Below are 112,701 nucleotides of genomic sequence, written 5' to 3'. Positions count from 1 at the left end.
CTCTCGGCGGCGGGCTCGGCGGCGGCAGTTCCGACGCCGCCACGACGCTGGTGGCGCTGAACCACGCCTGGGGGCTCGGCTGGTCGCAGGAGCGTCTCGCCGCGCTGGGGCTGGAACTCGGCGCCGACGTGCCCGTGTTCGTGCACGGGCGCACGGCCTGGGCGGAAGGCGTGGGCGAGAAGCTGACGCCGCTGGCGCTGCCGCCGGCGTGGTACGTGGTGCTGTGTCCGGGCTGCGAGGTCTCTACGGCACGGGTCTTCAGCGACCCTGAATTGACACGTGATACCCCAAAAACGACAATTAAGGGCTTTGTTTCGGCCGGTGGGCGGAATGATTGCGAGCCGGTCGTGCGGCGCCTGTACCCGGAGGTCGGGGCGGCGCTGGACTGGCTGGCGCCTCGGGCTCGCGACGGCGCCCGGCTGACCGGAACCGGCGGTTGCGTCTTCGCGCGCTTCGCTTCCGCCGCCGCCGCCGAGGCGGTGCTGGCTGCGATGCCGGTGCGCTGGACGGGATTTGTGGCGCGTGGGGTCGGCGAAAGCGCGTTGCTGGCACGGTGCCGCGCCGGCTGAAGAGACCCGGCAGGCGGCGCCCGGGGTTATCGGCGACTGGGGTGTAGCCAAGTGGTAAGGCAACGGGTTTTGATCCCGTCATGCGGAGGTTCGAATCCTCCCACCCCAGCCATTACAGGGCGCGCAGGCGGCGCCGAAGAGTCATAGGGCAGGCGCTCCAGGGGAGGCAGGCGTGGTTCACGAAGCAGGTCACATGGCGGTGTTCTCGGGTAATGCGAACCGGGAGCTGGCCGAGAGTATTGCGCGCCACCTGGGTTTCCCGCTGGGCAGGCTGCAGGTGGGGCGCTTCAGCGATGGCGAGGTCACCGCCGAGGTGCTGGAGAACGTCCGCGGGCGCGACGTGTTCATCGTGCAGCCGACCTGTCCGCCGGTGAACGACAACCTGCTCGAGCTGCTGGTCATGGTGGACGCCCTGCGGCGCGCGTCGGCGGCGCGCATCACCGCTGTGATTCCCTACTACGGCTACGCGCGCCAGGACCGGCGTCCGCGCGCCCAGCGCGTCGCCATTTCCGCCAAGCTGGTGGCCAACATGATCACGCATGCCGGCGTCGACCGCGTGCTGACGGTGGACCTGCACGCGGACCAGATCCAGGGCTTCTTCGACATCCCGGTGGATAACGTCTACGCCTCGCCGGTGCTGTTGCACGACGCGTGGAAGCAGCGCTACCAGAACATGATCGTGGTTTCGCCCGACGTGGGCGGGGTGGTGCGGGCCAGGGCCCTGGCCAAGCGGCTCGACGACGCCGACCTGGCGATCATCGACAAGCGTCGCCCGCGCGCGAACGAGGCGCAGGTCATGCATATCATCGGCGACGTCCGCGGCAAGACCTGCCTGCTGGTCGACGACATGATCGATACCGCCGGGACGCTGTGCCAGGGCGTGGCGGCACTGAAGAACCATGGCGCGGAGAAAGTCTACGCCTACATCACGCATCCGGTGCTTTCCGGGCCGGCAGTGCAACGTATCAACGATTCGCTCCTCGACGGCCTGGTGGTGACCGACACCATTCCGCTGTCCGAGGCGGCGCGTGCCAGCGAAAAGATCCGCCAGCTCAGCGTGGCGGAGATGCTCGCCGAGACCATGCGCCGGATCAGCGACGAGGAATCCGTCAGCTCGCTCTACGTGGACTGAGCCGACAGGAGCGGCGTTCCGGGGTCGGGACGCCGGGTCGGCATGCGCGCAAGCCTGGTCGCGGGCCCGCGCTGCCGGAATTTTTGTTTAACGGAGAAACCAGATGAGCCAGAAATTCGAGCTTTTTGCCGAAGACCGGCCTGACCAGGGCAAGGGTGCGAGCCGCCGCCTGCGTCGGGACGGCAAGGTGCCCGCCATCCTGTACGGCGCGCACCGTGATCCGCGGGCACTGTCCCTGAACCACAACGCGCTGATGCACCACCTCGAGAATGACGCGTTCTTCTCGAGCATCCTGACGGTGACCACGGGCGACAAGTCCCAGCCCTGCATCCTCAAGGACGTGCAGCGTCACCCCTACAAGAACCAGGTGCTGCATGTGGACCTGCAGCGGGTGCTGGAGGACGAGGAGATCCGCGTTTCGGTGCCGTTCCACTTCCTGGGCGAGAACACCGCCCCGGGCGTGAAGGCGGGCGGCGTCGTGTCGCGCGTCATGAACGAACTGGAAATCAGCTGCCTGCCGAAGCACCTGCCGGAATACATCGAGGTGGATGTGTCCGACCTGGAGCTGGAAGGCGCCCGCTCGCTGGGCGAGGTCAAGCTGCCCGAGGGTGTCTCCATCTACGGTGGCGAGGAGATGCTCGACCAGCCGGTGCTGATCATTCATCGTCCGCGTCGCGAGGAAGAGGAAGAGACCGAGGGCGAGACTCCCGAGGGCGAGGTTCCGACCATCGGAGCCGAAGAGCCCGAGGAGGACTGATCCCGGGGCGAGGCCGAATAATGCTTCCGGGCCGCCTGTCGCGCGGCCCGGAAGCGTTTTGGCCCTGTTTTCGGTATTGACCCATGAGCGCGAACTCCCGCATCCGCATGATCGTCGGGCTCGGCAACCCCGGGCCGGAATACGAGGACACCCGGCACAACGCGGGCTTCTGGCTGGTCGACCTGCTGGCGCAGCGCCATGGCGGGGCTTTCCGCTCCGAACGCAAGTTCAACGCCGTGACGGCGAACAGCCGCATCGAGGGCGTAGAGGTGCTGCTGCTCAAGCCGCAGACCTTCATGAATCGCAGCGGCCAGGCGGTGCAGGCTGCATCGTCTTACCTGAAGGTTCCCGTCGAGGAGATCCTGGTCGTGCACGACGACCTGGACCTTCAGCCGGGGGATGCGCGCCTCAAGCTCGGCGGGGGTCACGGCGGGCACAACGGCCTGCGGGACCTGGTCGCGCACCTGGGCGCCGGGTTCTGGCGCCTCCGCCTCGGCATCGGTCATCCAGGCAACCGCGCCGAGGTGATCGACTACGTGCTCAAGCGGCCTTCCCGGGAAGACGAGTCGCTGATCCGCAACGCGGTGGCCGAGGCTGCCGACGTCATCCCGATCATGCTGGGGCGTGGCGAGCAGCCTGCCATGCACCGGCTCCACACCCGCGCCGCCGCCACACCCAGCAAGGCCGGCGACGCCAAACCCACGGTTCCGGAGTAAGCGCATGGGCATCCGAGTCGGAATCGTCGGCCTGCCGAATGTCGGCAAGTCGACGCTGTTCAACGCTCTCACCCGCGCGCGTATCGCGGCGGAAAATTATCCCTTCTGCACCATCGATCCCAACGTCGGCGTGGTGCCGGTGCCGGATCCACGCCTCAAGGCGCTGGCGGACATCGCCAGGCCGCAGAAAGTGCTGCCGACGACCATCGAGTTCGTCGACATCGCGGGCCTGGTGCGGGGCGCGTCCAAGGGGGAAGGCCTCGGTAACCAGTTTCTCGCCAACATCCGCGAAACCGACGCCATCGCCCACGTCGTGCGCTGCTTCGAAGATCCGGACGTGGTCCACGTCGAGGGCCGCGTGGACCCGGTCGGCGACATCGAGGTCATCAACCTCGAGCTGGCGTTGGCGGACTTCGACACCGTGACCCGGCACCTCGAGCGCGCGGTGAAGGCGGCGAAAACGGGCAAGAAAGAAGACCTCGCGCGCCGCGACCTGCTGGCGCGGGTGGCGGATCACCTCGACCAGGGGCGCCCGGTCCGCTCCATGGCGCTGGACGAGACGCAGCGCGAAATGCTGCGCGAGCTGCACCTGCTCACGGCCAAGCCGACGCTTTACATCGCCAACGTGGCGGAAGACGGGTTCGCGAACAACCCCCAGCTGGTCACCGTGCGCGAGATCGCTGCGGCGGAAGGCGCCGAAGTCGTGGCCGTGTGCGCCGCCATGGAGGCGGAGATCGCGCAGCTGGAGGAGGCCGACAAGGGGGAGTTCCTGGCCGAGCTGGGGCTGGAGGAGGCGGGTCTCGATCGCGTCATCCGCGCCGGCTACAAGCTGCTGGGCCTGCACACCTTCTTCACCGTGGGCCCGAAGGAAGTCCGCGCCTGGACCGTCCATGTCGGCGCCACCGCCCCCGAGGCGGCCGGCGAAATACACACGGACTTCCAGCGCGGCTTCATTCGTGCCGAGGTCATCGCCTACGCGGACTTCATCGCCTGCGGCGGCGAGTCGAAGGCGAAAGAAACCGGCAAGATGCGCGTCGAGGGCAAGGATTACGTCGTCCGCGACGGCGACGTGATGCATTTCCGCTTCAACGTCTGAGGCGGTCCGGCCACGGACGCAGCTTCAGGCGTGCGCGGCCTGCGGCACGATGCGCTCGGCGAGACGGGCGGGGTCGAGCAGCCGCACGGTGCGTCCCTGGACTGAGACCAGGCCTTCCCGCTGCAGCGCGCCGAAGCTGCGGCTGACCGTCTCCAGGGTCATGCCGAGATAAGACGCGATGTCCTGCCTGGGCATCGGCAGCTGGATCACCGTGGCGCCGCTGCACTGGCACGCGTCGCGTCGCGGACCGGTGCCTTCGAGCAGGAACCAGGCCAGGCGCTGTCCGGTCTGCAGCTGCCCCAGCACGCGGTGAACCTCCCGCGCCCGGGCGATCTGGCTGCCGGCGATGCGCAACACTTCGCGCCACAGCTCCGGTGCGGTGGTGAGGCGGTCGAGCAGCTTGCCGACCGGGATGCGGCACACGCTGGTGGGTTCCAGCGCGAGCGCAAAGCCACGATGCTCGCTGATCTCGATGCGCTCGAGGCCGAGTACGTCGCCCGGGCCGTGGAAGCCGACCACCTGTTCACGGCCCTCGAGGTCGAGCTCGCAGCTTTTCAGCGCGCCGGTGGAAATGACCCAGATGGAGCTGCGTCTCTGGCCCGCCATGTACAAGGTGGCGCCGGCTTGGAGATGCTGCTGTTCCAGCACGGACTCCAGCAGTGCATCCGGCAGCCCGCGCCGGGAGCTGTCGTCGCACAGGCCGGGTAGCGGGCAGGTGGAGCAGCAGTGGCCGTTGCCGGCCCCGGTGCGTACGGCGGGATGCGCGGGCGCGACGGGTGCGCGCAGCTGGTCGAGCGCGTTCATTAAGGCACCGCCAGCAGGCGACTGATCGATTGCTCGTGGCCGTGCACCATGTCGCCGATGGTCTGCTTGTCGAGTTCCGCAAGGAATGCGGCCAGGGCGCGACCGAGCGCCGGGGCCAGTCCGCAGTTGGGCGTCAGGCGGCAGGTATTCTCGGCGCGGAAACATTCCACCAGCCCGAGGTCCTCCTCCGTCCTGCGCACGACGTCGCCGAGACGGATCGTCTCCGCCGGCTTGGCCAGCACCAGGCCGCCGTTGGGGCCGCGCTGCGCGACCACCAGCTCCGCCCGTGCCAGCGTGTTCACCACCTTCATCAGGTGCGCCTTGGAAATCCCGTAGGCATCCGAGATTTCCTGGATGGTGCAGCGCCTCTCCGGGTGCACTGCCAGGTAGATCAGCACCCGGAAGGCGTAGTCGCTGAAATAGGTCAGTCTCATGTCGGTCACCCTCCGGCGACACACCGCCACGCCGGCATTGATGCATGTTACATGAAACAAATAGGTTGAACAAAATAGGTAATTTCCGCCGGCGCCGCATGGTGCTCAGCCGGGTACCAGGAGCAGGGCGCCGAGGGGGTGGTGCAGGCGCGCCACGGAATAGATAAACAGGAAGACGCCGCAAGCCGCGGTGAAAGCAAGCACGCGCCCGGCCTGGCTGCGGGCGCGTCGCAGGGCGACATTGCCGAGCACGATGTACAACAGCAGCAACAAGACCTTTGTCGTCAGCCATGACTGCTGGAACGGATATTGCTGGATGATGGTGGTGAGCCAGAGCGCCGACGTGAGCAATACGGTGTCGATGACGTGCGGCAGCGAGCGCAACACCAGCCCGTGGGGCAGCTGGTGCCCGGCCAGGACCCAGGCCCCGCGCAGCAGGAAGAGCGTGAACGACAGCGCCACGCTCCAGACGTGGACCTGCTTGACCCAGTAATAGAGCACTGGACGCGCCTCAGCCAGGCGCCCCGTCGACGCGGGGGCGAAAGTAGACGGGCAGCCGGCGTGCCGCCCATGCGCCCAGGCACAGGGTCCACAGGAGGGCGCCGGTGCCGGACAGGCCCAGGGTTGCGCCTGGCAGGAACTCACCTGCCACCCGCAGCGCGACCGCGAACTGGAGGCCAAGGAAGATTCTCCAGTCCCAGGCGTCAAGCATCAGCGGCCGACCCGAGTGCCCGAGGGTCACGCGTGTCACCATGGCGACCAGCATGCTGCCGATGAACCCCATCCCCAGCATGTGCATCCCGGCGCGCGCCGGCACCCAGTCGATCCCGAGCGCTGTGCCCAGATCTGCGGCCGCGGCGAGGACAAGACCGCCAGCCAGCCAGCCGAAGGCGTAATGCAGGCAGGCCATGAGCCGGTTCTCCATGCGCTGGCCCGGCCACCACTTGAGGGCGCACAGCAGGGCGATTCCGGCCAGGGGCAACGTGGCGAGCCAGCGCAGTGCGGCGAACGGTTCGAGCAAGGCACGGGCAAGGCCCAGGGCGGCGAAGCCGTACAGCACCCACGCCGGTTGCCAACGCACATAACCGGGCACCACGCGCGAAGTGAAGAAGGGCAGCATGCGGTGGCAGACGGCGAAATACACCACCAGCAGGAAGGCCCACAGTCCGAGCGCCCGGACCAGGGGCCAGGCCGAGAAGTCCCAGCGCAGCAGCGCGACTGTGAAAAGGGCTGCGCCGGCCACTCCGGCCGCCAGCCCTGCCAGCGCCACGAAGGCGTGGGGCACGCCTGAGCTGGCGCGTGCCAGCGACCGCGCCAGCAAGCCGAATGCGGCCAGCATGGATGTTGCCAGCAGCAGCCAGCCGGCGGCATGCAGGCGGGTCGATACCAACAGGCCGGCCAGCGCGAGCACTTGGCCCAGGTTGAGCAGCCAGAACACCAGCAGCGTGACCCCACGCGATATCTCCGGCGCCGGCATCCAGCGCGGGAACACCGTCCAGAGAAAGCCGTACATGAAGGGCGTGAACACGGCGAACAGCATGGCGCCGCCGTGCACGAGGAGCGCGGGGACGCCCGGCTCGAGGACCTGAATGCCGCCCAGGCGCGCACCCAGCAGGGCCGTCCACCAGGCCGACCAGGCCAGCAGCCACGTGATCCCGGTGGCGAAGAACAGCCGGTGCGGCGCCGCAGAGAAAGTGGACCAGCGGTCGCGAGCGCGGGTTGCGAGAGGGTGGCTCATGAGGTTGAAAGTGGGCGGTCCCGCCATGGGGGTGGCGGGACCGCCCGACCGCTTTACTCGGCTGCCTGGGCAGGGGCAGTCGAGCCGGCCTTCACCGGTGCCTCTTCGCGTCGCCCGACGAACAGCCGGAACACGAACAGGGCCAGGGCGCCGACGCCGACGCTGAAAATGACGTCGCCTGGCACGCGCAGCCAGACCAGGGTCTGCATCAGCGGCTGCTGCAGGAACTCGGCCGAACGCGCGTACCAGAAGCCCTCGGTGACGCTGGCATAGACCTGCATCAGCCCCAGCGGCAGCAGGCTGAATACAGCCATTGCGGCCAGGCCGAGATTCAGCGACCAGAACGACACCTTGAGCAGCTTGTCATCCCAGACGCGGCGGTAGTTGAGCCCGCGCAGGCAGAACAGCATCAGGCCGATGCCGAGCATGCCGTAGACGCCGAACAGGGCGGTGTGGCCGTGCAGCGGCGTGGTGTTCAGCCCCTGCATGTAGTACAGCGCCAGCGGCGGGTTGATGAGGAAGCCGAACAGGCCGGCGCCCACCAGGTTCCAGAACGCGACGGCGATGAAGAACATGATCGGCCACTTGTAGGTCGCCACCCAGCCGCGATGCTGCGAGGCCTTCCAGTTCTCGTAGGCCTCGAAGCCGATCAGCACCAGCGGCACCACCTCCAGCGCGGAGAAGGCCGCGCCGATGGCCAGCACCGCCGTCGGCGTGCCGGTGAAATAAAGGTGGTGGAAAGTGCCGAGCACGCCGCCGGTGAGGAACACGATGGTGGCGAACAGCACGGCCGTGACCGCGTTCTTCGCCCGCACCAGCCCGAGGCGGACGAACAGGAAGGCGATTACGGCCGTGGCGAAGACTTCGAAGAAGCCCTCGACCCACAGGTGCACCACCCACCAGCGCCAGTACTCGACGATGGCGAGGTGGGTGTGCTTGCCCCACATCAGGCCGGCGCCGTAGAACAGCCCGATGGCGACGGTGGAGAGGAACAGCAGGATCACCAGCGGGCGTGCCTCGTCCTTCTGCTTCAGCGCCGGCCACAGCGCGCGGCCGACCAGCGTCAGCCACAGCATCAGGCCGATGAAGAGGAAGATCTGCCAGAAGCGGCCGAGGTCGACGTACTCCCAGCCCTGGTGGCCGAACCAGAAGTTCACGTCCAGCCCGAGCTGCTGCATGACGCCCAGCCACTGGCCGACCATGGAGCCGAGCACGATGATGAGCAGGCAGGTGAAGAGGAAGTTGACGCCGAGGCGCTGGAACTTCGGCTCGTGGCCGGAGATGGCCGGCGCGATGTAGAGCCCGGTCGCCAGCCAGGCGGTGGCGATCCAGAGCACGGCCAGCTGGGTGTGCCAGGTGCGGGTGACGACGTAGGGCAGGACCTCGGACAGGTTGAAGCCATAGAAACCCTGGCCCTCGACGGCGTAGTGGGCCGTGATGCCGCCGAGCACGACCTGCAGGCCGAACAGCGCGGTGACCACCCAGAAGTACTTGGTGGTGGCGCGCATGGACGGAGTCGGCTGGAGGTTATGCAGCGGATCGACCTGCGGCACCTCGGGCGGTGCCTCCTTGCCGTGCATCACGGCGTAGTGCCAGGCCAGTGCGCCGACGCCGGCCAGCAGGATCAGGATGCTGACGAAAGTCCACATGAAGGCAGCGCCCGTCGGCACGTTGTCGATGAGTTGCTCGTGCGGCCAGTTGTTGGTGTAGCTGATGTCGTCGCCGGGGCGGTTGGTGGCCGCGGCCCAGGAGGACCAGAACACGAAGGCGCCGAGCAGCTGGCGGCGCTCTGCGTCCGGCACCGGGAACTGCTTCATGGCATAGGCCTCGCGCAGCTCGTCCAGCGCCGGCTCGTTGCCGAACAGCCCGTCGTAGTGGGCGGCGACCGCGCGGATTGCGGCCGCGCGCTCCGGGGACACCGTCACGCTGCCGGTGGCGGGGTCGTAGGTGTTGGCGCGCATTTCTTCCTTGAGCCGGCTCTGCAGCGCGGCCTGGTCGGACGCGCCGAGCTGCTCGTAGGGCAGGCCGAAGGCTGCCGCGGCGTAGACGTCGAGCAACGCCACCGCTTCACGGTGCAGCCAGTCGGCGCTCCAGTCGGGCGCCACGTACGCGCCGTGGCCCCAGATGGAGCCCTGCTGGTGACCGCCTGTGGTCTGCCACACCTGGCGACCACGCTCCACGTCGACGCGGGTGTAGAGCACCTCGCCGTCGGTGGTGACGAAAGCCTCGGGGACCGGCGGCATGGCACGGTAGATCTCGCCGCCCATGAAGCCGAGGATGCCGAAAGACACCAGCAGGATGCCTGCCAGCGTCCACCAGAGCCGTTTGGTGTCGTACATGAACTTTCTCCCGGTTTGCCCGCCCGCGGTGTCGCGAGCCCTGGAGCGATTCTGCGAGGGGCGGCAGGGCTGCGCCTTGCGAAAAATCAAACCGCGGCGGCGCCGCGCCTTGACAGTTCCACGGGGCACAGGGAGAATTTCGGGCCCTCCCGGGAACGCGCGCGGCCAGGCGCGAATCAGGGGCTACGTAGCTCAGTCGGTCAGAGCGCGGCACTCATAATGCTGAGGTCGGTGGTTCGAGCCCACCCGTAGCCACCAACTCATGCCCAGCGGGGCGGGGCCTATGCCCTGCAAGCGGAGGAACACATGCTCGACCCAGCCGTGCCTGCTCCAGATCGCTACGCGCTCATCAGCGCGCTGCTGATCCTGCACGAGGAGGCGCCGGGGCTGGACGAGTTCAACGTCGGCCTGCGTGCGGCCGAGCTTGCCGAGGAGCTCACCGACAGCCGCGCCGGCTACCTGCACGTGGTGGAAGAGGGCGGCGGCATCCGTCTCGCCGCCTGGACGGGGCGCACCCTGGCCCGCTGCGGCATCCAGTCCGAAAGCCACTATTCGCTCGACCGTGCCGGTATCTGGGCCGATTGCGTGCGCCGCGGCGAGCCGGTGGTGCACAACGAGCTGTCCGCAGAAGACTATCGACGCGGCCTGCCCGAGGGCCATACGCCGCTGACCCGGCATCTCGCCGTGCCGGTGATGGAGCAGGGCCGGCCGGTGATGGTGCTCGGCGTCGGCAACAAGCCCACCCCCTACGGCGAGCGTGACGTGGAGGAAGTGCGGCTGCTGGCGGAAAGCGCCTGGGGCCTGCTCCGGCGCAAGGCCCATGAAGAGCGCGAAGCGCGGCACCTGCAATTCCTCGAAGAAAACATGGTCGCGACCATCGAGGTGGTGAACACCATCGTCTCGATGCGCGATCCTTACACCGCCGGGCATGAGCGCCGGGTCTCGCATCTCGCGCATGCCATCGCGGCGGAAATGGGGCTCGGCGAGGAGATCCAGGACCGGGTGCGCGTGGCGGCGCTGGTGCATGACGTCGGCAAGCTGGCCTTGCCCGCCGAAGTGCTGTCCAAGCCGAGCCGGCTGACGCCGATGGAAATGGAGATCGTGCGCACACACAGTCGCCAGGGCGCCCAGATACTCGGCAAGAGCAATTTCTCCTGGCCGCTGGCGGACATCGTGTTGCAGCACCACGAGCGCTATGACGGTTCGGGCTATCCCGACGGCCTGCGCGGCGACGGCATCCTGCTCGAGGCGCGCATCATCGCCGTGGCGGACGTGGTGGAGGCCATGAGCAGCCAGCGTCCGCATCGTCCGCCGCGACCGCTGGCTGCGGCGCTCGAGGAGATCGAGGCCGGCGCCGGCACGCGCTACGACCCGCGCGTCGCGCAGGCCTGCCTGAAGTTGTTCCGCGAGCAGGGTTACGCGCTGCCCTGAGGCTCCGCCGCCGGCGCGGCGCGCTTGCGGCCGACCAGCAGGTGATACAGCGCCGGGATCACGACCAGCGTCAGCAGGGTCGACGCCAGCAAGCCCGAAATGATCGCCCACGCCAGCGGCGGCCACAGCGTGGAGCGCGTGAAGGTCAGGGGCAGCAGGCCGGCGATGGTGGTGGCGGTGGTCATGAGGATCGGTCGCGTGCGGCGCGCCACGGCGGCAATCACGGCCTCGGCTGAATCCGCGTACTCCAGTTCCAGCCGCTTCACCAGGTCGATGAGCACGATGGCGTTGTTCACCACGATGCCGACCAGCGCCACCACGCCGAGGATCGCCGTGAAGCTGAAGGGCTGGTTGGAGAGCAGCAGGCCCGGCGTCACGCCGACCACCGCCAGCGGCACCGTGACCAGCACGATCAGCATCAGCCGGAAGGAATTGAACTGGTGGAGCAGGAACACCAGCAGCATCAGCACGCCGAGCGGCAGCGTATGGAACAGCGCCGAGTTGGCCTCGCCCGCTTCCTCCGCGGCGCCGCCGTAGACGATGCGCACTCCCGGCGGCAGCGCCAGCGCCGCCAGGCGCGGCTCGAAATCCGTCAGCACCTGGTCGTAGGTATAGCCCTCGGCCGTCTCCGCGAGCACGGCGGTCATGCGTTGCATGTCCCACTGCCGGATCACGGCCGGCTTCCATTCCAGGCTGGTGCGGGCCACGTGTCCGAGCGGCACCGAGCCGCCCTGCGGCAGGGGCAGGGGCAGGCCTTCGATGCCCTCGACCGGGAAGTCGCGGCCCTCCGGCGCCCGGATGAGCATCGGCAACGGCTCGCGGCGGACGCGCCAGGTCGAGAACTCGGTGCCGAGGGTGGCGCCCGCGAGGGCGCGCGCGACGTCGCTGCGTGAGAGTCCGAGGCGTGCCGCCGCCGCATCGTCGATGTCGAGGCGCACCGTCGGCAGGCCCGTGCCGAGGGTATGACGCACGTCCATGGCGCCGGGCGTGGCGCGCAGCAGGCGCATGATGTCCTCGGCCGCGGCCACGAGGGTCTCCGGCTCCTCCGCGAATACCCGGATCTCGACCGGCGCATCGAGCGGCGGGCCCTGGCCAAGGCGGCTGGCGGTCACGTGCGCATCCGGCAGGCGCGCCTGGGCGTAGTCGCGCACCCAGTGCATGAGCTGGGGCAGGTCACGCTCGCTCCGGGTGATGGCGACAATGCGCCCGAGGTGCGGCGAGTTGGGGATCTTCACCAGGTTGTAGTAGAAGCGCGGGCCGCTGGCGCCGGCGAAAACGTGCACGTCCGTGACGGCCGGCTGGGTCGCCAGCTGGTCCGCCAGGGCGCTGGCCTGCAGGGCGGTGTGCTCGAGTTCCGTGCCCTCGGGAAAACGCAGGTCGACAATGAGCTGGTTGCGATCCGTGCTGGGAAAGAAGTCGCGCGGCAGCATGCCGCTCAGGGCCGCGCCGCCGGCGACCAGCAGGGCGGCCACGGTGACCACGGTCCAGGGACGGCGCACCGCGAGACGGCCCAGCGCAGCGCCCAGCGACTGGATGCGTCCGCCGGAGCCGCCGCTGCGCGGCTTCAGCGTCAGCGTGGCCATCACCGGCGTGGCGAACACCGCGTACAGGTAGCTCACCACCAGCGTCAACATCACCAGGATCGGAATTCCGCGCGTGAAATCGGCGGTGTTGCCCTGCGACAGGAGCAGCGGCAGGAACGCGGCCAACGTCGTGCCGGTGGCTGCTGCGAGCGGGCCGGACAGCTCGCGCACGGACATGATGGCGGCCTCGCGCCGTCCGCGGCCCTGGTCGAGGTGCCATTGCAGGTTCTCGACCATGACGATGGCGTTGTCTACCAGCATGCCGAGCGCGATCACCAGCCCGGCCACGGCGATCTGGTGCAGCACGCCGCCGCCCATGGCGTACAGGGCCAGCGAGGACAGCGTCACCAGTGGCAGCAGGCCCGCCACCGTCAGGCCGAGGCGCGGACCCATGAAGGCGAGCAGGACGAACACCACGACCACCACGCCCATGAGCAGCGAGCGCGCCAGCTCGGCGAGCCGGTCCTCCACCCACTGCGGCTGGTAGAACATCTCGTCGATCTCCAGCGGGGCGTAGTCCGCGCGCACTTCGTCCACCACCGCGCGCACGCTTGCGCCGAACCGCACCGCGTTGAGGCGGTTCTCGGGAATGACGATCCCCAGGCCCACGGCCGGCCGACCGTTGAACCACATGCGCTCGGTCGGCGGCTCCGCGGGTTCGAGCACGATGTTCGCCACCTCGCCCAGCGGCACCAGGTCGCCGGAGGGCAGTTGCACCGGTGTCGCCGCGAGCTCTTCCAGGCTGCTGAAGTCGGCGCGTGGCCGCAGCACGAACGAGCGGCCATCGCGGCTCAGGACCCCGCCCGGCATGGTCACGTTGCGCGCCGCCAGCTGGGCGCCCAGGGTCTGCGCGTCCAGCCCCCAGGCCTGGGCGGCCGCCGGGTCGATGTTAAGCACGAGTTGCTCGCCGGGATCGGCAAGCAGCTCGATGCGGGCGATGTCAGGCACGCGAAACAGGTCGCGACGCAGGGCCCGCGCCGTCTCGGTGAGCTCCAGCAGGTCCTCGGACCCGGTCACCACCAGCACGATGCCTTCCGTGTCCATCATGCGGTCGAACAGTTCCGCCCGCCCCGCACCCGGCGGGAACTTGCGCTCTGCGCGCTCGATGGCCACGCGTACCCGCTGCCACACCTCGTCCGTGTCATACACGTGCTGGTGCATGCCGACGATGATCTGCGCGAAGCCCAGGCGCGCCGTGCCGCGCAGCTCGTTCACCTCGTCGACCTGGGCGATTTCCTCCTGCAGCGGGTTGAGCACCAGGCGTTCTACCTGGTCGGCGTCGGCGCCGGGCCAGCTCACCAGCACCTGGGCGTAGCGATAGGGGAAGAACGGGTCCTCCTGCCGGTTCATGCCCAGCCACGACGCCAGGCCGATCAGCGACAGCGTCACGACGATGGCGAGCACCAGGCGGCGGCGCTCGATGCTGGCGAGGATCAGGTTCAGGGCAGGACCCTCAGCAGGTCGCCGTCGAGCAGCTGCTGGTGGCCGGCGACGACGACCTGGTCGCCGGCGGCCAGCTCACCGCGCACTTCGACTCGAGCCCCGAGCGGTCGGCCCACCTGCACCGGGGTGAGGACGGCGCGGCCGTCGCGCACGCGATAGACACGGGTACGCCCGGTGCCGGGGTCGACCACGGCACTCAAGGGCACGCTCAATGCAGGTTCCGCCGCAAGCGCGAGACTGACCTGCACAGAGAGTCCAGGGATCCACTGCGCGGCGGCCGCCGCAGCGGGGTCCAGCTCCAGCACCGCCGGCGCCAGCCGTCCGTCGCGCGCGACGCCCAGCTCCCGCACAGTGGCATCGACTTCACCGCCCGAGGCCAGCGCCCTGACCCGCGCCGGCATTCCGGCGGTGAGTGCGGCCGACAGGCCTTCGGGCAACTTCACTTCGACTTCCAGCGCGCCCGAGCCGGAGAGCACCAGCACCGGCTGCCCGGGCTGCACGAAATCGCCCGGCTCGACCAGCAGGTCGCCGACCACGGCGTCGAAGGGTGCGCGCAAGGTCGCTTCGCCGAGCTGCTCACGGGCCTCCGCGACACCGGCGACAGCCTGCTCGCGCGCCGCGCGGGTCGAGTTGCGCGCCGCCAGCGCCCGGTCGAGCTGGTCGTCAGAAGCCAGCCCGCGCTGGCTCAGTTCCAGCATGCGCTGGTACTCGGCCTCCAGCTGCACCAGGCGCTCGTCGAGCTCACGCACCCGCGCCTGCGCCGCGCTCAACGCCGGGGCCAGCGCCGGGTTGGTGAGCGTGGCGAGCGGCTGTCCGGCGCTGACGCGGTCGCCGCGCGCCACCAGGCGTTCGGCGAGGTAGCCGGGTTGCAGGAAGGCGGGTTGAGCCCGTTGCGTGGCCCGCAGCACGCCCGGCAGGCGCAGGCTGCGGCCGCCCTCGACGCGTTCGACGCTGGCCACGCGCACCGCGCTGCGATGTTCCGCCGTGCTCGCCACGCCCGGGGCGTCTTTAGCTGGGTCGCAGGCCGTGAGCAGGCCGCCCAGCAAGAGCGCCGACACCGCTATGAAGGCGTGGCGACGGCGCGCGGCGGCCGCGTTCACGCGTCCTCCTCCGCCGGGCGCGGCAACAGGCCTTCCATGACGATCTTGAGAAAGTCGTCCAGGAATTCGGCGTCGCTGCCCACGCCGGGCCATTGCGAGTGGTGTGCCCGGGCCTGGAACCAGTGCGTGCAGCCGTTGACGAACATGGTCACCACGTGGCTCGGGTTGACGTCGGCGCGCAGCAGGCCGCCCTGCTGCGCCTGGCGCACGCGCTCTGCGCCCAGGCGCACCAGTTCCGCGTCCAGCTGGCCGCAGCTCTGGTCGGCGTCGAGATGGGTCCAGGCGAACAGCCGCACCACTTCCGGGTTGTGCTGCAGGAAATGGAAATAGCGGGCGATGCTGTCGCGCAACAGCTCGGCATCCGGCGCCTCGGCAGCCTTCAGCTGCGCCACCTGGCCTTCGGCGTAGGCCGCGATGGCCTGTTCCTTGACCAGCTCCCAGAGGGCTTCCTTGCTGCCGAAATGGTGGTGGATGAGACTCTTGGTGACGCCGGATTCATGCGCCAGGTCGCGCATGCTGACGGCGGCGAAGCCCTTGCGCACGAACAGCTTGTGCGCGGCCTCGAGGATGCGTTCCCGGGTGAGGTCGGGGTCCCGGGTGCCCGCGGAGGTGTTCATGGCGAAACGATAGTATTAACTGGCCGACCGGTCAATACGATTTCTACGCCCGACCCTGGGCGCTGTCGCGGGCTCCCTGGGCCGTCAGCGGGTTCAGTCCTGGCGCGGCGAGAAGTCCTGGGCGAAGGGATTGCCTGCGGCCGGTGCGATGCGGATGAAGCCGTGGCCGGCCACGAGGTGGCAGGCATTGCAGGACTTGAGCAGCTTGGCGAAGCGGGCGTCGGTGTCAGGCCAGTCGCCGGCCTTCACGGCTTCTTCCAGGGATTCGACGCTCGGCAGCAGCATCTCGCGCGTCAGTGCGGCGATGGGATAGCCGTCGTATTCGGCCACTTCCGCGATGATGCCCTCCGCGGCCTCCTCGAGCTCATGCAGGTAGAAATAGGCCAGCTCGCCGTTGCGCGCCGCGACCGAGAGTTGCAGCTTGTGGGCATGGGTTTGCAGGATGTGCATCCGCGCGGCGAGGCCGCCGTCGGCCCAGGCGGGCGCGGAGACGGCGAACACGAGGAGGGCGCCCAGCAGGGAACCGCCCAACAGGCGCATGAATCGAGGCTGCATCCGGAATCTCCTTGAACTCGTTCGAGTGGCAATGTCTGACTGAGAATCATTTGCGAGAAGTACCTATGCACACGACTGCTGCGGCGCACCTATACTGGTCTCCAGCCCTTGTGCAGCAGCCGCCGGCTGTGGTTTCGCTGCCAGAGTAACGACAGGATTCCGTCATGACCAGTTCCAGCGAATTCATCCTCAGCGACCTGCCGGATGGGTTCTGCGGCGTCGTGGCGCGCGTGACCGGCGGCCGCGACCTGGCCGCGCGGCTCGCGGCCATGGGACTCACCGCGGGGACCGAGATCGTTGTGCTGCAGAACCGGGGTTTCGGGCCCATGCTGGCGCGGGTGCGGGACACGCGCATCGCGCTGGGGCGCAGCCAGGCCGGCCTGGTGACCGTGTATGAATGCCCATCCGCAAGCGCTTGACCCGCTGCAGGCGGCGTCGCCGCGAGCCTTGCCCCGGCGCCTCGTGATCGGGCTCGCCGGGCAGCCGAACGTCGGCAAGTCCACGGTTTTCAGCATCCTCACCGGGCTCACTGCCGAGGTCGGCAACTGGCCCGGGCGCACGGTGGAACGGCGCGAGGGCTCGGCGCGCATCGCGGGCCGCGAGTTTCACGTGGTCGACCTGCCGGGCACTTACAGCCTCACCTCCAATTCCGAGGAGGAGCGCATCGCGCGCGAGTTCATCCTCGGCGAGCGCCCCGACGTCATCATCATGCTGGCGGACGCGGCCGCGCTGGAGCGCAATCTCTACCTGCTGGCTGAGCTGCTCCTCCTGCCCATCCCGGTGGTGCTCGGCGTGAACATGGTGGACGTGGCGCGGCGCGAAGGCGTCGAGTTCGATGCGCACGTGCTCGAGGCGGCGCTGGGCTTGCCGGTCGTGCCCATGGTGGCGAGTCGTAACCAGGGCGTGGCGGAATTGCTCGAGGCCGCGGCCGCGGTGGCCGACGGGCGGCGCGAGTATGCGCCCGACCGCCCGGAGATCGCCCCGGCGCACCAGGAGGTGTATGAGCAGGTGCGGGGGCTGGTGGCAGGCGCTGTCCCGCAGGGCATCCCGGAGCGCTGGGCGGCGCTGAAGCTGCTCGAGGGCGACCGTGAAGTCACCGAGAACGCCCCGGGCTGGCTGGCTCCGGAGGCCTGGGCGGGGGTGCAGGAGCTTTTGCGCGCGCACGAAGACGCCGTCCTCGACGTGGCCGGCGCGCGCTACGAGTGGATCGGGCGCATGGTGCGGGCGGCAGTGCGGCGGCCGAAACTCGGCCAGGTCAGCTTCACCGACCGTTTCGACCGCATCGCCACGCATCCGGGCTGGGGCCTGGCCCTGTTGCTGGCCGTTTTCGGCCTGGTTTTCTGGGTCACCTTCTCGGTGGCCGGTCCGCTGCAGGGCTGGCTGGAAGAGGCCGTGGTGGCGCGGGCCGCCGCCGGGCTCGGCGCCGTGCTGGGCGGCGCGCCGGCCTGGGTTCAGGGCCTGGTTATCGACGGCCTGCTCGCAGGGGCGGGCATCGTGGTCACTTTCGTGCCGATCCTGTTCGTGTTCTACCTTGCGCTCGGCTTTCTCGAGGACACCGGCTACCAGAGCCGCATGGCCTACGTCATGGATCGCTTCATGCACCGCATCGGGCTGCACGGCAAGAGCTTCCTGCCGCTGTTCCTCGGCTTCGGCTGCAACGTGCCGGCGGTGATGGGCAGCCGGGTGATCGAGTCACGGCCGGCGCGGCTGCTCACCATCATGCTGACGCCCTTCGTGCCGTGCAGCGCGCGCCTGGTGGTACTGGCGTTCCTGGTGCCGCTGTTCTTCCCCGGCTCGCCTACGCTGGTGGCCTGGGGCCTGGTGGTGGGTAACCTGGCGGTGCTGGTCCTGGTCGGCGTGGTGCTGGATCGCTTCGTGTTCCGGCGCGAGCGCCTCGCGTTCGTCATGGAGATGCCCCTCTACCACGTGCCCAACCCGCGCACCATCCTGGTGTTCGCGGCCACCAACGTGTGGACCTTCGTCAAGCGTGCCGCCACGGTGATCGTGGTGGTGTCGATGGTGATCTGGGTGCTGGTGAGTTACCCGGGCGACGCGGTGGACGACAGCTACCTGGCGATGTTCGGGCGGGCGCTGGAACCGGCCGGCAGCGTGCTCGGCCTCGACTGGCGCCTGATCGTCGCCACCCTGTCCTCCTTCGTCGCCAAGGAGAACTCCATCGCCGCGCTGGGCATCATCTTCGGCAGTGACGGCGGGACCCTGGGCGAGACGCTGGCGCTGATGATCACGCCTGCAGCGGCGCTGTCCTTCCTGGTGGTGAACATGCTGTTCGTGCCCTGCGTCGCCACCGTGGCCGCCATCCGCGTGGAAACCCGCAGCTGGGGCTGGACGCTGGCGAGCACCGCGCTGATGCTCGGCTCGGCCCTGTTCTTCGGGCTGCTGGTGTATCGCGGCGCCCTGCTGCTCGGGCTGGGGGGCGGTGGTGCTTAAGCGCGTGCTGCAGACCATCGCCGCAGGGCGCGTCGGCAGCACGGCGGAGCTGGCCGCGGCACTGGACACGTCGCCGGCGATGGTCGAGGCGATGGTGGAGCAGCTGGCGCGCAGCGGCATGCTGGAGCGGGTCGGGGAATGCGGTGATGCCTGCGCGGGCTGCCCCGTGGAGAGCTGTGGCGCCGGCGTCAAGGGCAGCGCCTGGATGCTGACGGCGGCCGGGCGACGCTACGCGGCGCACTGATGCGGGCGAGCTGGATTGCCTTGCTGTGCTGGACGGTGCCGACCCTCGCGGTCGTCATCACCTACGCCATTTCCGCCGCTACCGGCCAGGTGCCGACCTGTTTCCCGTTTGTCGAGGGCTGCACGTCGATCAGCGGCGCGGCGCGGCGCGACCCGTCGATCCACCTGTTCCGCGCCATGATGCTGCCGACCGCGAGTGTCATGGTGGCGTACTGGATCCTGGCGCGGGCCTGGCTGGACCAGCTGGGCGAGCACGGCCGCAGCCGCAACTGGATCGCCGGCCTCGGCATCGTCGGCGCGCTGTTCCTCGTCCTGTACGTGGTGTTTCTCGGCACCGACGGACAGGCCTACGAGCTCATGCGGCGCTACGGCGTGACGGTGTACTTCGCTTTTACGGCCCTGGCCCAGCTGCTGCTGTCCGCCCGCCTGCGCCGGCTGCCCGCACCCGCGCAAGGCCGCATCGGTGTCGGCCTGGTCCGGGCCAAGGTCGGTTTCGGCGCGGCGATGCTCATGCTCGGGCTGGTCAACGTGCCCGCCAAGAACTTCTTCCCCGAGCTGCCCGTGGACAACATGGCGGCCTGGAATTTCGCCCTGCTCATGCACGGCTACTTCGGCCTCACCGCGCTTGCCTGGGGCCGCACCGGTTACCACATCAGCGCAGGGCTGCCACCAGTACGCTGAGATCCGGGTCTTCCCGCGTGTCCACGGGGACGCGGTAGCGCGACTCGAGCGGTCCGGTCTCTGCGGGGCGTGCCAGCTGTGCCTCCAGCACCTCAGTGCCGGCGTCCGAAGGGTCGCCGCGCCTTGCAGCGACGCGCGCGCGCAATATCTCGGCCGGCGCGTCGCAGTGGAGCAGGACGGGGCGGGCGCCCGCGTCCAGCCCAAGCTGGAGAAAGGCTTCGCGCCGCTCGCTCTCGAGAAACGCCGCGTCCACCACGATGTTCCATCCAGCAGCGAGCGCCGTGCGCGCCACGGCCTCGAGCCGTGCGTAGGTTTGCGCGGAGGCGGCCGCATCATACAGCCCCGTCCCGACTGCCGCCGCGGCGGAGCTGTGCGGATCGAGTCCGTGCAGGCGCTTGCGCTCGAGGTCCGAGCGCACCACGACCGCAGGCAGGCGCGGGGCCAGGCGCTGCGCCAGGCGGCTCTTGCCGGAGCCGGAGTAGCCGTACATGAGCAGCAGGCGCGGGGCGCCTGGCGCGGCATGAGCAGCGGCCAGGTCGATATGGCGCGCCTGGCGTTCCGCCAGCTGTTGTATTTCCTCCTCGCCGAGGCCCGCCTGCGTGCGCCGGATGCCGTCGATCTTGGCGCGCACCAGGTGGCGGTAGACCAGGTACCAGCGCAGCACGCCGAGTCCCTCGTAGTCGCCGCTCGCCTGCAGCCAGGCGTCGTAGAAGCGCCAGCCGAGGTCGGGCCGTCCGCGCGATTCCAGGTCCATGAGCAGGAACGCCACTTCGCTCTGCAGGTCGATCCAGCGCAACGCCGGGTCGAACTCGATGCCGTCGAAAGCCACGATGCGACCGTCGAGCATGACGAGGTTGCCGAGGTGCAGGTCGCCGTGGCCTTCGCGCACGAACCCCCCGGCGAGGCGCGCCTCGAACGCCGTGGCCCGGGCGACCGCCTGCGCGCCGGTCCAGTGCTCCAGTTGCTCGAGCCTATTCGCCGTCTCTGCGGGTAGCCCCTGCCGCGACATGGCCTCGAAGTTGGCGCGGGCAGGGCGCGCCACTGCCGTCGCAGTGCCCAGCGCCCCGTCGGCGGGTGCCGGGGACAATGCCTGCTGGAACTTTGCCAGCGCGCGCGCGAAGGGCTCGAGTGCGGCTTCATCCAGCCGCCCGGCCGCCAGCAGCCGGTCCAGCCGGGCCTCGTGCGGGAAGCGCCGCATGCGCACGGCCGGCTCGGCGCCCTCGCGCCACGGCACCACGCGCCATCCCTCGGCCGTGGACACGGCCCCGGCCAGGTCGAGGTAAATGTCCGGCGCGAGGCGGCCGTTGAGGCGCAGTTCCTCGCGGCAGTAATGCAGCCGTCGTGCGGGGTCGCGGAAATCGAGGAAGCCCAGGTCCAGCGGTTTCTTGAACTTGTAGGCGTAGTCGCCGGCCAGGAAGACCCAGGAGATGTGCGTCTCTGCAAGTTCGACTTCCTGCACGCCGCCGGGATAGGCGGCCGGCTGCAGCAATCCCGCGACCATCGTCCCCTCAGTAGTGATAACGCACCCTCACCCAGGCGTTGGTGTTGTCTTCGAGCTGGCCGAAGAAAGTGTGGTCGTCGCTGCCGCCGAACAGGTTCAGGCCGCCGGCGAACAGCCACTGGTCGTCCCGTCGCCATGACACCGAGGGGCGCAGGTAGTAATCATTCTCGGTGGGCGAGACGAACACGAAAACCGAGGTCGTGAGCGTGTCCTGCAGCGCGCGGTGCGTGACGCGCGCCGTGGCGACGGTGCGCCAGCGCTCGCGCTCATGTTCCGGGTCGGGCGAGTTGGCGAGCAGGCGATCGTGGTGCTGGATGCGTTCGGCGTAGAACTGCGTGCCGAGCGTCAGGTTGCGCACCAGCTCCTGCTCGTAGCCGAGCAGGACACGCAGCTCCGAGTTCGGCGTCGCGGGGTCGTCGCCGTCACGGTCGTCGCGCGACTCGTACCAGGCGAACTCGGCGTTCAACAGGCCGCGGTAGAAGGGACGGCGCATGCTGGCGCCGATGCTGCGCAGGCGCGGGAAACGCGGCATGCCTTCGGCGTCCACGCCCAGCGGTTGCTTCCAGCGACCGACGTAGCCGTAGGCCGCGTACTCCACGGCCTCCACGGTGCGGAACAGCCGCAGCGCGAGCTCGCCGGTGTCGGGCCGGTCGGCGCGTCGCGCCGGCTGCGGCGCGATCACGGCGCCGGTCGCCGGGTTCCAGAAGGAGAAACGCTCGCCGTAGAGGTAATTGTCAGGACGGAAACGCGGCGTCCAGGCGAGGTCGAGGTTGACGAGGTCGGTGAAGATGCTGAAACGGGCAGTGTCGGACGGTAACTTGAGGTAATCCTCGTCGCGGCCTGCGAAGAAGGAAATGAAGTCCTTCGGGAACAGGTCGTTGAGGAACAGCAGGTCGCCGGTGCCCCAGGTCAGTACCTGCCGGCCGAGCTTGGCGTCGACGCTGGAGAAGGGACGGAAACTCAGCGCCAGCTCGCGCAGCTTCGGGTCGAGCGACTCGCGCACCTCGTCCCAGGCCAGGTCGCCCTTGAAGTCGACCTGGAAATCGCCGTGGTCGTAGCGTGTTTCGGCGCGGATGCGGAGTTCTCCCAGGGTGAGGCGGTCCAGCCCCGGGACACTCTGGTCGCGTGCGCCCAGCGCGCCTTCCACGAACCCGCTCCAGCGCAGGCCCTGGTCCTCCGTCGCCCAGGGATCTTCCCATTCCTCGTCGAAGCCGGCGAAGGGGTCGTCCTCCCGCTCGCCCCCGGACTCCGCCGCCCAGGCGGTTGCCGGCATGACGGCCAGCAGCGCCCAGGCGGCGGCGAAGGTCAGGGCCCTGGACACGGCCTCATTCTCCGCCGCGCCGCAGCCAGTCCGTCGGCGGGGTGCGCAGGTAGCGCTCGGAGAAGATGTCTGCCGGCAGGCCGACGTCGTACTCGGTGTAGCGGAACTCCATCAGCGTGGAGCCGCCGTCGAGCGGCTCGGACATGCGCGAGCGCGTCACCGTCGGATAGCCGCCGATCTCTTCCACGTCGAGCACTTCCATGAGGCGGTACACGCGATCGCGGCTGTCGTAGTACTCGGTCTTCATCGGCAGGAAGGTCTGGCGGTCGATGCGCGTGACGTAACGCGTGAACTCCACGCTGGCCGGGTCCTTCGGCGTGCTTTCCAGCACGTAGTGCTCGGCGGTGGTCTCGACCAGGCGGTGCTCGTCCTCGGCCGGGTTGCGGCCGGAGACATCCTCGTAGAAAAAGTGCGAGCCGACGAAACTGGTGCGCTTGTCGCCGGCGCTGATGCGACGCACCAGGTCGAGGCCGGGCAGGTACAGCCAGCGGTCGTCGTCGCGGTCGACATGCTTGGCGACGAGAAACACCGTGCCGCGCACGTCTGAAGGACGCGAGAAGAACACCATGAAGTCCTGGTCGCCGCCGTCGGCATGGTCCCGGCGCAGGATGGTGAACTGGCGCAGCTGCTTGCGGCCCTGGTTGTCCTCGATGGCCATGCGGGCCTCGCTGCGCCCGTCATCGCCGCCGTAATAGGCCGCCAGGTTGGCGCGCGCCACGATCTCGTCGACGTCGGTCAGCGGCTCGGCGGCAGCGCTATTGCCGAGCGCGAGGGCAAGCAGCGTGATGCTGGTAAGCAGGCGGGTTTTCATGACTCGTTTCTCCTTGGCTCAGGGCCTCAGGTTCAGCTCGCGGCCGGCGCACTGCGCCGCTCCACGAAGGGGCGCATGGCGGGCGGCAGCAGCACCAGCGTGACAACGGCCGACACGGCCATGATCGACGCCAGGAACACGCCGACGGTGATATAGGGTACCAGCGGCGCCAGGAGCAACGGCGTGAAGCCGACGGCGATCACGATGGCGTTGCGGCTGATGGCGCGTGCCGGCTCCTCGAACACTTCGGCCATGGCGGCGCGGAAGTCGCCCTGCTGCGCCAGCGCCTCGCGCGAGCGCTCGATGAAGTGGATGGCGAAGTCGATCGACAGGCCGAGCGTGAGCGCCGACAGCACCGCGATCGGCATGTCGTAGTCCTTGCCGACCCAGCCGATGAGGCCGTAGATGAAGGTGATGGTGATGGTCAGCGGCAGCATCGCCAGCAGCCCGTAGCCGATGGAGCGGAACAGCACCACCATCATGATCAGCACGGCGACGAAGGCGCCCGCCAGGCTGCCCACCATGCCTTTCACCATGGCGTCCTGCCACACCACGTTGAGATAGGTCTTGCCGGCCCACTGCAGGGCCATGCCTGCCGGGACCGGGTGCTCTTCCAGGTAGGCCTCGACGTGGCGCAACACGGCGGTCATGTCCTGGTTGTCGCCGCTGGTGAGCTGCAGCCACACCACGGCGCGGCTGAAGTCGGGCGCGACCATGTGCCACAGGTCCTGCGGCCGGTGCGAGGACTGGAACTGCAGCAGCGCCTGGGCCACGCCGGGGACGCTGTCCGGGATGCTGAAGTCGGCCGGGTCCCCGCCCCGCAGCTCGCGGTTCACGGTCTTCACCAGGTCCGGCAGGGCGTTGCTCTTGCCCACCAGCCCGCTGGCCGCGAGGTCGGCCTGCAGCGCCGCGACCCAGCGCAGCACCTCCGGCTGCTGGAAGTAGTTGGACTCGCTGGCCAGGGACTCGACGTCGCGCACCAGCGCATCGAGGGCGTCGAGCGCGTCGCCGTCGGCCTCGAACAGCCGGTCCTCGAGCGCCGAGATCACGGCGGTGAGGCGCTCGCCGTCCAGCGTCTCGCTGCTTGCCGGCGCGATCCCGCGCCAGAACTCCCGTACCTCGGCGGGCGCCGCCGCGAGCGTCTCGGCCACGCGCTGCTGCAGCAGCGCGCCGTCCGGCCGTTGCACGTGGTCGAGCACTATCCAGGCGTCGTAGGTGCCGGCGAAATGCTCGTTGAGCACCTGGTCCGCGACGCGGATGCGATGGTCCGCCTTGAACCAGCGCGTGGGGTTGTCGTTGATCTGGATCTGCGTGATGCCGGCGACGCTGATGGCGAACACCGCGGCGAAGCCGACCAGCACCAGCTTGCCGTGCTTGAGGGCCCCGTGGCCGCCGCGGCGCAGGACACGCGCCAGCAGGGAGTCGCCCTCGGTGGAATGAAGGGCGGCCTGCATCTTCTCCAGGCTGGCGGGCTTCATGCGCGACACCCAGGCCGGAATGAAGACGATGGTGAGCAGGAAGGCCAGCAGGATGCCGAAAGCGACGTAGGCGCCGAACACCTGCACCGGCGGGATCGGCGTGAGCGCCAGCGAAGCGAAGCCGACGGCCGAGGTCACCGAGGTGAACAGCATCGGCTTGAACAGGTGGCCGACCACCTCGCGGATGGTGTCGTTCTGGTGTCGTCCGGGCCGGTAGCGGTCGGCGAACTCGGACATGATGTGCACCGAGTCCACCACCGCGATCGGCATGAGGAAGATCGGGATCATGGAGCTCATGATGTGCACCGTGAAGCCCATGCCGATCAGCAGCCCCATGGTGGCGATGACCGTGACCATGGCGACGATCATCGGCGCCACGATCAACGGGATGCTGCGGAAGAAGAACCACAGCAGCAGGAAGATGGCGAGGCCGGCCAGGGGCGCGGAGATGCCCATCTGCACGAACATCTCGTAGCCGAAGGTGTCCTCGGCCACCGGAAGGCCGGTGATATGCCAGTCACCCGTGGCGCCGAACTCCGCCGACGCGGCTGCGGTGATGTCTGCAATTTCCTGCGACAGCCGGTGGCTTTCGTTCTTGTCGCGAATCGGCACGTAGATGGCCGCGGCCTTGCCGTCGCCGGAGGCCAGTGTGTCCTTGAGCAGCGGCAGGCGCTCCACGTGCGAGCGGATCGCAAGTGCGGCCTCGCGGGTCTCGGGCGGTGCGGGCATCAGCCATTCGAAGCGCACCGTGCCCGGACCGGCCTGGTCGATGTTGTCCGCCACCGAGAGGGCCATGAGGTCGCGCCCGACCACGCCCTCGAGCTCGAGGATCTGCTCGGTGGCGCGGTGCAGCGCGCCGAGCGCGGCCGGGTTGTAAATCCCGTCCGGGTGGTCGGGCTCAACGAGGCCGACGACGATGGCGTCGTGCAGCGCCATCTCTGCCTTGACCTCGTTGTGGAAGACCCGGTCGGCCTGCTCCGCCGGAAGCATGTTCTCCGGATCCGTGTCGATCTGTATGCGGGGGAGCTGCAGTCCCAGCACGACGGTCAGCAGCAGGGCGAAGACGTAGACCGCGCGCGGTCGATGCAGGGCCAGTTCCAGCAGTGCCTGTTTCAAGAGCGCTTCTCCATCATGGCTGCGGATGACGCAGGCCCCGGTCGGGCGTGTCGTCAAGTGCCAGGAATTGTAATTTAGCAAATGCTAATTTACAACCGTCCGCACCCGTGCCCAACATGGCAAACTGTGTCGCGGCAGGCGTTGACCTGAATCAAGCAGCCGCGTGTCCACGGGTGGCACCCTGCAAGCATAGTCGTCCCGGGCGAGTCCGCAGCCGGATGCGCCGGAGGAGGAGGATGATGAACGAGCGCGACCTCGAAACCGCAGTGCTGAGGGCCTTGTCGCAGGCCGCAGGTCCCATCGGCGATCGCCCGATCGACCCGGAGCGGCCGCTGGCCGAGCAGTTCGACCTCGACCTCGAGCGTTTTTTCAGCGCCCTGTGTCGCGAGACGGGCCTGGATATTCCCGCCTCGGACCGGTGCCTGCTGACCAGTTTCTCCGCTTGCATGGAGTACCTCGCGGGCGGGATGGAAGAGTGAGTCGGAGGGGCGGAGCGCGGATTGCCGTTGGCATTGCAGGTCCTTCGGAGATCGCGGTCCGCGCCGGAGCCGAGGTGGCCGAGCAGGGCGGTAACGCGGTGGATGCAGCCGTTGCCGCCACCGTGGCGGCCCTGGCCACGGAAATCGGCATTGTCGGTCTCGACGCCGGGGCCTTCGTTTCCGTCTGGCGACCTGGCGAACACCCCTGCGTGATCGATGGCGGTATCGCCATGCCGGGCCTCGGTCGCGCGCCGGAACGCTTCGGCGCCGCCGGGCGGCCCGTTACCCTCGATTACGGCGGCGGCATGCGGACCATTGTCGGCTACGGTGCAGTGGGCGTAGGCGGCGCGGTGGCAGCGCTCGGCGAGGTTGCGGGCGGCTGGGGCCGGCTGGAATGGCCGGACCTCCTGGCCCCGGCGGCGGCGCGGGCACGCCGGGGCTTTCCGCTCGGCGCCGCGTCGGGTACCTGGCTGCGCTACAGCCACCGCGAGATCTTCGGCTGGCAGCGCGAGAGCGGGGCAGTCATCCACGATGCCGCCGGGGAGTTACTCCCGGTCGGCGCCCCGATGCGGGTGCCCGGGCTGGCTGAGACCCTCGTGGAGCTCGGCCGCGAGGGCCCGGCGGCGTTCTACACCGGCCGCCTGGGCGCGGAGATTGCCGCTTGCGTCGACGCCGGCGGCGGCCTGATGGGCGCGGCGGACCGGCAGGCTTACCGCGTGGCGCGGCGCGAGCCTTTGCATTGCGCAGTGGACGACTGGGAAGTGGCCGTGCCGCCGCCGCCCGCCATCGGCGGTGCGGCCCTGGCAGCGATGCTGTCGCGCATGGGCGCCGAGCCCCGCGGCGAGTGGAACGCCGCCACCGTGGCGCAACTGGCCGCCGCGCAGCGGGACGTGTTCGAGCGCATGCAGGCGCTGTCCACGCACACCGGCCCGGAGGCGGACGCCGCGCTGGAGGCCCTGTTGCGCTGGGCCGCGTCCGGCGGCGGGACCACCGGTGGGTCGGCGCCCTCCACGGTGCACATCTCAGCGCTCGACGCAGACGGCCTGGCCTGCGCGGTGACCGCATCCTCCGGCTATGGCTCCGGCGTGCTGGTGCCGGGCAGGGGGATCTGGCTGAACAACTGCCTGGGCGAGCTTGAACTCAACCCGCAGGGCTTTCACGCGCTCGCGCCGGGGGCGCGCATGGGATCGAACATGTCGCCTGTCGTGGCGCGCAGCGCCGACGGCGCCATGCTGTCGCTGGGCAGCCCGGGCGCGGAGCGCATCACCACGGCGCTGCTGCAGGTGATGCTGAATTTCATGCGCGTAGGACACAGCCTGGAAGAGGCCCTGGCGGCGCCGCGACTGCATGTGGAGCGCGGCGCCGCGGGTTGGCAGGCTGCAGCGGAGCCGGGGCTGCCGGTGGCGGAAGTGCTGATCCCGGTGCGCGCCTTCGATGCGCTGTCGATGTTCTTCGGCGGCGCCGGCGCGGTGCTGCGCGCGGCGGACCGGTCGCTGGTTGCGGCCGCGGATCCCCGTCGGCAGGGTGCGGCGCTGGTGGTCCCGGACGCCTGACGGCGCAGGCAGCGTTTCAGCCTGCCAGGGCCAGCGTGGCCTGGGCCAGCAGCACGCCCAGCAGCGCACCCGCAGCCACGTCGCTGGGATAGTGCAGCCCGAGGATGACACGCGACATCGCGACCAGCACGGTGAAGGGCACCAGCAGCCAGCCCAGCGCGGGAAAAGTCCCCATCACGATCAGCGTGAAGGCGACCGCATGCAGCGTGTGCCCGGAAGGAAAGCTGTAGCGGTCCAGCGCGCGCGCCCCGGCCCGGATGCGGGGATTCAGGTTGCATGGCCGCTCGCGCACCAGGCGTTCCTTGAGCATGCGGTAGATGCACAGGCCGGCCACGCCCGCGGCCGCCATGTGCAGCGAGACGACGAGACCCGGAGTTCCATGGAGCAGCGGCAACGCGAGCATCAGCCCGTACCAGAACAGGCCGTCGCCCAGCCGGCTCACCGCCGCGAACAGCGCCAGCACCGCGCGACGTTCACAGCTGCGGTTGGCGCGCAGGCAAAAGCGCACCTCGGCATCCTCGAGTCGTGCCAGCCAGCCGATCGCAGTCGCCATGTCGTGTCCCGGTGGTTGCACCGGGTATAGAGGATGGCGCCCCGACGCTACCGTGGCGTGAAGGATCGACTACGAAGAGATGACGTCGCCCGGGTCACGGAACGCGCCCGAAATCGCCTCCACGGCGCGTGAGGCTTCCCCCGGCCGGGCCACCCGGGCGACGTGGAACAGCGCATCGCCCTCGTTCACCAGCGGCAGGCTGTTGCGGCCGATGATGATGCCTTCGTGCGGCGCGTCCACCCGCACCTCGTCGGCGCCGAAAGGATCGGACACCCGGCCCAGCAGCTCGCCCGAACCGACCCGTTGCCCGAGGCGGATGGCGGTGCGCAGGATGCCGCCGGCGGGCGCACGCACCCAGTGGCTGCCATCCGCGATCACCGGCTGCGCCGGGCGCGCGCGGGCCCCCCGCTTGCGCCTCAGCATGCCGAGCGTGCGCATCACTTCCACGATGCCGGCGACGCCGACGCGGATGGACATCTCGTCGAAACGCAGCGCTTCACCGGCCTCGTAGATCAGCGTGGGGATGCCGTTCTCCGCCGCGGCCTCGCGCAGGGAGCCATCGCGCAGCCGCGAGTCGAGCACCACCGGCGCGCCGAACGCGGTCGCCAGCTTGCGGGTTTCCGCGTCGTCGAGCTGGGCGCGTATCTGCGGCAGGTTGCTGCGGTGGACCGCCCCGGTATGCAGGTCGATGCCGTGGGTGCAGCGCTCCACGATCTCGGTCATGAACAGGTGGGCCAGCCGGGCGGCCAGGGAGCCGCGCTCGGAGCCGGGAAAGCTGCGGTTGAGGTCGCGCCGGTCGGGCAGGTAACGCGAGTGTTGCAGCAGGCCGAAGACGTTGACCACGGGCACGAGCAGCAGGGTGCCTTGCAGGCCGGTCAGCGGCCGCGCCCGCACCCGGCGGATGATCTCGATACCGTTGAGTTCGTCGCCGTGCACGGCGGCGCTGATGAACAGCCGCGGCCCCGGGCGCCGGCCGTGAATCACCCACACCGGCATCTGCACCGGCACGCGCGTGTGCAGCATGCCCACGGGCAGCGAGATCCCGCGGCGCTCACCGGGCGCCACCGTGACGCCGCCGATGACCAGGGGCGCAGCGACAGGGGTCACGGCTTCACCCCTTGCCGCGGGTGCGCGTACGGCCGGGACGGGCCTGCTTCTCGAGGAAGCCGATCACCATTCCGGCCACGTCCTTGCCGGTGGCGGCCTCGATGCCCTCGAGGCCGGGCGAGGAGTTGACCTCGAGCACCAGCGGGCCGTCGTGGCCGCGCACGATGTCCACGCCGGCCACGTTGAGTCCGACGGTCTTCGCGGCGCGCACCGCCGTGGCCCGTTCCTGGGGGCTGAGCTTGACTACCGAGGCCGATCCGCCGCGGTGCAGGTTGGAGCGGAACTCGCCCTCCTTCGCCTGCCGCAGCATGGCGGCGACGACCCGGTCGCCGATGACGAAGGCCCGGATGTCGGCGCCGCCCGCCTCGTGAATGAACTGCTGTACGAGGAAGTTGGCGTCCAGCTCGCGGAAGGCGTCGATGACGCTCTCGGCTGCCTGCTGCGTTTCCGCCAGCACCACGCCGCGGCCCTGCGTGCCCTGCAGCAGCTTGAGCACCAGCGGCGCGCCGCCCACCAGCCTGACCAGCGTCTGGGTGTCGTCCGGCGAATGTGCGAAGGCGGTGACGGGCATGCCGACGCCGGCGCGCGCCAGCAGCTGCAGGGAGCGCAGCTTGTCGCGGCTGCGCCCGATGGCCACGGATTCATTGGCGGGATACACGCCCATGACCTCGAACTGGCGCAGCACCGCCAGGGCGTAGAAGGTCACCGACGCGCCGATGCGGGGGATCACCGCGTCGTAGCGCGGCAGCGTCTCGCCGCGGTAGTAGACGCTCGGGCGGCGCGAGGTCACGTCCATGACGCACTTCAGCGGGTCGATGACGCTGACCTCGTGGCCGCGCTCGCGGGCCGCCTCGATGAGGCGGCGGGTGGAATAGAGATGCCGGTTGCGCGACAGGATGGCGATGTGCATCAGCGTTTCTCCGTGGCGGGGCCCGGAGCCCCGCCCATGCAATAAGAGCGGGCGGGATCGACCGTGAAGCGTCCGCGCAGCGCGGTGCGCCCGAGCAGCATGCGGAAACGCATGGTGTCGCGGTCGGTCAGCGTCATTTCGATGGGCCAGGCGTGGGCGCCGAGGCGCAGTGTGCTGGCGATGACCCAGCGCTGCTCGCGGTGCCCGCCCGAGTCGGACACCAGGCGCCGGTCGAGCACCGGCGCCTCGCAGCGGATCACCTGGCTGCGATCATACTGGTCGGGATGCACGGCGAACCGCACCCAGCGGACGCCGTCGCGCTGGAACGCTTCCAGCTCGAAGGCATGCAGGGCCGAGGTGCGCGCCCCGGTGTCCACCTTGGCCTTGAGGCGCGGGATGCCCAGCTCTGGCAGCGCGACCCATTCGCGCCAGCCGAGGGTGGTTCGCGCCGCGCTGCCGGCCATCGCTCAGAGCCAGTCCCGGCGGCGGAACAGCCAGGCCATGCCGGCGCCGACGACGAGGAAAAGCAGTAGCACCGCCGGGTAGCCGAAGCGCGAGCGCAGCTCCGGCATGTTCCACGGGCTGGCGTCCGGATCGAAGTTCATGCCGTACACGCCGGCGATGAAAGTCAGGGGGATGAAGATGGTCGCGATCACCGTGAGCAGGCGCATGACGTCGTTCATGCGCTGGCTGATGGCGCTGAGGTGCATCTCGTGCAGGCTGGCGCTCAGCTCGGTGAGATTGTCGACCTGGTCGCCCACCCGCGCCTGGTGGTCGAGCACGTCGCGCACGTAGCGTCGCGTGGTGTCTTGCAGCGGCGACTCCTCGTCGTGCAGCAGCTGCTGCAGCGCGGTCAGCCCGGGCAGCACCAGCCGGCGCAGCGAGGACAGCTTGCGCCGGATGGCATGAATCTCTCCCACCTCCAAGTCGCGCGCGTCCTCGAGGAGCTGGTCCTCCAGCGTCTCGATCTGCTCGCGCAGCTCCTCCAGCGCCGGAAAGCAGCTGTCCACGGCGACGTCGACCAGGCAGTAGAACAGGTAGTCGGCGCCGCGCTTGCGGATGCGTCCGGACACGCTCTTGCGCAGCCGCTGGCGTACCGGCTCGAGCAAGGCCGGGTCCCCGGACCAGAAGCTGATGACCCAGTGCGGCCCGAGGAACAGGCTGAGCTGCTCCAGCGACAACTCGGCGTTCCTCAGCAGCGGCACCGAGACGACCATGAAGGCGTGCCCTTCGTAGAGCTCCAGCTTGGTGCGTTGCTGGCCGTTGTGCACGTCTTCCAGCGCCAGGGAGTCGAGCCCCAGGCGCTCGTGCAGCCAGCGCAACGCGGTGGCGTCCGGCACGCCGTCGAAATGCAGCCAGTCGACCGTGTCCGCCGCCACGCCTTCGAGCGCATCGGCGAGCCCGGACTGCGTCCGTTCCTCGAAGACCGTGCTGCTGTAGCGCAGCCAGTGGACCGCAGCGCCGGCGACGTCGGCGGCCACGGACTCGATCGCGTGGCCGGGGGCGGTGCCAGGCTGGATGCGCCGGCGGACGGTGTCGCGCGGGCTCACGGTAAGTGCTCCTCCCGGATAGCTGCTCGAACGCCTATAGCCTCTCACGGGACGCCGATCTGCAACAGGGGCGCGTTACAATCGGCCCATGGCCTGCCTGTTCGTGGAACACCTGACGGTACTCGACTTCTCGCGCCTCGATCGGGAGCGCGGGCTGGTGGGCGAGAGCTGGATCGTGGACCTGGAGCTGGAAGGCGAGCTCGACCCGCAGTCGATGGTGCTGGACTTCGGCGAGGTCAAGCGCATCGCGCGCGACGCGATGGAGGATTTTGCCGATCACAAGCTGCTGGTGCCGGCCGGCTGCGGCTGGCTGGAAATCGCGGTGTCGGCCGCCAGCGGCGAGGTGCGCGTGGAGGCGCCGGCTGCCGGCCTGCGACTGCGCTCGCCCGGCGAGGCCGTCTGCGTCCTCGACACCGCGGCGGTCACCATGCCGGTGCTGCAGGCGGCGCTGGAAAGCTGCGTGGCGGCGGTGATGCCGGCGAACGTGCATGCGGTGCGGGTGGCGCTGCGCGAGGAGGCCGCGCCCGGCGCGTACTACCACTACAGTCACGGCCTCAAGCGCCACGCCGGCAACTGCCAGCGCATCGCACACGGCCATCGTTCGCGGATCCAGGTCTATGCCGACGACCGGCGCAATGATCACTGGGAGCGCTACTGGGCGGATCGCTGGCGCGATATCTACCTGGGCTCCGCGGAAGACCTGGTGGCCGAGACGACGCTGGGCGATCGCCCGGCCTGGCGCTTCGCCTACCAGTCCGGGCAGGGCGAGTTCGAGATGGAGCTGTGGCGTGAGCGCTGCGAGCTGGTGCCCCACGATACGACGGTGGAGTGCCTGGCGGCCTATGTCGCGGCCGAGCTGACGCGTCTCAGCCCGGACACGCACTTTCGCGTCCGGGCCTATGAAGGAATCAACAAGGGCGCGGTGGCGGAAGGTTCCTGACGGCCGGACGGAACCTGCCGGCGGGCGTACGGTCTTGTAATCGGGGCGGGTTGCCCCCACTTTTTGGGCGGCGCCGGGGCGGCGCGAGAGGAGAGTCCGGATGAAGCGCATCTTCCTGTTCCTGGCCACCAACATCGCCGTGTTGCTGGTGATGTCGATCGTGCTCAGCCTGATCGGTTTCGAGGGCATCCTCGACCAGCAGGGCGTCGACCTCGACCTCGGCCAGCTGTTGGTGTTCGCCGCGATCTTCGGTTTCGGTGGTTCTTTCATCTCGCTGGCCATCTCCAAGTGGAGCGCCAAGCGCATGACCGGCGCCAAGGTCATCACGCAGCCCTCCAACCAGGTCGAGACCTGGCTGTTCGAGACGGTGCGCCGCCAGGCGCGCGAGGCCGGGATCGGCATGCCCGAGGTGGCGATCTACGATGCCCCGGAGCCGAACGCCTTCGCCACGGGTGCGCGGCGTGACCACGCGCTGGTGGCCGTCAGCACCGGCCTGCTGCACAACATGCGGCGCGAAGAGGTCGAGGCGGTGCTGGCGCACGAAGTCAGCCACGTGGCCAACGGCGACATGGTCACCCTCACCCTGATCCAGGGCGTGGTGAACACCTTCGTCATTTTCTTCTCGCGCGTCATCGGCCACCTCGTGGACCGCCTGGTGTTCCGCACCGAGCGCGGTCACGGGCCCGGCTTCTGGATCGTGACCATCGTCGCGCAGCTGGTGCTGGGCATTCTCGCCAGCATGATCGTGATGTGGTTCTCGCGCCAGCGCGAGTTCCGTGCCGACGCGGGCGGCGCGCGCCTGGCGGGACGGGAGAAAATGATCTCGGCGCTGGAGAAACTGAAGCAGGGGCACAACGCCGCGCTGCCGGACCAGCTCTCGGCCTTCGGCATCTCCGGGCACCGTGCCTCCGGCCTGAAGCGCCTGTTCATGACCCATCCGCCGCTGGACGAGCGCATCGCCGCGCTGCGTCGCATGGGACACTGATTCACCGCTCACCGCACGGCGCCGGGCGTGACGCGGCGCACAGTGCGACGCCTGCCGGCTTGCACAAGCGCAGGCCGCGGAACTAGTCTTGCTGCTTCTGGGTCTGAGCGCAGCATGAAGTCACTTCGTCGCCACAGTCGCGGTATTGCCGGTTTTGCCGCCACGTTGTTCGTGGCGGTGTGGGCCAGCATGGCCGTGGCCCCGTGCCTGATGGCCGCGGAAATGCTTGCCGGCGGGGACTGTCCCCATTGCCCCGACCCGCCGCCGCCGTGCCATGAGCCGGACGGCACGGGCAGCTGCAGCTACATCGAGGGCTACGACTTCGACGGCCGCTCACCTGCGGCGCCCAAGGTCGAAGTCGAGCTGGTGGCGCTGCCGCCGCTGGCGCTCGCCGCGGTCGCCCTGCCTGTCGTCCAGCAGGGGCCGGAGACCTACCTGGTCCGCGCTCCACCCGACCCGGGTGGGCCGCGCCTGCACCTGAGGCACTGCGTCCTCAACGATTAGCACCTTCGATTCGAGTCGTTCTTCTCGAGTCCACGGAGGTGTTTCATGTCGTTTTTCCGCGCGGCCGCATCCGGCCGCAATTGTCGCATCCATGCGTCCGGCCCGGCCCTGTGTCCCCGGCTGGCCGTGCTTCTTTGCCTGTTGGCGTCTGCCGTAACTGCGGCCGACGAGGCGACCGGCCCGGGCCAGGAGGCCGGGCTGGATGAGCTGATCGCCTACGCCGAGGCGCACAACCCGCAGCTGGAGGCGGCGCTGCATCGCTGGCAGGCAGCGGAGCAGGAGGTGCCGCAGGCGGGAGCGCTGCCCGATCCCCAGCTCGGGCTGGGCGTGGTGCTGGACCAGGTCGATGCCGGCACCGATTACATGGGTGAGCGCTATTCCGTGTCGCAGGCTTTCCCCTGGTTCGGCAAGCGGGGCTTGCGCGCCGATGCCGCGGCCGAGGGCGCGCATGCGGAACGGCGCCGCTACGAGGCGCTGCGACTGGCACTGGCGGAGCAGGTCACGGCGGCCTGGTTCGAATACGCCTGGGTGCACGAGGCAGCAGGTACGGCGCGCGCCAACCGGGACCTGGTCATGCGCCTCGAGGCCGTCGCGCGCGCACTGTACCGGGCGGATGCCGGCAGCCAGGCGGACGTCAGCCGGGCGCAGGTGGAGATGGGGCGGCTGGACGACCGGCTGCGCTCCCTGCTGGACCAGCTGGGACCTCGTGCGGCCCGGCTCAACGCCTTGCTGGGCCGTCCCGCCCACGCCCGGCTGCCGGAACCTGCCGCGCCGTCCCGCCAGCCGGTGGCCGTGCTGCCGGAGCGCGACGATGCGGCATGGCTGGCCCTGGCGCGCGAGTGGAACCCGCAGCTGCAGGCGGCGCGCCACGAGATCGAGCGCGAACGCCATGGCGTGGCGCTGGCGGAAAAGGCCTATTACCCCGATGTCCGTCTCGGCCTCGAATATGCGCGCGAGGGCAGCGGCCGCATGGCGGCGATGGATGGCGGCGGCGCCGACATGCTGGTCGGCATGATCTCCGTGAACCTGCCGATCCGGCGCGGGCGTCTCGACGCTGAAATGAATGAAGCGCGGTCGCGCCTGCATGCTGCGGACCGCGATGCGCGGGCGCGCGAACTGGCGGTCGAGTCCGAACTCCAGGCGGCGCTGTTCGCCTACCGCGAGGGTGAGCGCAAGTTGCGGCTGTACCGCGGCACGCTGGTGCCGAAGGCCCGCCATGCACTGGAGGCTACCGAGGCCGCATACCGTGCCGGCAACGCAAGCTTCATGGATCTCATAGACAGCCAGCGCAGCCTGCTCGAGTTCGAGCTCGAGCGCGAACGCGCGGCCGCTGACCGGGCCGTGGCCGCGGCCCGGGTGAGAGCCCTGGCGGGCGACCCGGGTCTCGCTTCGGACCAGGAGGATTGAACGATGGCCCTGAGTTTCAGAAAGCTTCTCTATCCGCTGCTGCTGGTGGCCGGCCTGCTGGGGGGGTTCGGCATCGCGGCCTTGTTCTCCGGGGATGACGACGCGGCGGTGAGCGCCAGCGGGGTCGAGACGGCCGCGGACACGGGCACCAGCTCGGGCGGCGCCGTGTACACCTGCTCCATGCATCCTCAGGTGCGCTCCACCGACCCGGATGAAAAATGCCCCATCTGCGGCATGGACCTGATCCCGGTGCCGACGGAAGAGGAAAGCGCCGGCGCGGACACCGACCTGCCGACGCTGAGCGTCTCGCCCCGGTCCGCGGCCCTGATGCGGGTGGAGGTGACGCCGGTGGCACGCGGTTCGGCGCAGGTCCCGATCGCGCTGTTCGGCATGCTGGAGCGGGACGAGACGCGCCTGCGCACCATCTCGGCCTGGATTCCCGGGCGCATCGACTGGCTGTACGTCGATTTCACCGGTGTCGAGGTCGAGGCCGGCCAGCCCATGGCGCGAGTCTTCAGTCCCCGTCTGATCGCAGCGCAGGAGGAATTGCTCCACGCCATCCGGGCGGCGCGCGAACTCGAGCAGGAGGGCATCGGCGTGGTGCGCGAAGCGACGCGCCTCACGGTGGAGGCGGCGCGTGATCGCCTGCGGCTGCTCGGCCTGGACGCGGCGCAGGTGGCGGCCCTGGAGCGGCGCGAGCAAGTGGAGGACCACGTCACGGTGCCGGCCCCGGTGAGCGGCGTGGTACTGGAGCGCATGGTGGCGGTCGGAGACTACGTCGACACCGGCGCACCGATTTACCGGCTGGCGGATCTCTCCGTGCTGTGGGCGCAGCTCGAAGTCTATGAGTCCGAGCTACGCTGGCTCAAGGCCGGGCAGCCGGTCCGCCTGACCAGCGAGGCTTATCCCGGCGATGCCTTCGCGGGCCACGTCGCGTTCATCGATCCTGTCCTGGATCCGCGCAAGCGCACGGCACAGGTCCGGGTCGAGGTGCCCAACCCCGACGGGCGCCTGAAGCCGGGCATGTTCGTGCGCGGTGTCGTCACGGCCGGCGCCACGGTTGCCGGGGTGGCGGAGGCCGAGGAATCCCTGCTCATACCTGCCTCGGCACCGCTCCTGACCGGCAAGCGCGCGCTGGTGTATGTGCAGCAGCCGGGCGCCGAGCGTCCGACTTTCGAGGCCAGGCAGGTCGAGCTCGGGGCCCGTGCGGGCGACTGGTACGTCGTCCGTGCCGGACTGAGCGAGGGTGAGCTGGTGGTGAGCCAGGGCGCCTTCAAGATCGACGCCGAGCTGCAGATCCGCGGGCGGCCCAGCATGATGCGGCCTGAGGGCGGCGCGGCGCCGGGCCATGCGCACGGTCATGCGCAGGAGGAGGCGCAGCACGCAGGGCACGAGGCGGCAGCGACCGCGACGGAGCATGCAGGGCATGCCGACCAGGCTGCGGACGTGGGGCCGGCACCGGAGAGCTTCCAGCGCGAGATCGGCCGCCTCGTGACCGCCCAGTTTGCGCTGGTGCAGGCGCTGGCCGACGACGACCCCGAGGCTGCGCGCGCGGCCGCGCTGGCGACGGATGCGGCGCTGCACGAGGTCGACGCCACCGTGCTTGCAGGGGCGTCCGCCCGCGAGCGCTGGAACGCGCTGGCGCGCCAGATGCACGCCGGGCTGGACGGCGTGGCGCGTGCCGGCGAACTGGAACCCCAGCGACGGCAGTTCGAGGCCTTCAGCGACGCGCTGACCGCCGCGGCCGCGTCTTTCGGCATGACGGGCACCGGGCCGGTGTACCGCGCCGTCTGCCCAATGGTGCAGGGGCGCGACGGTTTCTGGCTGCAGCCGCGCGAGGAGATCGCCAACCCCTACTATGGCGAGGCGATGCTGCGCTGCGGCTGGGTCGCTGAAACGCTCGTTGCGCCGGCCGGCGCGGAAGCAACCCCGTGAGCGGCATCCGCTCACCCCTCGCGGGCCTGATCCGCTTCTTCCTGGAGCAGAAGCTGGTCGTCGCCTTGCTGGTGCTGGCGCTGGTCGGCGCCGGCGTGGCGGTGGCGCCGTTCGACTGGAAGACGGACTGGATTCCGCGCGCCCCGGTGCCGGTCGACGCCATTCCCAACCTCGGCGAGAACCAGCAGATCGTGTTCACCGAGTGGCCGGGGCGTTCGCCGCAGGATGTCGAGGACCAGGTGACCTATCCGCTGACCGTGGCGCTCCTCGGCGTGCCCGGCGTGCGGGAGGTGCGCAGCAGTTCCGCCTTCGGCTTTTCCATGGTGTTCCTGATTTTCGACGAGGACGTGGAGTTCTACTGGTCGCGGGCGCGCATCCTGGAGAAGCTCAACAGCCTGCCGGCCGGCACGCTGCCGGACGGCGTGAGCCCCGCGCTCGGTCCCGACGCCACTGCGCTGGGCCAGGTGTACTGGTACACGCTCGAGGGTCGCGGGCGCGACGGCGCCCCGGCCGGCGGCTGGGACCTGGACGAACTGCGCAGCGTGCAGGACTGGTACGTCCGCTACGGCCTGCTGGCGGCGGAAGGCATCAGCGAGGTGGCGTCCATCGGCGGCTACGTGCGCGAGTACCAGGTCGACGTCGACCCGGATGCATTGCGCGCCCACGGCGTCACGCTGCAACAGGTGTTCGACGCCGTGCGCAAGAGCAACCTGGACGTCGGCGCGCGGGTGGTGGAGATCAACCGCGTCGAGTACGTGGTGCGCGGCCTGGGCTTCATCGAGACGCTGGCCGACCTCGAGAAGGCCGTGGTCAGGGCCGGGCCGGACCGGGTGCCGGTGCGCGTCAGCGACGTGGCGACGGTCAAGTTCGGTCCGGCGCAACGGCGCGGGGCGCTCACAATCGGCGGCGCCGAGGCCGTCGGCGGCGTGGTGATCGTGCGCGAGGGCTACAACCCGCTGCAGGCGATCCAGAACGTGAAGCAGAAGATCGCCGAGATCTCGCCCGGCCTGCCGGCGAAGCCGGTGATCGACTGGTCGCGCGCCACGCCCGCGGAAGTGCGCGCGTTCGCGCAGGCGCAGGGCTTCGCGGCCTTTGCCGGCGCCAGTCCTGCCAGCCTCGACGAGGCGGCATGGACGACGTGGCTGCGCGCCGCCCCGGCGGCGCAGTGGCCGGAGTGGGTGGAGCTGAGCCAGCTGGAGATCGTGGCCTTCTACGATCGCACCGGGCTCATCTACGAGACGCTCGGCACGCTCAACGAAGCCCTGCTGCAGCAGGTGCTGGTCACCATCCTCGTGGTCATCATCATGGTCCTGCACCTGCGCAGCGCCATGGTGATCAGCGCCACGCTGCCGCTCGCAGTGCTGTTCGGCTTCATCATGATGAAGCTCGCCGGCGTGGACGCGAACGTGGTGGCGCTCGCCGGCATCGCCATCGCCATCGGCACTATCGTCGACATGAGCATCATCGTCACCGAGAACGTGTTGCGCCACCTGCGCGAAGCGGAACCGGACGAGGACCGGAAAGAGGTGGTGCTGCGCGCGACTGCCGAGGTGGCAGGCGCGGTGCTGGCGGCGATCAGCACCACCATCATCAGCTTCCTGCCCGTGTTCACCATGACCGGCGCCGAGGGCAAGATGTTCGTGCCCCTGGCGTTCACGAAGACCTTCGTGCTGGTGGGCGCCGTGCTGTTGACGCTGGCGGTGGTGCCTGCGGCGGCGCATGTCTTCATTGCCGGGTCCGGCCCGGCGCGCCGGGCCACACGAATGCGGCGCGGCCTGTGGTTCGGGCTCGCCGGTGTCACCGGCCTGCTCGCCGGGTACGCGGCGGCGCGGGGCTGGACGCTCGTGCTGCTGGCGGCGCTGGCGCTGCTGGCCGTGGCGGCGTGGCGGCTCGGCGGGGCACGGCTGCGGGCCACCCTGGCACAGCGCGCGCCGGCGGCGGCGCAGCGCCTCGAGGGCCTGTTGGCCAGGGTGCGCGTCACCGGGCCATGGCTGGCCACGGTGCTGGCGGCACTGGGGGTGGGCTGGCTGCTGGCCCTGGCCTGGGAGCCGCTGGGGCCGGAGGCAGGCGTGCTGCGCAATTTTCTCTTCGTGGCCCTGCTCGTGGGCGGCCTGCTGGCCCTGTTCTGGCTGTTCATGCGCGGCTACGCCGCGATGCTGCGCTGGTGCCTGGAGCACAAGCTGGCGTTCTTGAGCGTGCCGCTCGTCGCCATCGTGCTGGGCGCCTCGATCTGGCTGGGGTTCGACCGCGTGTTCGGCTTCGTGCCGGCAGCGGCGCAGGCCGTCGGCGTGGATGCCCGCACGGTACGCAGCAACCCGGCCTGGAGCCGCCTCGCGCATGCCTTCCCCGGCCTCGGACGGGAGTTCATGCCGCCGCTGGACGAAGGGTCGTTCCTGTGGATGCCGACGACCATGCCGCATGCGTCCATCGGCGAAGTGCTGGAGGTCCTCAAGCAGCAGGACCTCGCCATCCTGTCGGTCCCGGAAGTGGAGCTGGTCGCCGGCAAGCTGGGACGTGCGGAGACCGCACTGGACCCGGCGCCGATCTCGATGATCGAGTCGGTGATCCACTACAAGCCGGAGTACGGCGTCGACGAGGAGGGGCGGCGCGTGCGCCAGTGGCGCGACCACATACGCAGCCCGCAGGACATCTGGGACGAGATCGTGCAGGCGGCACAGCTGCCGGGCACCACCTCGGCACCACGGCTGCAACCCATCGAGACGCGACTGGTGATGCTGCAGACCGGGATGCGCGCCCCCATGGGGATCAAGGTGCGGGCGCCGGACCTGGAGACCCTGGACCGGATGGCGCTGGCCCTGGAGCAGGAACTGCGCCAGGTGCCGGCAATCCGGGCCGAGACGGTGAACGCCGACCGCGTGGTCGGCAAGCCCTACCTGGAGATCGACCTCGACCGCGAGGCGATCGCTCGCTACGGCCTCAACGTCACCGACGTGCAGCAGGTGATCTCCGTGGCCATCGGCGGCCGCAACGTGACCACCACGGTGGAGGGCCGGGAGCGCTACCCGGTGCGCGTGCGCTACCAGCGCGAGTTGCGCACGGAGATCGAGGACCTCGAACGAGTGCTGGTCGCAGCGCCGGACGGCACCCAGGTGCCGTTGCAGGAGCTTGCCGAGGTCCGCTACACGCGCGGGCCGCAGATGATCCGCAGCGAGGACACTTTCCTGACCGCCTACGTCACTTTCGGCGGCCAGTCCGGCATCGCCGAGGTCGAGGTGGTGGAGCAGGCCAAGGCGTTCCTGCAGGCGCAGATCGAGGCGGGCGTGCTGGCGGTGCCGCCGGGCGTCAACTGGAAGTTTGCCGGCAACTACGAGAACCAGCTGCATGCCGCGCGCACCCTCAGCGTGGTGCTGCCGGTGGCCTTGCTGGCGATCTTCCTGGTCCTGTACTTCCAGTTCCGCTCGGTTGGCATCACCCTGATCGTGTTCAGCGGGATCGCGGTCGCCTGGGCCGGCGGCTTCATCCTGCTGTGGCTTTACGCCCAGCCGTGGTTCGCGGACTTCAGCGTGCTCGGCGCCAACCTGCGTGACTTGTTCCAGATGGGGACGGTCAACCTGAGCGTGGCCGTGTGGGTGGGGTTCCTGGCCCTGTTCGGCATCGCCGTGGACAACGGCGTGGTGCTGGCCAGTTACCTGCGCCAGAGCTTTGCGGAACGACAGCCCGGGACGGTGGCGGAGGTGCGCGCCGCGGCGCTGGTGGCAGGCGTGCGCCGCGTGCGGCCCTGCCTCATGACCACGGCCACGACATTGCTGGCGCTGCTGCCGGTGCTCACCTCGACCGGCCGCGGCGCCGGGATCATGATCCCCATGGCGCTGCCGAGCGTGGGCGGCATGGCCTTCGTGCTGCTGACCATGTTCACCGTCCCGGTGCTGTACGCCATGGTGGAGGAGGGCCGGGCGCGCAGGGCTGCGCTGTCATGATTCGTCATCATCGGTCCGTGTTTCGCCCCGGCTGCGCCACGGGGATGTCCCTGCGGGGGGTTGCAATGACTCCCGTAGCGGACGCCCCGTCCGCAGCTTTAACGGAGGACGCGAGACATGAGAAACAGGATCATCACGCTGGCCGCGCTGGCGGCCCTGGCAACGGCGCCGGGACTGGCGTCGGCGGCGAACCCGCCTGAAGGCAAGCGCACGACGGACATCGGCATCGTGGTGGGCGGCGTGCTCGGCGCCATCGTCGGCGGGCCGCCCGGCGCGATCGCCGGGATGACGCTCGGCGGCATCACTGCCGAGCGCGAGGTCGAGGCGCGGCGCAACGGCGAGCTCGAGGGACAGTTGACTGCGCTGGCCGCGGAGCAGCGCGAGCTCTCCGGCGAACGCGCCCGGCTGCAGGCCCGCATCACGGAACTCGACCGCGAGCTGGGGCAGGAGCGCCGCATGGCGGCGGCCCGCCCCGACGTCGCCGCGCTGGCCGACGGCCTGGCGTTCAGCGTGGGCTTTCGCACCAACAGCGCACAGCCGCCGGACCAGGCAGTCGACAGCCTGGAGGCCCTGGCGCTGTTGTTGAGCGCCGTGCCCTCGCTCGAGGTGCGCATCGACGGCTACGCGGATCCGCGCGGCACCGAGGTCCTGAACCGTTCGCTGTCGGAGGCACGTGCCACGGCCATCCGCGACCAGCTGCTCGCGGCCGGCATCCCGGCGGACCGTATCAGCATCGCCGGTCACGGCGCGCCGCAGCTCGATCCCGCAGCGGCGCCGGCGGACCCGGACGGCTGGGCTTTGCAGCGGCGCGCGGACATCCGCCTGGAACACAAGGACGAGCGGGTGGTGGCCCGGCCCTGAGCAGCCGTCGCGACTAGAATAGGATCCTGCCCGGACGATGCACGTCGTCCGGGCAGTTTCCTTTCCTGCCGGAGCTGTCGCGCCACCCATGCATTTCGAGCTTCACCTGCTGCCGGCGGCGGCGTCACCCTGGCTGGCGCTGATGGCCGCCGCGTTGGTCGCCATGTCGCTGCCGGGCCTCAAGGCGCTGCGCGGTCATCCCGAGCGCCTGCATCTCGTGCTGGGCTCCGCCGTGGCCCTGGCCGTGCTGTGGAGCGTGAGCGCGCGGGTCGATCCGGGTATCGCGGTGCACGTGCTCGGTACGCCGCTGGTGGCGCTGTTGCTGGGCTGGCGCCTGGCCCTGGTGGCTGCTGCGCTGGCGGAGCTGGCGCTGGTGGTGGCGGGCAGGAGCGCGCCAGGTGCAGCGCCGCTGGGCTGGATGCTGAGCGCGGCGCTGCCGGCGGCGGTGAGCTGGGCCGTGGCCTGGGGCGCGCGCTTCCGGCTGCCGCGCAATCCCTTTGTCTTCATTTTCGTGTGCGGCTTTTTCGGCGCGGGCGCAGCAGCGCTGGCGACCTGGCTGGCTGCGACAGGGCTGCTCGGCATGACCGGGCAACCGCTGCCCGGCGGTCCGGGCGCGTCCCTGTGGGCCTTCCTGCCGCTGGTGCTGTTTCCCGAGGCCTTTATCAACGGCGCCCTGGCCAGCATGTTTATCGTCTACCGGCCCGAGTGGGTGCGGCTGTACGACGAAATGTTTTACGTGCGCCAGCGGTCATGAGTGGGGCCATGGCGACTGTCACGCGCGCGTAATATTGCTGCCTGGCGTCCTGTGCTACGCTCCGGCGCCATCGGCTGGCCTGCTGGAGTTGAAGACATGTCGAAGCCCGTCTACCTGCCCCTGCTCGTGTTGGCGGCCGCCGCGCTTGCGGGCTGCGCCACCGCACCGGTGACCCTGCACGACCCGGAAGTGCCGCAGGCAGCCGTGGCTGCGATCGTGTTACCCGAGCAGCTCGAAGTCGCGACCGTCAACGGGCGGGAGATCGAGGGCGCCAGCGGGATGCTGACCAGGGGTGACAAGACACTGGAACTCGCCCCGGGCCGTTACGAGCTGGTGGTGTTCTACCGCGAGCTGTGGGAGTGGGGCGACCACCACGAGGTCCTGCGCTCCGACCCGGCCCTTTTCGTCGTCGATGCTGGCGCAGGCGGCCGTTATCGTATCGACTATGAGCGGCCGGCCGACGTGGAGGCGGCACGGAAGCTGGCGGCGGATTTCACTGGCTGGGTGGAGAACCAGGCCACGGGCGAGCGCATTGCCGCGCGCGAGAGCGGCCTCCAGTTTCGTCGCGGCCTGGTCCCGGCGCTGACTTTCGACGACACCCTCGTGCCTGCTGCCGAGCGCAGCGCCGACGGGCAACTCGTGCCACCACTCCCGACGGGTGATGCGCCCAGGACGGTTACCGGTGCGGCGTCGTTGCCTGTGCCTGCGGCTGTGCCGGCGTACCCGGCCACTCCCGGGGTGGCGCCTGCAGTCGCGCCCGCGCCCGAGGGCAGCTGGCTGGACCTGATGAAGAGTTTCTGGAGCGAGGCCAGCAGCGAAGAGCGACGCGCCTTCCTGCGCTGGCTCGCCGAGCAGCGCTAGGATCCGGTCCCGACCCCGCGTTCAGCGGGGTCTTCCATCGCCCCTTGTATCGCCCCTGCCACAGCCGGGCGATCCCCCGCGCACTGTAATCAAAGCTTCACAGTCGCTCCCCATACTGTGCCGCGATTACGGGGGTACGGCATGCGGCGCAGCGCTATTCCAACGCACGTTCGAGCCGGCCGGGACGCCTTCCGGTTGCAACACCGTCGCGCCGTGATCGAACTGGGATCCAAAGCGATATCGCTCATATCAAGGAGTTATCTGTGAACAAGACACTGCTCGCGATTGCCGTCGGCAGCACCCTGCTGGCCACCAGCGTCGCCTCGGCGGCCCCGACCGTCTACGGTCGTTTCAACCTTGCCCTCGACAGCCAGAAGGACGAGATCGGTCTCGACTTCGGCACCGAGGACAGCACCATCAAGTTGCGCGACAACAACAATTCCTCCCGCCTTGGCGTCAAGGGCAAGGAAGAGCTCGGCATGGGCGACCTGAAGGTCTTCTACCAGCTCGAGTACGGCATCGACCCGGACGGCAGCGAGTCGAATGCCTTCTCCAAGCGCAACCTGTTCGTGGGTCTCGAGGGCGGCTTCGGCTCGGTCAAGGCCGGCTTCTACGACACGATCGTCAAGGACATCGGCGGCAAGGTCGACCAGTTCAACGACACCGTCGGCGACCTCACGCGCCTGATGCGTGGTGAGACCCGCACCAGCAACCTGATCACCTACGCCTCGCCGAAGTTTGGTGGCGGCTTCAAGTTCACCGCCACGGTCCAGCCGGGCGAGGGCCGTACCGCCAGCGACAACGTCAACGATACCGAGGACGGTATTGCGGATAGCTTCTACACTGGCCTGGAGTACAGCGCCGGCGCGATCTACGCCGCTATCGCCTACGCCGACAACGAGCCGGGCAGCATGCGCTTCGACGGTTCTTCCGCGGCCAAGGACATCCTGCGCGTGGTCGGTAAGTACAGCTGGGACGCCTTCGAGGTCGGCGGCCTGTACCAGACGGCGGAAGGGGTCGACCAGGCCGGCGGCCTGAGCGGCAGCAACTTCCAGGAAGACAGCTGGATGATCTCCGGCGCCTACAAGACCGGCGCCTGGAAGCTCAAGGCCCAGCTCGGCGAGACCGAGGGCGACTTCACCGGCGTGACCCGCATGATGGTGGGCATCGGCGCCGACTACAAGCTGAGCAAGGCCGCCACCACGCAGCTGTACTACGTCACCTATGAGGACCAGGATCGCGTGGTCAACGGCATCACCGACCCGAGCACCGACACCTTCGGCGTGGCCTTCATCTACAGCTTCTAAGTCCGGCGGACCACGAAGCTCTCGCGGGAGGCCCGGCTGCAAAGCCGGGCCTCTTGCTTTTGAGCCGGATGCCGCCCCGGCTGCGGCCGGCGCGTGATGGCATAATCTGGCGCCCAGCCGCCGCTGCCGAGGACCTTGCTCATGCCCGCAAACGATTTCTACACCGATCAAGGCGCTGGCGCCTGCGCCATCCACCTGGTGGACAGCGCCGGGCTCGCTGCACTGCTGGGCAAGATGACCGATGCGCACCGCAGCTGGGTGCGCAACACCGGCTGGGAGGCCAAGCCCGGCACCGTGCTGTGCCTGCCGGGTGTAGACGGCAGCGTGGCAGCGGTGCTGGCCGGAACGGGCGGTACGGAGCCGTTCTGGTCGCTCGCAGCCCTGCCCGGCCAGCTTCCGGCCGGCAGCTACGCATTTGCGGACGAGACAGGCGCGGAGGAAAGTCACCGCCGCGCGGTGGCCTGGGGCCTGGGGCAATATGCTTTTTCGCGTCGCACGGAAGACAAGCCGGCGACCCTGCGCAAGCTGGCCTGGCCGCAGCACGTCGACACGGCGGCCGTGATCTCCGCCGTCGAGTCCGACCGCCTGGTGCGCGACCTCGTGAACACGCCGGCAGCGGACATGGGCCCGGCCGAGCTGTCACGCGCGGCGGCGGAACTCGCCGCGGCTGCGGGTGCCGAGTTCCGGGAAATCGTCGGCGACGCCCTGCTCACCGAGGGCTTCCCGGCCATCCACGCGGTCGGGCGCGCCAGCTCGCGGCCGCCGCGGCTGCTGGACTTGCGCTGGGGCGAGCCCGGCCGACCGCGGGTGACGCTGGTGGGGAAGGGCGTATGTTTCGACACCGGCGGCCTGAACCTGAAGGCGGCCGGCGGGATGCGCAACATGAAGAAGGACATGGGTGGCGCGGCGCACGTGCTCGGCCTGGCCCGCATGATCATGGACGCGGGGTTGCCGGTGCACCTGCGGGTGCTCATTCCGGCCGTGGAGAACAGCGTCTCCGGCAACGCCTATCGTCCCGGTGACGTGGTGGCCACGCGCGCCGGCCTGACGGTGGAGATCGGCAACACGGATGCCGAGGGCCGGGTCGTGCTGGCCGATGCCCTGGCGCTGGCCGACGAGGAAGCGCCGGAACTCCTGCTCGATTTCGCCACGCTCACCGGCGCTGCGCGCGTGGCGCTCGGCCCCGACCTGCCGGCGCTGTTCGCCACCGACGAGTCGCTCGGCCAGGCCTGGGCCAAGGCAGGGCTGGCCGAGGGTGACCCGCTGTGGCCGATGCCCCTTTGGGCTCCCTACGCGGCCAATCTCGGCGGCGGCGTCGCCGACCTGAACAACGTCACCACGGACGGCTTTGCCGGCGCGATCTACGGTGGCCTGTTCCTGCAGCGTTTCGTGCGCCAGGCGCAGTCATGGGCCCACGTCGACACGTTCGCCTGGAACCCGCGCAACCGCCCCGGCCGGCCCGAGGGCGGCATGAGCCAGGGCGTGCGGGCGGCGTTCGCGCTGCTTGCCGCGCGCTACGCGGGCTGAGACGCCAGGCGGCGGGCGCCCCACAGCAGGAGCGCGTAGAAGAACAGCGCCAGCACGACCAGCGCCACGGCAATGGCGCCGAACAGGTCGGGCGCCTTCATGAAGGTCGACATCAGCGAGTCCTGGTAATAGAAAAACCACGGATGGTCCGGCGGGAAGGCGACCTCGTGGAACCACTGGAACAGTTTTCTCGGTCCCACCAGGAACACCGCCACCGTGCCGGCCGCCGTCGCGAGCAGGCTGGCGCCGAGCAGTCTGCGTAGCGGCGGCACGCGCCAGCGCCGCAGCCGGATCAACCCCAGGTGCAACCCGACCCACGCCACCGCCAGCCAGCCGACCGGTGCGATGCGCCCGACCAGGTGGGCGACGTCCTGCAGGTGGCCCACCTCCGGCGCGCGGAACATGCGGTCGACGGTGCGACCGTCCGGCGCGTGGTAGGTGAGTTCCGCCAGCCCCGCGCCATCAGCATGGATGGCGTCGACGACCGCGCCGAAGAGGCGGAAGCGCTCCTCGGGCGTGGTGAGCTCGAAACCCGACTTGTAGCGGTTCTGCGGGCCGAACTCCTGGATGTGGCCGTGGATGTCCAACGCCTCGTAGAACACCGGGTAGAGGAAGTCGACCATCGCCAGGCAGCGCCACGCCAGCCACAGGGAGGCGAGCGCCGCTGCCGGCAGCAGCAGCCAGAGATGGGCTGCGCCCGGGCGCCGACGAGGCTCAGGCCGCACTGGCCGTAGCGGAGAGGCTGGGCCGGTAAGGGAGGATCTCGAGCACTTCACCTGCCTCGTGGCGGCGCTTGAGATCGCGCCAGAACTCCGGGGTCAGCAGCTCGCCATGGTGCTCGAGGAAAATCTCCAGCTGTTCGGGCTCCAGCCCGAGGAAGTTGATGAACTGCTCCGGGAAGACGTCGTCCTCGTCGACGAAGAACCAGGCCTCGGACTGCATCTCTTCCTCGAGAGAGCGCGCCCGCGGCAGCTTGCGGAAGTTGCACTCGGTCACCAGGCAGAGCTCGTCGTAGTCGTAAAAGATGACGCGGCCGTTGCGCGTCACGCCGAAATTCTTCAGCAGCAGGTCGCCGGGGAAAATGTTGGTCGCGGCGAGGTCGCGGATGGACTGGCCGTAGTCCAGCACCGCGTGCCGTGCGGCGAGCGGGGATGCCTCGGCGAGGTACAGGTTGAGCGGCCTGAGCCGGCGCTCGACGTAGCAGTGCGCCACCACCACGTCCTCGCCCTCGACCGAGACCGTCTGCGAGCAGGACTCGAGCAGGTGTTCCAGCAGCGCGGGATCGAAGCGCGTGCGCGGGAAACGCAGCTTCTTGAACTCCTGTGCGTCCACCAGCCGGCCGGCGCGGTCGTGGCGGAACACCAGGTAGTACTTGTCCAGCACGTCGCGCCGCACCACGGTCTTGGGATAGGCGAAGCGGTCGCGGATGATCTTGAACACCACGTCGTAGGACGGGAGCGTGAACACGGCCATCACCATGCCGCGGTCGCCGGGCGCCTCGACGAACTGGTCGCGCGAGTTCTGCAGGTGCCGGAACAGCGTGCGGTATGTCTCGGTCTTGCCCTGCCGCGCGCGGCCCAGCACGGTGAACAGCTCGGCCAGCGGCTTGCGCGGCAGGATGGTGCGCAGGAACACCACGGCATCGTGCACCGTCTCGAGGTCGGCGTGGAAATAACTGCGCGTGAAGCCGAACAGGATGCTGGTATCGCGGACCGAGGTCAGCAGGGCGTCTACCGCCACGCCGTCCTCCGTGTTCTTCAGCGCGATGACCAGTGGCTGCGGCTGGGCGGAACCCAGCGCGCGGCCGACGATGTAGGCACGCGTGTTCTGGTAGAAGATCGGACGCATGAACTCGACACGCTCCAGGCGCTCCAGGCCGCCCAGCGGCTCCCAGGCGCGCGCCAGCTCGGCGGCGACGAAGTCAACGCTGCCCTTGAAGTCGAGCCAGGGCGATTCGAAGGTGTGGTCCTCGAGGATCTCCTCAATCATCACCTCGGCGCGGCCGTCGAACTCGTAGACATTGAGTTGCTGCGGCGGGCGGATCTTCGACATCGGGTCGAGGTCTAGGGCGACGAACTCGACCTCAGGGTCGACGCCCACGGTGGCGAACAGGCGCCGCGTGATCGAGCTGAAGAACGTTTTCTCGAACTCCAGGTCGATGAAGTCGCTGATCTCGTCCTCGAAGCACTGCTTGGTCAGCACCCAGAGGTCGCGGTCGGTGGCGCGCTCGCCGAGGCGCGTGCGCAGCATGGCGGTGGTGTCGGCGACGTAGCGGTCGTAGAGGTCGATGCGTTCGCGGGCGTCATTGCGCCCGCCCACCCAGTCGCGGGTCTCGAAGCGCAGGCGCGCGCGGCGGGTGACGGCGCGAAACTCGGCGTTGTAGTCGCCGAAGGCATCGAAAATGGCCCTGGCGCTGTCGCGCGCCAGGGCCATGTCAGGCGCAGCCTGCTGCATCCCGCGCCGGCGTCAGCCGAGGTTGCCGATCAGCGCGTCGGCAAACTCGCTGCACTTCACCTCGTTGGCGCCGTCCATGAGGCGGGCGAAGTCGTAGGTCACGGTCTTGCTGCCGATGGTCTTGTCCATGGCGCCGATGATCAGGTCCGCGGCCTCGAGCCAGCCGAGGTGCCTGAGCATCATCTCGCCGGACAGGATGAGGCTGCCCGGGTTGACCTTGTCGAGGTTGGCGTACTTCGGCGCGGTCCCGTGCGTGGCCTCGAACACCGCGTGGCCGGTGACCGAGTTGATGTTGCCGCCCGGTGCAATGCCGATGCCGCCCACCTGGGCCGCCAGCGCGTCGGAAAGGTAGTCGCCGTTCAGGTTCAGCGTGGCGATGACGTCGAATTCAGAGGGCCGCGTCAGCACCTGTTGCAGCGTGATGTCGGCGATGGCGTCCTTGATGAGGACCTTGCCCGCGGCCAGCGCTTCCCTCTGCTCCGTATTCGCTGCGGCTTCGCCTTCCTCGTCGCGGGTGCGCTCCCACTGGTCCCAGGTGTAGGTGTGGTCCGGGAACTCCCGTTCCGCGAGGGCGTAGCCCCACTTGCGGAACGCGCCCTCCGTGAACTTCATGATGTTGCCCTTGTGCACGAAGGTCACGCTCTTGCGGCGGTTGTCGATGGCGTACTGGATCGCGGCGCGCACCAGCCGCTCCGTGCCCTCGCGGGACACGGGCTTGATGCCGATGCCGCTGCTGTCCGGGAAGCGGATCTTGCGGAACTCCTCCGGGAAGTGCTCTTCGAACAGGGCCAGGAAGCGCTTGTTGGCGGGCGAGCCCTGCTCGAACTCGATCCCGGCGTAGATGTCCTCGGTGTTCTCGCGGAAGATGACCATGTCGACGTCTTCCGGCTTTTTCACCGGCGAGGGCACGCCCTTGAACCAGCGCACCGGCCGCAGGCAGACGTAGAGGTCGAGCAGCTGCCGCAGCGCCACGTTCAGGCTGCGGATGCCGCCGCCGATCGGCGTGGTCAGCGGGCCCTTGATCGAGACCAGGTACTCGCGGCAGGCCTGCACGGTCTCGTCCGGCAGCCAGGAGTTGAACAGGTCGTTCGACTTCTGGCCGGCGAAGACCTCCATCCAGTAGATGTGCTTCTTGCCGCCGTAGGCCTTCTCGACCGCGGCGTCGAGGACGCGGACCGTGGCGCGCCAGATGTCCGGGCCCGTGCCGTCACCCTCTATGAACGGGATGATCGGGTTGTCCGGCACCTGCAGGACGCCGTTGTCGATGCTGATCTTGGCGCCGCCCTCGGGGACGACGATCTTTGCTACTGACATTTCCGGGACTCCTTCTGGGCGCGGCCTTCTGCGGGCCGCCTGCATGGATGCCGATGATAACCGATCAGCCCTCCGCTTGGCTTGCCGCGACCCGGCGCCCGCGCGCCTCGTCCACGCCGCGGCTGACGACCAGGGCAGCGCCGAACAACAGGACGCAGAACAGCACGGCGGTCTTCAATCCCAGCAGGGCCTGCAGCAGCCCGATGGAGAGCAGGCCGAAGACCCCGGCCAGCTTCAGGGACAGGCCCCAGAAGCCGAAATACTCACCGGCGCGGGACAGGGGCGAGAACAGGCCGACCAGCGTGCGGGTGGTGGACTGGCAGGCGCCGAGGCTGAGCCCGGCGAGGCTGCCGACCACGAGGAAGACGTGCTGCGCCTCGATCTCGCGCGCCAGCAAGCGCGAGAGCGTATCGGCGAGCCACGGGGTGAGATAGATGAGGACGATGGCGGCGATCCACATCACCAGCGTGACCTGGTAGGTGAGGCGCGCCCCCAGCCGGTCCTGCACGAAACCGAAACCGAACGCGCCGGCGGCCGCGGTCAACTGGACGATGATGAACATCAGGGTGCGGATGTCCTGGTCCCAGCCGATCACCTGGGCGCCGTAGATGAAGGCATAGGTGATGATGATGTAGATCCCGCTCATGGAGAAGAACATCGACACCAGCACCAGCGCCATGTCGCGGTGTTCACCCAGGCTGTGCAGCGTCTCGCGCACGCGGTCGAGACCGATGCCGAGGTAGCTCCTGCCGGACGGTAGGACCCGCGCTGTGCCGCGCTCGCGCAGCCAGATGAAGGTGGGCAGGGCGGCGGCGAAGACGAAGAAGCCGGCCCAGGGGCCGACCCAGCGGATACGGTCGAAGTTCGCCAGGCTGACCTCGCCGAGCACCAGCAGCACGAACACGGCCGAGACCATGCCGCCGACGTAACCCAGCGCCCAGCCGAAGCCGGAGATCTTGCCGAGGTCTTCCGGCGGGCCGAGGTCCGGCAGGAAGCTGGCGATGAAGGCCTCGTTGATGGAGAAGGCGAAGTTGGAAATGATCAGCAGCACTACGCCGAGCAGGGCGTAGCCCGGCGCCACGAAATACAGCGCGGCGGTGGCGAAGACCGTCAGCAGCCAGGCGGCGAAGAGGAACCGCTTCTTGGACGCCGTGTAGTCCATCACCGCGCCGGCGATCGGCGAGCACACCACCACCATGAGGTAGCTGACGGCCAGCGCCAGGCTCCACAGGAAGTTGCCCAGCCGGTAGTCGCCGCTCTCGCCGCCGACGATGACCCGGGTGAACAAGTCGCCGAACACCACCGTGATGATCAGCAGCGTATAGGCCTGGTTGGCGAAGTCGAACATCGCCCAGCCGAAGATCTCCCGCCGCGGTGCGCGTACGCGGGTAGTCATCTCACTCTTGCTTGCCCGCCAGGTACAGGATGAAGGCGTACTCCTGGGCCGTCTCGCGCAGGCGCTCGAAACGCCCGCTGCGGCCGCCGTGGCCGGCCTCCATGGTGGTGCGGAAGATCAGCGGCGCCTCGTTGGTGCGTGTGGCCCGCAGCTTCGCCACCCACTTGGCGGGCTCCCAGTACTGGACCTGCGAGTCGTGCAACCCTGTCGTCACCAGCAGCGGCGGGTAGTCCTGCGCCGCGACGTTGTCGTAGGGGCTGTAGGACAGCATGTACTCGTACCACGGGGCGAACTTCGGATTGCCCCACTCGTCGAACTCGTTGGTCGTGAGCGGGATGGACTCGTCGAGCATGGTGCTGACGACGTCGACGAAGGGCACGTGCGCCACCATGCCCGCGTACAGGCCCGGCGCCATGTTGGCGACCGCGCCCATCAGCAGGCCGCCGGCGGAGCCGCCCATGGCGAAGACCTTGTCCGGCGCGGCATAGCCCTCCGCGACCAGGTGGCGCGTCACGTCGATGAAGTCGGTGAAGGTGTTCATCTTGTTGAGCAGCCGGCCGTCGTCGTACCAGCGCCGGCCCATCTCCTGACCGCCGCGGATGTGGGCGATCGCATAGACGAAGCCGCGGTCGAGCAGCGACAGGCGCACCGAGCTGAAGCTTGGGTCCTCGCTGCTGCCGTAGGAGCCGTAGGCATACTGGTACAGCGGGGCCGTGCCGTCGCGCTTGAAGCCCTTGCGATACACCAGCGAAACCGGGATCTTCTCGCCGTCGCGTGCCGTGGCCCAGACCCGCTCGGTCTGGTAATTCGCCGGGTCGAAGTCCCCTAGCACCGGGTCGCGCTTCAGCAGTTCGCGCTCACCGCTGACCACGTCGATGTCGTAGATCGTCGTCGGCGTGGTCATGGAGGTGTAGGCGTAGCGCAGCACGGTGGTGTCCAGCCGCGGGTTGCCGTTGCTGCTCAGCCAGGTGGTCGACGGGTCCTGGTCGGCAGGGAGGTAAAACTCCGTGCCGTCCCAGTTGCGCACGCGCACGCGCAGCAGGCCGCCGGAGCGCTCGCCAATCGCCATGAAGGTGTCGAACACCAGGAAGCTCTGGATGAACACGTCCTCGCTGTGTGGGACCACGTCGGCCCATTGTGCGAAGTCGCTTTCCGCGCCGACCGGCACGCTCATGAGGCGGAAGTTCGGCGCGTCCTTGTTGGTGCGCACGAGCCAGCGCTCGCCTGCATGGTCGGCCGCGTAAAGGTGCCCGCGCTCGCGCGGCAGGAAGACCCGGAATTCGCCGGTCGGGTCGTCCGCCTCGAGGATGCGCATCTCCGTGGCCTCGGTGCTGCCCAGGTAGATCGCAAGATAGTCCTTTGAGCGGCTGCGCCCGACGTAGGTATAGAAGCTGGTGTCGGCTTCTTCGTAGACCACGGCGTCTTCTGCCGCGCTGCCGAGCTTGTGCCGGCGCACGCGGTAGGACAGCAGGGTGACCGGATGGTTTTCGCCGTAGAGCAGCGTGTGGTTGTCGCCGGCCCAGGTGAAGCTGGAGACGCGCTCGATGCCGTCGGCAAGCATCTCGCCCGTCTCGAGGTCCCGCACCTTGAGCACGTACTGCCGGCGTCCGACGGTGTCCTCGATCCAGGCCAGCAGCCGGTTGTCGTCCGAGACCTCGTAGCCGCCGATACTGAAGAAGGCGTGTCCCTCCGCCATGGCGTTCCCGTCCAGGAGGATCTCTTCGGGCGCGTCCATGCTGCCCTTGCGGCGCGCATGGACCGGATACTGCTTGCCTTCCTCGAAACGCGCGTAGTACCAGTAGCCGTTGTCGAACACCGGCACCGTGGCGTCGTCTTGCTTGATGCGGCCGACGATCTCCTCGAACAGCGTGTCGACCAGTCCCCCATAGCGGGCCTCGTAGGCCTGGTAATAAGCGTTCTCGGCTTCCAGGTAGGCGATCACGTCCGGATCCTGGCGCGCGTCGTCGCGCAACCAGTACCAGGGATCTTCACGGTTGCCCTGCGGCGAGACGACGACGAAGGGACGCTGCTCTGCCTGCGGCTCGGGCGGCAGCTGCGGTACCTCGCCGCTGCGCGTCGGGACGCAGGCCGCCAGGACCAGAAGGAAGGAAAGCAGCAGGAAACGGGTGGCGACTCGGGTCGACATGGCTGATTCTCCGGGGCGTACACTGTGGTCGATCCTGGCGTGCCGGGGCGAGCCCGGGACCGCGGCAGGACGGCAGGCGGCGAGTTTAGCGGGCTTCAGCCCGCTTGGCGAAACCACGGGCCGCGCTGCGGCGCCGGGCCGTGCGGCCGACCCGGGCCTGCGGCTGTATTTTGCCCGCGGCGAGGGCATGAGTTAACTTCATTGCAGGGCTCAGCCGGAGACGGTCGTATGAACACGCTGCGCACGATCATGAAGAACAAGGACAGCACCGAGGTGTGGTCGGTCGGGCCGCAGCAATCGGTGCTGGACGCCGTCACCCTGATGGCCAGGCTGGGCATCGGCGCGCTGCTCGTGATGGACGGCGAACAGCTGGTCGGGATCGTTTCCGAAAGAGACTATGCGCGCAAGATCATCCTCAAGGGTCGCCGCTCGGAAACCACCCCCGTGTCCGAGATCATGACGGCGGACCTGCAGACCGCGACGCCGGGCATGACCGCGCAGCACTGTCTCGGCATGATGACCGAGGGGCATTTCCGCCACCTGCCGGTCATTGAAGACGGGAAGGTGGTCGGCGTCGTCTCCATCGGCGACCTGGTGAAGTGCGTCATCGCCGACCAGCAGGTGGTCATCGAAGAGCTGGAACGCTACGTTACCGGGGGATAGGAGGTCCTATGCTCGAAATAAGCGGCCTGTTAGGCCTGATCATCCTCATTCTTGACGTCTACGCGATCGTCAAGACCGTGCAGAGCAATGCCACCACGGGCGTGAAGGTGGGCTGGATCGTGGTGATCCTGCTCTTGCCCGTGCTCGGCCTGTTGCTCTGGCTGTTCCTCGGTCCGAAGGACTAGGCCGCCGGACTCGAAGGCAGGGGCGGTGACTCAGCGCCCCTGCCACGCGAGTTCCACGAACAGCGCCCGGCCCCGTCCGGGGAAGTAGCGGTACTGGCCGAAGGCGAAATCCGCGCGCTCGGCATAAGCGCGATCGGCCAGGTTGTGGACCCGCACGCCGAGCGCCAGCTGCGGGGACAACGCTCGCCGCAGCCGGAGGTGGAGCAGGTCGTGGCCGGGGTAACGCGCGCTGTTCGCGGCGTTGAGCCAGTAGGCGCCCATGGTGAGCCATTCCAGCTCAGCCCCCCAGCCGCCCCCGTCCTCCCAGGCCAGTCGCGTGCTGCCGAAGCGGCGCGGCGCCGCATCCGTCTCGTTGCCCGAGACGATGATCTCGCCGCGACCGACGTCGCGGTCGAAGCGCCAGCTGTGGCGTGCGAATGACTGGTCGGTCTGCAGGCTCAGGCCGGGCACGATCTCCCAGCGCAGCGACAACTCGACGCCGGTGTGGCGAGTGCGTCCGTCCGACACGTTGAAGCCGTCGCCGTCGCGGAAGATGTAGTTGTTCTTTTCCATCAGGTAGCCGACCAGCTCCCAGGCGAGCCCGGCGCGATAGCCGCGCCAGCCGAGCTCCAGGCTGTCCAGCGTTTCGCTGTCCAGGTCGGCCACCGACTGGTTGCTCTGCAGGCGGTAGAGTTCGGTGGCCTGCGGGGCGCGGAAGCCGCGTCGCAGGGCGACCCAGGCCAGCTGTCCCGGCACCGGGCGCCAGCCGAGGCTGAGCTTCGGCGCCAGGTTGAAAAAAGCGTCGCTGCGATCGGCGGGGCGCGTATAGAGGCAGCCGCCGGGGCACTCGCTGCCGTCGTCGCGCGTGTTGCCCGCCAGCATGCGGTTGTCGTAGTCGTAGGCCAGTCGCTCCGCGCGCAGGCCGAGCCCCAGCGTCCAGTCGGCGCCGAGTTCGCGCTCCCAGTGCAGCCAGGGCGCGACGCTGGCGGCGCGCACGCGGTAGTCGTAATGCAGGCCCTGCGGCCGGGTTGCGGCGATCGCCGGCGGCAGGCCGGTGGTCTCGCCGGCCTGGAACTGCTCCAGCCGGCCCTCGGCGAACTCCAGGTCGAGGCCGTAGTGCAGCCGTCCGGCACCGGCACGCTGGCTGGCGGTGAGCTGGACGCCGGCGCTCACCTGGCCGTTCTCCTCGAGCGGCTGGCCGGGCAGGAAATGCTGCAGGAACTCCATCCGGCTGGCGCGGAAATACGGCCTGATCTCGAGGCGCTGGTCGCCCTGGAGGCGGCGCCACGCATACCAGGCGCGCAGGCTGTCCGCGTCGCGGAATGCCTCGGGGTTGGGGTTGGAGCGCGCCAACGCCGGATCGCGGTACGCGTTCAGGCCGGTGATGTAGCCCGCCGTCTCCTGCCGCAGCATGGAGCCCGCCACCGCGCCGGCCCGCTCCACGGCGCCGTCGCGCGCCAGCCAGGAAGCGTTGAGCTTGGCCTGCTCATGGCCGGTCTGGTCGCGCCAGCCGTCGTCGCGCATGGCCTGGGCCGTGAGCCGGAAGCCCTTGTCGCCATCCCAGTGGCCGCCGCTGAGGCGTCCGCGCAGGAACCCGGACGGGCCGGCGTCGAGCCGGATCGAATCGGCCCCGGTCGCCGGCGTCGGCATCAGCACGTTGATGATGCCGTGCAGGGCGTTGGTGCCGTACAGCGCGCTGCCGGGACCGCGTACCACCTCCAGCGCCTCGGCCTGCTCGACGTTGAGCTCGAACAGCTGGTTGACGTTGCAGAAGCCGGCCGGCCGCGACGGCAGGCCGTCCTCCAGCACCAGGAAGGCGCCGCAGGCGCCGGCGCCTGCGAGCACGGGCGAACGGATGGCGATGAGGCTTTCCTGGCCGCTGTTCAGCGTGACCCAGGTGCCGGGCGCGCGCCAGAACAGCTCCGAGGCGTGCCGCGGCGCCACGGTCTCGACGGCTGCGCGGTCGATGAGGGCGACGTTGCCGGGCGTGGCCAGCAGCGGCGCAGCCGAGCGGGTGGCCGTCACCGTCATGGGCTCGAGCTCGGCGCCCGGGGCGCCGCAGGCCGCCAGCAGGACGAGGCCGCCGATCAGTCGCCGCAGGCGACAGCCTCGAGGCGGGCGCGAAGTTCCGGTGGTAACGGTGATTTGCACTGTTTCCCGTAATCGTAAGAGACGATGCGCCCGCTGCCCTCGGCCGCGACGCGCCCGTGGCGCCGGCTCAGGACCAGGTACTGCATCAGGAAGTCGTCCGTGCCGATGGCGCCGATGCGGGCCGCCGCGACCACCGTGTCCGGGTAGGTCAGCGGCAGCCGGAAGCGACAGTCCGTCGACGCCAGGATCGGGCCCAGGCCCGTCGTTTCCGTCAGCCCGGGATACCCGAGCCTTTCGAAACAAGCGATGCGGGCCGATTCAAAGTAGCGGAAATAGACCACGTTGTTGACGTGGCCGAAGGCATCCATCTCGCCCCAGGCGACCGGGATCTCGACCTGGACAGGGTAGTCCTGCAGCGGGTCAGGCGACATCTTCCGGCAGCCGGTTGACGCGCTCGAGCACGAAGCTGGGCCGGTCACCCGTGCGGTAATAGGTGAACTGGCGTTGCAATTGCCCGAGCTTCGCCTCGCGCGCGGCCTCGCTGGCGAACCACTGGTACTCCTGCCAGTCATCCCCCAGCACGGCGTGCATTGGGTCGTCCTCAGGCAGGCTGAGCCGGATGCCCCAGGTCTTGGGCGCAGCGGGCAGCGGCCGGCTGCGGTTGTGTTCGTGGCAACTCTGGTTCATGGCGATCCCGCTGGCACACAAGGCGACTATTATTCGCCGCTGCGGCGGCGCGCGCCACCCGTGCGCCTGCCCGCTCGGCACCAGGCCCTTGGCGCGCCGGGGATGGTCGCGGACAATGGCCCGATGGATCCATCCAGCGACACGCCGGCTGCGCCGGCCGGGGGCGTGCCTCCAGCCCGGAAGACACCGCGTCGCCGCGCCGGGGATTTTTTCGTCGCCGGTGGCCCCGTCGCCCCCGAGAGGCGCTGCTACCTCCGCCGCGCCGCCGACCGGCAATTGCTCGAGCGGCTGTTGTCGGGCGACTACTGTCACGTCATCGCGCCGCGCTTCTCTGGCAAGAGCAGCCTCGCGGCCAGCACGGCGCGCCGCGTCCGTGAAGCGGGCGGCCTCGCGGCGGTGGTGGACCTGTCGCAGCTCGGCAGCCGCGACGGCTCGGCCGAGGCGGGCCGGTGGTATTACGGCCTGGCTTACCGGGTGCTGCGCGACCTGCGCCTCAAGCTGGACCTGCAGGCCTGGTGGCAGGAGCACCTGCCCCTGTCGCCGGCGCAGCGCCTGGGCGAGTTTTTCTGGACCGTGGTCCTCGGCGGCACCAAGGGGCCGGTGACGCTGTTGCTGGACGAGATGGAGAGCGTCGAGCAGGCGGACCATGCCGCCGAGCTGTTCAAGGTGATCCGCGGCTGCTTCGATGCGCGCGCGGGGGAGCCCGAGTACGGGCGCCTGAGTTTCGCGCTGCTCGGGACGGCGCTGCCCGCGGGGCCGGCGGAACGCGCCAGCGAGGCCGTCACGGAGATCAGCACACGGATCGAGCTGCACGACTTCAGCTTCGAACAGGCGCGCCCGCTGGCAGAGGGGCTCGGGCTGGCGCCCGGGGATGCGGAGCGTGCCCTGTACCGGGTCCTGTACTGGACCGGCGGGCATCCTTACCTGACGCAACGCCTGTGCCAGGCGGTGGCGCGGAACGCGGCACGCATCGACTCCGACGAGGCCGTGGACGCACTGGTGCGCACGCGTTTCCTCGGTCGCAACGTGGTCAGGACCGAGGCCAGCATGAGCCGCGTGCTGGACAGCCTGGACCGGGCCGGCAAGCTCGCCCGCCCCGCACTGCGCCTGTACCGCCGCATCCACCGTGGCTGGCGCGTGCGCCACGAGCCGGACAATCCGAAGCACCAGTTGCTGCGGGTGTGCGGTCTCGTCACGGTGACTGCCGAGCGTCGCCTGGCGGTGCGCAATCGTATTTACGCCGAGGCCTTCTCGCGACGTTGGGCGCGCGAGGCGCTGCCCGTGGAATGGGGGCGCGTCGGTCGCATCGCGGCAGTGGTCGCGCTCGTGGCGGGTGGCGCCTGGACGTATGCGGAAGTCCTGCCCCGACCGTACGAGGAAACGTTGCGCGTGGCGTCCGTGGAGATGGGGGAGGCGCAAGAGGCGTGGAGCGCACTGCGCCGCATCCCGGGATTTCGCGCCAAGGCCGACCGCCTGTTCTCGCGCGTGCTCGCGCGCCACAGCCGGCGTGCGGATACCTGGGCCGTGGTCGCCGCCGCGGATGCCAGTATGCGCGCCTTGCCGGGATACGAAGCGCGGGCGGACGGCCTGCTGGTCGAATTCTGGGAGCGGCGCGCCGCGGCGGCGGAGGCCGCCGAGCATCGCGACGCCGCGCTGCTGTACCGCCTGCGCGCCTACCAGGCCGGGCCTACCGCCGACGCGGGCCGCGCGGCGGCACTCGCCGGCGGCGATTATGCGCAGTTGCTCAACGTCATCCGGACGGCGGCGCCGGTGGAGTTCCTGGCGGCCGCTGCATCCGGCCGGCACCTGGTCACCCTGAGCGGGGGCAACCAGGTGCAACGCTGGGACGGAGAGACCGGGGCCGCGGTCGCAGGCGGCGCCCTCGAGTTGCTGGCGGAGGAGTTCGTGCCGGTGCGCCGGCGGCTCAGCATCGACGGCCAGGGCCGTGTCGCCGCCGTCCGCCTGGAACTGCGCCTGGAGCACGAGGACCCGGCGCGACTGCACGCGCGACTGGTCTCTCCTGCCGGGCGCGTCGTCGTGTTGCCGCTGTCGCAGGCGCGGCCGGAGGGTGATGGGCTGGTCATCGAGGAGCGCCAGGCGGCGGCCCTGGCCGCCTTGCGTGGCGAGCAGGCGCGCGGGACCTGGACGCTGGAAGTCGAAGACCGGTCCGGCGGCCCGCCGGGCGTGCTGCGCGGCTGGTCGCTGCGCCTCTCCGGCGCCGCGGGGATGGGGGCGCAGGACCAGCCCGAGAACCCGCTGCTGCTCGAGGCGCCGACGCAGAGCTCGGTCGTGGCCGCGGCGCTCTCCCCGGATGGCGCCATTGCCGCAGCCGTCCCGCGCAATGCGGCCGCCGGCGGCCGGCTGCAGACAGTGGACACGGCCTCGGGAGCGCCGCTGGCGACCATTGCGCTGGATGCCGCTCAGCGCCGGCTGGGTTTCGCCGACGACCGCACGCTGCTACTGCTCGAGCGTGATGCGGCCGGCCACCGGCTTCGCGCCCTGGACGCCGTCGACGGCACGGAGCGCTTCAGCTATTTCACCGCGTCCCTGCTGGCCGTCGGGCCGGTGGTGTCTCCCGACGGGCGGTACGTCGCAGCCGTGGACGGCGAGGCCCGCGGCGCCTGGATCCGGTCCGTGGATGACGGGCGGCTGCTGCGGGAGCAGCCGGTCGCCGGCGAGGTTGCTGCGCTCGCGGTCTCGCCGGGCGGGCTGCAGCTGGCAGTGGCAGGGCAGGACGGCTTCGTGCGCGTGTGGCACGTGACGGACGGCGCACTGGCCGCAGAGCTGCAGCCGGGCAGCCCGGTGACGCGCATGGAGTTCGGGCCGGCCGGCCGCTGGCTGTCCGCGATTGACGCTGCGGGGCGGCTGCTGGCCTGGGATCTCGGTGATCCCGGCACGCCGCTGCGGCTGGTCCGCGAGAACGGTGCGGGCGCCTCGGGTTTCACCCCCGGGGGCGGGCAGCTGATCAACCTGGATGCGGGCCGCGGTTACGAGCTGTGGGACCTGGCGGCCGGGATCGCCTTGGCGCCGGTGCTGCGTGACCACGGTGCACGCACCGACCGTGCGGATGCGCCGCCGCTGCTGCCCCCGGCCGTTGCGCTGCGCCTGCCTGACGGGCGCTTCGTCGGCGGGCGAGGCACCCGGGCAGTGCGGACATGGCGGCCGCGCGCTGCGGCGGACCCGATGGCCCTGCCACGCATCCCGGCGGTGGTCGCCCTCGGACCCGCCGGGCTCCGTGCCGCCTCGGGCACGGCTGACGGGCGCGTGGCATTGCGGCTGCGCGACCCGGAGTCCTTGCGCCTGCAGTTTGCCGGCATCAGCGACGCGGATACCCGCCATGGCGAGGGTGTCGCCGCACTGGCGTTCTCCCCCGACGGCACGCGACTGGCGAGCGCCGGCGAGGATGGCAGCATCGTGCTGTGGAACACGGTGGACGGCAACGCCGTCGGGCCGGTCTTCCAGCATGGCGGCGGCCGGCTGGCTGCGCTGGCACTGGCGCCGGACGGGCGTACCGTCGCCGTCGCCGGTGAACGCGGCGCTCGCATCTGGGATGGGCTGGAGGGTGTCCCCGGACCGATGCTCGGCGCGGGGCGCGAGGTGACAGCCGTGGCGCTCGACACGGCCGGGAGCCGGGCATTCACGGGCACGCCCGAAGGACTGGTCGAGAGCTGGGACGTCGCCGGGGGCGAGCGCCTCTGGTTCGGCTCGCTGGACGCACCCGTGGACAGCATTGCACTGAGCAACGGTGGCCCGGGTGTTGCCGCCGGGGGTGCGACTGGCCTGGTACGCGCCTGGGGCATGGGTCCCGCGGGACGCGCCGTGAGCCTGGCGCTGGCGGCGCCCGTGCTGCATCTCGCCTTCTCCCCGGACGGCGTTGCGCTGCTGGTGCAGACGCCGGCATGGCTGCATCGGCTCGGGCTCGAGGAGGGTCGGCTGCAGGTGCTCTCGAGTCGCATGCTGCCGGCTTCCGTGCCGCCGGCCGGCTGGCGCAGCGCGGATGCCGCAGGCACGCGGGTGGTACTGGTGGGCGGCGCCCACGGGGAAACCATGACAGTGCTGGACTTCGCGCGCGCGGACCCGCCGCCGGAGGACTGGACGGTCGATCTCGAGGCCTGGCAGGCGCGCCTGCAGCTGTATTTCGACGCCGAAGGTGAGCTGAGCCAGGATCCGGCGCGCGAATAGTGTGAACTGGGCCGCGCGCGACGTGACGCGGTGTCGGCTAGACTCCGGCGTGTAGCAGGGGGGATGCAAGCAATGAGATATGCCTTTGCCGTCGCGCTCGCAGCCAGCCTCCTGGCCGCGGCGGGTTGCGAGGAAAAACGGCCGCTGACGGTGGCCGAGTTCATGGAAAACGAGATCCTGCTCTACGGCACGCTGGCGCGTTGCGACAGCGATCCGGGCTCGGTCATGGGAGCGGAATGCCAGAACGCCCGCCAGGCCGCCGAGCGCATTGCCGCGATCGAGGAGCGGCTGCTGCGCAAGGCGCGCGAGGAGGCTTTCGAGTCGGCGCGGGCCGAGTATCGGGCCCGGCTGGACCGCGAGCGCGAATTGCGGCTCAAGGCCGAGGCCGCGGCGGAGGATGCGCGCTTGCGCGCCCTGATCGTGTCCGAGCCGCAGGCGCCGGAGCAGCCGCTGGAGCAGCCGCCCGAATAGAGCTACTCAGCCCGGCAGCAGGGCTGTCGGGGGAGATATCCGGTTTTCCTGCAGCGCTGCGTCGTGGTGGCGATGCTCCTGCTGCTGTTCCATGGCGGGCGGGTGGCTGCCGTGCGCCCCGCCGCCGGCCAGCCGCATCAGCGGCGTGACAGCGGTCCAGGCGCCGAACACCACCAGCAACCAGCCCAGCATGCGGCGCCGGCGTGCGGTGAGCCAGCCGCTGCCGCGCCCCGAGGCCCAGGTGACGCCGATCATCGCCGGGGCCGTACCGAGGCCGAACACCGCCATGAACAGGGCGCCGCCGGCGGCGCTGCCGGCGCCCGCTGCCGCGGCGAGCATGCCGTAGACCAGGCCGCATGGGAGCCAGCCCCACAGGGCGCCGAGGGCCAGCGCCTGGCCGGCATGGCGCGGCGGGATGAAGCGGCGCGCCACCGGCGCCAGGCGGCGCCACAGTCCGGCGCCGGCGGCCTCGAGCGGCGCCAGCAGCTTCAGGTTCAGCGCGACCTGCAGCCCGAGCAGCACCAGCACCAGCGCCATGACCAGCCGCAGCCAGGGGCCCAGGCCAGCGGCTCCGGCGAGACTGCCACCGATCGCGCCGATGAGCGCGCCCGCGACCGCGTAGCTCGCGATGCGTCCGACGCTGTACGACACCGCGAGCGAGGCCCGGCCGCCACCGGCCATGCCGAGCGCGCCGGCGATCCCGCCGCACATGCCGAGGCAGTGCACGCTGCCCACCAGTCCTGCGACCAGGGCCGCCGGAAGTCCCGCTTCCACCAGGTTCATTCCTTGTTCTCCTCGTTTGCGGGGGCGCCTGTGTCCGGCTTGCTGCCCTGCTGCGGCGGCTTGGTGTCGTCGTCCAGCAGGATGCGCCAGGCGGGACTGTCCAGGTCGTCGAACTGCCCGCTGTTCACGGCCCAGAAGAACGCCCAGACGGCGCCGATCACGATCAGGATGCCCATCGGGATCATCAGGTAGAGGATGCTCATGCGCCGGCTCCGGCGACGAGCGGCGCGTCCGTGGCGATGCGGGAGCGGGGCGGGCGCGACAGCCGCGTGGCATTCAGCACCACCAGCAGCGAGCTCGCGGACATGCCGATGGCGGCCATCCACGGCGCGATGAAGCCGGTGGCGGCGAGTGGCAGCGCCACCAGGTTGTAGCCCGCTGCCCAGGCCAGGTTCTGGCGCACGATCCTGAGGGTGCGGCGCGCCTGGAGGATGCCCTCGGCCAGGGGCGCCAGGGACTCGCCGAGCAGCACCATGTCGGCGCTGGTCTGCGCCAGTGGGGTGCCGCCGGCCATGGCGATGGAGACATCGGCCCCGGCCAGCACCGGGGCGTCGTTCACTCCGTCGCCCACCATCACCACGGTTTCGCCTGCCTGCTGCCGCTCACGCAGCAGCGCCAGCTTGTCTTCCGGGGTCATGCCGCCCTGCCACCGTGCCGCGCCGACTGCCGCGGCCATGGGCGCCACGGCCTCGGTGGCGTCCCCGCTCGCCACCTCGGTGGCCAGGCCCAGGTGCCGCAGTTTCTGCAGCTCTTCGCGAGCACTGCCGCGCAGCCGGTCGGCGAGCCGGAACACGGCGCGCACCTTTTCGTCGTCGGCGAGGCAGACGGCCGTGTCGTCGCCGTGCAGGTCGGGCGGCGCGACGCCGGCGAGCGCCGCCGCCCAGTCGGGCTTGCCGAGGCGCCAGCGTCTTCCCAGCACGTTGCCCTCGATGCCGCGTCCTGGCGCAACCTGCACATCCGTCGGCGCACCGGCGGGATGGGCCATGCCGAAGGCGCGGGCGATGGGATGCTCGGAGACGGATTCCAGCGCGGCCGCCACGGCCAGCGCCGCGTCGGCCTCCCAGCCGGGCGCTGCCTCCACCGCGGTGATGCGCAGCTGGCCCAGGGTGAGGGTCCCGGTCTTGTCGAAGATCACCCGGTCGACCCGGGCCAGGCGCTCCACGGCGCCGGCGCGCGTCACCAGCAGCCCGCGCCTGGCCAGCAGGCCAGTCGCTGCCGTGAGCGCGGCGGGGGTGGCGATTGACAGGGCGCAGGGACAGGTGACCACCAGCACCGCCAGCGTGATTTCGAAGGCCCGCGCCGGATCGATGGCGTTCCAGGCGAACCAGGTCAGCGCCGCGGCGCTGAGGACGCCCAGCACGAACCAGCGCGCGACGCGATCGGCCGCGGCGGCCATGGGCGTGCGCTCCGACTGCGCCCGGTCGAGCAGGCGCCCGATGGAGGACACCAGGGTCTCGCCGCCGGTGCGCTCCACGGTGAACTCCAGCGGGTCACCGAGGTTGACGCTGCCGGCCAGCGCCGCTTCGCCCTGGCGCCGCAGGCGCGGACGGGACTCCCCGGTGAGCATCGCCTCGTCCAGCCGGGCGCCGTCGATCATGAGACGGCCGTCGGCGGGCACGGTTTCGCCGTGTCGCACCGAGACCACGTCGCCGGGGCGCAGTTCGCGCAAGGCCACGGTCTCCCATTCCCCAGCGGGGCCACGCCGCCGCGCGGCCTCGGGCAGCAGCCGCGCCAGCGCTTCCTGGGTGTCGCCGGCATGATGTCGCGCGCTCATCTCCAGGTAACGCGCGAGGGACAGGAAGAACACGAACATGGTGACCGAGTCGAAATACACCTCGCCCTGTCCGCTGAGCGTGTGCAGCACGCTGGCCGACCAGGCGCCGCCGACCGCGAGGGCGACGGGCACGTCCATGCCGGGGCGGCCGGAGCGCAGGTCGCGCCAGGCGCCGGCGAAGAAGGGCCGCCCGGCGTACAGCGCCACCGGGGTCGCCACGAGCAGGCTGACCCAGCGGAACAGCTGCTCGAGGCTGGCGTCCATGTCCTGGAAGGCGCCGACGTACATGGCCACCGCGTACATCATCACCTGCATCATGCCGATGCCCGCAACGCCGAGCCGGCGCAGGGCGGCGCGACGTTCCCGCAGCGCCATGTCGGCGGCGCCGGCGCTGCCGGGATGCGGCTGGTAGCCGAGGCGGGACAGGACGCCGAGCGCGCCGCTCAGCGGCAGCACGCCCGGCTCCCACACCAGTCGGGCCCGCGCCGTGGCCGGGTTGACGCGGATCTCGCGCACGCCCGGTATCTGCTCGAGGCTGCGTTCGATGAGCCAGCCGCAGGCGGCGCAGCGCACGCCCTCGACCAGCATGGTGCAGCTGCGCAGCCCGTCGCCGGCCGGCGCGCTGACCGCTTCCAGCATTTCCGGACGGTCAAAAGGCTGCCAGGGCAACTCCGGGGCGGCCGTGGCCGCGTCCGCGGGGCGCCCTGCGGGCAGGGTGCGGAAGCGATAGAAATCTGACAGGCCGCTGTCGCGGATGAGTTCCGCCACCGCCTTGCAGCCCGGGCAGCAGACGCGGTGAGACTCGCCCTCGATTGCCACGAACCACGGCTCGGTGCCGGTCAGCGCCTCGCCGCAATGGAAGCAGTTGGACGACCGGGGTTGTGCCACGAGGCCTCAGGGCGCCTCGGGGGGCGTGAGGCGCAGCGAGCTCTCGCCGGCGAGCTCGCCGGCCAGCCGCCAGCCGGCGTCGCCCGGATAGAGCTGGACGTACCAGCGCCCCTCCAGTGCAGGGAGTTGCCCGCTCCACCCGCCCGGCACCTTGACCAGGTCGACGATACGGTCCCGCTCGGCAACCAGGGGATGCGAGAGGCGCAGCTGCAGCGATTCCGGCTGCACGCTTTCCGGGACGAGGCGGACTTCGACCAGTCCGGCCGCCGGCACGAGCCGGATCTCGGCTGCCACGCCGAGCGCTGCTGCGGCCAGGTCGCGCTCGCGCCGCAGCTCGATGCTGCGCGCGATCTTGGCATAGTCGTCCACCACCATGGGATTGGGCGAACGAGTGGCCAGCCAGATGGTGAACATGCTCGCCACGACGACGCTGGCCGGCAGCGCGATGAGGAACCACGGCCAGAACTGCCGGTACCAGGGCGGGGGCGGGGAATCTTCGTGCGACAGGCGGTTCATCAGCGTCTTCCCGGCATGCCGCTGGGACCGATGATGCGCGTCTGGCGCCGCACCATGTCCGGCACTGCGCCGATCGCCTCGACCGTGACCTCGATCTCTGCGCCGTCTGCAGGGAGTGCGGCCACCGGGGCCTGGATGCGCATCGGCACGCGGCGTACCTCGCCGGGTTCGGAAGTGATGGGGAGCGGCACGTCGAACTCCAGCTCGACGCCCTCCACCCCGCTGGCGCTGACGCGGTACTCGCGCGGCGACTCGGTCTTGTTGACGAAGGTGATGGTGTACACGTTCTCGACCCGGCCGCCGGGGAGCTCGCGATACAGGCTGTTGCGGTCGCGTATGACGTCCACCACGAGCGTGCTGCGGTTGGCCACGGCCGTGCCGAAGCCGATCAGCAACGCCAGCAGCAGGGTGGCGTAGATCATGACGCGCGGGCGCAGGACGCGCACCGGCTGGCGCTCCTCCATGGCGTTGTGGGTCGTGTAACGCACCAGGCCGCGCGGATACTCCATCTTGTCCATGACATCGTTGCACACGTCGACGCAGGCGGCGCAGGCGATGCACTCGATCTGCAGTCCCTCGCGGATGTCGATGCCGGTGGGACAGACCTGGACGCACATGTTGCAGTCGATGCAGTCGCCCAGCCCGGCCGCCTTCGGGTCCACCGAACGCTTGCGGCCGCCGCGCGGCTCGCCGCGCCGGCGATCGTAGGAAATGATCAGCGTGTCCTTGTCGAACATGGCGCTCTGGAAGCGCGCATAGGGACACATGTACTTGCACACCTGCTCACGCAGGAGCCCGGCGTTGCCATAGGTGGCGAAGCCGTAGAACAGCACCCAGAAAGTCTCCCAGGGACCGGTGGAAAAGCTCAGCACCTTGGCGCCGAGCTCCATGGTGGGCGTGAAATAGGCGACGAAAGTGAAGCCGGTCCACAGTGAGAAGGTGATCCACAAGACCTGCTTGGCGGACTTGCGCAGCACCTTCTCGCGTGTCCATGGACCCTTGTCGAGCTTGCGGCGCTGCGAGTGGTTGCCCTCGGTGATGCGCTCCATCCACAGGAAGGCTTCGGTCCATACCGTCTGCGGGCAGGCGTAGCCGCACCACAGCCGTCCGGCGAGTGCGGTGACGAAGAACAGCGTCAGCGCGGCGATGATCAGCAGCCACGCCATGAAGAAGAAGTCCTGCGGCCAGAAGGTGAGGCCGAAGATGTAGAACTTGCGCGCCGGCAGGTCGAACAGCACCGCCTGCCGTCCTTCCCAGCTGATCCAGGGCAGGACGTAATAAATGCCCAGCAGCACCCACACCGCGAGATTGCGCAGGGACGCATAACGGCCCTTTACTTCCCGCGGGTAGATTTTCTGGTGGGCGGCATAAAAGGATTCGGGCGCGCCGCCGCCGGCGCCGCCCTGCACTTGCGCGTTCATCAGTTGTCCCCTGCGTCCCGGCCGGCCGCCGGGCGGGCGCGGCGGCGCAGTAATCCGCGCCGCCGCCTGTTCTGACCGTCACGCGGTCGCCGGGTTCCGGCGCCGCCGCCCGACGGTTCCGTGCGCACCAGCCAGACGGCGAAGGCGGCCGTTCCCGCGGTCAGCAGCCAGAAGCCGAAAAAGCCGATGGCGTAGCCGGCCTGGCGGCTGATCTCCCAGCCGGGGGTCGTCGTGCCGGAGAGCACCACGGGATCGACCATGGCAAAGAACACCGCCGATGCGGCGCACGCCATGAGGAACGACGCCCAGGCCACGTAGGCGAAATCGCGCTGCCGCCGCCGCCACGGCCGGGGCTTCGTTTCGTCTCCGACGAGCCTGTCCGCGCGTCCGAGTGCCATGGGTTACCTCCCTAGTCGCCGAGCTGCCCGGAGAGGCGCAAGACGTAAGCGGCCAGGACCCGCGACTGGAGTTCCCCGAGCACCGGCAGCTGCGCCGGCATGTTGTTCTGCCGCCCGCCGGTGATCGTCTCGGCGATGGTGGCGCGGCCGGAACCGTAGAGCCAGTTGGCGTCGGTCAGGTTGGGCGAGCCCAGCGCGGTCATGCCGGTGCCGTCCATGCCGTGGCAGGCGCCGCACACCGGCCACAGCGGGGCGGCAGCCGCCGCCATGTCCGCGTCGTGGTCCAGCCCGGAGAGGCTGCGCACGTACTCCACCATCTGCGCCACGCCCTGCTCGCCACCCAGCGAGTCGGCCATCGGCGGCATCACGCCGACGCGGCCGCTCTGGATGCTGGCCAGCACTGCGGTCTCGTCGCCGCCCCACAGCCAGGCCTGGTCGGTGAGGTTCGGAAAGCCCGGTGCGCCCCGGCCGTCAGAGCCGTGACACTGGGCGCAGCGGTTGCCGAAGATGTTCGCCGCCGCGGACATGGCGTCCGGGTCGCGCGCGAGTTCGGCGATGTCCATCTCGGCGAAACGCGCGAAGAACTCGTCCTGCCGCGCCTCGATGCGCGCCACTTCTTCCTGGTACTGGCCGGTCTGGGACCAGCCGAGAACGCCCTGGAAGTTGCCCAGGCCCGGGAACAGCACGAGGTAAATGATCGAGAAGACGACCGTGAGGTAGAACAACCACAGCCACCAGCGCGGCAGCGGGTTGTTGTATTCCTTCAGGTCGCCGTCCCACACATGCCCCGTCGTTTCCGAGGCTTTCTCTTCCGGGCTCAGTCTCGAGGTCATCCACAGCAGCCATACGGCGCCGATGATGTTGGCCACGGTCAGCAGGATGATCCATCCGCTCCAGAAACTGCTCATCGCGATTCCCCATTCTCAGGAGTGCTTTGCGGCCGGCGCTCGTCTTCCTCCAGGGGAAGGTGCGCCGCCTCCTTGAAGTCCTTGTGCCGACGATGGCTCCACGCCCACGCCACGATCCCGATGAACGCCGCCATCAGGAGCAGGGTCCAGACGATGTGCCAGTTGTCGCCGCTCATGACTCAGCGTCCCCGGGCCAGGTTGGTGCCCAGGCCCTGCAGGTAAGTGATGAGAGCATCCATCTCGGTCTTGCCTTCCAGCGCGGCGCTGACGCCCGCGATGTCCTCGTCCGAGTAGGGATGCCCGAGCGCGCGCAAGGCGAGCATGCGTTTTTCCACCGCACGGGCGTTGAGGCCGTTCTTCTCCAGCCAGGGATAAGCCGGCATGTTGGACTCCGGCACCACGATGCGCGGGTTACGCAGGTGCAGGCGATGCCACTCGTCGCTGTAGAGACCGCCGACACGCGCCAGGTCCGGCCCGGTCCGCTTGGAGCCGAACTGGAACGGCCGGTCGTAAACGGACTCGCCGGCGAGCGAGTAATGCCCGTAACGCTCCGTTTCCGCGCGGAAAGGCCGGATCATCTGCGAGTGACAGCCGTAGCATCCTTCACGCAGGTAGACGTCGCGGCCGGCCAGCGCGAGCGGCGCATAGGGCTCCACGCCCGGCGCCGGGTCGCGCACCTGGGAATCGAAAATGAGCGGGACGATCTCGACCAGGCCGCCGACGCTGATGACGAGGACGACCAGTACGGCCATGAGGCCGACCTTGCGTTCGATGAATTCGTGCTTCATGCCAGTTTCCCCCTAGTGCGCCGGCGCCATGACGGGCACGTCCGCGGCCTTGGCGCCGCGGATGGTCCGCCAGGTGTTCCAGCACATGATCAGCATGCCGCCCAGGAACAGGAGGCCGCCCAGCAGGCGCACCCCGTAGAAGGGATATGTGCGGGCGATGCTCTCGATGAAGGTGTAGGTGAGCGTGCCGTCCTCGTTGACCGCGCGCCACATCAGGCCCTGCATCACGCCGGACATCCACATCGAGGCGATGTACAGCACCACGCCGATCGTGGAGACCCAGAAGTGCACGTCGATGGCCTTGATGCTGTGCATTTCCTTCTTGCCGAACAGGCGCGGCACCAGCATGTAGACGCAGCCGATGGTGATCATCGCCACCCAGCCGAGCGCGCCGGAATGCACGTGGCCGATGGTCCAGTCGGTGTAGTGCGAGAGCGCGTTCACCGTCTTGATCGACATCATCGGGCCTTCGAAGGTCGACATGCCGTAGAAGGACAGCGACACGATGAGGAACTTCAGGATCGGGTCGGTGCGCAGCTTATGCCAGGCGCCGGAGAGCGTCATGATGCCGTTGATCATGCCGCCCCAGGAGGGTGCCAGCAGCATCAGCGAGAACACCATGCCGAGCGTCTGCGCCCAGTCGGGCAGGGTGGTGTAGTGCAGGTGATGCGGGCCGGCCCACATGTAGAGCGAGATCAGGGCCCAGAAATGCACCACGGACAGCCGGTAGGAATAGATCGGCCGCCCCGCCTGCTTCGGCACGAAGTAGTACATCATGCCGAGGAAGCCGGCGGTCAGGAAAAAGCCCACGGCGTTGTGGCCGTACCACCACTGCACCATGGCATCCACCACGCCGGAGTACACCGGGTAGGAATGCAGCGGGCTGGTCGGCAGCGCCAGGCTGTTGACGATGTGCAGCACGGCGACCGTGAGGATGAAGGCGCCGTAGAACCAGTTCGCCACGTATATGTGCTTCACCTTGCGAATGGCGATGGTGCCGAAGAACACCACCGCGTAAGCCACCCAGACCGCGGTGATGAGCAGGTCGATGGGCCAGATCAGTTCGGCGTATTCCTTGCCCTGCGTGAGCCCCAGCGGCAACGTGATGGCGGCCAGGACGATCACCACCTGCCAGCCCCAGAAGGTGAAGGCGGCGAGACCGCTGGCGAACAGCCGGACGTGGCAGGTGCGCTGGACCACGTAATACGAGGTCGCGAACAGGGCGCTGCCGCCGAAGGCGAAGATCACTGCATTGGTGTGCAGCGGACGCAATCGGCCATAGCTCAGCCACGAAATGTCCAGAGTCAGGCCCGGCCAGATGAGCTGGGCTGCGATGATGACTCCGACCAGCATCCCGACCACTCCCCAAACTATGGTCATGATGGTGAACTGGCGGACGACCTTGTCGTTGTATGCAGTTGCTGTCGTCATAGTCCTCTACCGGCTGCCGGAAGATGAAACGGGCGGCGTCAGCGCCCCCGTGGTGGAAAAACCTTTACGTGTCGGCTGGACCGTAAAGAGCCGCGCCCGGCGCGGCTCTTCAAGCCGGCGCCGGGACGCCATGCGGCATCCCGGCGCCTTGCGGCCGATGCGGAGTGCGTTACCCCGCGCCAATGTCAGAAGCGATAGCCCAGGTGGATGCCGTACACCACCGGGTCGATGTTGACCGTGCCGTTGATCTCCGGAACTTCCCTGATCTTGGCGTCGACGTCGATGTCGATGTAGCGCAGGTCGAAGTTCAGGAACCACTGGTCGGTGACCATGTAGTCGAAGCCGAGCTGGGCCGCGAGACCGAATGACGAGCTGTCGACGTCCAGGGTCACGCCCAGCGGATCCACCAGCACACCCTTCTCGCTCTCGCTGAAGAAGCGGGTGTAGTTCACGCCGATGCCGGCGTAGGGCTGGAACACGCTGTCAGGCAGGAAGTGGTACTGCAGGCTGATGGTCGGGGGCAGGTGCTTGACGCTGCCGACTTCGCCAAGGGTTTCCACCGAGATGTCGTGCTCGAAGGGCAGGGCGGCGAGGACTTCCACGCCGATGTTCTTCGTGTACATGTAGGTGAAGTTGAAGGTGACGCCGGTCTTGTCGTCGACGCTGATCTGCTGGACGCCGCCGTCGAGCGCGGTCAGGTCCAGGTTGCCGTTGTCGCTCTTCGGGTCGACCACGCTGGCGCCGAAGCGTACCAGCCAGTCGCCCGCTTCGTGGGCGGAGGCCGGGGCGGCGAGGCCGAGCGCAGCGGTCAAAGCAAGTGCTGAAGCTAAAGTGCGCATGTGGTTACTCCCATGCTTTGTCGTTGAATTTGCATGGAATTCTAGCCATGTCCGGAAACCGCGAATTGACCTGGATCAATTCTGGACAGAGTCCAGTTCGCGGTAAATAAGTGGTTTCAACAGGCCGCCAGAGCCAAGTCTTTGTTTACAATCCGCATAAGGCTCCACAAGGATCTCTGGTGTCGTCCGCAAACAACTCCAACGTCGTCAGCATCGCCCATCTCCGGCAAACCTGTCGCACCTGCTCCTTGCGCGACCTCTGCCTGCCGCTCGGTCTTGACGCCGACGACATGGAGAAACTCGAGTCCATCGTCCACACGCGCGGGCCGATCCGCCCCGGAGAGCACCTGTTCCGCGAGGGGGACAGTTTCCATGCGCTGTTCGCGGTCAAGAGCGGGGCGCTGAAGACCTACACCATCGACAACCAGGGCCGCGAGCACGTGCTCGGTTTCCATATCGGCGGCGAGCTGGCCGGCCTCGACGGCATCCATTCCGGACGCAACCGCTGCAACGCCGTCGCCCTGCAGACGACCTCCGTCTGTGCGCTGCCCTTCGCGCGCCTCGAGCAGCTGACGCGCGAGGTGCCCGGCCTGCAGACACAGATTCTCCGGGTGATGAGCCGGGAGATGTCCGCCAGCGCACAGCTGGCCACGGAACACAGCGCGGACGAGCGCCTGGCCGCTTTCCTGCTGGGCCTGTCCCGGCGCTACGCGCGTCGCGGCCTGGTGCCGCACCTCGTCACGTTGCCGATGCCACGACGTGATATTGCGAGTCACCTGCGCCTTGCCACGGAGACGATCAGCCGGCTGTTCGCGCGTTTCCAGGACGAGGGCATCGTGGCGGTGAAGCGGCGCGAGGTGGAGATCCTGGATTTCAACGCCCTGCTCAAGCTGGGCGAGGCGCTGGATCTTGACGGCGGCAGCGCGACGCGAGGCACCCCCCACTCGAGGTAAGGCGATGAACCTGTCCGGCCCGTCCCCGGTGCTGGTGGTGATGGACCCGGCCGACGTGCCGGACCACGCCCTGGCGCGCGGCGCGCGGCTGGCCGGCGCCCTGCGGCTGCCGCTGGAGCTGTTCCGGGTCGAGTTCGACCAGGCCATGGAGGGCAGCCACTTCCGCGTGACCGAGCGGCTCGAGGCCGCGCGCGCGGCCCGGGTCGATGCCAGCCTGGCGTGGCTGCAAGAGAAGGCGCAGCCGTGGCGCCAGCGCGGCTTCGAGGTTGCGGTGGCGGCCGAGTACGCGAACCCGGGCCACGAGGCGGTGACGCGCCGCGCACTGGCGGTCGGTGCTGCCCTGGTGGTGATGCGCACCCATCATCACGAGTGGCTGGCGCGGGCCACCCTGAGCGCCGCCGACTGGCAGCTGATCCGCATCTGCCCGGCGCCGTTGCTGCTCGCCAAGGGGCGCGACTGGCCGCAACATCCCCGGCTGCTCGCCGCCGTCGACCCGAGCCATCGCGACGACCGGCATGCCAGGCTCGACCATGCCATCCTCGACCTGGCGGAGCGGCTTGGCTCCGCCTTGCAGGCGCAAAGTCACGTCGCCCACTGTGTCGCCGGCGGTGCCGCCCGCGAGGCCACGGCCGCCGTGAATGCGCTGCTCGCCGACAGATCCATTCCTGCCCCGCAGCTGCATCTCATCGAGGGACGGCCGGAGCAGGAGCTGCCGCGCCTGGCTGCAGAGTTCGAGGCCGACGTGCTGCTGGCCGGCGGGATCTCGCGCAGCCGCGTCGAGCAGGTGTTCGTCGGCGGCACGGCGGAGCGGCTGCTGGACCGGGCCGAATGCGACCTGCTGGTGGTCAAGCCGCCGGGATTCCGCAGCCCGCTCGCCTGAGCGCGTCCCGCCGCACGCGCCTTTCTGGCAGAATCCGGCCTTCACGTCTCCGGTCCATCGAGGGAGCCTTTTGCCCATGCTGCTCAGAATCCTGTTGCTGTCCCTGTGCCTCCTGCCCGCGCTTGCGCATGCCGACGAGAACGCCGCGCCGCGCCCTATGACCCACGAGGACCTGTGGCTGATGCCGCGCGTCGGTGCGCCCGTGGTCAGCCCCGACGGCAGCCAGGCAGTGTTCCAGGTCGTGCAGCCGGATTACGACAAGGACAAGCAGGCGACGCACCTGTGGCTGGTGGACACCGACGGCGCGACGCCGCCCCGCCAGCTCACCTTCGTCAAGTCCGGCGAATCAGGCGTTGCCTGGAGCCCGGACGGCACGCGCATCGCTTTCACGGCCAAGCGCGAGGGGGACGAGGCGGCGCAGGTCTATCTTCTCGACCTGGCGCGTGGCGGCGAGGCCCAGCGCGTGACTTCCATCAGCACCGGCGCCCGCCAGCCGCGCTTCTCGCCCGACGGCAGCCGCATCGCTTTCACCAGCGACGTGCACCGCGACGCCGCCAACGACGAGGACAGCGAGCGCATCAAGAAGGAGGAGGGCGAGCGCAAGTACGAGGTGCACGCCTACGACGGCTTCCCCATCCGCAACTGGGACAAGTGGCTGCAGCCCGAGCGCCAGCCGCGGCTGCTGGTGCAGACCATCGGCGCGGACGGCGCCGTAGACCTGCTTGCCGGCAGCGAGCTGGTGCAACAGCCCGGCTACGCGGCCAGCGGCGGCGGCCTCGATCCGGCGTGGGCGCCCGACGGCGAGTCCATCGTATTCGTGGCCAGCCGCAACCGGCACCGCGCGGCATTCGACTTCACGAACTCGGAGCTGTGGCAGGTTTCGCTGTCCGGCGGCGAGCCGCGCCGCCTCACCGGCAGGGACGGCCTGGAGGGCGGCGACGGCTGGAGCGGACCGGTGTTCAGCAGCGACGGGCGCAGCCTGTTCGCGCGGCGCGTACCGCGTACGGACCGCGTCTTCAACGCCGCGCGCGTGGTGCGCCTGGACTGGCCGGCGGCGACCGTCGCGGCCGAGATCACCTTGCCCGACCTGCGCACGGCGGGTGACTTCGCGGTGACGCCGGACGGGCGCGAGGTCTACGTCCTCGGCCAGGATGCCGGCCACGTCAAGCTGTACCGCGGCCGCAGCAGCGGGGGCGAGGCGCGCCTCGCCTTCGACATGGCGCAGGGCGGCTACGGCAACCTGTCGATATCGCAGCGCGGTCGTCCGGTGCTGCTGGCGAACTTCGAGAGCGCCGTGAATCCCGCGGAGGTGGTGCGCATCGACCTGCGACGCGGCGGGCATCGGGCCCTGAGCGACTTCACCGGCGCGCGCACGGCCCAGCTCGACCTGCAGCCGGTGGAGCATTTCTGGTTCGAAACCGAGGACGGCCGGCGCATACACAATCTCCTGGTCAGGCCGGCGGGTTTCGATCCCGCGCGCAAGTACCCGGTCGTGGTGCTGATGCACGGCGGTCCGCACGGTATGTGGCGTGACCAGGTGCACCTGCGCTGGAACTACCACCTCATTGCCGGCACCGACTACGTGCTGGTGGCGACCAACTACAAGGGCTCGACCGGCTTCGGTGAGGCCTTCGCCCAGAGCATCCAGGGCGATCCGCTCAAGGGCCCGGCAGAGGAGATCAACCAGGGCGCGGACGTGGCCATCGCCCGCTACGGCTTTATCGACGGCGCGCGCCAGTGCGCCGCGGGCGCCAGCTACGGCGGCCATCTTGCGAGCTGGATGCTGGCCAGCACCGACCGCTACCTCTGCCTGGTGAATCACGCCGGCCTGGTCAACCTCGCGAGCCAGTGGGGCACCAGCGATGCCGTCTACCACCGCGAGGTGAACGTCGGCGGTCCGCCCTGGGAAGGCCATCCGCTGTGGACCGAGCAAAGCCCGATGACCTACGCCGCCAATTTCAGCACGCCGACACTGGTGACGGCCGGAGCGCTCGACTACCGCGTGCCGCTGAACAACACGCTGGAGCTGTGGACCGTGCTGCAGCGCCTCCAGGTGCCCAGCCGCCTGCTGGTCTATCCGAAGGAGAACCACTGGATCATGACCGGCCACAACAGCCGCCATTTCTACGGTGAAATGGCGGCCTGGTTCGAGCGCTGGCTCGGCGCCGAGTGACTGCTCAGTAGGACAGCGAGGGGCGGCGGTTGCGGGGCTTGGCCAGCAGCATCTGCACGGTGCCGATGTTGCGCTCCAGGAAACCGCCCTCGCAGTAGCAGAGGTAGTACTCCCACATGCGGATGAAGCTCTCCGGGTAGCCCAGCGCGCGCACCTGGTCGAGGTTGCGGAAAAAGCGCTCGCGCCACAGGCGCAGCGTGGTGGCGTAGTGCAGGCCGATGTCCTGCAGGTGCAGGAGCTGCAGGTCGCTGCTGCGCGCCAGGCTGCCGGTCATGGCCGACACCGACGGCAGGAAGCCGCCGGGAAAGATGAAGCGCTGGATGAAGTCCACCGACTTGAGCGCGTTCGCATAGTGCTCGTCGCGGATGGTGATGGCCTGGATGAGCATCAGCCCGTCAGGCTTCAACAGCCGCGAGCAGGCGCTGAAGTAGGTATCGAGGTACTGGTGGCCGACCGCCTCGATCATCTCGATCGAGACCAGCTTGTCGAACTGGCCCTCGAGGTCGCGGTAGTCGCTGCGCAGCAGCGTCACGCGATCCTGCAGCCCGGCGGCACGGATGCGCTCGGAGGCCAGGGCGTGCTGTTCGCGCGAGATCGTGGTGGTGGTCACGCGGCAGCCGTAATGCCTGGCCGCATGCAGGGCCAGTCCGCCCCAGCCGGTGCCGATCTCGACCAGGTGGTCGCCGGGCTGCAGGTCGAGCTTGCGGCAGGCGGCGTCCATCTTGGCGATCGATGCCTGCTCCATGCTGGCGTCCTCGCGCTCGAAGATCCCGCAGGAGTAATTCATGGTGGGGTCGAGGAACAGGCGGAAGAAATCGTTGCCCAGGTCGTAGTGGGCCGAGATGTTGCGCCGGCTGCCCTCGCGGCTGTTGCGATTGAGCCAGTGCGCAACACGACGGCCGACAGCGGCGAAGCGCGTCGCGCCGCCGTTCATCGACTCGAGCACGGCGCGGTTGGCCACCAGGATGCGCACCAGTGCGGTCAGGTCGTCGCATTTCCACAGGCCGTGGATGTAAGCCTCCCCGCCACTGGTGGTGCCGCCGAAGGCCGCGTCGGCCCAGAACTGCGGGTGCAGCACTTCGATCTTCGCCTGCGGGGCGCCGGCGACGCCGTGCTCACCGAAACGTCGCGTGCCGTCGGCGTCGTGGATCTCGATGCCGCCGTGGCGAATGCGGGCCAGGCGCTCCAGCAGCAGGCGCTTGGCCAGCGCCTGCATGCGGCTGGGGCGGACCTGCCGGTCGACGTGGGATAACGCAAGCTCGGCCGGGATGATGTCTTCGCTCATGGTTTCTCCAGTCCCGCGGTACCCTTCGACGGGTGCGTGTAGAAAACGGCGCCCTTGAGCTTCAGCTTCAGCGCCTGCCAGTAGATGAGAGCCACGACCCGCAGGGTCATGAAGGGAAATCGTGCCAGCGCGGCGGCCAGCGAGCGCCCGGTGATCTCGCGACGTTCCAGGCTCAAGGTGGCGTCGAAGGCGTGGCCGCGCGCCTCCTCGTTGCGCAGGTGCACCAGCAGCCTCGGCCCCGGCGCCGTGAAGCGCCAGCGGTAATGCGTGTGCATGGGCAGGAAGGGGGAGACGTGGAATTCCTTGTCCAGCTCGAATTCCTGGCTGGGGCCGCGCACGCGCGCAGCATCCCGCGGCAGCACGTAGCAGTGCTGCTCGCCCCAGGGCGTGTTGTTCACCTCGCACACGACGGCATCGACTTCGGTTCCTGCAGCGTCATAACAATAGTAGAAAGTGACGGGGTTGAAACAATGGCCGAAGTAGCGCAGGTGGGTGAGCATGCGCACCGGCCCGGCCGAGCGCTGTCCGGTGCGGGCCTGGACCAGGTCGCGCACCGCCTGCTCCAGCGGCACCGCCGGGTCGCCCATGTGGTCCTCGCGTCGCAGCCAGGCCGGCGCCCGGCGCCGCGTGCTCCACAGCCAGCGGCCGCGGAATACTCGATCCAGCTCGGCCAGGTCGAGGTAGACCATGAACAGGCGGTAGGTGAAGGCGTTCGACACCGGGTCGTCGCCCCCGCCGTGCCGCCGGTGGTTAACTTGCCCGACGTAGAGGCAGCTGTGCATGACTGCTCCAGGATTGCACTGCGGCCGCGGCCACCAGTCCGCTCTTCACGCCGTCCTCGTGAAAGCCGTAGCTCCACCAGGCGCCGCAATAGAAGCTGCGGTTCAGGCCCATGACCTCGCTGCGGCGGCGCTGCGCCGCAACGCCTTCCGGCGTGTAAACGGGATGCTGGTAATCGATCTCGCGGATGACCCGCGCCGGATCGATGTGCATGGACGGGTTGAGGGTGACGAGGAACTGGGTCCGCGCCGGCAGGGTCTGCAGGATATTCATATGGTAGGTCACGGCCACCGCGTCGCGCTGCTCGCGGGGGACATGGTAGTTCCAGGCCGCCCAGGCCGAGCGACGGCGCGGCAGCACGCTGGTGTCGGTATGCAGCACGGCGCGGTTGTGCTGGTAGGGGATCGCGCCCAGCACCTCGCGCTCCACGGCATCCGGCTGCTCGAGCAGCGCCAGCGCCTGGTCGCTGTGACAGGCGAACACCACGGCGTCGAAGCGGGCACGGTGCCCGCCGTCCAGCACCAGGTCCACGCCGCCCTCGTCGCGTTCCACCTTGTGCACCGGGGCATTAAGGCGGATGCGGTCGGCAAAGGGCGCGGTCAGCGGGCCGATGTAGCTGCGGCTGCCGCCCTTGATGACATGCCACTGCGGCCGCTCCTTCACCGAAAGCAGGCCGTGGTTGTTGAAGAAATCCACGAAGTAACGCGCCGGGAAGCGCAGCATGGTCTGCGGGTCGGTGGACCAGATGGCGGCGCCCATGGGGACGATGTAGTGGTCGACGAAGCGCTGCGAGTAGCGGCGCTGCGCCAGGTAGTCGCCGAGGCCGAGTGCATCGTCCTGTCCCTGCAGCAACTCCAGCGCCTCGCGGTTGAAGCGCAGGATGTCGCGGATCATGGCCCAGAAGCGCGGGCTGGCCACGTTGCGACGCTGGGCGAACAGCTGGTTGAGCGAACTGCCGCAATACTCGACGCCGCTGCGCTCGCAGCGCATGCTGAAGCCCATCTGGCTCGGCTGCGAACCGACGCCGATCTCGTCCATCAGGGCGATGAAGTTGGGATAGGTCCAGTCGTTGAAGACGATGAAGCCGGTGTCCACCGCCCAGCTGCGGCCTTCCGCTTGCACGTCGATGGTGTTGGTGTGGCCGCCGATGTAGTCATTGGCCTCGAACACGGTGACCTCGTGGTCGACGCACAACCTGCGCGCTGCCGTGAGGCCGGAAATCCCGCTGCCGATAATCGCAATTTTCATGATCACTCTTCCTGGAGGCCTCAGACCCGGCTGCGCACAGCGCGTACCACGCTGCCCAGCAGCGGCAGGCGTTCGTACAACAGCGCACCGGCATCGAAGTAGTCGCGGTGGTAATGGACCTGGTCCCCGAAGCGCACGTGAGTCGCCCCCGGCAGCGCGAGGGACTCGCCCGGGCGGAGGCGCCGGTGGCGCATGTGCATGGTCCAGGTGAGCATGGCCTCGTCGGCCGTATGCAGCACCGTGCCGAAATCGAAACGGATCGATTCGACGCCCTGGTACATGCGCGCGAAATAGTCGCGCAGCGCATCGAGCCCCTCGATGCGGTGCAATGGGTCTTCGAACACCACCTGCGGCGCATAGACCGCGTCGAGGAGGTGCAGGTGGTCCCGGTCGAGCACCTGGTAGGCCTCGCGGAAGCGCGCCAGGGTTGCCGGCTCTCCCGCGGACGCGGCAGCGATCACGGGGCTCACGCTGCGGCGCCTGTGCACAGGCTGGACGCGAGGACGCTGCGCGCCGCGGCCAGGTCTTCGCCCAGCACGGTCCCGGCGGCCTCGTCGGACCTGCAGAAGACGGGCACGCCGCAAGGCAGGCTTGCCTGCGGCGGCACCGCAGTGCCGGCCAGGACGAGCGCCGTGCAGCTCGTGGCTCCGGCCGCCGTTGCCAGCTCGTCGGCGGCCTGCGTGGTGACGACGACCGGGCGCAGGCCATGGGCATGCAGCCCCGAGGCGAGAGCGAGCGCCCAGGTGCGGTGACCGCGGGGCTCGGCGCCGGCCGCAAACAGCACGCGCGGTTCGCCGCCGGGGCTGCGGGTGCCCGCTGCCGTGAGCCGTCCCTGGAGCCATGCGTCCAGGAAGGTCACCTGCATGTGCGGCAATTCGCGCGCCAGCCCGGGCAGGCGGTCGACCAGCGCCATGCCGAGCCCCGGATGCTGGGCTTCGGCGGCGTCGACGACGGCATGCATGCCGTGGTCGTCGAGTGCCTCGAGACGCTCGCTGAAGCACTCCAGCCAGTGCGCCAGGCCATTGTCGCGCAGTTCGCCGGACGCCTCGCCCGACTCGTGCAGCATGCGCGATGCGCCGCTGATCGAGACGCCGCGGGCCACCAGGCGCGAAGCTGCGCGCAACCGTTCCACGTCCACCTGGCTGTACAGGCGATGGCCGCCCGGAGTGCGCGCAGGCCGGACCAGGCCGTAGCGACGCTCCCAGGCGCGTATGGTGACCGGGTTGATGCCCGTCAGCTGGGCGACGACGCGGATCGGGAACAGGCCGCCAAGACCTCCGTCAGGCCATTCAGTCGCCATGTCCGGATCCTTTCTTCTGGAAGAACAGGGTGACCTCGCCGACGCGGAAACCGAACTTCCGGATCTCGGAGCGATTCACCAGGATGTCGTCCTGGATGAGCCACATCCAGTCGTCCAGCCGGACGTTGATGGTGCCGTCGTTCCATGGCAGCGCCAGGGTGTAGCGCCAGCGCAGTGCGTTGCCGTGCGCCTCGCCCTCGGCTTCACCGACGACGTCGCCGGCGGTGCCGATGTAGCGGTGCTCGTCCAGCTTGCGGAAATTCCACACGCGCCGCTCGGTGGTGCCGTCGCTCCAGAGGAAGTCCTCCTCCAGCACGCCCCGGTCGCCGTCCCAGCGGCCGACCATGTCGACGCGAAAGCTGCGCGTGACCTCGCCCTTGCGATCCTGCACGATGCCCCAGGCCACGAGCGGGCCGTCGAAATAGGTCTGCAGGTCGAGCTCGGGCTCCCGGCCCGCGTAGTCGGTGACCTGCACCGCGCAGCCCGACAGCAACAGCGCGGCCGCCGCCAGCACCAGTGAGGCCGTCATTCCGTGCAGCCGCTTCACCGGGTATCTCCCAGCAGCGCCGCGCGCAGGGAGGCGTCCCGGGTCTCGGGATGGAGCCAGATGCCGAGGAACGCCGGGCCGAAGTCGGGATCGTCGACCACTCCGAGGAGCCCGTCGTTGCCGTAAAAGAAGGTGGGCCCGCCGGGTTCGACGCGCGCGATGATGCGGTCCCCGGGGGTGACGTCGGGCCAGATCTCGGCCACCGCGTCGAGCCAGGGTTGCAGGCGTTCCGCCGCGGGCAGGCCGAGCTCGGTGCGCAGCCGCCGCCACTCCTTGGCCGTGGTCTTGACCAGGCTCTCGCTGGAGATGTTGCGCCGGTAGGTGATCTCGAGGGCCACGGGGACGGAGCCGTCCAGGCCCTTGAATTCAGGGGTCGCGCTGTGCAGGCGGGCCTCGTAGACGTCCAGGCCGAACCATGTCAGCTCGCCGCTGCCGACCTCGTGCAGCGCGTCGAGCGGGCCTGACAGGTCCGCAGCGCCCTGGACGGGGACGGCCAGCAGGCTCGAAAGCAGCACGGCTGCGGCAGTGATGAAGCGTGGCGGCATGGCGGAGCACTCCCGGGATGGACTGCACGGGAGTTCGCCGGGGGCAGAGCCGCCGGATTCAATTTCGTAGAACTAGGCTGTTCAGCCGGCGGCGTTGCCGCAGAAGATGTCGTGCAGGGCCTCGATCAGCCGGCCGGCGGGGCCTTCGGCGAGCCGGTAGTAGATCACCTGGGCGGAACGGCGGGTGTGCACCAGCCCGTCACGACGCAGCACCCCGAGGTGCTGCGAGAGCGCCGACTGCGACAGTGGTACGCGGGCGTTGATCTCGCCCACGCTCAGCTCGCCCTTGGCGAGGCTGCACAGCACCATCAGGCGGGAGCTGTTGGACAGCGCCTTGAGAAGCCGGGCTGCATCGTCCGCATGCACGCGCATTTCCTCGGCGTCGATATCGAGGCGGGGCGCGCATACGGCGGCGGGTTGGGGTTTGGCGCTCATAACGCCGCTATCCTACGCTGGAGCGCACTGTAACAAAAGAGAAGTTAACTAAATTAGCTATATCTGAAATAATAGCGGCTCGAGCGCATCTGCTGACAAGGAGGCCCGCGCACATGGCAACAGTACCCGAGGTCAGGGGGCTCTATCACGAGCCGACCTCCACCTTCTCCTACGTGGTGTGGGATCCCGCGACGCGCCAGGCTGCCGTGATCGACCCGGTGCTGGACTACGACGGCGCCGCGGGGCGGACCGGCACCGCAAGCGCGGCCGCGCTGCTCACCATCATCGAGTCGGAACGGCTGGAACTGCGCTGGATCCTCGAGACCCACGCGCATGCCGACCACCTCTCCGCGGCCGCCTTCCTGCACGAGCGCACAGGTGCCCCGGTCGCCATCGGGCGCGGCATCACCTCGGTGCAGGCCAACTTCCGGGACATCTATAACCTCGGCGCGGGCTTCCCCGTGGACGGGCGCCAGTTCGATCGGCTGTTCGCGGACGGCGAGCGCTTCATGCTCGGCGAGGTCGAGATCGAGGTCATGGCCACGCCCGGACATACCGACGACAGCGTCACCTACAGGGCGGGCGATGCGGCCTTCATCGGCGATACGCTGTTCGCGCCCGACTACGGCACGGCGCGGTGTGATTTCCCGGGTGGCGACGCGGCGCGGCTGTTCGCCTCGGTGCAGCGCTTGTACGCCCTGCCGCCGGAGACGCGCCTGTTCCTGTGCCACGACTACCCGCCCGAGGGGCGCGCACCGCGCTGCGAGTGGAGCGTGGCGGAACAACGGGCAGGCAACATCCACATCGACGCCGCTACGCGCGAGGCGGATTTCGTGCGCATGCGCACGGCGCGGGATGCGGGGTTGAAGATGCCGGCGCTCATCATTCCTGCCGTGCAAGTGAACATCCGTGCCGGCCGCTTGCCGGAGCCCGAGGACAACGGCAGGCGCTACCTGCGCGTACCGCTCGACACCCTTTAGGAGACGAGAAATGAAAACCACTTTTGTTCCATTGACGCTGGCCGCAATACTGGCCGGGTGCCTCTCGGCCAGCGCCGTATCGGCGGCCGAGGTCGACCGTGCGGCCGAGGGCCGCGCCATTGCCGCCGGCTTTGGCGCCGAGCTGCGCACCGCGCTGCAATCCGCCATGGCCGAGGGCGGACCGCTGGCCGCCATCAGGGTATGCAACGAGGATGCGCCGCGCATCGCGCGCGCAGCTGCGGAGCAGTCCGGCGCCGAGGTGGGCCGCACGTCCACCCGGCTGCGCAATCCCGACAACCGCCCGGATGCGCACGAGCAGGCCGTGCTGGAGGCCTTTGCGGCTGAGCTGGCCGCGGGCGCACCGGAGTCGCCGCCGTCACGGCTGGACACGTTGCCCGACGGACGCGTGCGCTTCATGAGCGCGATCATCGTGCAGCCGCAGTGTCTCGGCTGCCACGGCCCGGACCTTGCCGAGCCGGTGGCGCAGGCCATCGACCGCCTGTACCCGGAGGACGAGGCGCGCGGCTACCAGCCCGGGGAGCTGCGTGGCGCCTTCACCATCACCTGGCCGGCGGACTGAGTCGCTTCAGTCCGCGGCCGGCGGCCGCTCTGCGTTGGCCGGCGCCGCGTGCGGCGGGGTCGGCAGGCGCAACAGGTAAACGGTGACGGCGGACGCCATCAGGAACATCGCGATCTTCGCCCAGGTGACGGGCACGAAGAAGATGATGGTGACGCCGAACGACAGCCACATCACCAGCAGGGTGGTGGCCTTGGCCGGGCGCGTCATGCCGCGGCCTTCCTCGAAATTGCGCACGTAACTGCCCAGCCAGCGGTGGTTCAGCAGCCAGTCGTGGAAGTGCTCGGAGCTGCGCGCGAAGCAGTAGGCCGCCAGCAGCAGGAACGGCGTGGTCGGCAGCCCGGGCAGCAGGATGCCCAGCACGCCGAGGCCGACACAGATCAGGCCCGCGCTGATGAGCATCCAGCGCGCGGCATGATCGAGATAGGTCTCCGGGTTGTGCAGCCGGCCGCGCCGGACCCGTTTGCTGTTCATCGCGCCTGCCGCGGCCTCAGGCCGCCGCGGCGGGCGCGAGGCCATAGAAGCGGCGCAGGCGGGCGCTGCGGAAGACCAGCGCCGCCAGCAGGGTGAACAGGGCGACGGCGCCGAGAATCAGGGCCATGCGCAGGTAGGGCGCGCCCGCAGCTGCGCGCATCGAGCCGATCATCCAGGCGACGAACACCCAGCGCGCGGCGCCGAGCACGAGGGCGGCCTGGACGATGCGCGCCGCCCAGGGGCGCGGCACGGCCATCAGACCGAGCAGCACGACGCAAGCGACCAGCATGGGCGCGTCGCCGGCGCGGAAGAAGCTGGCGCCGAGCAGCAGGACTGCCAGCACCGGGGCGATCAATCGCCACATGATTCATCTCCGGGCGGCACGCCGGGGGCGCCGCCATTGCTTGCGAACAATTGTAGTGCCGGCCTAGGCGGCGTCGCGACCCAGCGCGCGCACCTCGGCCAGCCGCTTCTGCCGCCCCTTGTCGTCTTCAGCTTCCACCATGCCGATGAGGGTGCGGTGAATGGGTTTGAAGCCGGTAAAGGCCAAAATGTTCCGCTCCAGGCTCTTCACGGCGTGGGCGCCGTAGAACCAGCGGTAGGCGAAGCCCGGCATTCCCATGGTGACGATGACGCGCGCGCTCTTGCCCTGCAGCAGTTTCTTGCCCGGGCGCCCGGGCTTGTCCGCGCGCTCGAAGGCGAAGGACGGCCGGAACACCTGTTCCAGGAAACCCTTCAGCAGGGCCGGCATGGAGCCCAGCCACAAGGGGTGGATGATCACCAGGTGGTCGGCCGCCTTGATCGCGGCCTGGCACCGCCGGATGGCGTCCGGCGGATCGCCACTGTCGAAGTCACGCTTGTTGCGCAGTAGCGGGAACTCAAGCTGGGCCACGGGCAGGATCTCCACCGCATGGCCACCGGCGCGGGCGCCGTCGGCATAGGCTGCGGCCAGGGCATGCCCGTAATGCCCGCCCTCGGGGTCGGGGTGGCCCTGGATGATCACGATCTGCTTGCTCACGCGGCGCAATCCTCCTGGAAACCCTGGGGCATCCTAGCGAGCAGGCCGCCGCGGCGGCAGTTCGGATTGCCGTAGCGTCGCCCGCAGCTCAGCCCAGGCCGGCCAGCCAGTCGTCGTCCGAGCTGTCCGTGATGTCCTCGAACAGGTACGTGCTGAGGTAGCGCTCGCCGGTGTCCGGCAGCATCGCCAGCAGCACTGAGCCCGGCTCGGCGCGCTCCGCGACGTGCAACGCTGCGGCCAGCGTGCCGCCGGCCGACAGCCCCACCAGGATCCCTTCCTTGGTCGCCAGCGCCCGGGCGCATTCGCGGGACTCCTCGTCCGTCACCGTGACCAGCTCGTCGTAGACCTCCCGGTTGAGCACCTTGGGGATGAAGTCGGGGGTCCAGCCCTGGATCTTGTGCGGCTTCCACTCCTTGCCGCCCAAGAGCGAGGCGCCTTCCGGCTCGGTGGCCACGATCTTCACCTCGGGCCGCGCCAGCTTGATGATCTCGCCGGCGCCGGTCAGGGTGCCGCCCGTGCCCCAGCCGCTGACCCAGTAGTCCAGCCGGCGGCCGGCGAAGTCGCGCAGGATCTCCGGGCCGGTGGTGTTGCGGTGAAAGGCGGGGTTGGCCTCGTTCTCGAACTGGCGCGCCAGGAACCAGCCGTGCTTCGCCGCCAGTTCCTCGGCCCTGCGCACCATCCCGGTGCCGCGCTCGGCGGCGGGTGTGAGGATCACCTTGGCGCCCAACGCCTTCATCACGCGCCGCCGCTCGATGGAAAAGGTTTCCACCATGGTGGCGACGAAGGGATAGCCCTTGGCGGCGCAGACCATGGCCAGCGCGATGCCGGTGTTGCCCGAGGTCGCCTCGACCACGGTCTGGCCCGGTTTCAGCACGCCGCGCTTTTCCGCGTCGTCGATGATGGCAAAGGCGAGCCGGTCCTTGACCGAGGCCATGGGATTGAACGACTCGACTTTGACGTAGATGGTCGTGTGCTTCGGGCCGATGTGGTTCAGGCGCACCACCGGGGTGGAGCCGATGGTGCCGAGAATGTTGTCGTAGATCATGAGACCTCCGTTGGCTTATGCTCAAAAGCATATAAGGCAGGCCCGGTATTCGGGAAATACCCTTTCCTTGGAGCTACATGCGATCTGGTTATGAAGCTGCAACAGTTACGCTACCTGCTGGCGGTGATCGACAACGGTCTCAACATGACCGCAGCGGCCGAGCGCCTGTCCACCTCGCAACCGGGTGTAAGCAAGCAAATCAAGCTGTTGGAGGAGGAGCTGGGGCTGTATCTCTTCGCCCGGCACGGCAAGAACCTGGTCGCCCTGACGCCGGAGGGCGAGGAAGTCGCGCGCCGCGCCGCGCGCATCATGCAGGAAGTCGAAGCGATTCGCGGCATCTCTGCCGGGCGCTACCAGGAGGTCGCGGGCAGCCTGTCCATCGGCACCACCCACACCCAGGCGCGTTACGTACTGCCGGGCGTCATCGCGCGGTTTCGCCAGCGCTATACGGACGTCACGCTGGACCTGCACCAGGGGACCTCGGAACAACTGGCCGACATGGCGGCCCGGCGGCAGGTCGACTTCGTCATCGCCTCCGAGGCCCGTCACCGCTTTCCGGACCTGGTCACCCTGCCGTGCTTCCGCTGGGACCGTGTCATCCTGGTGCCGCGCGATCATCCGCTCGCCGCGCTCGGACGGCGGCCGGACCTGGCGGAGGTGGCGGAACACCCGCTCGTCACTTACGTGTTCAACTTCGAGGGCGGTTCGAGCCTCAAGGACGCCTTTGCGGCGCGCGGCCTCGAGCCCCGCATCGTGTTCACGGCGCGGGACGCCGACGTGATCAAGACCTACGTCCGGCTGGGGCTGGGGATCGGCATCGTGGCCGGGATGGCGCATGCCGAAACTGCCGACGAAGACCTCGTGGCGGTGGACGCCACCGGACTGTTCCCGCGTTGCACCACCTGGATCGGGTTTCGCCGCGACCTGGTGCTGCGCAAGTACATGTTCGAGTTCCTGCAGCTGTTCGCCGCACACCTCGACCCGGCCACCGTGCGCTCGGCGGCGACGTGCGCCACCCCGGAGCAGGTCGATGCGCTGCTGGCCGCGGTGGAGCTCCCGTTGCGCAGCTGGGAGACGCTGGAGGCGCCGTGACGGATGCTAGAGTAATGGCCTTGTCGAGCTTCTGGAGGAGATGAGCGTGGCGAAGCTGAAGCACATGATGGCGTTTGGTGTGCTGGCCCTGGGCGCGCCCTCGTGGCTGGCCGCCGCCGGGCCCAACGTCGTGGCGGACAGCGTGCGGACGCAGTACCAGCAGATTCGCGTGGTGCAGCTGGCGGACGGACTGGAACGGCCGTGGGGCCTCGCGTTCCTGCCCGACGGGGGGTTCCTGGTGACCGAGCGGCCGGGCCGGCTGCAACTCGTGCGCGACGGGCGCAAGACCGAGGTGACCGGCCTGCCCGGCATCAGCGCCATACGCCAGGGCGGACTGCTGGACGTGTCGCTGCACCCCGGTTTTGCCGAGAATCGCCTGGTGTACCTGACTTACTCGAAGGGCGATGCCGACGGCACTGCGACCACGCTCGGGCGCGGCCGGCTCGAAGGCAACCGGCTGGTGGACTTCGAGGAGGTGTTCTCGCAGGACCGCCTGTCCGGGCCGGGGCGGCATTATGGTTCGCGCATCGCCTGGCTGTCCGACGGCACCCTGCTGCTGAGCATCGGCGACCGCGGCTCAGACCCGCCGCGGGCGCAGGATCCGCTGGACCATGCCGGCAAACTGCTGCGCCTGAATGCGGACGGCACGGTGCCTGCGGACAATCCCTTCGTCGGCCGTGACGACACGCACCCCGAGATCTGGTCGCTGGGCCATCGCAACATCCAGGGGATGGTGATCGATCCGGCCGGCGAGGTGGTCTGGGTGACGGAGCACGGGCCGCGCGGCGGCGATGAGCTCAACCGCATCGAGCCGGGCAAGAATTACGGCTGGCCGGTCGTGAGCAAGGCGCGCGAGTATCGCACCGAAGCCCAGTACGGGGAGGCGCGCAGCCGGCCGGGTTACGTCGATCCCGTCTACGAGTTCCTGCCGACGCTGGCGCCGTCCGGCCTGGCGCTGGTGACTGCGGACAAGTTTCCCGCCTGGCGCGGCAACCTGCTGGCCGGAGGTCTCGCCGCAGAGCGCATCCGCCGCGTCGTGATCGAGAACGGCGAGGTCGTGCACGAGGAAGAGTTGCTGCTGGGGCTGGTGGGGCGCATACGTGACGTGCGCGAGGGCCCCGACGGCCTGGTCTACGTGCTGACCGACATGGCGGACGGCGGGCTTTACCGCATCGAGCCGGTCGACTGAGGCTGCAGCGGCGGCATCGGCATGCCCAGTGCCGAGGCCGCGGTGCGCAGCAGTTCGAGTTCACTCTGGCGCAAGTGGCCGTCGTGGCCGGCCACTGCCGCCATGGCTTCCAGCAGCGCCTTGCGGTCCGGGGCCTTCATGGCGGCCAGCCGCGCGGCGCGTGAAGCCGAATAGGCGCCGGCGGTCTGGTTGACGACGGCGAAGTCGGGCAGGGGATCGGGCAGCGCGAAGCCGGCCTCGCGCAGGCGCGCGGCACCCTGGCGCCAGGCCTCGGCCGCCGTCGCGTCGCTCTCGTGGCCGGCGCGCGCCAGCAGCACCAGCATCGCCAGCGCGCCTTCTATATCGGGCGCTGTGCCCTGGTCGGGCCGCAGCCGCGTCTCGATCGCGGCCGCCAGGGCCGCCTCGCGCGGCTCGATCACGCCGTCGAGTTCCACCAGTCGCTGCACCAGGTGCACGAGATCGGATTGCCGTGCTTCCGACAGGTGATGCAGTGCGGGGCTGGCGAGATCCAGCAGGGCCAGGCGCAGGGTGTTCGACAGTCCGGCGACGTGCCCCGCCAGCTGGGCGATGCGGTCGGCGGCCACACCGCCGAGCCGGGCCTCGAGTAACGCCAGCTGGCTGTCGCGCTGCCGTTCCTTGGGGTCGAGCAGCAGGGCGAGACAGGCCGCGGCGGCGCCCTCGGGCTCGAGCACCGCGCGATGCAGCTCTTCCGGCACCATGGCCAGCACGCGCCGGGCCATGGACAGGTCCACGGCGCCGACCAGGGCGGCGGCCATGCCGATTTCCATGCCGGGCAGGCCGGGGAAGCCGGGCAGGATGCCGCCGGCGTCTGCCGTGCCCGCGGCGCCAGCCCCACCTCCGGTCCCGGTCTCGCGTGCCGGCTCCGGCGGCGCCGGCAGCGGCGGCGCGGGATCCCCCGGTTTCCAGCCCGGATCCAGCGCCTGGATGCGCCCGGCGACGGGCGGGTGCGTGGCCAGGAGTCCGGCCAGGCTGCGCCGCCCCGTCGCGAAGAGCATGTGGCCGATCTCTTCGCGCCGCACGGCACGCACCGCGGAGGACAGCGGCGAGGCGGCGATCCGCTTCAGCGCGTTGGCCAGCCCGGCCGGATTGCGCGTGAATTGCACCGCCGCCGCGTCGGCCAGGTGCTCGCGCTGCCGCGACACCGCCGCCTGCAGCACGCGACCGGCGAACACGCCGATGGAGCCCAGCACGAGGATGGCGAGCCCGACCGCGACCAGCGCGCCGGCCCCGCCGCCGCGGCGGTTGCCGACGCGTACCCGGGCCGAGCCGTAAGTGCCGCCGCGCAGCATGGCGCGCCCCACCATGCTCACCGCCACCAGGCCGAACAGGTAGCCCATCAGGCGCGCGTTGAGGCGCATGTCACCGTTGAGGATATGGCTGAACTCGTGCGCCACCACGCCCTGCAGCTCGTCTCGCGACAGCCGGTCGAGCGCGCCGCGGGTCACGGCCACGGCGGCGTTGGTCGGCTCCATGCCGGCGGCAAAGGCGTTGATGCCGGGCTCGTTCTCCAGTACGTAGACCTCGGGCACCGGCAGACCCGCCGCAATCGCCATCTCCTCGACCACGTTGTGCAGCCGGCGCTTCAGGGGGTCGCGCTCAAGGCCGGTGACGCGTTCGCCGCCGAGGGACTGCGCCACCGCGCCGCCGCCGCCGCGCAAATTGCGCAGCCGCCACAGCGACGACAGGCCGATGAAAGCGGCCGTGACCATCGCCGCGACAGCGAACACCCGGGGGTCGAAGCCGGTCGCCAGCTGGCCCTCGGGCGCCGCGACGACTGAGAAAGCCACGGCGAGCACGAAGCCCACCGCCAGCGCCACCGCCCCGGTGGCGACCGCGAAGGCGCCGAGCAGCCAGCCGGAGCGCTTGCGAGCCGCTTCCTGGCGTCCGAAGAAATCCATGCCGCGCCGGTTCCCGGCCGCGCGTCAGCGGGGCTTCAGAAGCTGACCTGCGGCACCGCGCGCTTCTCCTCGGACTCGATCTCGAGGAAGGCGGCGGCGTCGAAGCTGAAGGAGTTCGCCACCAGGTTGTTGGGGAAGTTCTCGCGCGCGTTGTTGTAGCGCATGACGGCGTCGTTGAACGCCTGGCGCGCGAAAGCGACCTTGTTCTCGGTGCTGGTCAGTTCCTCCTGGAACTGCATCATGTTGCGGTCCGCCTTCAGGTCCGGGTAGGCCTCGGACAATGCGAACAGCCGCCCGAGCGCCGCAGAGAGTCCCGCGTCTGCGCTGGAGAGTTCCTGGATGGCCGCGGCGCTCTCCGGGTGCTCCGACGCCGACTTGAGGCTCTGGACGGCGCGCGTACGCGCGGAGATCACGGCCTCCAGCGTCTCGCGCTCGTGCTTCATGTAGCCCTTGACCGCTTCCACCAGGTTGGGGATGAGGTCGTAGCGGCGGGTCAGCTGCACGTCGATCTGGGCGAATGCGTTCTTCACCGCGTTGCGCAGGTTGACCAGCTTGTTGTAAATGCCGATCGCCCAGAGCACGACGGCCGCGATGATGATGAGCACGATCCACAGTCCCATGACGACTCCTCCCAGGGGGTTGCCGGGCGAGCATACGACACTGCCGCGACGCGGCAAAGCGCGCCGCCTCGGGTTGAGGCGGGCGCGCGGGGCCCCTACCATGTCGCCCCTGATGGGGATCTGCCCCGGAAGGGAGTCGAGAAAATGGAAGAAGTGAAGAGCCTGGTATCGCCCGAGCAGATGAGCACCATGGTGGACTGGGTGTCGCAGTTCGGGCTCAAGCTCATCGCCGCGATCGTCGTATTTTTCATCGGTAAGTGGCTGGCGCGGAGGATCTCCAACCTGCTGAAGCGGGGCATGCAGAGAGCCGAGACCGACCCGACGCTGATCGGCTTCGTGGGCAATATCGCTTATTTTGGCCTGCTCACCATGGTGGTCATCGCCGCCGTCGGACAACTCGGCGTGCAGACCACGTCCTTCATCGCCGTGCTGGGTGCCGCCGGCCTGGCCATCGGCCTCGCCCTGCAGGGCTCGCTGGCAAACTTTGCTGCCGGGGTGCTGATGATCATCTTCCGGCCGTTCAAGGCCGGCGACTACATCGAGGCGGCAGGCACTGCCGGCTCGGTGGAAGAAGTCCAGCTGTTCACGACCACGCTGAAGACGCCCGACAACAAGATCGTGATCATCCCCAACGCCCAGGTGACCTCGGACACCATCACCAACTACTCGGCGCGCGATACGCGGCGCCTCGACCTGGTGTTCGGCGTCGGTTATGGCGACGACCTCGACAAGGTCAAGCGCGTGATCTGGGAGGTGCTCAACGAGGAGTCCCGCCTGCTCAAGGATCCGGAGCCGGTGGTTGCCGTGTTGAACCTTGGCGAGAGCAGCGTGGACTTCGCGGTGCGGCCGTGGGTCAACAGCGCCGACTACTGGGGCGTGTATTTCGACCTGCAGGAGAAGATGAAGAAGCGCTTCGACCAGGAAGGCATCAGCATCCCCTTCCCGCAGCGCGACCTGCACGTCTACCAGCACGCCTCCTGAAGGCACGCTGAGGGCACAAATGAAACAGCCCCGGGGGCGGACTCCCGGGGCTGTTTTCTTGTCCTGAGTGGTCGGGGTGAGAGGATTCGAACCTCCGACCTTCTGCTCCCGAAGCAGACGCGCTACCAGGCTGCGCTACACCCCGAACGACGGCCGCGCTGCGGCCCGTGCTTGCTTGCGTCAGGCCGTTCTTTCGACGGCGATGCGGGCGAGCCCCGCCAGGGCGTCCCTGAACCCGGAGCGGGGCAGGGGCGCCAGGGCCGCGATCGCCGCGTCGGCCTGCTCGCGCGCAAGCCGCGCAGTGTAGTTGAGCGCCCCGGTCGATTCAATAGCGCTGCGGATGGCGTCGAGCTCTTCCAGCCCGCCGTGCTCGATGGCGGCGCGAATGGCGTCGCGCTGCGCCGGCGTGCCGGCGCGCATGGCGTGAATCAGCGGCAGGGTGGGCTTGCCCTCGGCGAGGTCGTCGCCGATGTTCTTGCCCATGGCGTCGGCAGAGCCTTCGTAGTCGAGGGCGTCGTCCACCAGCTGGAAAGCCGTCCCCAGGCGCATGCCGTACTCCGCCAGTGCGCTCTCCGTTGCCGCGCCGGCCTCGGCGAGGATCGCCGCCACCCGGGCGCCGGCCTCGAACAGCTTGGCCGTCTTGCAGCGGATGACCTCGAAATAGCGGGCCTCGTCGGTGTCGGGATCGTTGCAGTTCATCAACTGCAGGACCTCGCCCTCCGCGATGGTGTTGGTGGCGTCGGCCATCACTTCCATCATGCGCATGCGGCCGATCCGGACCATCATCTGGAACGCCCGCGAGTACAGGAAATCGCCGACCAGGACGCTGGCCTCGTTGCCGAAGACCGCGTTGGCCGTGTCACGTCCGCGCCGCAACTCCGAGCCGTCCACCACGTCGTCGTGCAGAAGGGTCGCGGTGTGGATGAACTCCACGATGGCGCTGGCCTGGACATGCTCGGCGCCCTGGTAGCCGCAGGCACGCGCCGCCAGCAGCACCAGCAGCGGACGCAGCCGCTTGCCGCCGCCGGACACGATGTAACGGGCGACCTGGTCGACCAGCGCGACGTCGCTGCTCAGGCTGTCGAAGATGCAACGGTCGAGCGCGGCCAGGTCCGCGGCGACCAGGGCGCGGATGGCCTCCAGGGTGTCCGCCGGAGAGGCTGTGGCGGCGGGCGCGGTGGCGGTGTCGGACATGGTCGCGTGGGGTATTGGCTGGGCAGGGCCCGGGGGCGGTATTATGGCGAATCTGGCGCGGCGCGGCAGCCCTGCCGCGGAGCGCCCAAGATGTTTGACCCGGAGGCCGCAAGCCCATACAATGCACGGCTTTCTCCGGGCCAGTTCGGCCGGGCAAACAGTTTCCAGGAGCATCCATGTACGCCGTGATCGCCACTGGCGGTAAGCAATACAGGGTCAGCGAGGGCGCGGTCCTGCGAGTCGAGAAGCTCGACGCCGAGGAAGGCGCCAAGGTCGAATTCGACCAGGTCCTCCTGGTCGGCGACGGCGACAAGGTCAGCGTCGGCAAGCCCTACATCGAGGGCGGAAAGGTGCAGGCCACCGTCATGGCCCAGGGCAAGGCCCGCAAGGTCGAGATCGTGAAGTTCCGCCGGCGCAAGAACTACCGGCGCACCAAGGGTCACCGGCAGCAGTTCACCCAGGTCAAGATCACCGGGATCGTCGGCGGCTGAGCCGGGATCACGGGGAGGTAAGCGCAAATGGCACATAAAAAGGCAGGCGGCAGCACGCGTAACGGCCGCGATTCCCAGTCCAAGCGCCTCGGCGTGAAGAAGTTCGGCGGCGAGCAGGTCATCGCCGGCAACATTCTCGTGCGCCAGCGCGGCACCAAGTTCCATCCCGGCGTGAACGTCGGCTGCGGGCGCGACTACACCCTGTTCGCCAAGGCGGACGGCAAGGTCGTGTTCGAGACCAAGGGTCCCGAGAACCGGAAGTTCGTGAATATCGTCACGGACTGAACGGACCCCTTTCGCGCTATGCTGTGAAGACCCCGGCGACCCCGGGGTCTTCGCGTTTGTGGGAGCGCAGTCATGAAATTCGTCGACGAAGCCAGCATCACGGTCCAGGCAGGAGCGGGCGGCAACGGCTGCGTCAGTTTCCGGCGCGAGAAATTCATTCCCTTCGGCGGCCCCGACGGTGGCGACGGCGGCCATGGTGGCGGGGTCTGGCTGATCGCGGACGCCGGGCTGAACACTCTGGCCGACTTCCGGCGTACGCGGCGTTTTCGCGCCCCCAACGGCGCGCCGGGCCAGGGCAGCAACTGCTCGGGACGTTCGGGCGAGCCGATCTTCATCCCGGTGCCGGTCGGCACGGTGGTGCACGAGCTGGACACCGGCGAGGTGCTGGGCGATCTCATCGAGCCCGGCCAGAAGCTGCTGGTGGCCCAGGGCGGCGTGGGCGGCAAGGGCAACACCCATTTCAAGAGCAGCATCAACCGTGCGCCGCGCAAGTCGACCCCCGGGACTCCCGGAGAGTATCGCAACCTGAAGCTGGAGCTTCGCGTGCTGGCCGACGTCGGCCTGCTCGGGTTGCCCAATGCCGGCAAGTCCACGCTGCTCGCCGCCGTGACCGCGGCGAAGCCGAAGATCGGCGCCTATCCCTTCACCACCCTGCACCCCAACCTCGGCGTGGTGGAGCTCGACGAGGGCCGCACCTTCGTCATCGCCGACATCCCGGGCCTGATCGAGGGCGCGGCAGAGGGGCATGGGCTGGGCACGCGCTTCCTGCGGCACCTGCAGCGCACCCGGCTGCTGTTCCACGTGGTGGACGCGAGTTGGCATGAGGGCGAGCCGGCCCCGGAGCAGGGCGCCCGCGACATCATCGACGAGCTGCATGCCTACAGCGACGAGCTCGGTGCCTGGCCGCGCTGGCTGGTGATCAACAAGATCGACAAGCTGCCTCCCGGCAAGGGCGAGGAAATCGGGCAGCGGGTCGCTGCAGCGGTCAATTACAAGGGACCGGTGTTCTGCGTCTCCGCGGCCACCGGCCAGGGCACGGACGAGCTGGTGCGGGCCGCCGGCGAGTACCTGGAGGCGCAGGCGCGCCGCGAGGCGGCGGGGCACGGGGACGGAACGGAAGGCGCCTGAGGCGCCGCGGGCAGTCCAGCTGCGGGCAAGAAAAAAGCCGGCGCAAGCGCCGGCTTTTTCGTCTCAGCAGGCAGCGCTGCGCTTCAGGCCGAGAGGTCCTTGATGCGCGCGTTCAGCCGGCTCTTGTGCCGGGCTGCCTTGTTCTTGTGCACGATGCCCTTGTTCACCATGGAATCGAGCACCGGCATCGCGGCCTTGTAGCTGGCCTCGGCGGCAGCGCGGTCGCCCGACTCGATCGCCGTGGAAACCTTTTTCAGGTAGGTGCGCATCTTGGAGCGCAGCGCCATGTTGTGGGCCCGGTTCTTGACGCTCTGGCGAGCGCGCTTCTGGGCCGACTTGATGTTAGCCAAGGTATCGACTCCCGTTGAATCTGGTCTGCGCCGGGCCGCGGCCCGCACGCGCGAAGCCGCATATCGTCATGCAGCAGGCCCTTGATGTCAAGTTCAACCGCGCATCGGGCGCTGCCACTGCGGCGCCCGGATTGCTAGAATCTGCGCCCTTGCCGGCGCGCGCCCAGCCGTCGCCGCGAAAACAGCCGCCGGGCGACTCCGGCACCCGGTCCGGCACGAAAGCGGAAGCATCATGACAAGCGAAACACAACGCACCGAGCGCCAGCTGGCGATGTGGCTGCTGGCCTGCTGCCTGGTCCTGTTCTGCCTGGTGGTGCTGGGCGGCGTGACCCGGATCACCGGCTCCGGCCTGTCCATCACGGAATGGAAGCCTGTGACCGGCGTGCTGCCGCCCTTGAGCGAGGCAGCCTGGCAGGCGGAGCTCGACCTGTACCGCGCCACGCCCGAGTACCAGAAGGTCAATCGGGGCATGTCGATGGACGAGTTCAAGTTCATCTACGGCTTCGAATACGCGCACCGGCTGCTGGCACGCCTGCTGGGGCTGGTTTTCATCGTGCCGCTGGTGGTGTTCTGGGTGCGCGGGAAAATCCCGGCCCGCCTGCGCTGGCCGCTGCTCGGCATCCTCGCCATGGGTTGCCTGCAGGGCTACATGGGCTGGTTCATGGTCAAGAGCGGGCTGGTCGATATCCCGCGCGTCAGTCCCTACCGCCTCACCGCGCATCTCAGCCTGGCGCTGCTGATCTTCGGCGCGATGTTCTGGGTGGCGCTGGGACTGTTGCGGCCGCGCCTGGGCGCGCCGACAGCGGCGCAGCGCCCGCTGCAGGTGTTGCTCGGGCTGCTGGTGGTCACCGTGGTCTCCGGGGCTTTCGTCGCCGGCAACAAGGCCGGGTATGTCTACAACACCTTTCCCCTCATGGCCGGGCAGTGGATCCCGGACGGCCTGCTGCATCTCGATCCCGCCTGGCGCAACTGGACCGAGCACCCGGTGATGGTCCAGTTCACGCACCGCTGGCTGGGGGTCACCACGGCCCTGCTGGTGCTCGGCGCTTGGCTCTACGCCTGGCGCGTCCCGCTTGACCGCACGCAGCGCCTCGCCATGCACCTGGTCGGCGGGATGGTGCTGGTGCAGGCCACCCTGGGCATCAAGACGCTGCTGCTGTACGTGCCCGTCGGTCTCGGCGCGGCGCACCAGGGCGGCGCCGTGGTGCTTATCGCGGCGCTGCTGTTTGCGCTGCACGAGACGGGGCGCGCGCCGCGCCAGTCCGCGCTCGCGGCCGCTACGGCCTGAGCGCGAAACAAAAAGGGCCGGCGATACATCGCCGGCCCTGCATGGCTACAGCGTCGCGACCGCTTCAGTCGTCGAGGCTGCGGATGTAAGCCACGACGTTCTCGAGATCGTCGCCCTTCAGCGCGTGGCCCCAGGCCGTCATCATCGGCGACAGGCCGACCGCCGCGCCGCCTTCGGTGATGACTTTCTTGATGTAGTCGTCGTCGACCGACTTCTGCCACTCGGCGTCGTCGAGTGCGCGCGGCTTGGGCTTCAGCGCGGCGGAGGCGGGGCCGTCGCCATGGCCGGTCGGGCCGTGGCAGGTGGCGCAGAACTGTTGGAACTTGGCCTTGCCGGCCTCGACGTCGGCGGCCTGGGCGGGGGCGGCGGCGATGCACAGGGCGGCCGCGGCACTGAGGAGAAGAATCTTGCGCATGGGTGAACTCCCGGAATAAGGACTCGGTTGCAGTGCCGGCCTCGTGGTCAGGCTGGGGCCGGCGTGAACGCCGCGGACATGGAGGCCCGCAAGACGTGTTTCGGTCATGACCTATTGCTCGATGCGTTGTATTAGCGTATTAATACGCTATCTCGCTGCCGACATGACCGGATGACCTCCCAATTATGAAGAATCGCGTCGCCCCCTCCAAGTCCGAGGAGCAACTGGCCGAGGCGGCACTGTGCCGGGCCCTGCTGGCGCTCCGGACGGCCGAAGAAGCCCGCGCCTTCCTGCGCGACCTGTGCACCCCCGCGGAGCTGCAGGCGCTGGTGGACCGCTGGCGGGTCGTCGGGCTGTTGCGCCAGGGCATGACCTACCGGCAGATCAACGAGCAGACGGGCATCAGCGTCACCACCATCGGGCGCGTCGCCCGGTTCCTGGCCGACGGCAACGGGGGTTACCTCGTCGTGGCCGACAGACTGGATGGAGAGAATTCATGACGGTTCAGGCAGAGCGACGGATCAAGGTCGCGGTACAAAAGTCCGGCCGGTTGACCGACAACTCGCTGCACCTGATGGAGACCTGCGGGCTCATCTACAGCCGCGGTCGCGACCAGCTGATCTGTTTCGGCGAGAACATGCCGGTGGACGTGCTGCTGGTGCGCGACGACGACATCCCGGAGCTGGTGGCGGAGGGCATCTGCGATCTCGGCATCGTGGGCATGAACGTGTTCCGCGAGAAAACCAGCGACGAGATGGATCTCGCCCCGGTGATGGAGCTGGACTTCGGTCGCTGCCGGCTGTCGATCGCCGTGCCGCGTGGTTTCGAGTACCGCGGCGCGCAGAGCCTCGCGGGGCTGCGCATCGCCACCAGCTATCCGCGCATCCTCGGCCAGTGGCTGGAGTCGCAGGGCGTGCAGGCCGACGTGGTGACCCTGTCGGGCGCGGTGGAGATCGCGCCGCGCCTCGGCCGTGCCGACGTCATCTGCGACCTCGTCTCCACCGGCTCTACGCTGCTGGCGAACGAGCTGGAGGAGGCGGAGGTGATCTTCGACAGCAAGGCGGCGCTGATCTCGCGCGGCGGCGAGCCCGCGGAGGGCTGGCCGGCGCGCCTCGCCAGCCGCATGCGCGGCGTGCTCAGCGTGCGTGAGAGCAAGTACATCATGCTGCACGCGCCGCGCGCGGCGCTGGCGGAAATTCGCCGCCTCCTGCCCGGTAGCGAATCGCCCACCGTCATGCCGCTCGAAGGCAGGGACGACAAGGTCGCGGTGCACGCCGTGTGCCGCGAGAACGTGTTCTGGGAGACCCTGGAGGGGCTGAAGGCCGCCGGCGCGAGCTCGATGCTGGTCCTGCCCGTGGAGAAGATGCTTGCCTGATCCAACCGTGAACCTGGCCCGCTATCGCTGGGCCGAGCTCGACGAGCCCGGGCGTCGTGCGGCTTTGGCGCGGCCCGAGGCGGCCCATCGCGACAGCCTGGCGGCGGACGTGGCCGCCATCATTGCCGCCGTGCGCCGCGACGGCGACGCGGCCCTGCGGCATTTCGCGCAGCGCTTCGACGGCGTCACGCTCGAGGCCCTGCGCGTTTCGCAGGACGAGTTCGACGCCGCCGAGGCCGCCCTGAGCGAGATCCAGCGCAACGCCCTGCGCACCGCCATCGACAACGTGCGCGCCTTTCATGCCGCGCAGCTGGCCGGGCCCATCAGCGTCGAGACCATGCCCGGGGTGGTTTGCCGCCGCATCACGCGCCCGATCCGCGCGGTCGGCCTGTACGTGCCGGCCGGCTCCGCACCGCTGCCGTCCACCGTGATCATGCTGGCGGTGCCGGCTGCGCTGGCCGGGTGCCCGCAGCGCATCCTGTGCACGCCGCCGCAGAAGGACGGCCACGCCGATCCCGCCGTGCTCACGGCGGCGCGCTACTGTGGTGTCGAGGAGGTCTACCTGGTCGGTGGCGCCCAGGCCGTCGCCGCCATGGCCTACGGCACAGAAACCATCCCGGCGGTGGACAAGATCTACGGTCCGGGCAACGCCTTCGTCACCGAGGCCAAGCTGCAGGTGTCGCGGGATCCCGACGGCGCGGCGCTGGACCTTCCGGCCGGGCCGTCCGAGGTGCTGGTGATCGCCGACGGGCGCGCCGATCCCGAGTTCGTGGCCGCGGACCTGCTGTCCCAGGCCGAGCACGGCGCGGATTCCCAGGTGGTGCTGGTGACGCCGTCGCCCGAGCTGGCCGACGCGGTGGAAGCTGCGGTCGCCGCGCAGCTCACCGTGCTGCCGCGCAACGACGTGGCGCGCGCCGCACTGGAGCATGCCCGCGTCGTGTTCACGCGCGACCTCGCCGAGGCCTTCGCGGTGAGCAACCTGTACGGTCCGGAGCACCTCATCGTGCAGGTGCCCGATGCCGAGGCCTGGCTGGAGCACGTGGAGACGGCGGGCTCGGTGTTCCTCGGCGACTGGACGCCGGAGTCCCTGGGAGACTACTGCAGCGGCACCAACCACGTGCTGCCGACCTACGGCTACGCGCGCGCCTGGAGCGGCTTGTCCATGGCCGACTTCCAGCTGCATATCTCGGTGCAGGAAGCGACGCCCGACGGCTTTCGCCTCATCGGGCCGATCACCCGCACGCTGGCCGAGCTCGAGCGCCTCGATGCCCATGCCCTGGCGGTGAAACTGCGCCTGGAGGCGCTGGGCCAGCCGCAGGCGCCGCTGCCGACGCGTAAAGTGGACGCATGAGCGGCACCCTGCACCTGTTGCGTCCCGACCTGCGGGACTTCACTGCTTACCATGCCGCGTCGCCGCGCCGCGGCGTGGTGCGGCTGCACGCCAACGAGGCGTCGTGGCGCGCCGACTGGGACGAGACCGACGACGGCCTGAACCGCTATCCGGACCCGCGCCCCGAGGCGCTGGTGCACGCCCTGGCGGCACTGTACGGGGTCGTGCCCGGATCGGTGCTGGTGACGCGCGGCAGCGACGACGCCATCGACCTGCTGGTGCGGGCCTTCTGCGTGGCCGGCGAGGACGCCGTGCTGGTCACGCCGCCGACGTTCGGCATGTACGCCGTGGCGGCGCGGCTGCAGGGCGCCGGCGTGGTCGCGGTGCCGCTGCAGCGCGATTTCTCGCTCGACACCGCGGGTGTGCTGGCGGCGACGCGGGCGCACGTGAAACTGGTGTTCCTGTGCTCGCCCAACAACCCCACCGGCAGCCTGGTCTCGCCACGCGCCGTGGACACGCTGTGCCGCGAACTGCATGGGCGCGCGGTGGTGGTGGTGGACGAGGCCTACGTCGAGTTCTCGCGTCATCCCGGCTTCGCCGACCGTCTCGCGCGCTACCCGAACCTGGTGTTGCTGCGGACCCTGTCCAAGGCCTGGGGGCTGGCCGGGGCGCGCGTCGGCACACTGCTGGCCGAGCCCGAACTGGTGGCCGTGCTACGTGCGCTGGCGCCGCCATACCCGTTGCCCTCGCTGGCCACGGAAGCGGCGCTGCGGCGTCTGCAGCCCGCCGAGCTGGCCGCCACGCGCCGGCGTACTGCCGCGGTGGTCCGCCGCCGTGAAGCGCTGGCCGAGGCGTTGCAGGCACTGCCCGCGGTGCGCCGCGCCTGGCCGAGCGAGGGCAATTTCCTGCTGGTGCGTTTCGCCGACGCCGCTGCCGCCATGGCCGCGTGCGAAGCGGCGGGCGTGCTGGTGCGTGACTTCAGCCGCCAGCCGGGCCTGTCCGGTTGCCTGCGCATCACCGTGGGCACGGCGGCCGAGAACCGCAAATTGCTGCGCGCGCTGGCGCGACTGGAAGGCAAGATGGTGAATGCCCGTGGATAGAAGCCTGTTCCTGTTCATCGATCGCGACGGCACGCTGGTCACCGAGCCGCCGGACGAGCAGGTGGACGCCATCGAGAAGGTGCGCCTGGTGCCCGGCGTGATCCCGGCCCTGCTGCGGCTCAGGGCCGCCGGTTACCGCATGGTGCTGGTGAGCAACCAGGACGGACGCGGCACGGAATCTTTCCCCGAGGAGCATTTCCGCCGCGCGCACGATTACATCCTCGAGCTGTTCGCCAGCCAGGGGATTCGTTTCGAGGCGGAATTCATCTGTCCGCACTTCCCGGCCGACGGCTGCGCCTGCCGCAAGCCGGCCACCGGCCTGCTCACGGCCTTCATGGCGCGCAACCCGCCCGACCTGGAGCGCAGCTTCGTCATCGGCGACCGCGACACCGACCTCGAGTTCGCCGCCAACCTCGGCCTGCCCGGGCTGAAGCTGGGCGACGGCGGTGAGGGCACGCTCGGCTGGGACGAGATCGCGCGCCATATTCTCGGCGGGCTGCGCCGCGCCACGGTGCGCCGGGAGACGAAAGAGACCCGCATCAGCGTCAGCGTGGATCTCGACGACCCGGACGGCCCGGTCGAGGCGAAGACCGGCATCGGCTATTACGACCACATGCTGGAGCAGGTGGCCAAGCACGGCGGCTTCGCCATGCGCCTGGAATGCGCGGGCGACCTGCACGTGGACGAGCACCACACGGTGGAGGACGTGGCGCTGGCGCTCGGCGAGGCACTGCGCCAGGCACTGGGCGCGCGCCGCGGCATTCGCCGCTACGGCTTCGTGCTGCCCATGGACGAGACGCGCGCCGAGGTGGCCGTGGACCTGGGCGGCCGGCCTTACCTGGTGTTCGAGGGCGAGTTCCATCGCGAGCGCGTCGGCGAACTGCCGACCGAGATGGTGCCGCACTTCTTCCGCTCCATGGCCGACAGCCTGCGTGCTTCCATCCACGTGCGGCTGGAAGGCGAGAACGACCACCACCAGGTCGAGGGCGCCTTCAAGGCGCTGGGCCGTGCGCTGCGCGACGCCTTCCGCGTCGAGGGCGGCGGCATCCCCTCCACCAAGGGCATGCTGGCATGAGCGGCGGCCCCGCCGCCGGCCCCGTCATCGTCGATTCCGGCGGCGCCAACATCAGCTCGCTGCGCTTCGCGCTCGGGCGCATCGGTTGCAATGCGCCGCTGACGGCCGACCCCGGGCTGATTACCAGCGCCAGCCACGTGTTCCTGCCGGGCGTGGGCGCTGCCGACGACGCCATGCGCCGGCTGGAGGAGCGCGGCCTTGCGGATCTCGTGCGCGGGTTGACGCAGCCGGTGCTGGGTATCTGCCTGGGCATGCAGCTGCTGTTCGAATACTCGGCCGAAGACGGCGGGCGCGCCTGCCTCGGGCTGGTGCCGGGGCGGGTGGAGAAGATCCCGGCGGCGCCGGACCGGCCGGTGCCGCACATGGGCTGGAACCTGACCAGCCTCGCCGCCGACAGCCCGTTGTTCGCCGGGCTGCCGGGTGCGGCGCATTTCTACTACGTGCACGGCTACGCCGCGCCCGTCGGGCCCGACACCGTGGCGGTGGCGGATTACGGCGGCGAGTTCACTGCCGCCGTGTCCCACGGCAATTTCCACGGTGCGCAGTTCCATCCCGAGCGTTCCGGCCCGGCCGGCGCGCGGGTGCTGCAGAATTTCCTCGCCCTGTGACCCGGACGACGACGTGAGCCTGCAACCCATCCCCGCGATCGACCTCAAGGACGGCGGCTGCGTGCGCCTCTACCAGGGCCGCTTCGACCGCGTGTCGGAATACGCCCAGGACCCCGTGGCGCTGGCTTCGCGTTACCTTGCGCTGGGCGTGGAGTGGCTGCACGTGGTCGACCTCGACGGCGCCCGCGCCGGCGCCGGCGGCAATCGCGAGATCATCGGCCGCATGGCGGCGCTGGCGCCCGGCCGTGTGCAGGTCGGCGGGGGCATCCGCGGCCGGGACGACGTCGCGGCCGTGCTCGCGCTGCAGGTCGGCCGCGTGGTCGTCGGCAGCACCGCCGCGGAACAGCCGGCGGAAGTGCGCGGCTGGTTCGAGGCATTCGGCCCCGAACGCATCGTGCTGGCCTTCGACGTGCAGCTCGACGAGGCTGGCACGCCGTGGCTGCGCACGCGTGGTTGGACCGAGGACGCGGGCCTGTCGCTGTGGGACGCGATCGAGTCCTACGCGGGCCTCGGCCCGCTCAACGTGCTGTGCACCGACGTGGCGCGCGACGGCGCCATGGCCGGGCCCAATTTGGAGCTGTACGCCGAATGCATGCGGCGTTTTCCGGCCCTGCAGCTGCAGGCCTCGGGCGGCGTGCGCGACATCCGCGACGTCGAGGCGCTTCGCGCCACCGGGGCGAGCGGCGCCATCATCGGCAAGGCCCTGTTGGACGGCCGCATCAGCGACGAGGAGATCCGCACATTCTTGCCAAACGCATAATCCCCTGCCTGGACGTGCGCGACGGTCGCGTCGTCAAGGGCGTGCGCTTCCGCGACCATCGCGACATGGGCGGGATCCTGGAGCTGGCCGGGCGCTACCGCGACGAGGGCGCCGACGAGCTGGTGTTCTACGACATCACGGCCAGCCCCGGCGGTCGCAGCGTGGACCGCAGCTGGGTGACGCGGGTCGCCGAGCTGCTCGACATCCCTTTCTGCGTCGCCGGCGGCATCCGCGACCTGGCCACGGCCGAGGGCGTGCTGGCCGACGGCGCCGACAAGATCAGCATCAACACCCCTGCGCTCGAGGACCCGTCGCTGATCGACGCGCTGGCGCGCCGCTTCGGCAGCCAGTGCGTGGTGATCGGCATCGACAGCCGGCGCGAGGACGACGGGACCGCCGCGGGCAGGGCCTGGCAGGTCGCCAGCCACACCGGTGATCCGGAACGCACGCGCTACGGCCGCCGCGCCACCCTCGACTGGGTGCGCGAGGTGCAGGACCGCGGCGCCGGCGAGATCGTGCTCAACTGCATGGACTCCGACGGGGTGCGCAACGGTTACGACGTCGAGCAGCTGGCGGCAGTGCGCGAGGCCTGCATGGTGCCGCTCATTGCCTCGGGTGGCGCCGGCGCGCCGGAGCATTTCGTCGACGTGTTCCACCGTGCACGCGTGGACGGCGCGCTGGCCGCGACAGTGTTCCATTCCGGGCAGATTCCGATCCCGGACCTGAAACAGCTGCTGGCCGAGAACGGCATCGAGGTGAGGCTATGAGAGCGCCTGCGAGCGACAGTATCGACTGGAAGAAGAGCGGCGGGCTCGTGCCGGCCATCGTGCAGGACGCGACCACGGGTCGCGTGCTGATGCTCGGCTACATGAACCGCGATGCCTACGAGCGCACGCTCAGCGTCGGTGAGGCCGTGTTCTTCAGCCGCAGCAGGGAGCGCCTGTGGCGCAAGGGCGAGACCTCGGGCAACACGCTCAAGGTGACGGAAATCCGCGCCGACTGCGACGGCGACACGCTCCTGGTCCGTGCCGAGCCGTCCGGTCCGACCTGCCACCGCGGCACCGTGACCTGCTTCGGCGAGGAGCTCAGTGCCACGCTGCTGGATGATCTGGAGGCCGTGATCGACGGGCGGCTCGCGCAGCGGCCCGAGGAAAGCTACGTGGCGAAGCTGGCGGCCGCGGGCGTCACCCGGGCCGCACAGAAGGTGGGCGAGGAGGGCGTCGAGACCGCCCTGGCCGCCGTGACCCGGGACGACGATGGGCTGGCCGAGGAGTCCGCCGACCTGGTGTTCCACCTGCTGGTACTGCTGCGCATCCGCGGCCTGTCTCTCGAGGACCTGATGGTGAAGCTGGCGGCGCGGCGGCGCTGACGCCGGGTCAACACCGCGCCACCGCCAGTCGGACTGGCTCGGGGCAAAAAAAACGGCCGGGAGAGCAATCTCCCGGCCGTAATGTCTTTCTTCTTTTCGGTCGTCGGGGTGACCCGAAGGGCCCACCCCTTGGTCCGATTGTTACTTCACTGCGTCGATGATCGTCTGGCGACCCTCGGGGAACTCCCGCGGGACCCAGCTGTTCTGGTACGCATGACCCTTCACGGCAGCCTCGTCGGCCGGGTCATACACGCCATCGCCGTCGCCCCTGTGGCAGGTCACGCAGGAGGATGTCTGCGCACCCTCGAGTATGTCGTTGACCTGGTCACCGAAGGGCTCGTCACCCGTCTCGATCGTCGAGGCCATCGCCTCGAGCGCGCTCGGCAGGATGTCGAAGCCTTCCACGTGGCAGGCGCCGCAATCGTTCAGCGCGCGCGGATAGGTCGGGGTGTGGAAGGTGTGGTTCTGGGTCACAGGTGTCCCAGTGCCATCATCCGAACCGAACACCGGGAAGCGACCCGAGCCCGGCCAGTTGGGCAGCAGATCCGTGCTCTCGCCCCAGGCGTAGATGCCGCGACCGCGGTAGATCACGATCGGGGCGCCAGTCGCGCCGGCCGAATGCACGGCATGCAACATTTCCTTCATGCCGAAGTTCTGCCCGGCCTTGCCGTCGTACGCCTCAGAGGCATCCACGTCGAAGGTGTCGACGCGGACGAACTGATCGTTGGCGGCCGTGTTGTGGCAGAGATAGCACATGTCGACGTTGTCGACACGGTTACCACCGTGCTGGTACATGGAGCCGACATGGCACTTCAGGCACAGGCCAGAGTCAACGACTTCGCGACGCGCAGGCGCTGCATCGTCGGTCCCGATCTCCCAGTCGAAGGTCGGCGTGAAGGCGCGAACCGCCATCAGCCCGGTGCCGAGCGCGCTCGGTACACGCGGCTTGCCCTGGATGGCCACGCGGCCATACATGGCATCGGTCTCTTCGACCGGCACCACCGTGGTCGCCACGTTGCTGGCGCAGGTGGTGTTGTCGACGTTGACGCCGACGGCGCTGCCGGGCTGGCCGGCGGCATCCGGGTCGGTCCCGAGGATGTAGTCGCCGCCCTGCGCGTAGTTGCGCAGGATGCTCAGGTTGCCACTGCCGTCGGCGAAGAACACCGGGGCGCCGGGGCCTGCGGTGGCGTTACACGGGTTGACGCCAGTTCCCTCGTAGGTGGCCGTCCAGGAGATCGCCAGCTCGACGCCGTCGTCGACGACGCCGGTGATCTGCCAGTCGATCTTGTCGCCTTCGACCACGGAGGTGTCGACGCCATCGAAGATAATGCCGCCGCGTTCCGTAGTCAGGCCATTGTGATAGGCGGTGACGTCTGCACCCGCCAGCGAGCCGTCATGGCACTGACCGCAATTCGCCGTCAGCGGATCGGGGATGGTCAGGTGGAACTCCAGGCCCGTGAAGTCGAAGCCGTCCATGCCGCCATGGCATGTGAAGCAGCCTGCGCCCGTGACCGGCATGGAATTGGCTGCAGCAAGCTGCGGCGCTTCGCTATGGCAGACGCTGCAGTTGGTCATGTAGGTCGGATAGGTGGTTTCGAACTCGTCTTCGCCGTAGGCGTAGAAGCCTTCGGGGAAGTTGTGCGCATTGTGGATGCCGTGGATCAGGCCGACGTAGCTGTCCTCGAAGTTGAGGAACGGCAGGCCGCCTTCAGCCTTGTGGCACACGACGCATTCGGACGATTCCATCCCCGGGTAGCCAAAAGATGCATGGACTGTCAGCCCTTTCGGACCATGGCAGTCGCCGCAGGAGGCATCGCTGGCGATGTCCGGGAGCGCGGCAGCCGGGAAATCGCCCGACACCACGGCTCTCGTCATGCCGTTCGTCACTCGCAGGAAGAAGCGGGCGGCTTCGCCCGCAGCAGCCACGCCGCCGGGGATCGTGATGGTGTAGTCGCCGCCGCCCAGGGATACCGGGTCTTCGGCGCCTGCAGGCAGCGTAATGCCGTCCGCGAAGATGTAGTCGGAGTCCGTCACCGTGAAATCTTCGACAGGCTCGCCGTCGATCAGCAGGGTGTAGCTGACGACCAGGTCGCCGGCGACATCTGCGAACCCTACGTCGCTCACCGTCGCTATGCCGGTTACAGCATGCGAGGCGCCGGCGTCGGCAAAAGAGCCTTCACTATGACATACAGTGCAGGATTCGATGGGGAGACTGGCTGCAGGTTCGCCCGGAGGGCCCTGCGGTCCTTCAGGCCCGACCGCGCCCGGCGCACCGGGTGCGCCATCGGCGCCGTCATCGCCTTCACAGCCGGCCAATGCAAGAACGGCAGCAAGCGCAAGCGTGGCTGCCAGCGTATATTTCGATTTCATTGTTGCCTCCAGAGGGACTTGGACGCGTCCCCTGTTAAGAACACATCCCGGCTTGCTCTCCTGGAGCCTCCCCGGCGGAATGCGTACAAAAAATCGTGCGACTGTTTTTCTGGTTATCCAATCAGGAGAATTACGCACCCTTATCGCTAATGAGAATCAGTGTAAAAGTCTGGCAGGTGAGGGCTGTGCCGGAGCGGCTGAATCCTGGTCAGCGAGCATCCTCGTCGCCCAATAGAAAACGGCCGGGAGAGTGATCTCCCGGCCGTAAACTTTTCTTCTTTTCGTTGGGGGTGGGATGGGCCCGGAGGCCCATCCCCTTGCCCTGGGCTACTTGGCTGCGTCGATGATCGTCTGGCGACCCTCGGGGAATTCCCGCGGGACCCAGCCGTTCTGGTACGCATGGCCCTTCACCGCGGCCTCGTCGGCCGAGTTATACACGCCATCCAGGTCGCCCCTGTGGCACGTCACGCAGGAGGATGTCTGCGCACCCTCGAGCACGTCGTTGACCTGGTCGCCGAAGGGCTCGTCACCCGTCTCGATCGTCGAGGCCATCGCCTCGAGCGCGCTCGGCAGGATGTCGAAGCCTTCCGTGTGGCAGGCGCCACAGGCGTTCAGCGCGCGCGGATAGGTCGGGGTATGGAAGGTGTGGTTCTGGGTCACAGGGGTGCCCGTGCCGTCGTCCGAACCGAACACCGGGAAGCGACCCGAGCCAGGCCAGTTAGGCAGCAGATCCGTGCTCTCGCCCCAGGCGTAGATGCCGCGACCGCGGTAGATCACGATCGGGGCGCCAGTCGCGCCGGCCGAATGCACGGCATGCAACATTTCCTTCATGCCGAAGTTCTGCCCGGCCTTGCCGTCGTACGCCTCAGAGGCATCCACGTCGAAGGTGTCGACGCGGACGAACTGGTCGTTGGCGGCCGTGTTGTGGCAGAGATAGCACATGTCGACATTGTCGACACGGTTACCACCGTGCTGGTACATGGAACCAACATGGCACTTCAGGCATTCGCCGCTATCGACGACTGCGCGACGCGCGGGCGCCGGATCGTCCGTGCCCAGCTCCCATTCGAAGGTCGGCGTGAAGGCGCGAACCGCCATCAGTTCGCCACCACCGAGAACGCTCGGCAGGCGGGGCTTGCCCTGGATGGCCACGCGGCCATACTCGGCATCGACGTCTTCGACCGGCACCACCGTGGTCGCCACGTTGCTGGCGCAGGTGGTGTTGTCGACGTTGACGCCGACCGCGCTGCCGGGCTGACCGGCGGCATTCGGATTGGTGCCGATGATGTAGTCGCCGCCCTGCGCGTAGGCGCGCAGGATGCTCAGGTTGCCATTACCGTCGGCGAAGAACACCGGAGCGGTCGGGCCTGGGGTTGCGTTACACGGGTTGACGCCAACGCCGTTGTAGGTCGCCGTCCAGGAGATCGCTAGGTTGGTGCCGTCGTCGACGACACCCTCAATCTGCCAGTCGATCTTCGCACCTTCCACCACGGAGGTATCGGCACCATTGAAGATGATGCCGCCGCGCTCGGTCTCGAGACCGTTGTGGTAGGCAGCTACCGTCGCGCCCGCGAGCGAGCCGTCATGGCACGCGCCGCAGTCCGCCGTCAGCGGGTCGGGAATCGTCAGGTGGAACTCGAGGCCCGTGAAGTCGAAGCCGTCCATGCCGCCGTGGCAGGTGAAGCAGCCAGGGCCCGTGACTTCCATGGCGTTTGCTGCCGCAAGCGCGGAAACATCCACCGCAGGAACGATCGTCTCGTCGCTGTGGCAGACGCTGCAGTTCGTCATGTAGGTCGGGTAGGTGACGTCATACACGTTGTCGCGCCGCGAAACGAACTCGCCATCCGGGAAGTTGTGCGAGTTGTGGATGCCGTGAATGATCTCGGCCATCGCGCCGTAGGACGGACGCTCGTCCCCTTCCACAGTTCCGTCAGGCAAGGTCACGATCGGGGTCTCCGGATCGTCGCTGCGATGGCAGACCACACAGGCGTCAACTGTCATCGGCGCGGAGTAATGCCCGCCGCGGTTCTCCGGGTCGAAGCGACCGACTTCCCCGCTCTCGCCATGGCAGTCGACACACGCCTGGTTGCTGGCGAGGCCGGCGCGCCCAAGGGGTGCCGGATAGTCGCCGTAGGCCACGACCTCGAGGTCGTTGGCGCCGGTGCGCAGAATGGCCAGGTAGCGAAGGTTCTCGCCGCCGAAGCGGGCCACGCCGTTGACGATCCTGATCTCGTAGGTGCCGTCACCATTATTGGTGAACAGCGTCGGGTCATCATTGATCTCGCCCGTCAGGGTCGTGCGGTAGGTACCATCCCCGGTATACGCACGATAGAACGTTGCATCGGTAGCCGGCGCGCCGTCAACTTCGGCGCTGAAGCTCACCAACAGGTCCGCACCGTCCGGCGTGACTGCAAAGTTGTCAAACGCTCCGAGGTCCATGAGCTCATGCGCCGCCGGCGCGGAGGCAAAGGAGCCCTCGCTGTGGCAGACCGAGCAGGTTTCAATTGGTAGTGTGGCTGCGGGTTCGCCCGGAGGGCCCTGCGGTCCTTCGGGTCCGACCGCACCCGGAGCACCAGGTGCGCCGTCGGCGCCGTCATCGCCTTCACAGCCGGCTAATCCAAGAAAGGCAGCCAGCGCTACTGTCGCTGCCATTGTCCATTTAGATCTCATTGTTCCCTCCAAAGGGAGTAAGAAGCTTCCCCACATATAAGCGCATCCCGCATCGCTCCCGAGGGAGCCCCCAGCGTCGGGATGCCCGCGGACGATATTGGACGTGGTGGACGCCTCATCCAATCAGGGGATTTACGCAGAGTTTCCCGAATCTAATCAATTGCTTAGATACGAGTTCAATAAATGTTAGGAATGAGTCTTATTTGCCATAGTCTTCGTAGATGTCCTAATTGGCCGGAGCCTCGCAGCGGCCCACTATGTGTGGCGAGCATTCCGTCCAGGGGGTCCCGATGGGACAGGTTCGGAGTGCGCACACATGGGGAAGCGCTTTAATCCCGTGGAGGGAACAATGAACTCTAAATGGACAATGGCAGCGACGATTGCGCTCGCTGCGTTTTTAGGCCTCGCCGGCTGTGAAGGCGATGACGGCGCCGACGGCGCACCTGGTGCCCCCGGCACGGTCGGTCCTCCGGGACCTGAAGGCCCTCCGGGCGAATCCGTAGTCACGCTGCCCTTGGAAAGCTGCGCGGTCTGCCACAGCGAGGGCTCCTTTGCCTCTGCGCCGGCGGCGCACGCCATTGATGGCGTGGTGTCGGTCAGCGACCAGGCCTTTGCGATTAGCGGGAACGACCTGGTGCTCAGCTTCAACGTCAAGATAGACGGCGAAAATGCCGCCGGTTTGACTGAGTACTACCTTACGGGCCGATTCGATGACATACCCCTTGGGTACGCATTCGACGGTGACGCCCGCGACCTCATCAGCGACGTTTCCACGATTGGTGGGGGTGGTGCCGATGGCAACTACACCATAACCATCGCAAACGGCGCTGTGGACTATGCAACCCCGCCTGTCACACCGACGCGGTTCTTCTTCGCGATCACGGATCCGGACCACGAAAGTCGCGCTATGGTGTGGCTCGACTATCCGTCGCCGCTGCCGGCGCACAACAGCGTCAGCGACCAGGCCTGCATCAACTGCCACGGCGAGAACGGTGAGGCCGGCCGGCTGGCGACGCACTACGCCGATCCGATGGGCGTGCAGCAGTGCGCAGTCTGCCATGTGCCGGGCGCATCCTACGGCGACTTGCCGTACGTCGTGCACGGGATTCACAACTCCCACAACTTCCCGGACGGCGTCTTCGGCCCGACGGGGCGTGGCACCACTTATGACGTGACCTACCCGACCTACATGACGAACTGCAGTGTTTGCCATGACATCGAGGGTGGGCTTACGGCAGTCAATGCCATGCCTGTCACGGGCGAGGGCTGCTTCACTTGCCACGGCGACATGGACGGCTTCGACTTCACCGGTCTGGAGTTCCACCTGCAGATCGCGGACCCGGCGGAGGCCGATTGCGGCCAGTGCCATAACGGCTCGCTCGCGGGTGCTACGGTTGCTGCCTACCATAACGGTCTGTCTACTGGAAACAGCGGCCTGATCTGGAACGGTGCGGACGTCTCCGTGACCGAGGCCGAGCGGTTCACCTGGCAGATCACCGGCATCGTCGATGACGGTACCGACGTGGCCATCACCTGGACGGCGACCTACGACGGCAATGGCGTCAACCCGTGCAACGCCACCGTGGCTGTGGGTGCCCCGGTGTTCCATGTGCCCGGCGGCGGCAGCGGCGGCGGCTTCAGCATGCTGCGCAGCTACGCCCAGGGTGATGACTTCATCATCGGCACGGCTTCCGCACCCGGCCAGGCGGCAGCGGTTAACCTGACTGCCGACAACACGACCTGCACCGGCAATGTCGCTACCACTATCATCCCCGCGGATGACGTGGACGCCGAGGTCGGTCGCGTGGCCATCCAGGGCAAGCCCGGTGTGGTCAGCCCCGCCAGCGCCACGGCGCTGCTGCGCGTCCGGGTCCCGACCCCGACGTTCGACTGGGTGCTCGGCACGGATGACGCGGCGCCTGCGCGTCGCGCCGTGGTCGACACCGGCGAGTGCCTGAAGTGCCATGTGGGTTCGCTCTACCAGCACGGCGGCAACCGCGTCGATAACGTCGACATGTGCCTCCTCTGCCACAACTCTGCCTCCAGCGAACAGAACGTTCGCGTCGGCATGGGCGTCGATGCCTCCGAGGCGTATGACGGCAAGGCTGGCGAGACCTTCGAAATGAAGACGATGCTGCATCGTGTTCACTCCGCAGGCGACGTGGGTCCCGCTTACGTGATCTACCGTAACCGCGGTATCTACGCCTGGGCGCCGGACGAGTCCTTCCTGCCGGCCACCTGGCCGGGCACGGGTCCGCAGATCGTCTTCGGCTCCGACAACGTTGAGCAGAACCACACCTTCCATGCGCCGACGTATCCGCGGGCACTCAACGCCTGCTATGCGTGCCACGTGGAAGGCTTCGAGGTGCTGCCTGACCAGGCGGAAGCGATGGCCACCACCGTGGACAGCGGCGAGGACTTCGCGGGCCAGATCGACGACACGCTCCAGGGCGC

At 69.1% G+C, this 112,701-nt stretch carries 104 protein-coding genes, 3 tRNA genes and 1 pseudogene (2 of these 108 cut by a window edge); 51 read left to right on the top strand and 57 right to left on the bottom strand.

Features of this window, described 5'->3' with window-relative positions; genetic code table 11:
• From ispE to ychF, 6 genes are all read left to right on the top strand, one after another.
• Window positions 1–569: the 3' portion of a 4-(cytidine 5'-diphospho)-2-C-methyl-D-erythritol kinase gene (gene ispE, locus G8346_RS08535; RefSeq protein ID WP_166050191.1), read on the top strand. 277 nt of this gene lie to the left of the window's left edge; 569 of the gene's 846 nt are visible here — the last part of the coding sequence; its start codon lies off the left edge, out of view; it ends in the stop codon at window positions 567–569.
• Between the two features lie 37 nt (window positions 570–606).
• A tRNA-Gln gene (locus G8346_RS08530) sits at window positions 607–681 on the top strand.
• 81 nt (window positions 682–762) lie between these two features.
• Window positions 763–1,701, top strand: a complete 939-nt coding sequence (locus G8346_RS08525) for a ribose-phosphate diphosphokinase (RefSeq protein WP_166050637.1) — start codon at window positions 763–765, stop codon at window positions 1,699–1,701.
• A gap of 103 nt (window positions 1,702–1,804) precedes the next feature.
• The gene (locus tag G8346_RS08520) at window positions 1,805–2,458 is read left to right on the top strand and encodes a 50S ribosomal protein L25/general stress protein Ctc (protein ID WP_166050189.1); all 654 of its coding nucleotides are present in this window, start codon (window positions 1,805–1,807) and stop codon (window positions 2,456–2,458) included.
• A gap of 83 nt (window positions 2,459–2,541) precedes the next feature.
• Window positions 2,542–3,174: an aminoacyl-tRNA hydrolase gene (gene pth / locus G8346_RS08515; RefSeq protein ID WP_166050187.1), complete on the top strand. Its 633-nt coding sequence runs from the start codon at window positions 2,542–2,544 to the stop codon at window positions 3,172–3,174.
• 4 nt (window positions 3,175–3,178) lie between these two features.
• Complete coding sequence (gene ychF / locus G8346_RS08510) at window positions 3,179–4,270, top strand: redox-regulated ATPase YchF (protein WP_166050185.1); 1,092 nt, start codon at window positions 3,179–3,181, stop codon at window positions 4,268–4,270.
• 24 nt (window positions 4,271–4,294) lie between these two features.
• On the opposite strand, the gene G8346_RS08505 is transcribed toward ychF, so the two are convergent.
• The 5 genes from G8346_RS08505 to G8346_RS08485 all read right to left on the bottom strand — a co-directional run bounded on the left by G8346_RS08505 (window position 4,295) and on the right by G8346_RS08485 (window position 9,585).
• On the bottom strand, window positions 4,295–5,074 hold the full coding sequence (locus G8346_RS08505; RefSeq protein ID WP_166050183.1) for a Crp/Fnr family transcriptional regulator: 780 nt from the start codon (window positions 5,072–5,074) through the stop codon (window positions 4,295–4,297).
• On the bottom strand, window positions 5,074–5,508 hold the full coding sequence (locus G8346_RS08500) for an Rrf2 family transcriptional regulator (protein ID WP_166050180.1): 435 nt from the start codon (window positions 5,506–5,508) through the stop codon (window positions 5,074–5,076). The genes G8346_RS08505 and G8346_RS08500 overlap by 1 nt, the downstream gene beginning before the upstream one ends.
• A gap of 105 nt (window positions 5,509–5,613) precedes the next feature.
• Window positions 5,614–6,009, bottom strand: coding sequence for a SirB2 family protein (locus tag G8346_RS08495; protein WP_166050178.1), 396 nt, complete (start codon window positions 6,007–6,009; stop codon window positions 5,614–5,616).
• A gap of 10 nt (window positions 6,010–6,019) precedes the next feature.
• Window positions 6,020–7,246, bottom strand: a complete 1,227-nt coding sequence (locus tag G8346_RS08490) for an NnrS family protein (RefSeq protein WP_166050176.1) — start codon at window positions 7,244–7,246, stop codon at window positions 6,020–6,022.
• A 53-nt stretch (window positions 7,247–7,299) separates the two neighbouring features.
• Entirely contained in the window at window positions 7,300–9,585 is a 2,286-nt protein-coding gene (locus G8346_RS08485) for a nitric-oxide reductase large subunit (RefSeq protein ID WP_166050173.1), read from the bottom strand.
• A 181-nt stretch (window positions 9,586–9,766) separates the two neighbouring features.
• Between G8346_RS08485 and G8346_RS08480 the strand changes: the two genes are divergently transcribed.
• Together G8346_RS08480 and G8346_RS08475 are read left to right on the top strand one after the other, a co-directional pair.
• Window positions 9,767–9,843: transfer RNA gene (locus G8346_RS08480), tRNA-Met, on the top strand.
• 48 nt (window positions 9,844–9,891) lie between these two features.
• Window positions 9,892–11,016, top strand: coding sequence for an HD domain-containing phosphohydrolase (locus G8346_RS08475; RefSeq protein ID WP_166050172.1), 1,125 nt, complete (start codon window positions 9,892–9,894; stop codon window positions 11,014–11,016).
• On the opposite strand, the gene G8346_RS08470 is transcribed toward G8346_RS08475, so the two are convergent.
• The 4 genes from G8346_RS08470 to G8346_RS08455 form a co-directional block, all read right to left on the bottom strand.
• Window positions 11,001–14,021, bottom strand: coding sequence for an efflux RND transporter permease subunit (locus G8346_RS08470; RefSeq protein WP_370520587.1), 3,021 nt, complete (start codon window positions 14,019–14,021; stop codon window positions 11,001–11,003). The two genes, G8346_RS08475 and G8346_RS08470, sit on opposite strands and share 16 nt — an antisense overlap.
• A 17-nt stretch (window positions 14,022–14,038) precedes the next feature.
• Entirely contained in the window at window positions 14,039–15,142 is a 1,104-nt protein-coding gene (locus G8346_RS08465; protein WP_166050170.1) for an efflux RND transporter periplasmic adaptor subunit, read from the bottom strand.
• Complete coding sequence (locus G8346_RS08460; RefSeq protein ID WP_166050168.1) at window positions 15,139–15,759, bottom strand: TetR/AcrR family transcriptional regulator; 621 nt, start codon at window positions 15,757–15,759, stop codon at window positions 15,139–15,141. The genes G8346_RS08465 and G8346_RS08460 overlap by 4 nt, the downstream gene beginning before the upstream one ends.
• 93 nt (window positions 15,760–15,852) lie before the next feature.
• Window positions 15,853–16,314: a hypothetical protein gene (locus tag G8346_RS08455; RefSeq protein WP_166050166.1), complete on the bottom strand. Its 462-nt coding sequence runs from the start codon at window positions 16,312–16,314 to the stop codon at window positions 15,853–15,855.
• Window positions 16,315–16,478: 164 nt separating this feature from the next.
• On the opposite strand from G8346_RS08455, the gene G8346_RS08450 reads away from it, so the two are divergent.
• Genes G8346_RS08450 through G8346_RS08435 form a run of 4 tightly spaced genes read left to right on the top strand, consistent with a single transcriptional unit; the run spans window position 16,479 to window position 19,686 of the window.
• Window positions 16,479–16,733, top strand: coding sequence for a ferrous iron transport protein A (locus tag G8346_RS08450; protein ID WP_166050164.1), 255 nt, complete (start codon window positions 16,479–16,481; stop codon window positions 16,731–16,733).
• Window positions 16,708–18,762, top strand: a complete 2,055-nt coding sequence (gene feoB, locus G8346_RS08445; protein ID WP_166050162.1) for a ferrous iron transport protein B — start codon at window positions 16,708–16,710, stop codon at window positions 18,760–18,762. Before G8346_RS08450 ends, feoB begins: the two co-directional genes overlap by 26 nt.
• Entirely contained in the window at window positions 18,755–19,006 is a 252-nt protein-coding gene (locus tag G8346_RS08440; RefSeq protein ID WP_166050160.1) for a FeoC-like transcriptional regulator, read from the top strand. The genes feoB and G8346_RS08440 overlap by 8 nt, the downstream gene beginning before the upstream one ends.
• Complete coding sequence (locus G8346_RS08435; RefSeq protein WP_166050157.1) at window positions 19,006–19,686, top strand: hypothetical protein; 681 nt, start codon at window positions 19,006–19,008, stop codon at window positions 19,684–19,686. The genes G8346_RS08440 and G8346_RS08435 overlap by 1 nt, the downstream gene beginning before the upstream one ends.
• On the opposite strand, the gene G8346_RS08430 is transcribed toward G8346_RS08435, so the two are convergent.
• From G8346_RS08430 to G8346_RS08415, 4 genes are read right to left on the bottom strand one after another with little or no spacing between them, the layout of a single operon-like run.
• On the bottom strand, window positions 19,658–21,187 hold the full coding sequence (locus tag G8346_RS08430; protein ID WP_166050155.1) for a bifunctional aminoglycoside phosphotransferase/ATP-binding protein: 1,530 nt from the start codon (window positions 21,185–21,187) through the stop codon (window positions 19,658–19,660). The two genes, G8346_RS08435 and G8346_RS08430, sit on opposite strands and share 29 nt — an antisense overlap.
• A 7-nt stretch (window positions 21,188–21,194) precedes the next feature.
• On the bottom strand, window positions 21,195–22,508 hold the full coding sequence (locus G8346_RS08425; RefSeq protein WP_166050153.1) for a hypothetical protein: 1,314 nt from the start codon (window positions 22,506–22,508) through the stop codon (window positions 21,195–21,197).
• Window positions 22,509–22,512: 4 nt separating this feature from the next.
• On the bottom strand, window positions 22,513–23,319 hold the full coding sequence (locus G8346_RS08420; protein WP_166050151.1) for an outer membrane lipoprotein-sorting protein: 807 nt from the start codon (window positions 23,317–23,319) through the stop codon (window positions 22,513–22,515).
• Between the two features lie 32 nt (window positions 23,320–23,351).
• On the bottom strand, window positions 23,352–25,913 hold the full coding sequence (locus G8346_RS08415) for an RND family transporter (RefSeq protein WP_166050149.1): 2,562 nt from the start codon (window positions 25,911–25,913) through the stop codon (window positions 23,352–23,354).
• A 239-nt stretch (window positions 25,914–26,152) separates the two neighbouring features.
• On the opposite strand from G8346_RS08415, the gene G8346_RS08410 reads away from it, so the two are divergent.
• Entirely contained in the window at window positions 26,153–26,392 is a 240-nt protein-coding gene (locus G8346_RS08410; RefSeq protein ID WP_166050147.1) for a hypothetical protein, read from the top strand.
• 74 nt (window positions 26,393–26,466) lie between these two features.
• Window positions 26,467–27,945 (top strand): gamma-glutamyltransferase, encoded by a 1,479-nt coding sequence (locus G8346_RS08405; protein ID WP_166050145.1) that lies wholly within the window; start codon window positions 26,467–26,469, stop codon window positions 27,943–27,945.
• Window positions 27,946–27,961: 16 nt separating this feature from the next.
• Here the strand turns inward: G8346_RS08405 and G8346_RS08400 are convergent, their stop codons facing one another.
• The 5 genes from G8346_RS08400 to corA all read right to left on the bottom strand — a co-directional run bounded on the left by G8346_RS08400 (window position 27,962) and on the right by corA (window position 32,065).
• On the bottom strand, window positions 27,962–28,498 hold the full coding sequence (locus G8346_RS08400; RefSeq protein WP_166050143.1) for a phosphatase PAP2 family protein: 537 nt from the start codon (window positions 28,496–28,498) through the stop codon (window positions 27,962–27,964).
• A 69-nt stretch (window positions 28,499–28,567) separates the two neighbouring features.
• The gene (locus G8346_RS08395; protein WP_370520571.1) at window positions 28,568–29,605 is read right to left on the bottom strand and encodes a succinylglutamate desuccinylase/aspartoacylase family protein; all 1,038 of its coding nucleotides are present in this window, start codon (window positions 29,603–29,605) and stop codon (window positions 28,568–28,570) included.
• 4 nt (window positions 29,606–29,609) lie between these two features.
• Entirely contained in the window at window positions 29,610–30,515 is a 906-nt protein-coding gene (gene rimK, locus G8346_RS08390) for a 30S ribosomal protein S6--L-glutamate ligase (protein ID WP_166050141.1), read from the bottom strand.
• The gene (locus G8346_RS08385; protein WP_166050139.1) at window positions 30,515–30,979 is read right to left on the bottom strand and encodes an ATP-dependent zinc protease; all 465 of its coding nucleotides are present in this window, start codon (window positions 30,977–30,979) and stop codon (window positions 30,515–30,517) included. The genes rimK and G8346_RS08385 overlap by 1 nt, the downstream gene beginning before the upstream one ends.
• A gap of 3 nt (window positions 30,980–30,982) precedes the next feature.
• Entirely contained in the window at window positions 30,983–32,065 is a 1,083-nt protein-coding gene (corA, locus tag G8346_RS08380) for a magnesium/cobalt transporter CorA (RefSeq protein WP_166050137.1), read from the bottom strand.
• 88 nt (window positions 32,066–32,153) lie between these two features.
• Here corA and G8346_RS08375 point away from each other — a divergent pair, with 88 nt between their 5' ends.
• From G8346_RS08375 to G8346_RS08325, 11 genes are all read left to right on the top strand, one after another.
• Window positions 32,154–33,005 carry a 6-carboxytetrahydropterin synthase gene (locus tag G8346_RS08375; protein WP_166050135.1) on the top strand — a complete coding sequence of 284 codons (852 nt, stop codon included), beginning with the start codon at window positions 32,154–32,156 and terminating at the stop codon, window positions 33,003–33,005.
• A gap of 100 nt (window positions 33,006–33,105) precedes the next feature.
• Window positions 33,106–33,990: a protease HtpX gene (gene htpX / locus G8346_RS08370; RefSeq protein WP_166050133.1), complete on the top strand. Its 885-nt coding sequence runs from the start codon at window positions 33,106–33,108 to the stop codon at window positions 33,988–33,990.
• A 114-nt stretch (window positions 33,991–34,104) separates the two neighbouring features.
• Window positions 34,105–34,494: a hypothetical protein gene (locus G8346_RS08365; protein WP_166050131.1), complete on the top strand. Its 390-nt coding sequence runs from the start codon at window positions 34,105–34,107 to the stop codon at window positions 34,492–34,494.
• A gap of 45 nt (window positions 34,495–34,539) precedes the next feature.
• Window positions 34,540–35,901, top strand: a complete 1,362-nt coding sequence (locus tag G8346_RS08360; RefSeq protein WP_166050129.1) for a TolC family protein — start codon at window positions 34,540–34,542, stop codon at window positions 35,899–35,901.
• Between the two features lie 3 nt (window positions 35,902–35,904).
• Entirely contained in the window at window positions 35,905–37,836 is a 1,932-nt protein-coding gene (locus tag G8346_RS08355) for an efflux RND transporter periplasmic adaptor subunit (protein ID WP_166050127.1), read from the top strand.
• Window positions 37,833–41,774 (top strand): efflux RND transporter permease subunit, encoded by a 3,942-nt coding sequence (locus G8346_RS08350; RefSeq protein WP_166050125.1) that lies wholly within the window; start codon window positions 37,833–37,835, stop codon window positions 41,772–41,774. The genes G8346_RS08355 and G8346_RS08350 overlap by 4 nt, the downstream gene beginning before the upstream one ends.
• 117 nt (window positions 41,775–41,891) lie before the next feature.
• Window positions 41,892–42,635, top strand: a complete 744-nt coding sequence (locus G8346_RS08345) for an OmpA family protein (protein ID WP_166050123.1) — start codon at window positions 41,892–41,894, stop codon at window positions 42,633–42,635.
• Between the two features lie 88 nt (window positions 42,636–42,723).
• Complete coding sequence (locus G8346_RS08340) at window positions 42,724–43,389, top strand: energy-coupling factor ABC transporter permease (RefSeq protein ID WP_166050122.1); 666 nt, start codon at window positions 42,724–42,726, stop codon at window positions 43,387–43,389.
• 96 nt (window positions 43,390–43,485) lie between these two features.
• Window positions 43,486–44,250 (top strand): DUF2057 family protein, encoded by a 765-nt coding sequence (locus tag G8346_RS08335; protein WP_166050120.1) that lies wholly within the window; start codon window positions 43,486–43,488, stop codon window positions 44,248–44,250.
• Window positions 44,251–44,513: 263 nt separating this feature from the next.
• Window positions 44,514–45,557, top strand: coding sequence for a porin (locus tag G8346_RS08330; protein ID WP_166050117.1), 1,044 nt, complete (start codon window positions 44,514–44,516; stop codon window positions 45,555–45,557).
• A 141-nt stretch (window positions 45,558–45,698) separates the two neighbouring features.
• Window positions 45,699–47,084 (top strand): M17 family metallopeptidase, encoded by a 1,386-nt coding sequence (locus tag G8346_RS08325; RefSeq protein WP_166050115.1) that lies wholly within the window; start codon window positions 45,699–45,701, stop codon window positions 47,082–47,084.
• Here G8346_RS08325 and G8346_RS15120 read toward each other — a convergent pair.
• From G8346_RS15120 to G8346_RS08300, 5 genes are all read right to left on the bottom strand, one after another.
• Window positions 47,072–47,809, bottom strand: a complete 738-nt coding sequence (locus G8346_RS15120) for a DUF1461 domain-containing protein (RefSeq protein ID WP_166050113.1) — start codon at window positions 47,807–47,809, stop codon at window positions 47,072–47,074. The genes G8346_RS08325 and G8346_RS15120 overlap by 13 nt on opposite strands.
• On the bottom strand, window positions 47,799–49,517 hold the full coding sequence (gene aceK, locus G8346_RS08315; protein WP_206202647.1) for a bifunctional isocitrate dehydrogenase kinase/phosphatase: 1,719 nt from the start codon (window positions 49,515–49,517) through the stop codon (window positions 47,799–47,801). Before aceK ends, G8346_RS15120 begins: the two co-directional genes overlap by 11 nt.
• Before the next feature lie 33 nt (window positions 49,518–49,550).
• A complete protein-coding gene (icd, locus tag G8346_RS08310) occupies window positions 49,551–50,852 on the bottom strand; it encodes an NADP-dependent isocitrate dehydrogenase (RefSeq protein ID WP_166050109.1) in 1,302 nt (433 codons plus the stop codon).
• 64 nt (window positions 50,853–50,916) lie between these two features.
• Complete coding sequence (locus G8346_RS08305; protein WP_166050107.1) at window positions 50,917–52,248, bottom strand: MFS transporter; 1,332 nt, start codon at window positions 52,246–52,248, stop codon at window positions 50,917–50,919.
• Window position 52,249: 1 nt separating this feature from the next.
• Window positions 52,250–54,394, bottom strand: a complete 2,145-nt coding sequence (locus G8346_RS08300) for a S9 family peptidase (RefSeq protein ID WP_166050105.1) — start codon at window positions 54,392–54,394, stop codon at window positions 52,250–52,252.
• Between the two features lie 228 nt (window positions 54,395–54,622).
• On the opposite strand from G8346_RS08300, the gene G8346_RS08295 reads away from it, so the two are divergent.
• Together G8346_RS08295 and G8346_RS08290 are read left to right on the top strand one after the other, a co-directional pair.
• Entirely contained in the window at window positions 54,623–55,057 is a 435-nt protein-coding gene (locus G8346_RS08295) for a CBS domain-containing protein (protein ID WP_166050103.1), read from the top strand.
• A gap of 8 nt (window positions 55,058–55,065) precedes the next feature.
• The gene (locus G8346_RS08290) at window positions 55,066–55,242 is read left to right on the top strand and encodes a PLDc N-terminal domain-containing protein (protein ID WP_166050101.1); all 177 of its coding nucleotides are present in this window, start codon (window positions 55,066–55,068) and stop codon (window positions 55,240–55,242) included.
• 30 nt (window positions 55,243–55,272) lie between these two features.
• Here G8346_RS08290 and G8346_RS08285 read toward each other — a convergent pair whose 3' ends face one another.
• The 3 genes from G8346_RS08285 to G8346_RS08275 are packed head-to-tail and all read right to left on the bottom strand — an operon-like array spanning window position 55,273 to window position 57,999.
• Window positions 55,273–57,372 carry a TonB-dependent receptor gene (locus G8346_RS08285; protein WP_166050099.1) on the bottom strand — a complete coding sequence of 700 codons (2,100 nt, stop codon included), beginning with the start codon at window positions 57,370–57,372 and terminating at the stop codon, window positions 55,273–55,275.
• Complete coding sequence (locus G8346_RS08280; protein WP_166050097.1) at window positions 57,309–57,743, bottom strand: thioesterase family protein; 435 nt, start codon at window positions 57,741–57,743, stop codon at window positions 57,309–57,311. Before G8346_RS08280 ends, G8346_RS08285 begins: the two co-directional genes overlap by 64 nt.
• Entirely contained in the window at window positions 57,733–57,999 is a 267-nt protein-coding gene (locus tag G8346_RS08275; RefSeq protein ID WP_166050096.1) for a hypothetical protein, read from the bottom strand. The genes G8346_RS08280 and G8346_RS08275 overlap by 11 nt, the downstream gene beginning before the upstream one ends.
• Window positions 58,000–58,122: 123 nt before the next feature.
• Here G8346_RS08275 and G8346_RS08270 point away from each other — a divergent pair, with 123 nt between their 5' ends.
• Complete coding sequence (locus G8346_RS08270; RefSeq protein ID WP_166050093.1) at window positions 58,123–62,181, top strand: AAA-like domain-containing protein; 4,059 nt, start codon at window positions 58,123–58,125, stop codon at window positions 62,179–62,181.
• Between the two features lie 72 nt (window positions 62,182–62,253).
• On the top strand, window positions 62,254–62,652 hold the full coding sequence (locus G8346_RS08265; protein ID WP_166050090.1) for an EexN family lipoprotein: 399 nt from the start codon (window positions 62,254–62,256) through the stop codon (window positions 62,650–62,652).
• A gap of 6 nt (window positions 62,653–62,658) precedes the next feature.
• On the opposite strand, the gene G8346_RS08260 is transcribed toward G8346_RS08265, so the two are convergent.
• The 11 genes from G8346_RS08260 to G8346_RS08210 form a co-directional block, all read right to left on the bottom strand.
• Window positions 62,659–63,435 carry a sulfite exporter TauE/SafE family protein gene (locus G8346_RS08260; RefSeq protein ID WP_240901372.1) on the bottom strand — a complete coding sequence of 259 codons (777 nt, stop codon included), beginning with the start codon at window positions 63,433–63,435 and terminating at the stop codon, window positions 62,659–62,661.
• Window positions 63,432–63,638 carry a cbb3-type cytochrome oxidase assembly protein CcoS gene (ccoS, locus tag G8346_RS08255; protein WP_166050088.1) on the bottom strand — a complete coding sequence of 69 codons (207 nt, stop codon included), beginning with the start codon at window positions 63,636–63,638 and terminating at the stop codon, window positions 63,432–63,434. The genes G8346_RS08260 and ccoS overlap by 4 nt, the downstream gene beginning before the upstream one ends.
• On the bottom strand, window positions 63,635–66,097 hold the full coding sequence (locus tag G8346_RS08250; RefSeq protein WP_166050086.1) for a heavy metal translocating P-type ATPase: 2,463 nt from the start codon (window positions 66,095–66,097) through the stop codon (window positions 63,635–63,637). The genes ccoS and G8346_RS08250 overlap by 4 nt, the downstream gene beginning before the upstream one ends.
• Window positions 66,098–66,103: 6 nt before the next feature.
• Window positions 66,104–66,613, bottom strand: coding sequence for a FixH family protein (locus tag G8346_RS08245; RefSeq protein WP_166050084.1), 510 nt, complete (start codon window positions 66,611–66,613; stop codon window positions 66,104–66,106).
• Complete coding sequence (ccoG, locus tag G8346_RS08240) at window positions 66,613–68,034, bottom strand: cytochrome c oxidase accessory protein CcoG (protein ID WP_166050082.1); 1,422 nt, start codon at window positions 68,032–68,034, stop codon at window positions 66,613–66,615. The genes G8346_RS08245 and ccoG overlap by 1 nt, the downstream gene beginning before the upstream one ends.
• Window positions 68,034–68,432 carry a hypothetical protein gene (locus tag G8346_RS14635; RefSeq protein ID WP_206202646.1) on the bottom strand — a complete coding sequence of 133 codons (399 nt, stop codon included), beginning with the start codon at window positions 68,430–68,432 and terminating at the stop codon, window positions 68,034–68,036. The genes ccoG and G8346_RS14635 overlap by 1 nt, the downstream gene beginning before the upstream one ends.
• 11 nt (window positions 68,433–68,443) lie before the next feature.
• Window positions 68,444–69,340 (bottom strand): cytochrome-c oxidase, cbb3-type subunit III, encoded by an 897-nt coding sequence (gene ccoP, locus G8346_RS08230; protein ID WP_166050080.1) that lies wholly within the window; start codon window positions 69,338–69,340, stop codon window positions 68,444–68,446.
• Window positions 69,337–69,516, bottom strand: a complete 180-nt coding sequence (locus G8346_RS08225) for a cbb3-type cytochrome c oxidase subunit 3 (RefSeq protein WP_166050078.1) — start codon at window positions 69,514–69,516, stop codon at window positions 69,337–69,339. The genes ccoP and G8346_RS08225 overlap by 4 nt, the downstream gene beginning before the upstream one ends.
• A gap of 3 nt (window positions 69,517–69,519) precedes the next feature.
• The gene (ccoO, locus tag G8346_RS08220; protein ID WP_166050075.1) at window positions 69,520–70,128 is read right to left on the bottom strand and encodes a cytochrome-c oxidase, cbb3-type subunit II; all 609 of its coding nucleotides are present in this window, start codon (window positions 70,126–70,128) and stop codon (window positions 69,520–69,522) included.
• Between the two features lie 12 nt (window positions 70,129–70,140).
• Window positions 70,141–71,559: a cytochrome-c oxidase, cbb3-type subunit I gene (gene ccoN / locus G8346_RS08215; RefSeq protein ID WP_166050073.1), complete on the bottom strand. Its 1,419-nt coding sequence runs from the start codon at window positions 71,557–71,559 to the stop codon at window positions 70,141–70,143.
• A gap of 185 nt (window positions 71,560–71,744) precedes the next feature.
• Window positions 71,745–72,371 (bottom strand): OmpW family protein, encoded by a 627-nt coding sequence (locus G8346_RS08210; RefSeq protein WP_240901371.1) that lies wholly within the window; start codon window positions 72,369–72,371, stop codon window positions 71,745–71,747.
• Between the two features lie 206 nt (window positions 72,372–72,577).
• On the opposite strand from G8346_RS08210, the gene G8346_RS08205 reads away from it, so the two are divergent.
• The 3 genes from G8346_RS08205 to G8346_RS08195 all read left to right on the top strand — a co-directional run bounded on the left by G8346_RS08205 (window position 72,578) and on the right by G8346_RS08195 (window position 76,404).
• Window positions 72,578–73,351, top strand: a complete 774-nt coding sequence (locus G8346_RS08205; RefSeq protein WP_166050069.1) for a helix-turn-helix domain-containing protein — start codon at window positions 72,578–72,580, stop codon at window positions 73,349–73,351.
• Between the two features lie 4 nt (window positions 73,352–73,355).
• A complete protein-coding gene (locus G8346_RS08200; protein WP_166050067.1) occupies window positions 73,356–74,231 on the top strand; it encodes a universal stress protein in 876 nt (291 codons plus the stop codon).
• 76 nt (window positions 74,232–74,307) lie between these two features.
• Window positions 74,308–76,404, top strand: a complete 2,097-nt coding sequence (locus tag G8346_RS08195) for a S9 family peptidase (protein ID WP_166050065.1) — start codon at window positions 74,308–74,310, stop codon at window positions 76,402–76,404.
• Window positions 76,405–76,408: 4 nt separating this feature from the next.
• On the opposite strand, the gene G8346_RS08190 is transcribed toward G8346_RS08195, so the two are convergent.
• The 8 genes and pseudogenes from G8346_RS08190 to G8346_RS08155 form a co-directional block, all read right to left on the bottom strand.
• Complete coding sequence (locus G8346_RS08190; protein ID WP_166050063.1) at window positions 76,409–77,689, bottom strand: cyclopropane-fatty-acyl-phospholipid synthase family protein; 1,281 nt, start codon at window positions 77,687–77,689, stop codon at window positions 76,409–76,411.
• Entirely contained in the window at window positions 77,686–78,471 is a 786-nt protein-coding gene (locus G8346_RS08185) for a DUF1365 domain-containing protein (protein WP_166050061.1), read from the bottom strand. Before G8346_RS08185 ends, G8346_RS08190 begins: the two co-directional genes overlap by 4 nt.
• Complete coding sequence (locus G8346_RS08180; protein WP_166050059.1) at window positions 78,440–79,717, bottom strand: NAD(P)/FAD-dependent oxidoreductase; 1,278 nt, start codon at window positions 79,715–79,717, stop codon at window positions 78,440–78,442. The genes G8346_RS08185 and G8346_RS08180 overlap by 32 nt, the downstream gene beginning before the upstream one ends.
• A gap of 20 nt (window positions 79,718–79,737) precedes the next feature.
• Window positions 79,738–80,187, bottom strand: coding sequence for a nuclear transport factor 2 family protein (locus G8346_RS14630; protein ID WP_206202645.1), 450 nt, complete (start codon window positions 80,185–80,187; stop codon window positions 79,738–79,740).
• 644 nt (window positions 80,188–80,831) lie between these two features.
• Window positions 80,832–81,017: pseudogene (locus tag G8346_RS15115) on the bottom strand (MerR family transcriptional regulator); the annotation flags it as partial.
• Window positions 81,007–81,546, bottom strand: a complete 540-nt coding sequence (locus G8346_RS08165; protein ID WP_166050055.1) for a DUF3833 domain-containing protein — start codon at window positions 81,544–81,546, stop codon at window positions 81,007–81,009. The pseudogene G8346_RS15115 and the gene G8346_RS08165, both read right to left, overlap by 11 nt.
• Before the next feature lie 14 nt (window positions 81,547–81,560).
• A complete protein-coding gene (locus tag G8346_RS08160) occupies window positions 81,561–82,109 on the bottom strand; it encodes a chalcone isomerase family protein (RefSeq protein ID WP_166050053.1) in 549 nt (182 codons plus the stop codon).
• A gap of 81 nt (window positions 82,110–82,190) precedes the next feature.
• Window positions 82,191–82,544 carry a metalloregulator ArsR/SmtB family transcription factor gene (locus G8346_RS08155; protein WP_206202644.1) on the bottom strand — a complete coding sequence of 118 codons (354 nt, stop codon included), beginning with the start codon at window positions 82,542–82,544 and terminating at the stop codon, window positions 82,191–82,193.
• 113 nt (window positions 82,545–82,657) lie between these two features.
• On the opposite strand from G8346_RS08155, the gene G8346_RS08150 reads away from it, so the two are divergent.
• Window positions 82,658–83,524, top strand: coding sequence for an MBL fold metallo-hydrolase (locus G8346_RS08150; RefSeq protein WP_166050052.1), 867 nt, complete (start codon window positions 82,658–82,660; stop codon window positions 83,522–83,524).
• Between the two features lie 10 nt (window positions 83,525–83,534).
• On the top strand, window positions 83,535–84,104 hold the full coding sequence (locus G8346_RS08145; RefSeq protein ID WP_166050050.1) for a DUF3365 domain-containing protein: 570 nt from the start codon (window positions 83,535–83,537) through the stop codon (window positions 84,102–84,104).
• A 6-nt stretch (window positions 84,105–84,110) separates the two neighbouring features.
• On the opposite strand, the gene G8346_RS08140 is transcribed toward G8346_RS08145, so the two are convergent.
• From G8346_RS08140 to cysK, 4 genes are all read right to left on the bottom strand, one after another.
• Window positions 84,111–84,575, bottom strand: a complete 465-nt coding sequence (locus G8346_RS08140; RefSeq protein ID WP_166050048.1) for a YbaN family protein — start codon at window positions 84,573–84,575, stop codon at window positions 84,111–84,113.
• A gap of 16 nt (window positions 84,576–84,591) precedes the next feature.
• Window positions 84,592–84,939 carry a hypothetical protein gene (locus G8346_RS08135; RefSeq protein WP_166050046.1) on the bottom strand — a complete coding sequence of 116 codons (348 nt, stop codon included), beginning with the start codon at window positions 84,937–84,939 and terminating at the stop codon, window positions 84,592–84,594.
• Window positions 84,940–85,002: 63 nt separating this feature from the next.
• A complete protein-coding gene (locus G8346_RS08130; protein ID WP_166050044.1) occupies window positions 85,003–85,593 on the bottom strand; it encodes an NAD(P)H-dependent oxidoreductase in 591 nt (196 codons plus the stop codon).
• Between the two features lie 88 nt (window positions 85,594–85,681).
• A complete protein-coding gene (gene cysK, locus G8346_RS08125; protein WP_166050042.1) occupies window positions 85,682–86,638 on the bottom strand; it encodes a cysteine synthase A in 957 nt (318 codons plus the stop codon).
• A gap of 90 nt (window positions 86,639–86,728) precedes the next feature.
• On the opposite strand from cysK, the gene G8346_RS08120 reads away from it, so the two are divergent.
• Window positions 86,729–87,730 carry a LysR substrate-binding domain-containing protein gene (locus tag G8346_RS08120; RefSeq protein ID WP_166050040.1) on the top strand — a complete coding sequence of 334 codons (1,002 nt, stop codon included), beginning with the start codon at window positions 86,729–86,731 and terminating at the stop codon, window positions 87,728–87,730.
• Between the two features lie 64 nt (window positions 87,731–87,794).
• Window positions 87,795–88,919, top strand: a complete 1,125-nt coding sequence (locus G8346_RS08115) for a PQQ-dependent sugar dehydrogenase (RefSeq protein ID WP_370520586.1) — start codon at window positions 87,795–87,797, stop codon at window positions 88,917–88,919.
• Here G8346_RS08115 and G8346_RS08110 read toward each other — a convergent pair.
• On the bottom strand, window positions 88,895–90,838 hold the full coding sequence (locus tag G8346_RS08110) for a M48 family metallopeptidase (RefSeq protein ID WP_166050036.1): 1,944 nt from the start codon (window positions 90,836–90,838) through the stop codon (window positions 88,895–88,897). The two genes, G8346_RS08115 and G8346_RS08110, sit on opposite strands and share 25 nt — an antisense overlap.
• Before the next feature lie 35 nt (window positions 90,839–90,873).
• Window positions 90,874–91,458 (bottom strand): LemA family protein, encoded by a 585-nt coding sequence (locus G8346_RS08105; protein ID WP_166050034.1) that lies wholly within the window; start codon window positions 91,456–91,458, stop codon window positions 90,874–90,876.
• A gap of 144 nt (window positions 91,459–91,602) precedes the next feature.
• Between G8346_RS08105 and G8346_RS08100 the strand changes: the two genes are divergently transcribed.
• A complete protein-coding gene (locus tag G8346_RS08100; protein ID WP_206202642.1) occupies window positions 91,603–92,439 on the top strand; it encodes a mechanosensitive ion channel family protein in 837 nt (278 codons plus the stop codon).
• Window positions 92,440–92,507: 68 nt separating this feature from the next.
• Here G8346_RS08100 and G8346_RS08095 read toward each other — a convergent pair.
• Window positions 92,508–92,584, bottom strand: a tRNA-Pro gene (locus tag G8346_RS08095).
• A 35-nt stretch (window positions 92,585–92,619) separates the two neighbouring features.
• Window positions 92,620–93,633, bottom strand: coding sequence for an octaprenyl diphosphate synthase (ispB, locus tag G8346_RS08090; protein ID WP_166050032.1), 1,014 nt, complete (start codon window positions 93,631–93,633; stop codon window positions 92,620–92,622).
• Between the two features lie 176 nt (window positions 93,634–93,809).
• Between ispB and rplU the strand changes: the two genes are divergently transcribed.
• The 3 genes from rplU to cgtA all read left to right on the top strand — a co-directional run bounded on the left by rplU (window position 93,810) and on the right by cgtA (window position 95,537).
• Entirely contained in the window at window positions 93,810–94,124 is a 315-nt protein-coding gene (rplU, locus tag G8346_RS08085) for a 50S ribosomal protein L21 (protein ID WP_166050030.1), read from the top strand.
• A 27-nt stretch (window positions 94,125–94,151) separates the two neighbouring features.
• Window positions 94,152–94,409, top strand: coding sequence for a 50S ribosomal protein L27 (rpmA, locus tag G8346_RS08080; protein WP_166050028.1), 258 nt, complete (start codon window positions 94,152–94,154; stop codon window positions 94,407–94,409).
• Between the two features lie 72 nt (window positions 94,410–94,481).
• Window positions 94,482–95,537 carry an Obg family GTPase CgtA gene (cgtA, locus tag G8346_RS08075; RefSeq protein WP_166050026.1) on the top strand — a complete coding sequence of 352 codons (1,056 nt, stop codon included), beginning with the start codon at window positions 94,482–94,484 and terminating at the stop codon, window positions 95,535–95,537.
• An 83-nt stretch (window positions 95,538–95,620) separates the two neighbouring features.
• Here the strand turns inward: cgtA and rpsT are convergent, their stop codons facing one another.
• Window positions 95,621–95,887 carry a 30S ribosomal protein S20 gene (rpsT, locus tag G8346_RS08070; protein ID WP_166050024.1) on the bottom strand — a complete coding sequence of 89 codons (267 nt, stop codon included), beginning with the start codon at window positions 95,885–95,887 and terminating at the stop codon, window positions 95,621–95,623.
• Between the two features lie 232 nt (window positions 95,888–96,119).
• On the opposite strand from rpsT, the gene G8346_RS08065 reads away from it, so the two are divergent.
• Window positions 96,120–97,175: a COX15/CtaA family protein gene (locus G8346_RS08065; protein WP_166050022.1), complete on the top strand. Its 1,056-nt coding sequence runs from the start codon at window positions 96,120–96,122 to the stop codon at window positions 97,173–97,175.
• A 64-nt stretch (window positions 97,176–97,239) separates the two neighbouring features.
• Here G8346_RS08065 and G8346_RS08060 read toward each other — a convergent pair whose 3' ends face one another.
• On the bottom strand, window positions 97,240–97,590 hold the full coding sequence (locus tag G8346_RS08060) for a cytochrome c (protein ID WP_166050020.1): 351 nt from the start codon (window positions 97,588–97,590) through the stop codon (window positions 97,240–97,242).
• A 185-nt stretch (window positions 97,591–97,775) separates the two neighbouring features.
• Here G8346_RS08060 and G8346_RS08055 point away from each other — a divergent pair, with 185 nt between their 5' ends.
• From G8346_RS08055 to hisIE, 9 genes are read left to right on the top strand one after another with little or no spacing between them, the layout of a single operon-like run.
• Complete coding sequence (locus G8346_RS08055; RefSeq protein WP_166050018.1) at window positions 97,776–98,090, top strand: YerC/YecD family TrpR-related protein; 315 nt, start codon at window positions 97,776–97,778, stop codon at window positions 98,088–98,090.
• On the top strand, window positions 98,087–98,965 hold the full coding sequence (gene hisG, locus G8346_RS08050) for an ATP phosphoribosyltransferase (RefSeq protein ID WP_166050016.1): 879 nt from the start codon (window positions 98,087–98,089) through the stop codon (window positions 98,963–98,965). Before G8346_RS08055 ends, hisG begins: the two co-directional genes overlap by 4 nt.
• Entirely contained in the window at window positions 98,958–100,316 is a 1,359-nt protein-coding gene (hisD, locus tag G8346_RS08045) for a histidinol dehydrogenase (protein ID WP_240901369.1), read from the top strand. Before hisG ends, hisD begins: the two co-directional genes overlap by 8 nt.
• Window positions 100,313–101,395, top strand: a complete 1,083-nt coding sequence (gene hisC / locus G8346_RS08040; RefSeq protein WP_166050014.1) for a histidinol-phosphate transaminase — start codon at window positions 100,313–100,315, stop codon at window positions 101,393–101,395. Before hisD ends, hisC begins: the two co-directional genes overlap by 4 nt.
• Window positions 101,382–102,470 (top strand): bifunctional histidinol-phosphatase/imidazoleglycerol-phosphate dehydratase HisB, encoded by a 1,089-nt coding sequence (hisB, locus tag G8346_RS08035; RefSeq protein ID WP_166050012.1) that lies wholly within the window; start codon window positions 101,382–101,384, stop codon window positions 102,468–102,470. The genes hisC and hisB overlap by 14 nt, the downstream gene beginning before the upstream one ends.
• Window positions 102,467–103,078: an imidazole glycerol phosphate synthase subunit HisH gene (gene hisH, locus G8346_RS08030; protein ID WP_166050010.1), complete on the top strand. Its 612-nt coding sequence runs from the start codon at window positions 102,467–102,469 to the stop codon at window positions 103,076–103,078. The genes hisB and hisH overlap by 4 nt, the downstream gene beginning before the upstream one ends.
• Window positions 103,079–103,091: 13 nt before the next feature.
• Window positions 103,092–103,838 carry a 1-(5-phosphoribosyl)-5-[(5-phosphoribosylamino)methylideneamino] imidazole-4-carboxamide isomerase gene (locus G8346_RS08025; RefSeq protein WP_166050008.1) on the top strand — a complete coding sequence of 249 codons (747 nt, stop codon included), beginning with the start codon at window positions 103,092–103,094 and terminating at the stop codon, window positions 103,836–103,838.
• On the top strand, window positions 103,820–104,605 hold the full coding sequence (hisF, locus tag G8346_RS08020) for an imidazole glycerol phosphate synthase subunit HisF (RefSeq protein ID WP_166050623.1): 786 nt from the start codon (window positions 103,820–103,822) through the stop codon (window positions 104,603–104,605). The genes G8346_RS08025 and hisF overlap by 19 nt, the downstream gene beginning before the upstream one ends.
• A complete protein-coding gene (gene hisIE, locus G8346_RS08015; protein WP_166050006.1) occupies window positions 104,602–105,207 on the top strand; it encodes a bifunctional phosphoribosyl-AMP cyclohydrolase/phosphoribosyl-ATP diphosphatase HisIE in 606 nt (201 codons plus the stop codon). The genes hisF and hisIE overlap by 4 nt, the downstream gene beginning before the upstream one ends.
• Before the next feature lie 141 nt (window positions 105,208–105,348).
• Here the strand turns inward: hisIE and G8346_RS08010 are convergent, their stop codons facing one another.
• A complete protein-coding gene (locus G8346_RS08010) occupies window positions 105,349–107,331 on the bottom strand; it encodes a cytochrome c3 family protein (protein ID WP_166050003.1) in 1,983 nt (660 codons plus the stop codon).
• 573 nt (window positions 107,332–107,904) lie between these two features.
• Complete coding sequence (locus G8346_RS08005; protein ID WP_166050001.1) at window positions 107,905–110,016, bottom strand: hypothetical protein; 2,112 nt, start codon at window positions 110,014–110,016, stop codon at window positions 107,905–107,907.
• 580 nt (window positions 110,017–110,596) lie between these two features.
• Here G8346_RS08005 and G8346_RS08000 point away from each other — a divergent pair.
• Window positions 110,597–112,701 carry the 5' portion of a hypothetical protein gene (locus tag G8346_RS08000; RefSeq protein WP_166049999.1) on the top strand. Its footprint extends 124 nt past the window's final position, so the window shows 2,105 of its 2,229 coding nt (coding positions 1–2,105); its start codon is at window positions 110,597–110,599; its stop codon lies beyond the right edge, outside the window.

It is taken from the genome of Thioalkalivibrio sp. XN279, assembly GCF_011089885.1.
Lineage (GTDB): Bacteria > Pseudomonadota > Gammaproteobacteria > Steroidobacterales > XN24 > XN24.
This window is presented reverse-complemented; position numbering and strand designations above follow the sequence as displayed.

What these genes read in the sequence shown, in the direction of transcription:
- G8346_RS08525 (WP_166050637.1), top strand. Translation starts at nt 763, where the DNA reads ATGGCGGTGTTCTCGGGTAATGCGAACCGGGAGCTGGCCGAGAGTATT.
- G8346_RS08520 (WP_166050189.1), top strand. Translation starts at nt 1,805, where the DNA reads ATGAGCCAGAAATTCGAGCTTTTTGCCGAAGACCGGCCTGACCAGGGC.
- pth (WP_166050187.1), top strand. Translation starts at nt 2,542, where the DNA reads ATGAGCGCGAACTCCCGCATCCGCATGATCGTCGGGCTCGGCAACCCC.
- ychF (WP_166050185.1), top strand. Translation starts at nt 3,179, where the DNA reads ATGGGCATCCGAGTCGGAATCGTCGGCCTGCCGAATGTCGGCAAGTCG.
- G8346_RS08505 (WP_166050183.1), bottom strand. Translation starts at nt 5,074, where the DNA reads ATGAACGCGCTCGACCAGCTGCGCGCACCCGTCGCGCCCGCGCATCCC.
- G8346_RS08500 (WP_166050180.1), bottom strand. Translation starts at nt 5,508, where the DNA reads ATGAGACTGACCTATTTCAGCGACTACGCCTTCCGGGTGCTGATCTAC.
- G8346_RS08490 (WP_166050176.1), bottom strand. Translation starts at nt 7,246, where the DNA reads ATGAGCCACCCTCTCGCAACCCGCGCTCGCGACCGCTGGTCCACTTTC.
- G8346_RS08485 (WP_166050173.1), bottom strand. Translation starts at nt 9,585, where the DNA reads ATGTACGACACCAAACGGCTCTGGTGGACGCTGGCAGGCATCCTGCTG.
- G8346_RS08475 (WP_166050172.1), top strand. Translation starts at nt 9,892, where the DNA reads ATGCTCGACCCAGCCGTGCCTGCTCCAGATCGCTACGCGCTCATCAGC.
- G8346_RS08460 (WP_166050168.1), bottom strand. Translation starts at nt 15,759, where the DNA reads ATGAACACCTCCGCGGGCACCCGGGACCCCGACCTCACCCGGGAACGC.
- G8346_RS08455 (WP_166050166.1), bottom strand. Translation starts at nt 16,314, where the DNA reads ATGCAGCCTCGATTCATGCGCCTGTTGGGCGGTTCCCTGCTGGGCGCC.
- G8346_RS08450 (WP_166050164.1), top strand. Translation starts at nt 16,479, where the DNA reads ATGACCAGTTCCAGCGAATTCATCCTCAGCGACCTGCCGGATGGGTTC.
- feoB (WP_166050162.1), top strand. Translation starts at nt 16,708, where the DNA reads ATGAATGCCCATCCGCAAGCGCTTGACCCGCTGCAGGCGGCGTCGCCG.
- G8346_RS08435 (WP_166050157.1), top strand. Translation starts at nt 19,006, where the DNA reads ATGCGGGCGAGCTGGATTGCCTTGCTGTGCTGGACGGTGCCGACCCTC.
- G8346_RS08430 (WP_166050155.1), bottom strand. Translation starts at nt 21,187, where the DNA reads ATGGTCGCGGGATTGCTGCAGCCGGCCGCCTATCCCGGCGGCGTGCAG.
- G8346_RS08420 (WP_166050151.1), bottom strand. Translation starts at nt 23,319, where the DNA reads ATGAAAACCCGCCTGCTTACCAGCATCACGCTGCTTGCCCTCGCGCTC.
- G8346_RS08410 (WP_166050147.1), top strand. Translation starts at nt 26,153, where the DNA reads ATGAACGAGCGCGACCTCGAAACCGCAGTGCTGAGGGCCTTGTCGCAG.
- G8346_RS08400 (WP_166050143.1), bottom strand. Translation starts at nt 28,498, where the DNA reads ATGGCGACTGCGATCGGCTGGCTGGCACGACTCGAGGATGCCGAGGTG.
- rimK (WP_166050141.1), bottom strand. Translation starts at nt 30,515, where the DNA reads ATGCACATCGCCATCCTGTCGCGCAACCGGCATCTCTATTCCACCCGC.
- G8346_RS08385 (WP_166050139.1), bottom strand. Translation starts at nt 30,979, where the DNA reads ATGGCCGGCAGCGCGGCGCGAACCACCCTCGGCTGGCGCGAATGGGTC.
- G8346_RS08375 (WP_166050135.1), top strand. Translation starts at nt 32,154, where the DNA reads ATGGCCTGCCTGTTCGTGGAACACCTGACGGTACTCGACTTCTCGCGC.
- htpX (WP_166050133.1), top strand. Translation starts at nt 33,106, where the DNA reads ATGAAGCGCATCTTCCTGTTCCTGGCCACCAACATCGCCGTGTTGCTG.
- G8346_RS08365 (WP_166050131.1), top strand. Translation starts at nt 34,105, where the DNA reads ATGAAGTCACTTCGTCGCCACAGTCGCGGTATTGCCGGTTTTGCCGCC.
- G8346_RS08360 (WP_166050129.1), top strand. Translation starts at nt 34,540, where the DNA reads ATGTCGTTTTTCCGCGCGGCCGCATCCGGCCGCAATTGTCGCATCCAT.
- G8346_RS08355 (WP_166050127.1), top strand. Translation starts at nt 35,905, where the DNA reads ATGGCCCTGAGTTTCAGAAAGCTTCTCTATCCGCTGCTGCTGGTGGCC.
- G8346_RS08345 (WP_166050123.1), top strand. Translation starts at nt 41,892, where the DNA reads ATGAGAAACAGGATCATCACGCTGGCCGCGCTGGCGGCCCTGGCAACG.
- G8346_RS08340 (WP_166050122.1), top strand. Translation starts at nt 42,724, where the DNA reads ATGCATTTCGAGCTTCACCTGCTGCCGGCGGCGGCGTCACCCTGGCTG.
- G8346_RS08335 (WP_166050120.1), top strand. Translation starts at nt 43,486, where the DNA reads ATGTCGAAGCCCGTCTACCTGCCCCTGCTCGTGTTGGCGGCCGCCGCG.
- G8346_RS08325 (WP_166050115.1), top strand. Translation starts at nt 45,699, where the DNA reads ATGCCCGCAAACGATTTCTACACCGATCAAGGCGCTGGCGCCTGCGCC.
- aceK (WP_206202647.1), bottom strand. Translation starts at nt 49,517, where the DNA reads ATGGCCCTGGCGCGCGACAGCGCCAGGGCCATTTTCGATGCCTTCGGC.
- icd (WP_166050109.1), bottom strand. Translation starts at nt 50,852, where the DNA reads ATGTCAGTAGCAAAGATCGTCGTCCCCGAGGGCGGCGCCAAGATCAGC.
- G8346_RS08305 (WP_166050107.1), bottom strand. Translation starts at nt 52,248, where the DNA reads ATGACTACCCGCGTACGCGCACCGCGGCGGGAGATCTTCGGCTGGGCG.
- G8346_RS08300 (WP_166050105.1), bottom strand. Translation starts at nt 54,394, where the DNA reads ATGTCGACCCGAGTCGCCACCCGTTTCCTGCTGCTTTCCTTCCTTCTG.
- G8346_RS08295 (WP_166050103.1), top strand. Translation starts at nt 54,623, where the DNA reads ATGAACACGCTGCGCACGATCATGAAGAACAAGGACAGCACCGAGGTG.
- G8346_RS08290 (WP_166050101.1), top strand. Translation starts at nt 55,066, where the DNA reads ATGCTCGAAATAAGCGGCCTGTTAGGCCTGATCATCCTCATTCTTGAC.
- G8346_RS08280 (WP_166050097.1), bottom strand. Translation starts at nt 57,743, where the DNA reads ATGTCGCCTGACCCGCTGCAGGACTACCCTGTCCAGGTCGAGATCCCG.
- G8346_RS08275 (WP_166050096.1), bottom strand. Translation starts at nt 57,999, where the DNA reads ATGAACCAGAGTTGCCACGAACACAACCGCAGCCGGCCGCTGCCCGCT.
- G8346_RS08270 (WP_166050093.1), top strand. Translation starts at nt 58,123, where the DNA reads ATGGATCCATCCAGCGACACGCCGGCTGCGCCGGCCGGGGGCGTGCCT.
- G8346_RS08265 (WP_166050090.1), top strand. Translation starts at nt 62,254, where the DNA reads ATGAGATATGCCTTTGCCGTCGCGCTCGCAGCCAGCCTCCTGGCCGCG.
- G8346_RS08260 (WP_240901372.1), bottom strand. Translation starts at nt 63,435, where the DNA reads ATGAACCTGGTGGAAGCGGGACTTCCGGCGGCCCTGGTCGCAGGACTG.
- ccoS (WP_166050088.1), bottom strand. Translation starts at nt 63,638, where the DNA reads ATGAGCATCCTCTACCTGATGATCCCGATGGGCATCCTGATCGTGATC.
- G8346_RS08245 (WP_166050084.1), bottom strand. Translation starts at nt 66,613, where the DNA reads ATGAACCGCCTGTCGCACGAAGATTCCCCGCCCCCGCCCTGGTACCGG.
- ccoG (WP_166050082.1), bottom strand. Translation starts at nt 68,034, where the DNA reads ATGAACGCGCAAGTGCAGGGCGGCGCCGGCGGCGGCGCGCCCGAATCC.
- G8346_RS14635 (WP_206202646.1), bottom strand. Translation starts at nt 68,432, where the DNA reads ATGGCACTCGGACGCGCGGACAGGCTCGTCGGAGACGAAACGAAGCCC.
- ccoP (WP_166050080.1), bottom strand. Translation starts at nt 69,340, where the DNA reads ATGAGCAGTTTCTGGAGCGGATGGATCATCCTGCTGACCGTGGCCAAC.
- G8346_RS08225 (WP_166050078.1), bottom strand. Translation starts at nt 69,516, where the DNA reads ATGAGCGGCGACAACTGGCACATCGTCTGGACCCTGCTCCTGATGGCG.
- ccoO (WP_166050075.1), bottom strand. Translation starts at nt 70,128, where the DNA reads ATGAAGCACGAATTCATCGAACGCAAGGTCGGCCTCATGGCCGTACTG.
- ccoN (WP_166050073.1), bottom strand. Translation starts at nt 71,559, where the DNA reads ATGACGACAGCAACTGCATACAACGACAAGGTCGTCCGCCAGTTCACC.
- G8346_RS08200 (WP_166050067.1), top strand. Translation starts at nt 73,356, where the DNA reads ATGAACCTGTCCGGCCCGTCCCCGGTGCTGGTGGTGATGGACCCGGCC.
- G8346_RS08195 (WP_166050065.1), top strand. Translation starts at nt 74,308, where the DNA reads ATGCTGCTCAGAATCCTGTTGCTGTCCCTGTGCCTCCTGCCCGCGCTT.
- G8346_RS08190 (WP_166050063.1), bottom strand. Translation starts at nt 77,689, where the DNA reads ATGAGCGAAGACATCATCCCGGCCGAGCTTGCGTTATCCCACGTCGAC.
- G8346_RS08185 (WP_166050061.1), bottom strand. Translation starts at nt 78,471, where the DNA reads ATGCACAGCTGCCTCTACGTCGGGCAAGTTAACCACCGGCGGCACGGC.
- G8346_RS08180 (WP_166050059.1), bottom strand. Translation starts at nt 79,717, where the DNA reads ATGAAAATTGCGATTATCGGCAGCGGGATTTCCGGCCTCACGGCAGCG.
- G8346_RS08165 (WP_166050055.1), bottom strand. Translation starts at nt 81,546, where the DNA reads ATGACGGCCTCACTGGTGCTGGCGGCGGCCGCGCTGTTGCTGTCGGGC.
- G8346_RS08160 (WP_166050053.1), bottom strand. Translation starts at nt 82,109, where the DNA reads ATGCCGCCACGCTTCATCACTGCCGCAGCCGTGCTGCTTTCGAGCCTG.
- G8346_RS08155 (WP_206202644.1), bottom strand. Translation starts at nt 82,544, where the DNA reads ATGAGCGCCAAACCCCAACCCGCCGCCGTATGCGCGCCCCGCCTCGAT.
- G8346_RS08150 (WP_166050052.1), top strand. Translation starts at nt 82,658, where the DNA reads ATGGCAACAGTACCCGAGGTCAGGGGGCTCTATCACGAGCCGACCTCC.
- G8346_RS08145 (WP_166050050.1), top strand. Translation starts at nt 83,535, where the DNA reads ATGAAAACCACTTTTGTTCCATTGACGCTGGCCGCAATACTGGCCGGG.
- G8346_RS08140 (WP_166050048.1), bottom strand. Translation starts at nt 84,575, where the DNA reads ATGAACAGCAAACGGGTCCGGCGCGGCCGGCTGCACAACCCGGAGACC.
- G8346_RS08135 (WP_166050046.1), bottom strand. Translation starts at nt 84,939, where the DNA reads ATGTGGCGATTGATCGCCCCGGTGCTGGCAGTCCTGCTGCTCGGCGCC.
- cysK (WP_166050042.1), bottom strand. Translation starts at nt 86,638, where the DNA reads ATGATCTACGACAACATTCTCGGCACCATCGGCTCCACCCCGGTGGTG.
- G8346_RS08120 (WP_166050040.1), top strand. Translation starts at nt 86,729, where the DNA reads ATGAAGCTGCAACAGTTACGCTACCTGCTGGCGGTGATCGACAACGGT.
- G8346_RS08115 (WP_370520586.1), top strand. Translation starts at nt 87,795, where the DNA reads ATGATGGCGTTTGGTGTGCTGGCCCTGGGCGCGCCCTCGTGGCTGGCC.
- G8346_RS08110 (WP_166050036.1), bottom strand. Translation starts at nt 90,838, where the DNA reads ATGGATTTCTTCGGACGCCAGGAAGCGGCTCGCAAGCGCTCCGGCTGG.
- G8346_RS08105 (WP_166050034.1), bottom strand. Translation starts at nt 91,458, where the DNA reads ATGGGACTGTGGATCGTGCTCATCATCATCGCGGCCGTCGTGCTCTGG.
- G8346_RS08100 (WP_206202642.1), top strand. Translation starts at nt 91,603, where the DNA reads ATGGAAGAAGTGAAGAGCCTGGTATCGCCCGAGCAGATGAGCACCATG.
- ispB (WP_166050032.1), bottom strand. Translation starts at nt 93,633, where the DNA reads ATGTCCGACACCGCCACCGCGCCCGCCGCCACAGCCTCTCCGGCGGAC.
- rplU (WP_166050030.1), top strand. Translation starts at nt 93,810, where the DNA reads ATGTACGCCGTGATCGCCACTGGCGGTAAGCAATACAGGGTCAGCGAG.
- rpmA (WP_166050028.1), top strand. Translation starts at nt 94,152, where the DNA reads ATGGCACATAAAAAGGCAGGCGGCAGCACGCGTAACGGCCGCGATTCC.
- cgtA (WP_166050026.1), top strand. Translation starts at nt 94,482, where the DNA reads ATGAAATTCGTCGACGAAGCCAGCATCACGGTCCAGGCAGGAGCGGGC.
- G8346_RS08065 (WP_166050022.1), top strand. Translation starts at nt 96,120, where the DNA reads ATGACAAGCGAAACACAACGCACCGAGCGCCAGCTGGCGATGTGGCTG.
- G8346_RS08060 (WP_166050020.1), bottom strand. Translation starts at nt 97,590, where the DNA reads ATGCGCAAGATTCTTCTCCTCAGTGCCGCGGCCGCCCTGTGCATCGCC.
- G8346_RS08055 (WP_166050018.1), top strand. Translation starts at nt 97,776, where the DNA reads ATGAAGAATCGCGTCGCCCCCTCCAAGTCCGAGGAGCAACTGGCCGAG.
- hisG (WP_166050016.1), top strand. Translation starts at nt 98,087, where the DNA reads ATGACGGTTCAGGCAGAGCGACGGATCAAGGTCGCGGTACAAAAGTCC.
- hisC (WP_166050014.1), top strand. Translation starts at nt 100,313, where the DNA reads ATGAGCGGCACCCTGCACCTGTTGCGTCCCGACCTGCGGGACTTCACT.
- hisB (WP_166050012.1), top strand. Translation starts at nt 101,382, where the DNA reads ATGCCCGTGGATAGAAGCCTGTTCCTGTTCATCGATCGCGACGGCACG.
- hisH (WP_166050010.1), top strand. Translation starts at nt 102,467, where the DNA reads ATGAGCGGCGGCCCCGCCGCCGGCCCCGTCATCGTCGATTCCGGCGGC.
- hisIE (WP_166050006.1), top strand. Translation starts at nt 104,602, where the DNA reads ATGAGAGCGCCTGCGAGCGACAGTATCGACTGGAAGAAGAGCGGCGGG.
- G8346_RS08005 (WP_166050001.1), bottom strand. Translation starts at nt 110,016, where the DNA reads ATGGACCTCGGAGCGTTTGACAACTTTGCAGTCACGCCGGACGGTGCG.